We start from the raw sequence: 113410 nt of genomic DNA, 5'->3' as shown, positions 1-113410 counted from the left end.
CCGGGGGCGCGCAGTCGTGACCTTACCCCGTCGTTTCTGACGAAATACCGTCAGGGTTATGGACAGCCATACCCAGATGAAACGCATCACGCCAAGGGCTAGTGTGATAACCACAGCATATAGCAGTAAGTACCACGGGGAGGAAGCACCTGCCTGTTGTGCCACATCTGGCAGAGTCAGTAACATACGTGGCAACTGCTCGCCCAGCATCAGGAAAATCATCCCGTTTAGCGTGGTCTGAAGCATATTCCACACGGCACTGCTTTTCATGCGTGTGGCCGGTAAACGAGGCCCCGACAGCTGCTCATAGTGCATAGCGATGCCTGCGGCTACGGCAGCCAGGATCCCCGAGACATGGAATGCCTCAGCGAGAATATACGCCGCAAACGGGATAAGAAGGCTAATCAGTATCTGAATGGCCGGTTCTTCGCGTGTCCGTTTCACCAGAAAATTATTGCACTTACCGGTTACCCAGACGACCACAAGACCGCTCAGAATGCCACCGAAGGCCATCAGGAAGAATTTGGTCACCGCCTCTCCCGGGGAGAAGGTACCGGTGAGCACTGCAGCAATCGCAAAATTAAATGCCACAAGGCCGGATGCATCGTTTAGAAGGGATTCGCCTTCGAGGATATGCGCCATTCGTGAGGGCAGCGGAGAGTTTGCAGTCATGGCAGAGACGGCCACAGGGTCAGTGGGTGACAGAATCGCAGCGAGCGCAAATCCGGCGGCCACCGTAACCGCCGGGATAAGCCAGTGAATAAACCAGCCAATGCCAATAATGGTGACCAGAACGAGTCCAATCGCCAGGGACAGGATGGGTTTCAGATCACTGAAAAACGCATCCTTTGGTATTCGCCAGCCATCCAGAAACAACAGAGGGGGAATGAACAATAGAAGGAAGATATGCGGATCGAAATCAACCTGGAAGCCTCCGGCAGCGAGACCAGCCCCCGCAGCTATCTGGATCAAAGGTAATGGAATTTTTACGGGCAACAAATGAGATATAAACACAGTAACAACTATCGCTATCATGAATACAAGGACAATGGTAATCAGCGACATATTGCCCCTCCTCTTCTCATGGCAGACTCTTCAGGCATGTATGTTCATCCTTATCAGCAGGTGACTCTAATAGAGTGTTTATTCTAGGGGGGACGGGGATCGCTGGACAATATGTGTTGCTGTTTTTTCTGTTAAACCTTCCCGGTAATCCGTTGATGCCAGCTCCTTACCCCTGGTGTAACTTTATGCGTTTCATAATCGGCGTTTATTTCATCGCATTCAGAATATGAAACGCATGCCTTCAGGCGAAATACTGACGATACTTCATGATGACTGCGGATACTGTTTCGTCAGTCATCCCCTCTCTGTATTTTGTTGACACCAGATTTTCACACCCAGGTGGAAAACGGTGCGACTCATCATCAATAATAATAAAATTACTGATACCCAGATGTTGGGAATTTGAAAGACATTCCCTGTACCGGATATATTCAATATCCGGTACATCCTGAAGTGAAGGTGTAACGCCAATGATTCTGTTCCGGTATGATACTGGGAAAAGATGCTTTAGCCCCTCTAAAGACATCGTTTCCCTCCAGCTGCTGGAGACCACGATGAGGATTTCTGGACATTGAGTTAAAATTTCTTCAAGCAGGGGCATTCTTTCAAAGGACTCATTCATCCTTCGATGCAGGACGCCGTCAAAATCAAGATAGAGCAGAACAGCTCCGTCTGGATTAGTGGCAGTTGCTACTTCAGGCGAAGCTGTAAATTCATATGATTGTGTATTTTTAACACGACTTCTAGTTAAACTGTCGTATAGCATAGCACTGAGAATGAGAATAATCACAAAGGCGGCAAACGCCACCCCACCAGCAGAAAGTGAAAACAAAGCCCCTGTCATCTCTCCCCCTTCTGCTCTTCATACTTGACTTTAAGAGTGGAAAACCCTTCAAACTCTTTACTTTCAAGATTAAATTCATTCGCTATTAATTTCAGCCCACCCAATGAAGAAAACGGCGGCACTGATAATTTAATATCTTTGATTACATCTGTATTATTAACTACTCTATCTATGTCTTTCATGGCTTTGTTCAACCAAAAATGGCTTTCTGACATAAGTGAAAAAACATACTGAACATCATCTTCTCTTTCACAGATTATGCTTCTGTCATCAAACTTAACCGTCTCCCGGTTGAAGTAATCTGCCAAAAACTTCAAATGCGCATTGCTTAAAGATAAGTTTCTGTAAGCGTCTTTCATGCCGCCGTTGTACTCAGAGTCCGCCAGATGAAAAGCCTTATAGACTTCGTCATACCGGTAATGTAATCTATTTTTTGACTTAATGCTTTTATAAAGCATGTACGATAAAAAAATAATCAAAAGCATCATGCTGTAGAAAATATTATTTTGTTCGAACATAAAAACCACCCTGTAAATTATTGCCATGTATAAAATAACAAAAACAGAACCCTTACAATTTAATTACCGGCTGCAAGGTCTATGGCTTTTTGAAGCCTGTAAAGTTCGGGAGCACCAGGCATTACTGTGGTCGTTTTGTTTTGCGGATTCTTAATGTTCATGACTATGAATACCGGAGTACCACTATAATTGAGCTTATCAGCCAGCATCATATTCGCATCAAGCACATTCTGGAGCTGGTCACGTAAATCTGCACCCAGAAGGAAGTTTCCGTGTTCGTCAAGAATATCTTTATACCCCAGCCCATGAACCAGCGTTGCCAGATTTTGCGGTGAGTAATCCTTTCTGGCCTTAAGAGCTATTCCGGTCTCGTTCATTAATTTATTATGAAACTCATAATATTTATCCTGACCGTATGTCCTGTAAATATAAAGACCAATTTTCGCGCCCATACCTGATATCGGAGTACGGTCTGCGAAGATAGTGAAATCTTTAAAGAACGTGCGCACATTTTTGTTCGCGCTAATGGCTTTCTCAAGAACCGGGCTGGATTGCTGGCAGAAATGGCACATGTAATCGAAGAATTCGATCACGGCTACATCCGCACTCTCAGGACCGTAGTTTGGCGTGTAGGTCGATTCCAGGAGAACGTCTTTAGTATTCACTACATTAGACATTTTCTCACCATCGCGGTTAGACTCCAGGCGTTTACCTGCTTCTACCAGGTTTTCAGGATGGTCGATCAAATATTGAGCCGCTGTCTTTCCAATCAGCTCTTTGTCCTGTTCTGTCAGGACTAAACCGGCTGGCTGATTCGCCTGATGCTCTGTAAGTTTTAAAGTATTGAGACTATTAACCTGTTCGATGAGTTGTTTGTTGACTGACTCATTAGTACGATCATTCGATTTCATCAGGTTACTGCCAGGTCCCCAGATCACCGAACCGGCTACAAAGCCACCAACCACTAGGGCAATATTAATCAAAGTACGTTTTTTAGAGCTTTGTTTATTTTCCATGATTTATCTCTGGGCGTTATTTAATATTTACGCGATGCACCTGATGCATCCGACAGACAATTTATTTACTGGATTTACGGCTATTGCTGTCTAGTTCATCCACTGCATCCTGAATAGCCTTCTGGATATCGACATTACCGGCAGTCATGACAACATTATTGACAGCCCCCCTGATATCCTGAGCATCATCCAGAACACCGGATATACCGTCAGCAATTCCGCCATTCTTCAGTGAAGCGTAATGCTCGTTCAACCATGATGATTGCATAAAGTTATTCCTGGTGATTGAAGAAGGAAACTCCGCATCCGGAAACGAAATATTTTCAAGGCTATCTTTTGTTTGTGTATAGGCAAAAATGCCACCAATGATACCCACATAAACCACTGTTCTGATTAATCCCATGAGAGACTCCGTTTTATGCGCTGTAGATGACCACAGGACTTAATTCCCTGCTCAATTGCACGGGTGATGATTTATCAGGATGCCCGGCAGCTGGAGTGGTTGATTTCAGGTCAGTCTGGACCTTCCGGCCGTGCGAGTACACATCATCAAATACACGGTTCATTGAGCTCTTCCGCGTTGAAACTTTGTCATCGAGAAGCATGATCGGCTTTTGCGTTCCGTCGACATCGACGAAAGTAACTTTGCACGCAACGGGCCCGCAAACATTGGATTGAGCGGCAAACGAAACAACCACTATCGCAGCCACTGCCATTAATTTCTTCATTGTTTCTCCCGGAGAGTTATTTTTTCTGATTGGCCGTATTCAGGCTGTTCAGCATCTGGTCAGGGTCACGTAACCCCGCAAATACCATCGGCTCACCCTTCAGGCTTAAACCGCTAGGTGTGCCTGAGAGTTTGAACATGTTCCCTGCATTAAACTGGTTCTGAATAGAGTCCATGCAGGCCTTTGTCGGTTGCTTATCAGGTAAGCCATTCCCTTTCATTGCTCTGGTCAAAGCTGCAGGCTTGTCATCTGCACACCACACCGATGCCATATTTCGGGCAATCATGGAGTTCATCCCGGCACGAGGGTATGCGATGAATTTAATTGTGATGCCTTTATCCAGATAGGATTGCAGATCGCTATGTAGTTTCTGGCAAAAGCCACAGGTGATATCAGTAAAGACTCCGATGATATATTTCTCTTCCGGTGCTTTGTAGGTGATGGTATCCAGCTTCTCAATATAGGATCGCATCCCTTTGCTGATAAACTCGTCCGTGGTGTTTTCCACTTCTTTACCTTTCACCTTGAATAAATTTCCTGTGAAGATGTATTCACCGTCAGACGTTACGTAACTGGTCCCCTCTTTTGAGAAGACCGAGTAAATACCGTTAACCGGAGATTTCTCTGCAGAGACAGGATTGATACCAACGGCTTCAATTTTTTCCTTTAATTCCGCAGGTAAATCAACATCAGCATAGGCCGATGTGGTTAACAATAACAGAGCAACTGCAATGGGTTTAATCATGTCCTACCTCCTAAATTACTGTATCAAACGAAACAAAATATTTTTCCGACCAGGACGCATTTTCCCACCGGTATGGAAAAAAAATTTTTTTGTTGTCGTGTAACCTGTAAAAGTTACTTTTGAGGAGCGGGTTAATGACTAGATTATTTTTTGGAGCGGCGCTGTTCGCAACTTTAACAGTCAACGCAAATGCAGCATTCAATCCCCCCCCGGATCGACCAATGCCCCAAAATGTACCCGAGACGGTAAAAAACGAATGTTTAACTGACGCCGCGCGATTCTTCGGGATTGACCGTGACCTTGTCTTTACTCTTTTTGATAATGAAGGAGGTAAGATTGGTTCTTTCGTCCTTAACACCAATGGAACATGGGATATTGGCCCAATGCAGATTAACTCATCAAATCTGGCTGAGGTGAAATCTCACTTCCCTGCAATCACCTGGCGTGAGCTCGCTTACGATGCATGTGCTTCTTTCTGGGTAGGGACATGGTGGCTACACCGGAAAATTATAGACCGTAAGGGTAACGTGTTTGAAGGTATTGCGGACTACAACAGTAAAACGCCTCGCGTCAGAGCTAATTATATTTTCAAATTTATGGAACGATATAACCGACGTCTGCAGCGTAACGGCAAAATGACGCAGCTCAATGCATGGACCGGTCTTGATCGCGTAAAGCCGAATCCTCCAGAGATAACGGGTAAGCTCGCTAACAACCTTCATCAGCAGTCCGGGCAATACGATAAGCAAAAGTGACTTTAACCACTCCGGTACTGGTAGTTTCTGTATCTACGAGGTGCGTTTTATTCAATTACTCCTGTTAGTTTTCGAGTCTTCTTCAGGAAGTATTTAACGTAGCCACGGACTGTGCATGCATAATGATCAAAATGCCGCGGTCAAAGAAAAGTGACTTTTGAAGCGTCCCGCTTTGCCTGTCAGGCTTCGGGAGCATGTTTGATAAATAAGTAAGGTCCACCTTGTGGTGAACCTTATACCGCGTAAGATAACTGGCAGATCAGGCGCTTTTCAACGCCATTCAGTTGTTAAGTACTCTTCCATATATGACATCGAGCGCGGGTTGCTGTTGCTCACCGGCTCCTCCAGCCTTCCCAGTGCCCGGGACAGCGTGGAAAAGTAAGGTTGCTTCTCCCATAATGCACGCTCGCCGATGACGTAAATGCGTTGTTTCGCCCTGCTTACAGCGACGTTCAGAAGATTGGGTTTTTCCGCCGCCCAGGCTTTCGCCCCCTGGCTTTTTATGTTGCCTCCCAGCACGAGGATAACCACTGCAGCTTCCTTACCCTGTGTTTTATGTACAGTGCCCGTTCTGTCCATCCTGAATCCCAGTCTCTTTGCGATCCGACTAAGCTGCTTAGCGCAATCCCGGAATGGCGAGATCAGAAACACGTCGTCAGGTGTGAGTGAATGCTGGTGACGCAACGCCAAAAGTAACTTTTCCACCGCCACCCCTTCCTCCGCTACCCAGTTTCCTTCGCATGTTCTCCCTTTCACATCCAGCCATCCGCTTTCAGGAAAATCCGCCAGGCCCGGCTTTTTCCCGTGGACCATGAGCCCGTCATAGGCAATATGGTTACTGATACTGAACATTGGTTCATCACAGCGCCGGTGAACCCGTAATGGACAGCCCACCCAAATCTGTTCAGACTCCGGGTCGGGCAGATAGGTGCCAACATCCATCGTCTGATCTGCCAGTATCTGTGCTGAGACTTTTCCGGGCCACCAGCAGGAAGGGATCTTATAGTGTTTTGCCAGCGCCCCCTCTACAGTGGACGGAATACTGCTGACCGGTTCCAGTTGTTTTGGGTCACCTACCAGAACCGTTCGTTTTGCTCTCCAGATAGCCCCAATCGCATGCTGAGGTTGTGCCTGTCCTGCTTCATCAATCAGCAACCAGCCTATCGCTTCCTGACCTGCATCCCTGAACATCCGGGGCATGGATGCAAAGGTGCTTGATATAACCGGGACGACCAGAGATAAGGAGTCGAGGGCCAGAGCCGCCTGTTTTTCGGTCAGTTTTCGCCCTTTTAACCAGTCCATTGCAAGCCCTATATTGGCGGCCATTTTTACGGGGTTATTTTCAATAAATGCCCGGTGAACGTCTAATGCTGCGATAAACACGTCTTCCCTCGCCTTTCTCCAGCGCTCATGAAGCCATGGTGCTGACAACTCCCTTTGTTGTTCTGTTGCATCCCGCTCCGGCCAGTAGGCTCCTAGATCGGATATAGCCTGCTTCAGCAATGTATTATTCTGTTCCTGCTCTTTACAGACCGCCTGACCGTTGCTGATCACCTGAGTGAGCTCACGCTCCAGGCTCCTGAGATCATTGTCCGCATTATTTTTTTCTGATTGCGCCTGCTGCAGTTCCTTCCGTTGCTGAGTCAACGTCGCCCGCAAAGCATCTGATTCGTCTGTCAGCCGTTGATAACGATCCCACCATGTCTTCGATATCTTCCCCAGCGAAAAGAGATTAGCCAGAAGGCCGGGTTTATTTTTTTCATGGTGGTGGATGCGCTGATCGAGTTCGTCCCGTTCTCCACTGGACAGGGTCAGGGTCATTTCCATCGCGGCGAGTCTGTCAGAGAGCGTCTGTAGCGCGTTCCGACATTCCTCAATCTGAAGCGTTGCGGTTTGCTTCCTTTCTTCCCACACTCTTCGTTGTTCTTCGAGCCACTCAATTTTATGCGTTAGCCCTGAACTGACGACCAGTTGCTGACGCTCGGCTTCCTCCACCGCCTGTGCCTGTTCAAAACGTGAGACAGCCTCAGTCCAGGTCAGTGTAGGCTCTCTGACTTTCCGGGGCGGTCGCAGTAAATTCAGATGGTATTTCAGCCCCTCTCCACGTTCGGGTGAAAACTTCTCAGGAGGTGCTTCATCGCCTTTTTCACTCTTCTGCAGATTTCCCCACCACAGTGTGTTAACGAACTGCTCTCTGTTACTTTTATTGCCCAGTCTTGCCGCCAGAAGCCCCCAGGCTGGCCTGTTAAGTATTACGGTAGCCAGCCCGGCAAAGTAATCGCTGCGATCTGACACATTCTCCGGTACCGCTTCCATCCCGGGGAGCTCAAGTGAGATATTCTCAACGGCTCCGTTATTGGACGATGCAATCACGATGGCACTCCCCGCCAGGGACGGGTGAAGCGAATAATAGGGTATCAGCCTGTCATCGTATTTGTGGCTGTCTTTGGCTCTAAATGCAGAGTCTCCGAGTTTAACCAGTTTACTCGCCCGATCGGTGACGACTGCGGCCACCACATCACGCAGGAGTGTTGTCTTCCCCGTTCCCGGAGGACCATTAACAGCAAAAATACCCGGTTCAGTGTGATTTCTGGTCCAGGTTTCATTGACGGCCAGCTGCTGGCTGAATGCCAGCGGGTACTTTGAAGGCCAGGAGCCAACTGGTGGCTGTGTGGGCAACAGTTTTTCAAAGGCGAAATCCAGGCCTTCTTCAGTGCGTATATCGAGGCGCTGTTGGTTATCCCGGGTTATCGCCATGATAAAGTCTTTAAAACCGGCCCCCCCCCCTCCTTGCCTCCACTCCGCGTCGAGCTTTCGCAGTTCCTGAATGAAAAAACTGTTAATGAGGTCATCGGGCACCGCTTCTTTCTTTTTACTGTCTTTCTTTGCACTGTCTTCCTGGATGACTTTTGCCTTCCTGGTCAGGGAACACTTAACCACACTGACGATTGACGTATCCATGGCTTCTTCCGGAAAATACAGTTTTGCGATGACCAGTTTCTCAAGCGTCTTCAACCATCCTGTATCGGCCTTCTGTCCCTCCTCCTGTAATCGATAAGCCTCAATGTCCACCCACTGCATGAGATGAAGGGTCAGATTATCAAAATCGTAAAAACCGCTATCCACCAGCGGGAGGCTGTCGTTTGGTGCGGGCAGGTCTGACACATCGGAGCAAAGGGGAGCATGAAGAGCATAAACGCCGCGATCATGCCTGAGTATCTGAGCCGCCGACCATGCAGACAGGGATAACATGAATGTGGCTGGCTGGGGGATGCCTTCTTCATTGAAACCAATATCAAAAAGCCTGCATTTCCCTGATTTGCGTTCTTCAGGTACCGCTTCATGGGCACCGATTTTATCCTCCAGCATTTTGGTAATCACACTTAGATGATAAACCCCCGCCTGAGCGGAGTAGCGCCACACTTTGCCAGGAGCAACATCCTTACGGGTATGATCCGGGTCATCCCAGGGAAGCATGGTTCCTGCGCCTACTTTGTAAACCGGGTTGAGTTTATCCCGGGCATTTTCCTTATCAATATCCTGAGGGGTTAATGCTTCAATGGCTCTCCAGAAGAGGAACACATTTTCGGTTTTTATTGCTGATTCATTCACATAAACCTCACTGGTCTGTCTGTTCCTGACGTCGTGACTCCCGGTAACACACGACGAAGACGGTCTGCTTATCCGGCCGGGAGAAGAAAACGTCAGCTCCCTGAATTTACCGGGCAGAATTGCCGGGGTGCTGTGTCGATGGCCGAGGAAAAAGTAACTTTCCGGACCTGTGCAGCGCATAAACAATGACTGTTTTTCATAACCGGTCAGCGATAACAACTGTGTATCCCACGGATACACTATGGACTATGGCCTGTAAAGCCCCCATTAGAGTTGAGGTTCCATTCGGGTGTGATGAAAATAGGGGGTTGGAGGTGAGGTTAAATAGTTTATAATCTAATCAAATGAGAAAGGGCTGTGGGCTACACAAGGATGATAGGCTTTAATGTGTTCAACAACTATAAATATGAGGTACACAATGGCTAATTTCCTGTATTGGGATTATGTAAATTATTGTTTTTATGGCCTATTTACCATCTCTATCGTTTTGCTAGGCTTAAAGAAAGTTCTTAAAAACCGAAAACAATCTTGTGCTGCCGCAAAACAGGCTAAAGGTTTTGAGAATTCGTCCGGTGTATCTGGAATTCATGCTTCATTACAGAGACCGTCTCATCAAAATGAAGGAAGGGTTGAGGCTCTTCATGAAAATCTAGGCAAAAACTACGATTTTGACCGAGAATATGATTTTGAACGGTATTAATACGTTATTCAGAAAATATACACTTTTAAGTTAATGGCCTGATTTTTTCAGGCCATTAACTTATCTAACTTTTAATTTTTCCTATGCTTATCAAGGAATTCTTTAGTCTTCGCTGTTCCCTCGTTTACTCCAATATCCTTTGGCAGACTCGCAATAAATTTGGGATACTCGGCAGCTACATCAGGCCCATAACGAGAATCATTTGAAAGAGCATGTTGAACCTGCCTAGTTAACATCTCGTTTCGGTCCGCCATCCGAGTAAATTTTTCATCGTTCATACCGGAATAGTTACCTGCATTATTTAATGCTTGCCCTAACTGGATATTATTGCTGATGTTTCCGATGAGAGAGCCTGGCGCTCTACCACTACTTATACCCATTGCGTCCGGCACATTATCCTGAGAGCCTATTTTCGGTGCGATAGCATCACCACCAGGGATAGCACCAGCAACACGTTGTACAATGTCAGACGCGATCTCATGCCCGGGCACAGAGTCTCCTGTAGCTTGCCACGCTGCTGATGCCTTATCCATTGGATGTGAACTGGCTCCATTATTTTCTCTCAGTTCTTGGCCCAATGCTGCATCTGCACTACCTCTTGCTGCCTTTCCTGTCGTACCGCTTCCAGTGACTTCTGCATTTACGACATCATTGAGCCCGCCACTGAAACCATTATTTTTCCCATCCGACGCTTGTCTTCCAATCCGTTCAACTCCTGATTCGGACATTGCTGCACCGGTGATTTCATTATACTTATCGAGGTATGCTTTGCTTTCTGCCAAGCTTGCCTCACGCTCTTGCCCGATTTGGTTACGTGCGTTTTCACTATGCAATGTTGCCTGAGTTAATGCTGCTTTAGCATCCTGTGTTTTGTCACCGGTACTACTAAAGCTATCAAAGCTTTTAGGTGCTTCACTTGATTGCAAGTTCCTCATTGTTTGCTGTGTTGAAGCGTTGAAATCGTTAGAAGGTGCGTCACCAAGAAGAAGAGGTTGGACTCTTCCTGTAGTTGCTTCTCCAACTGAACCAGCCTGTTTTCCTCTCTCAATTGTGTCATTTGTGGACCCCATTGGAAGATTATTTTTAACCTGGTTTAAAGTATCTCTGTCTGCCTGAGAATGAACACGACTTTCACCTGCGCCACCTTCATTTGCAACGTGTAAACGACCATTGTTCTCGTTAAGGCTTTGAGCGGTAATTCCGCCAATTGTATTACCTGGCTGAACTGTTGAGGCTTCTCTGTGTTGACCCAGGTTCGCAGTTGATTGAGCTCTCTGGCCGGCAACATTTCCACCAATCTCTCCTGCTGTTGGCACAGCTGACGTATCAGGGGCCATTTGAGTTTGCTCTTGGTAATTCGCATACTGCCCGCCACCTCCCAAAGCAACAAATTGATCTAATTTTTCGGCAGCTGGTGCAAGTATCTGTTCATTTGCCCCCATCATGCTGACTGCATTTTTAAACATCGCAGATGTCTGTTTAATATCAGACAGGTTTTTGGCGACTGTTTCCCCGGATTCCATTTGAGTTTTAGCTTGCGCCTGGTCAAGTAATACCTTTGCAAAGGCATCATTACCATTTTTATCAGAACCGAGCGTGTTACTCCTGTTCATCATATCGCGGGTTGACTTCCACTGACCAGCTATCGCATCTGCATTAAGACCTGAAGCTGACGCCCAAGCTCTTACTGAATCCTCGGTTGCCGGTGTTCTCATGGTATCTGAGATCATATTGCCATCAATATTCAGACTGTTACTCATAGCCAGTTGAGATGCTTGACCACCAGTTTTGCTGAATGCATTTGTTTCGGTGTTACTAATAGACTGGGTAAATTGTTGCATTTGTTGTGCAACCTTCTGAAAACCATCAGAACTTGTAAACCCATCCTGTGTAATATTCGATTCCAACTGACCGATATCCTTAGAAAAGGAACTTCCATTTCTCATCATGTTTTCAAGGTTGTCAGTAAGAGCCTTTTTCGCTGAGTCAGTTAAGGATGAATCACTATTTATTTTTCCAACAATGCCTCCTTTCAATGCTCCAGATATTCCTTTTCCACCGCCGCCACCAATTCCCAATGAACCACCCAGTTCTCCTGCTGCTTGAAGAACTGCACTTAAGGCACTACCTTTGGCGGCTTCAGAAGAAACACCTACACTCGAGCCAACACCACTACTGATGCTAGATGCTAAATCCTCAACTAGTCTCTGATTAGCCTGGGTACCGGACGAAGCCATTTGTGAATGCTGCCCCTGAAACGCAGAGTTCCATGCCTCACTAAAAGCTTGTGTAGCCGTTCTGCTAGACATTCTTGTAGTTCCAATATCATTTCTACCTGCTGCAGAAACAGTATCCTGCAAGTTATTGCCAAGTGACAGAGAGGGCATTGAACTACGAACGGCCGCATTCAGAAGCCCGCCTGATGACATACCGGCACCGGTTGAAGTGGCTGCGGTGTGTGTCTGGTCACCAAAGGACTGTTTACCCGCATTACCCGCCGACCACACTTCTGGGGTGACATGGCCAGTATTGGCAGGAGCATCCGGCGTGACATTTTTCAACGCTCCCATCATCGGGTGGATGCTGGTGGTCAACAGGAATAGTGTCAGCATCGGCACCATGCAATACAGCGCTGAAGCTACAGACAGGTAGCTCCCGTACGTCTCCTGAATACTCCCCATATTCGCCCAGTTCATCGTGGTCTGTACACCCAGCGATGACCATGTATCAAATTGTTGATTTAATACCATTTTTACGTATGCGTTGACCATAACCGCCGTTATCGGCCACATGTTAACGAAGACTATCAGTTGAAGGTATTTTGCAGCTGAAGTTATGCCTTCACCTCCCAGGAAGAGGATCGCAATCAGAGCAAATGGGGCAACCATGTAGCTGAACATTTCCAGGAACGATATTGCAGCGCCTGAGATGTTCAGCCAGAGTTGCCCCTGACTGACCATGGCATTGGTTCGTTTCATGCTCGCTTCGAAAAGCTGGTAGTCAGCCGCTATACCCAACGACTTGCGATACTGCAGCACACCTTTATCTATTTGGTTGAGTACAAATGCAGCAGTAGTGATATTGTGAGCCTGACCGGCACTTCCAAAAAGCGTGGTGGCTGCACCACCGATAAAATCAGTTTGTTGGCCACTATCCTCTTGCTGCGGTGCGACAAACTGATTCATCTGACCCAGATTACGCATAATAGACGCGCCCTGAGGAGAGTCGAATGCGGCTTTAACCGCCGCCCAGGCATCCGTACAGGACGCATACTGCAAACCTGTAGATGTCACCATTGGGACGCTTGCTGTCTTGAGGCTGTTGGCCGTCATTGAATCCATCACGTTCATTACTGACGCAAGATCAGTGGCATAGATTTCATTCAATGCCACCCCTCTCAGTGGTGTCTGAACTTCTGAGTCCTGGGTCGTTTTAATACAATCGCGTGCAATAGACTGGATGATTCTGCAGACATCAAAAGTGACAGGTTTTTCACTCCCGCTCATCGTATTCGGGAAAGCCTGACAGAACCCACTGGATTCCCCGCCCCACTCCATATATTTGACCATTTTTGTCATTGGCCCCAGCGTCAGGCTGTCATCGAGCGTGTCAGTGACCTGACCCACCGGCGTAAGCGGGTCAAACGCTGCTCGCCAGTCCGTAATTAGCCCGTGAAGTAATCCGGTTGTCAGTTCACCGGTTGACGCGATAAATAACGGTACATCGTCTATGTTCCTGACCTCCCCCGTTTTAACCGATTCCAGAGTGACATCGGCTTTAATGACGGCAATTGAATAGAACAGCAACCCCATTATCCAGGAGAAGATCGGGACATCGTTTTTTGTGGGGGCAAGGACCCACCGCAGGGATTTATAAAAAAGGCCAATTGCTGCTGCATATGCAGCAAATCTGAGCCATTCATTTGAACCATGGCTGGAAAAAATCAGCGCGATCCCGTTAAAAGCCGTATAAACAAAATCAATATCACCAATGGTATAAATCGTGTAATTACTCATATCAGCCACCGTTCCCGCTATCGCCATAGGTCCGTTTTTTAACGTATGCCGTATCCCAATAAGCCAGGACCGTTTTTTCCTCAGTATTCTGGATGGACTGTACTTCTGAAGCGCTGCGGATCTGATTTCTGAAGGTTTGGTTTATTTTGTCTAGTTGGTCCTTAAACGATGTCATCGCCTCTGAAGGCAAAGTCATATTTGTCATTTTATTCTGTACACTACTCAGCAACTCTATCGTGAAATTTTTTGCCGCGATCGTGCTGATATCATTGATGTATTGAACACCCTCAGCAGCTGACAAGGTCTGAAGAGTCGGAATGATGTTATTAACACCTAACATGCTGATAAGTTTACGTTGGTCCTGCGTCAACTCTGTGTCATTCCTGACAGCTCGCTGAACTTCGAGCAATGTTTCAATAATGGTTTCAGAAAGTCCTTTGAATTGAATAGAGTCCTGACGCATTTCAAGACACTGAGCTTTCCTGTTACTGCGTAAATCAGGAGTTGGGTTACAAACATTTAACTTAACATTTCCCGTTCCTGTCCCCTTTATGAAATCAGCTGCTTTCATCGTAGGCGGGATCGGTGTTATCGCAGAATTTTCCCCATTACTATCCCAGCTGACGATAAGTGTTCCAGTAAGCGACATTATTTGTTCGGCCAGTTTGTAACCTGTTAGTTCAGTCACGCCCCCTACATTTATATTGCCGTTATCAATGCTCATAAATCCCTGGTAAACAATATTTCCTGCATATTTTTCTTTAAATGCATCAGGGTCTTTTGCATAGTTCTTTTTGTTGACTTCACTCGCAGGCTGACTCATGGTGCTACCAAAATCCGGGAATATACCTGATACCATGGAGTCAACAGCGCCGCCACCGAGCCCGATTTTCTCAGTAAACTCCTGAGGGGTGCCCAGTCCATTTTGCAAAAACTCATAGGTCGCGTTGCAGCTGTCTTTAGCAAATTTGTTCAGCGCAGCGAGCTTGTCCTGAATGTTGGCAATAATCGCTGCACAGTCGGCACAGATTGCTGATACTGCCGTATTAAAGGCATATACCGCTGAGCCCTGTGCAATACCGCGTCCAATCTGCACAAGCTGATCACCGTTGATCATGCTGAAACTACCGAGGAAAATATCAATGCCGTTACACCCGACGCTGGCTTTCGGGAAACTGACATTGACGAGGTTAGTATTCACCTGAGGCTGGCGGTATGAGAAACTCCCCCCAACAGCTCCGACACGTGACGCCGTTCTTACTGAAGCGGGATCTGTTGAAGCCACCATGCCCTGAAATATTCCCTCCATGACGTTGGCAGCATGGACCTGCTGCATGGAGAACGCGCCAAAGAACATGGCAGATAAAAGTAACTTTTTTATGAAAGTTACTTTTTTTGAAAAATCAGTAGCCACTAAAGCCCCCTTCACGTTCTGAAATATGGGTATCAACCCGATCGGTTGTTGGCATGTCATACCCGCTGAGTTTTTCATCCATTATGTTCTGAAGGAGATAAGGGTCCTGTTCATAGCGATCTTTGTTCACGGTCAGAACGTCTCTGTCGCCAATTGCATATTGTTTCTTAATATCGAGCGTATTCTGGAATGACGCTTCGTCGAGAAGGTTCATACCTCTGGCTGCAAGAATGATCGTATTTTTCAGTTCGTCAGCAGATACCAGACCGGTACTGACTCGAGTAGCCTGAGAACCATCATTGGACATGAGATAAATAGTAGGAACTTCTGTGATGGCGTATTGCTTAATCATATCCATAGTTGCCCGGCCATAACGGGGAAATAAACCATTGTGGAGAGGACGGCCGTCAATACTGACCGGCATAATGTCTACGTGATAATAATTCTGCATGAAATTCAGTATCTGGCTTTGCTCATGACAGTACGCACAGGTACTCTGGAAAAAGAAGAATAAACCTCCTTTCTGAAAAATGGAGGTCAGTGCTTTTTGCTGATTTTCTTCCAGACCTGCTCGGTGCGCATTTAACGCGACAGTTTCAGTTGGCTGCCGTCTCTTTTCTGACATCATCGGGTTATTAATGAAATAGTCACGCGTCCTGTCAGAGAAACGGGTGGCAATATCAAGCATTAAACGTTGCGCAGTATAATAGCGAGATAAGTTTTCGTTGGTCGGGTTATCCATTGCCGCATAACGAAGATTCAGCAGATTTTCTTTAAGCCAGCGTGAATCCAGCTTAAGTTCTTCTTGTTTGTCCTGAGAAGGCGAGCCCGTTAGCGGCTGTTGCGGTTGTTCTTCTTCATCTTTTACCGGCTCTTTATCGTTATACCAGAAGAAACCTTTTTTGAGGGCTTGTCCCGAAACAAAAGGAGTGTTCCCTACATTCTGCGTATCTGCCAGGCTGATAGTGGAAAGCACCAGCAACGAACTAATGGCGGCTTTCAGGATAAAAGTTTTGGTGTTTTGCATATGCTACCCCTCGATGGTTAGCATTATCATCCCATAAAAAAAAATCCGTTTTCTTCTATAAGGAAGATGTTCTGTACGAAATCTGAAATTTTTCTTCCGTGATGTTAATGGCTAAATGCCTCCGGGTCCTGACTGTTCGGGAAAGCCAGGATAGTGGCTCCTGGGAACGTGTTTACCTTTCACATGACTATTCAGGAATACCGTCACTGTTTTACGTTAAATGTGAATGACTGTGAATTTATAGAATGTGAAACAATAAAGGGGGGATAGTTTCCTGTCCTAAGAATACGTTGACCTTATGTTGGTATAAAGGTCAACGACAGAAAGTAATAGATGATAAAACCTATATAACATGAACTTGTTTAAGAAGGTCTGGTTTTACTGGGAGCTCTAAATCGGGACACGGTTTCTTCTGCTTGCATCAGGAGCGACAACTGATGCGATAGATTACAATTTCTGGCTGCGAGTATTTCCTCAACTCTCGCCTTACGGTCAGGATTTTTTATCATCCGGAGAAAACGGGAAGGACCTGAAAGATATTCGGCCAGACGAATACTGACAGCATCTGAACTGGCCGAAAACATAGCATCCAGTTCTTTGTCAAACCTGATTTTTCCGGATGGGCAGGTCGTCCTTTTTAACGGTGCAAGTTCCTGAACAAGTTGCAGGATACAATCAGGAAAATGGTTTTTAAGGTCTACAGTTTTTAACTCTGTGTGAATGACAGGCAGGAATAAATAAGAGGCACAACGGACATTAAGGTCAGGAGAAATCGTACGCAAGCGGTTATGGATGCAGTCTGAAAGATGAAAAAAACCCTGCTCATCTGACGGCGTCGTTATTCCGGTCGATGCAAACGCGATATGGCAGATGGTGCTTGCGGTGTGTAAAAGCTGATTTTCCATGTAATCTGAAAGTCTTTTATTCAAAGGGAACAACGGACTGAGAATAACGCATAATGGCAACTTTGCATTTTTTTGCGCTACATGTTGGGCAGGAATCATACCTGTCCGGGGCATGTATGAATGGTTTTTTACATACCAGGCAATAGTCTTTATAGTCAGCTTCCGACATACCATTCAGAACTTCAACAATCCTGTTTACCTTGAGCGGGTAGTATTCTGGCGTATATCCCGTGTTTATTAACAAATCAACAAGTGCATTAAAATCCATTTCTCTTGTTGATTCTGTAGGATTTTGAGGGTCATATCCGAAAATATGTATAGCATTGTTCACAACGACATTTGACAGCAACATGGCGGATTTCTCTCCCAGCCACTTACCGACCCCTTTTCTTGTATTTGTCCCTTTGGGGTACTCAAGGCTGTCAGCAACTTTACGGCCATACAGATGTGTTATTGTATATTTGTTTGCATCATATTCAACTAGCTTTATAGCACTTGCCAGGCTATTAAGCTGGCTTACCTCACTCTTTTTAAAGGCCATTATCCGCATTCTCCTTAACGTGTACCTGTTCCGAATCTGTCGACCGGCAGGAAAAACCACTTCGTGTTTTCAGAAAAGTTACTTTCAGCGAAGTACGCTCGGGTGTTGTCATTCACCATCCGGAATGAACCTTAATCAGTTTACCACTCCCCAGAATGAAGCCAATTAATTTTTATAACATAGAGACATCGTTAAAATAATTTTAGTTTCTCATATGAATCTTTAAGCGCGAACTCGACACGTAAGTTTTCCATATTTTCTCTGGGAATTAAACCTTCCAGAACATCAGCCATTATCTCGTAGCCCCATGCATAAACTTTGTGATCACGCCGTCCGGTATCATAGGTTATAAATCTGGGGAAGAGAACCACATTTGTCACCTCCACAAAGGCCGACATCTCTGTATCGAGGAGCATCTGAAAAGCGTCATTCGACAGGGCAAAATAAGCCCTGACATAGGCTGGTTTAAATCTTGCCAGGTTCCATAGATTCACCAAGAAATTCATCTGTATAGAGACGATATTTTTCCTAAATAACTCAAGGTCGACTGGTTTATATACATACTGCTTCCCGCTCAATAATTCACATGGCTCATTTGGTTTCATCTGAGCACTCTCAAAGGGTCTGCCGTATGTTTCGAACTTCAGTAACTGAGAGTCATCCAGTATTAATTTTATTAACTCACCCCATAAAACAGGTTTCCCGTTGACACGAGGAACTAACAGGCTACCTGGCCTAGCTTCTGACAGGGCTATTCTATTTAGACGCGCATCAGTGGCAGGATGGAAAAAACGCTCCAGCAGGTTGTCAGGAATATAGCGATAGTCCGACGCGAGATCACGAGGCAACACACTGAGTAGTTTTTTCTGACTCCGTATCAACTGCAACTCCGAGCGGAGAAACGCCTTAATGACCGTGTCAGTCTGTACGTTGGGTTGTACGTCCATACGCTCTCCAGGGTACTTTTAAATCGCGCTACTTACGGTTGCTTAAGGGGATTTTATTATATCAAAGCCATCTTAGAGATACTACTGAAAAAAACAAGCACTAATATTATTAGATACTAAATCATAAAAAAAACCTGTCCCTTTAACGAGTGTTGGTACTTATAACATTAGACACTATTTATAGAAATTGCACAGTTTTGCTGGCTTTCATTAGTACCTTTTCTTAAAAAAAGTACTCATGAGGATAGTTTTTCATTAGTACTTTTTCAGAAGAAAGTTACTAATGGCAGGGGTAGCAGCCACAGTTTTCATTAGTACTTTTTCTGCGAATAGTTACTTATGTATAAGGGTACCTATTACAGGATCTCTAAAAAGTTACTTTTCTAACTACCCACGACTACGTGGAGGGGTTTCCTGAGATAGGAACGCATACAGCCAGGTCCACAGGCAGGGGAATATGGTGGAGCCCAGTAAAAAAGTTACTTTTCTGGTCTTCGGCACGGACCAAAAAAAAATTTAAAAAAATATCAATCCCTCTTGTTATTTCAGAAAAATCATTTTGGATTCCTGTAGTCTGTGTGGCTGGAGGAGTTGATATGAACCCGATAATTACGGCACATCAGGAAATCGTTATCGAGAACTCGGTTCGCTATATCGAGTTACTGAAATCAGAGGCGTCTAAAATTCTGGATGAATACTGGGAGGCTTGGAAGGCACGGAATCAACTTATATCCCAGACAACGTATGCGAACGGGGGCAGATTTATACCCGGCCGCTTTGCACCGGTGTTGAGAAAGGTTGGGTCATCGCAAAAACTGACAATTGTGTGGAAGGATTTCTCGCCCAGGTTCAAAAACAAAATTGAACATCATGGCGTCGTTGTTAAACCTAAACTCGGAGGTTACAGCGTTAGTTGTTTTAAAAATGCTCTGGACTGGGAACTGGAGATGATCCAGGAGACGGAAGACAAAATTAAACCGATCCGCGAACTACTCGCGGAATACCATCAACGAAAGCTGGCCGACATCAAAAGACTGGAAAAACTGAAGAGGTTATTATAATGGCTGACAACGCAACCCCAAAAACTGAACCGCGTAATCAACGGAACGCTGGAAACAACCGTCCTTTAGGGATGGTTGTTTCAAAATTAAAGCCGCTTTCAAGTGAGTTTTATACGCACTTTCATGAAAAAAACAGAGCCTGCCTGCGCCAGTTCAACGCCATTTCCAATGCAATTTATAATATTTTTCGGCTAGTCGAAGGAGACCAGGCGACAAGTACTAAGGTTCAGAAATGGCTCTCCGGGGTTTACGATGATCTCTCTGGTAATGTAAATACATTCAAGGAACAGATTGACAAAAATGTCGCCAAACTGCCTCTTGATGATTCATCATTCGAAGGATTTGACTATGGTGAATTTGAAATTCGCTGGAACCATCCATTGACCTATAAATTGCTGGATATTATCCAGACCATCAACGTCCTGACTCGTCAGGCACATCAGCTGTGGCTATACGGTCTGATATCGCAACAGGTTCATGACCGAATTAACCTACAACTCCTGAGCTCACTGCGGGTTGCTATGGATAACATTACAAAAATATTGAATGCCGAAAATCGCGTGAATGGTAAATACGATGCATTGCCTTTCATCCAGAGCATTAAGCGATTTAAATCGGTGGAACTTTATATTGCCAGCCTCGAAGCAAAGCCCCCGGTTCTGACCGGTAACAGTGATAATGCAGCTGAAACTGACACTGACACTGACACTGAGCAACCGTTAAAAGCGGAAGAAGCTGCAGGCAAAGGTAAACCGGTTGATAAAACCCAGCCTTCAGTCACTTCTGTTTCGGTACAATAACTCACAGGTTGATATGAGTATTATATCCAGGCTTTTTTTTAAAATTAGGGTCGCCCTCTTCGGAGGGCATGACCACGACATTACCTTTGATACGGATGATGAGTATGACATCCCGCATACGCCTAACAAGGATGTACAAAGCTACCTTGATTACCCAAGTAAGCCTGCAGGTATAACGCTCTTTTCAGAGCGTGAGATTTTATCTGTCCATGCTAACCGGTTACAAGAAATTAATATGTATATCGGTTTGCCAAATTCAGATCTGAGTGAGGAGGCATATACCTTCACTAATCTGGTCATTAAGCCATTGTATGAATATACACGTTGGATACATCTTTTACCTGCGTCTGAAAACCATCACCATGCCGGGACAGGGGGTCTGTTAACGCACAGTTTAGAAACGGCTTTTCTTGCTTTAAAATTCGCGTACAGTACGGAATTACTCCCCATTGGTCTGCAGGATGAAGAACAGATCCGTAAACGTCGTTATCTATATGCGGCCTTTATTTGCGGTCTTTTTCATGACGCAGGCAAAATATTTGATGTCGACGTTATTTCGTCCACCCCGGGTGTTAAAAGCACATGGCGTCCGCTCTCATCCAGTTTGATGGACTGGGCAAAGTCTAACCGTATTTTTTCCTATGAAGTTATCTGGCGTAAAAGGCAGGCTAACGAGCATTCAGTCCGGGCACCAGTATTCCTGGAGCGCTGCTTAAACGATACCTGTCTTAATTATTTAAGCGACGTTGTCAAAGAACGTTTGTACGATAAAATGCTGTCGGCTTTAGGTAATTATACAACCAGTGATGATTTTATTTCACGGTGTATGAGAACGGCAGACTGGCATTCCACCGGCACTGATACCAGCTATCGGTATGACAAACAATCCGGTATCCGGGCATCTGATACTGCTGCACGAGCTATCGCGATTCTGAAAGACAATATCAGTACTCTTAATATCAATGGGTTCGACTCATCGTCAGTTCGCCATGACAAAAACTCACCGCCTCCTGTCCATATTATGATTATTGGGGGCTCTGTTTACATCAACGAACATGCGGCTCTTGATTTCATACTGAATCAGTTTAAACATCTTGGGATTAACTTCCCGGATGGCGATATTGGACGCAAAGCGTTAACCGATCTTCTGTTAAGCGGTGGCTATATTGAGCCATACGGCGAACAGCGGGTTGCCCACTTTTTCCATCGCGGTGATTTTACGGAAACTGACATACAACGAATGTTTGATGAGGGTATCAAAGGTCTGAGCTGGTTCTCCCTTTTAAAAATTAAATGGGTTGGTTTTCTTTTTAAATACGATATTCTGCCAGAAAGTACGCCTGGTATTTTTAGCATTAACGACACTAATGACTATGTTTTTGTCGACCGCAAAGGGAATGATACACTCTACGCACGCCCTCTTTCGCATGGTACAAAATCAATCCGCCTTGGTGTGAACCAATCCAATGACAATGCTCCAGTCTTAAAGGCTGATACACAGCCTGTAGCAGAAAGTGAAATTGCAGTTTCAGAGGCTGATAATACTGCTGAGGTTGAAAATATTGAGCTGCAATCCGTTGATAACCAGCAGGCGCAGGAAAATACTAATAAAAAGTCCCCGAGCATAGATAATTCTGAACCTGAAACACAAAAACGTGTTACTAAAAAACCTGTTAAAAGCCGTCGTGAAAAAGGGGAGCTAACTCCTGATGAGCAGATCTCAAGGCTCCAACATCAGTTCAACAATAATGCAATTAATGCAAATGAATTGGCTTTAATCGATGGAGTCCTATATGTATCAGAAACCCATATTCGCTCCATAGCTCCGCTTGAAGAACCGCGCTTAATGGAGACCGGTCTTTTTGTGCTTTCTTTACGTTCAGGAAGCCTCGATGAAGAATTCAGCATTCCGTGCAATGACGGGAAACGATACGTACAGTTAATTGACGAAGTATCTCTTGTCCAGTTACGTCATCAACCTTATATTAAAGAGGTTGAGATGCTTCCTTTGCTTTCTGCTGATTTATTTGGTGGGATTAAGTCTGATGACGAAGGAATGTCTTTCACATTCCCGCCGCCACTGGCTAAGGTGAACCCTGAGCCGCTCCCTCCGGAACGTTATGAAGAGCAAGCGCCTGAACTGAACCGTACTGAACATGAACCGTCTGGCATACCATCAGCGGAATATCCCGATGTTGAGGAAGATGATGTTGAACAGTTCTGGGAGGATTACGCATCCTATTCGCACGGTGATAACCTTCTTAAAAGTGAATCCGGCCCTATAAATCAAACCTGTGACATCTCTGATTTTGATGTGACACAGGCCAAAAAGTCACTTTCAGAATGTACGTCTGATACCGTTACCTCTGTTACAGGAAAATCCCCGGCCGAAGCGGAGAACGATTCTGAGAAAGAGGAAGATTCTGATGAGGAAAGCGGTGACATTAACAGCGATTTTGAAGCGCTGTTTTCCCGTCAGAAAAATATTATCACTGATCCTTCCGTCGTCATTGCAGACAATCTTGAACAGTTAAAATCCATTGCCACACCGGTTCAAGCGTATGCTGATGCCGAAAACAGCGATACGCTTCATTCCGATATTGATACGATTATTAATCAGTTAAACAAAATACGATTGAATAACTCGCCGATTCAGATTAGAGAGTTACGTCTTGCAATTGTTGTGACTGATATCAATTTTTGCATGCGGTTGAGAATCTCTGATGACATTGCTTCATGGGGTTTTCGTCAGGAGGAGTTAACTGAACTACGCGATGCTTTTGCGCATTTTCCTGTTGCTAAATTAAAGGTGGGTATAGGCAGGCCTATTAGCCACTACATGATTAGACTTAGTGATCTTCAACAAGGTGCGCTGCGCAATAACATTTTCTACGAAGAATTTATTTCGTTTTTTAACCATCAGGAAGTAAGCCATGAAACGTAGAAGCCGTAACAATCTCCATACGCAGGAAATGCTTTACCGCCCTGCCCTTGAGTTTCGCTCAGCGCTAATCCTCATACTGTTTTCTGTTTACGTGCTTATCGACTCATGGACCAGTAAGTACGGTATCAGTGAAATCCCTTTCTATTGCTCTCTCGGGTTAATAGCGATGGCATGCTGGAGAGTATGGCACGGCGTGCCGGTCTTTATAGCTCACTGGCGATTATTTCATCGCACGATGGACTTTTTGTCACTCGAAGACTTCCGGATAATTAATAACGCTCATTTTTTTGCTGATGACCGGAAGTATCAGAAACTGGTCAATTTGCAGGAGTCAGGCGGAGCACCCTCGAAGAATAGCGTTTACAAGCTCTTTCGTAAGAAAGAAAAGATTGTGATCCCCCAGCGTACGACGTTTCTGTGCAATGGTTTCAAATGGGGCCCGGAGCACTCTGAACGTACCTACCAGGTTCATAACCTTTCCAGCGATATGCATGAGGTTCAGTTACCTTTTATATTAAATCCCATTACCCGTCACTATCGTAAACTTGCTTTCGATCTGGGAGGGAATTATGCGATCTTCGGCGTGGATAAAAAGGTCCCAATTTTCGTCAATGAAGAAAATTTCTTTGGACATACCCTTATTACAGGTAACGTAGGTACCGGGAAAACGGTTCTCCAGCGCCTTCTTTCTAGTTCGATGCTTCACCTTGGACACATCGTGCTCGTCGTGGACCCTAAAAACGACTATCAATGGCAGGAAGGGTTAAAGGAAGAGTGTGAAAGTCTTGGTAAGCCCTTTATGCATTTCCACGCAGGCAATCCATCGACGTCTGTATCTTATGATGTCAGCGCTAACTATGTTAAGGATACAGACCTTTCTGCCCGTATTATGAGCATTATTTCAGGCACTGAAGGAGGTGAGGATCCATTCGTACGTATTGCAGAGGGGCTTGTCACAACGGCGATCGGTGCTCTGAAGTTGGGTGGTACAAAACCGACTATCCAGAATATTTACTATGCCATTCGCTCTAAACAGGACCTTATCGTTACCACCAGAAATGCTCTTCGGGGTTTTTATACTTACCATCTCGGGAATGATTGGCATTTAACTGTTCAGGTATCACAGAATCTGGCTCTTGCAGACGAAATCGATAAGCTTAAAGAATTTTTCTACTGCAACTACTTTGAAGATAATTCGCCCAAAAATCTGCATGGCATGGATACGGTTCTGGAATGTTTTAAATACATATCTGGTGATGAATCTCACTATTACAAAATCACTGCCAGCCTGATGCCTATGCTTAAGCGATTGTCCCAGACCCCTATGGACATACTGCTTTCGGCGAACGATGTCGCGAACCCAAACCGTAACATCGTTAACAGCCATGGACTCTTTAACAGCGGTGGTGTGCTCTACATTTCACTGGACGGCCTGTCAGATCCGGCGACAGCACGTGACCTCTCCCAGCTGATTACTTCGGATATCGCCGCTGAGGCAGGCAGCCGCTATAACACAGCCTCTGATTTGTCCACCGTTCCCAGGGTTTCTATATTTATTGATGAGGCCCATCAGGCAGTCAATATGCAGCTGATTAACCTTCTCGCCCAAGGGCGTGCTGCTAAAATCGCCTTGTTCATATCTACGCAGACCATTTCTGATTTTGTATCGGCTACCAGCGCCGATACTGCGGACCGATTGACGGGACTTTGTAATAACTATATTTCCACACGTGTAACTGACGCGAAGACTCAGGAGCTTGTTCTGACCAAAGTGGGTCAGACCAATGTCTCGATGAACCAGGTTACTTATACCACCAGCGCAGGTACTAAACAGTCACATACAGATTTTAATGGTTCCATTTCCGAACGAAAATCGACAACGATGGTAAGTTCTATTCCACAGGAATTACTGTCGATGATCCCAACCCTGCACTTCATCGCCTGCTTACAGGACGGGCGTAAAATTGTGGGTCAGATGCCTATAACCGTGCCGGGCAAATCAATGCGTAGATCAACAACCGTCGTTGATATGGTAATGACTTCTCCTTACAAACTTAAACTGAGACGTAATCTCGATGTTGAAGAGATACTAAGCAAATCACAGAAGGTGGGCTGACTATGGAATTCAAACAGGTATCAAGGGCATCGTTATTCGGTATGAATTCCTCTCAACCCAAATACATTTCACGTGCAACCAAGACACTGAAGTTGTATGGCATAGATGTTGATGATGAGGGCCTGCCGGAAATACTGTCTCGCTATGCGAAGAAGCTCACTGGTGACATTTGTAAGGTATACGCTCAATACACGGTTGATAGCCTTGACGTGCTGGCCCGGACGCTGGCGGAGTTTTTTATTATCCGGTATGCGGTGACTATCGTTACGCACGATGACACAGAGGTCACCTGCAACTGGTCTGTATCTCAGGGCCCGTTTACCGAGTGGCTCAAAGATCTGTTGAATAACTGCATGGCGAAGAGCCACACGTTTGAAGTGCAGATTGATAATAATCAGGAACGCATGGCTTTCATACAGCTCAATGCCGAGCGTCTTGGCTGGTATCTTCTGCCGGAATTTATTGATATTGCAGGCTTCCTGCCCGTTTTCCTTGAGATGCCTGAACAGGTTGAATACCAGGTGATGAGGCGCAAGAGACACGGTAAGGTACCAGACATCCACCAGCACGATCTGGGGATTTTCGAAGAGGATGCTCTGATATCCGGTTTGAAAGAAAAGTTACTTTTTTGGAGTGGCAACCTGAGCGACCCACAGGATGAATACACGTCTCTTTTTAACCGTGTTATCGATCTTTCCATTTTGGGCAACCGCCACCAGCCCGCGATGTATCGTAAGAGTAGTATTATTCAGTCGTTCCTTGATGAGTTTTCCGCCTCGGTGCTGACTCTTCCCGTCCGCTTTAACGACGGTACCCTTCACGCACTCTGGACGCCATGGGCGGAGCCCTTTAGTCAGTTCTCGCGCTTGCGGCCGGTTGAAGAAGATACCGTTTACATGCCAACCCCGGGACAGGTCCGCTGGAAAAATGAAGATGTCCGCAGAAAAGTTACTTTTTCACTTATATCCCGGTTAATCGCATCAGATGACCTGGCGTGTTCGGGAATTCTTCATGGCTGGAAAAATCACTACCTCAACAGAGAAAGCAATATTCGCCTGGCAGCCCTTTGGGCAGAGCTGTTCACAAATAAAACTGACTGACAGAGGTGTAAAATGGCTGGAAAGGATATGTCGGCGCAGAGAATGACGATGATCCGGTTTGGATTAGGGCTGGGTCTGTTGATTTATTTTCTGTTTAACGTTTACCTGGAAGACACCAACAAGCTTTATAAGGATATCACTGCCGAGGTGAACGCCAGTAAGTTGCTTATGGATGTGGAGAGATGGCAGAAGGTGACGCGCAATACGGAAAAAACGTTTAATTACCTTTTTGTCGAATTAAACATCACGGCTTACATGAATAAAACTTTGTTGCCTGAGGATGATAAAACCAAACCGGCGCGTGGAATGAACCTCGCGGCAAACAAATTCATGAGCCCAAGCTATACCGCTGCCCGAAACATCCCGTTAATGGTGTATCAGGCAATTTATCGCTGGTATTTGCTGGCTGGCTGGTTTTTCACGTTCCTCCCACTAATGATAGCTTTGGCACTGGATGGTTATTACCAGTGGAAAATGAAGAGATTTGTTTTTGGCGATGTTACAATTCAGCTTTATCGCCTCTGGTTCCGTTCGTTGTCGATAATCGGTATTTTAATAATTGCCTATCTGGTCATCCCTAATCTGAATTTATTTTATGGACTGACACAGTATTTTCCGCCGCTTGCCCTGGCGTTGCTCGCTATTGCCATTAACCGGCTTCTTGCGCACTACCAAAAACTCATGTGAGGAAGAATATGTTTAAAAAAAGACCATCGAAACCTGAAACAGGCTCGGTTCAGGACGTGGTATCGCGTGAAAGTAAGAAGTTTTACCGTTTGTATAAATCGCATGTGTTATCAAAAATAACCCTGACGATTATTGGTATAGGGTTTGCAGGTTTTAGCGGCTGGTCCATGTATCAGGATAAACAGAAAAACGGTAAAGGGGCAGACCATATCGCGGTTATCCGTATTTATGGTGAAATGGGTACTGGCTCGCCTACAGGCGACGGTGTCATTATTGCCCGCGCTTTACGTGAAGCATGGGATAACCCGCATGCAAAAGCGATCCTGATTGAGGCTGAATCGGGCGGCGGCGGTCCGTCGGACGCTATTAATATTTATCGTGAGATAAACGAGCTTCGCGACTCCCTCCATGGAGCACCGGGGATCACCATTGACAACCCCGACCCCACAACATCCCAGAATAAAAAGGATATGCCACCAGCACCCTCTGAGGCGGTCAAACAGGCGTTGCTGAAAGCCGTGGGTACCGGTCATGGCAGACTGCCAGCTGCTGCCCGGGACGTCCGCCCCATCATCGTCAGTATTAAAAATATGTGCGCCTCGGCCTGTTATTACGCAGCCTCACCGGCTGATGCGATATATGCGGATCCCAACGCCATCATTGGCAGTATTGGCGTGCGCATGGACCACTGGGATGTGTCCAGGATCATGGACCGCCTTGGTGTGACTAACGAACCGTTGACGGCCGGTGCCTGGAAGGCTTCTCTTGACCCCTGGCGTCCAATTGATGACGAAACAAAGGCCTTTCTGCATAGTGAGTTACTAAACAAAATGCATGACCAGTTCATTAATGATGTCGAAGCCGGTCGCAAAGGAAAGTTACTTTCGCGTGAACAGGCGGATAAAGAACAGCTCTACACGGGGCGTTTCTGGCTGGGGGACCGTGCGAAGCAGTTTGGCCTTATCGATGATACAGCCACCAGCACAGAGGTGCGTGAACGCCTGAGTATTGTCTACGGCACCACGCGTTTTCGCGACTACAACGCGCCAAAAGCTTCGTTAAGCAGCATGTTAGGATTGTCACTGGACGTGAACCTTAAAGAGGCTTTATCAAGTGCGCTTAACACCACCAGCACTGTGAGGTAGAGATGGACCTGACCATGTTGTCGACCATTTTTCTTGTGTTCGTCATGCTGATTCTGTCATGCATCATTCTGTGTGTCTGGCCGCTTATCAGTAACATGTTCAGCGAGCAGCGCACACGAAATGCATTAAAGGGGGTGTTAGCGGACCTTGAGGGGACACTTATATCTGACATTACCCTACCCCTCAACGCCTCCCAGACAACGCAGATAGACCATATCTTTATTAGCACGAAGGGTATTTTCATTATCGAAGAGAAAAACTATACCGGTGACATTTATGGTGCTCTCGATGATAAAACGTGGACGGTTGTATACGGTTTCGGTAAAGCGAAACATAAGATGTTAAACCCGTTTGTTCAGAACAAAACCCATATATCCGGAGTGTGTCGGGCCATAAAGCGGGATGATAAGGGTATCATCAATGTTGTGTTACTGACGGGCCGCAGTAAGTTCATGGCAGACCCTGCACCGGAGTGGTTGTGCTGTAATTGTGATGACCTCGGGAACAAGTTCACCGTGTACGATGCTGAGCCCGTGTTTAGTGTTGAGGAGACTGGCTGGATCGAAAATGACCTGCGTAAAGCAATGCTGCCGCAGACGCTGCTGACCGACCTAGGTCACGTCTATTCACTTAAACTGAAACACCGTCAACCAATATCTGTACAGCACAGGGTAACCTATTTTACGTTACTGACTACCACCCTGTTCTTCCGTGCGCTGATAAAATTATTTTCGCGTAAACGCTCAGAGGTCATTCACAAGCAGTACCGTGAATAGCTCACATCCATTTTCCACCGTTCTAAATGCACAGGGCCACCAGCGGGCCCTGTTTAGCTAAAGTAGTCGGATGCAGGAGGATTAAGGTACGGAACGGACTGCCAGGCGCGGATCATGTTAACCATCTGCTCAGCGATCCCCATTGACGGATTTAGCCGGTATGCCGTCCGGGTTACCATTCCTTCCTGACGTTCATCAGATTTCACATCAACCAGCCTGAAGCGCCACCACTCCTTGCCGCAGCTAATGACACAGATATCAAACTCGGCATTAACCACCGGCAGATAAGTGTGTTGATTCAGTTCCAGCAAAAGCGAATATGCCTGTGGCATATACCGTCCATCGAATGACCCCGCCCAACGATATGTTGCGATGAATGGCGGCGAGTCCAGAGATTTGAGAAATGTCATGTCAGATCCACCAGCAGCTTTACCAGTCTCTCATTATAAAGATTAGGTAGCCCTCTTAAAGCCCCTATTTTCATTCACGCTTTTAAAAACGGATGCAATAACAGTTGCAGGAATGCTTCTGATAAACAGTGAGAAACAATGGAGTCGATATTCAACCGGTGTTTTTTTTAATAAGGTGATCGGGTAATCATAAACAACCAGAAATTATGGGGCGCTGTGATGTGATGACCCCGGCTAATCCCGGTGGTTAAAAGTGACTTTTTTGCTGAATAATGCCCGGGAGGAATGCTGGGTTAATAGGTCTCTGCCACATCCTGTTTGAATGGCGACTTAATGTCAGTTTGTATCAGATTACTTACGGTTGAGCCCGCAGCTGCGATTCATCTCCGTTCGTAAGCCTGCACTACGGCATCATTCCGGAGAGAATGAGCCATGGCAGTAAGCGGTAGCCTAACGGTACAGGCAGATGCTAGAACGCCGCAGAGCGCTTGTGCGTGAGCTTTCCAGGGTCAGCGTACACGAGCTGACCGGTGAGAAACATTGTTACTTCTGATTGCCATTTGCTTTTATTGGGTCTGTCTAATGTACCAGCCCACAATTTACGTTTTGGCTTTAGAAAGAGCTAACAGCCTACCTGATAAAATCAACCAGCACCCTACGTGCAAGACTTTGTTCTGGCAAATCACTGTATATCCGCCGCATCGCCGCTTTGTGGAATGGGGAACGATTAACCACGTCCACCAGCGCTAACCCGCTTTTGTTGAATGATGCCCTGACCTCCCTATAACGCTGGTAATGAAACAGCCTGTGGAACAGGTTCATGGACAACACCTGATCGCCTGTGACTTTGAATCGTATTACTGCATCCCGCACCTCGATCTCTTCCTCCGGGATTTCACCATCAGTGTAGGAACCCGCAATACCTGGCGAAAGCAGGTATTCCTCGTCAAGCGGATCGTTCATGAAACGGCTATACATTAGCAGCTCCTGTTTCTGGTAATAATCTCACCAGGGGCAACCAAAAAAGTTACTTTTCCTGGCAATTATGTAGTAGATCGCAAAGAACAGAACGTTTTGAAATAAAGTGGGAACAGTAGGTGCGACATCAGGAGTTCCGCACCAACCTGCTTAGCGACGTCTGGGAAGCCTGCTCACCACGGTGAGTCCTTCACAAACCGGCTGACTGATATCATCGCGTTATTATCTACATACCAGTCCACCAGCTGTTTGTCGTTCATCCCCTCTGGGATTCGCACAACAGCATTGTCGGGGCCTGAATGGACTTCTGCTACCAGTATCAAGCCTATCGTACCTGCAATGTCTTTGAGTTCGGTGAAGCGGTGTGTCAGCTCCACAGCAAGCTCAGCGAAGCGTACGCTATTCAGAGAGGCGAACAACGATAAGAATGACAGATTGCTTTTCCGCCCTGCGCCAGACACTGGGACATCTGGTAATGCAGCTATCTGTTCGAGTGATAGTGAACTCAGGTCCCGATTGCTGTGGCTTAACGGCAAAACCAAACATCCATTATTTTCTGATTGCTGTTCATTTTTCATCTTGCCTGCCTTTCTTTGTGGTCCGAGAAAATGCTCCCGATACAATACGTATTCGTTAATTTCCATTCAATAAGACGATCATCCAGTCCATCCACCAGCAGCAAGGCAAAGGTCTATATCCATGACTCAGAAAGTTACTTTTGAATCATGAAATCGCTGACCGAAAGCTTATGCATCTCGAAAAAATTTATCCCAGGCCCGCGACACCTTAACGGCAAGCCAGAGCAGGTTCGTTTGTAATGCATAGGTGAAAAGCTTAACGAGCATTCCCGGCTCCATAAGCCCATTCAACGGTACATTATTCGCATCTAACGCCAGAGAAACCCCTAACAACACGTAAAAAAACGCGAAAGGAAACGTCCTGAAAAAATATACTGTCATTGCCGCAAGCCCACGGATTACGTAATACGTATTCCTGACAAAGGTTTGAGTACGAGAAGGTGGGTCCTGAATTTTGATATTCATGTGAATGTCTTTTTGTTGGAGGATGGTTTTATTATGCTCAGGTGAAAGGGCTAACCAGCATACCCAGCTCGATTAACCCATTCCACACCTCAGATAGTCGGGCTGACGTCTTTGTACCAGAGTCGGATTGCCTCGAACCTGCTGGAAGTGCTCGCCATGGATCCTGAGACTTTAAAAATAGTTTCAACTGATATAACGTCTATGTTTTTATCTTCCAGCCATTTATTCATGTCGATGGTGGCCTGCCACTCCCCCCTGTCAAAGGTTTGTCTGTCATCTCTGAAATCATGAAATTTAATGCCCATATTTGACTCCTGAAAAAAGTTTGAAAAACGCGAATGACTTTCTTTAAGCATTACTCACTGAATGGGGGCTAGTAGCCCCCAACAGAATCACCATGCAGGTTTATTTGGCAACTTCACTACCGGCACCCAACGCAACACCAGAACCGATTAAGCCGCTCATAGCTTGAGTTAGATCAGCAGGCATCGCGATAACCTTCGCGTTTTCACTTTCGCCCAGCGCACTCAGGGCTTCAATGTAGCGAGTGGTTAACTGGAACTGCATTGCTTTTTCCCCGCCTTCACCCGCCATAGATTCGGCAAGCAAAGTGTTTGCGTCTTTGATACCTTCCGCTTCGGATACTCGGGCCTTTGCGTGAAGAATAGCGGCTTCCTGATCAGCCTGAGCGCGGAGAATAGTAGACTCTTTCACACCCTGAGCTTCGAGGATAGCGGCCTGTTTGTTACCGGTAGCCAGCGTTTCAATAGCCTTACGTTTACGTTCTGCTGCGGCTTGTTCTTCCATCGACGCCTGCATAGAATCTGACGGGTTGATGTCCTGAATCTCAATTGAGCGCAGCGACAAACCCCAGTCTGTCATTTGATCAGCCATAGATTTCAGCAGGGTTGCTTTAATCTCATCTCGTTGTGACAGGCTCTCGTCCAGATCCAGTTTACCGATTGCCGCACGAAGGGATGTCATCGCCAGATTTACGGTCGCAATCTGATAGTTTTCTACACCGTATGCCGCTTTTTGAGCGTCAACGACTTTCACGTAACAGATAGCATTGACCGACAGCACGGCGTTATCTTTGGAGATAACTTCTTGTGACGGAATTTTCATAATTTGGTCTTTAGTGGAGAGACGATATGCAACACTGTCCACGAATGGGATAACGATATTCAGGCCCGCTTCGAGCTGGCTGTGATAGCGCCCAAGGCGTTCCACCAGCCACTGTTGCCCTTGTGGTACAATACGCACGCATTTAAACAGCGTTAACAGCACAACGGCCAGAATGATAATGATAGCAATTAATCCAATTGGCATATTTTATAACCTTCCTTTCAGGAATTAGACGATTTAGAGATAACCACGCGTAAAACATCGTGGTTCACTTTTTCTGTTACAACGACCCGACTGTCTGGCGCGATCTCGTCATCAGAGATGCACTTCCAATCGGTCCGGCCTTCGACCGGTTTTTGAAGGATCAGGAGTCCTTGCTTTTCGCTGGCGCTGCCTCGGGAGAGAATGCCGATTTGCCCGATAACCGTGTCCTGAATGGACTTATTCGGGTTATTGCGTTTGCTGATACGTACCCAGAGGTACGCACAGACGAGCATGGATATGATCCAAATGCTGATTTGCCATCCGAGATGCATATCAGGGATCAGAAAAGAGAGGACTGCCGGTAACACTGCGGCAATAGCCATCCATAAGCCGAAAAACGTTGAGGTGAACAACTCAATTAGCAGGAACACCGCACCCACGATGACCCACCCCCACCAAACAACATTTCCATCCATAAAACCCCCTATTGCGTTAAATCTGAGTTAATGACCCGTAAATGCAATAAATAGTCCTCAAGAGAGATATTTCTCCTAACGTCACCATCACTGCAAAAATCCAATCACGTCGAACTGTGTAATTCTGTTTGTCGGCTTTATGCATAAGAACTATCATGCCGCCCCCCCCAAAGGATAAACGTAAAATAATACATAAAGCCCCTATATCTACGCTGATGCTTTAATGTTGGGACATGTAGCCATTATACATAATCATATTGTCTGTCGTAGCCACTGGTTAGAACATTCAGCGCATTTCAGTTTTTTTTTGATATCATCGCCCATTCATAATCACCCAGGCATTATGCAAACTCATACCGGCCCAATGATGCCGGTCATAAATAGCTTTTCCTCTGATTGTGTTTTGTTTACCCCAGTCATCCTTTCCGGCCACTTACATTATCAGGGATGGTTGGCATTATGTTTCTGTGTCATATTTCGGCCCGGTGTAAAATAATCGGTAAGTGGTGCTGCCCATGATGAAGTTTTTAAAAGTAGCAGGGATATCTGTTTTAGCGCTGGCCGTGTTTATAGCAGTGCTTATAGCGTGGTACTGGCTGGACGCCCGTGCGTCTCTCCAGGCGGATATACGCGCCTGCCCTTCAGTGACGACAGAGCAGGCCACAGCCGCCGTTTTGAAGAATGTCCTGTTAAATGGCGAACGGCTGTTTTCGAAGCCCCATTTAACTCAAAAGGATGTGATCATTGAGGAACGAGAGGTGCAGGTAGGACAAACAGGAACGCTGGTACCGTTCAGGATTGACGGCGTAACTGACAGGCGTTACTTCGGTATGACAGGCTGCGCATCGCTGGATACGGTTGAATACGCCACGGAATATTTTACAGGGCCCTGACAGCGGTAAGGCGTTTCACGCCCGCTTTGCGCGTCATAATTGCGTCAGGTCCTTCAAGTAATGTGCGGGGTGCCTTCCAGTGTGAGCGAAAGTAACTTTTCCTCTGATTGCCTTCATCACTTCTTTCAGAAAACAATACATGACGATTGAGCAACCTGCATCAGTACAAGGGAAAGGATCGGATACGTGCGGTCAGCCACTCCTCCCTTAACCCCCTCTGTGCCCGCGAACACTTTTGGTCGTTTGGAAAAATCGCAATCAGAAGAAAGGTTCCGGGTTTCTTAGGTGATCGGCGTGCGCCAGTTGGCCCGCCAGGTGCTTTAGCGGGTTTGAATTGTACATGCTTGCCCCACCAGCTGACCGTCATTCTATCCCCATGTCCTCGTCCGCGTTAAAGGCGATCGCCTCTTCATCCATGAACGCCGGATAATTAAACTCCTCCACTGCTTTAATAACGTCCGGGTGGTTGCGCCAGAATTCGTCCACAATACCGGCGGATAACTGTTCTGCTTCCTGTCGCAACTGACGAGCGGTCTCATAGTTGTCCCAGCCGCTTTCGTAGCTGGCTTTCTCGTAGAGTGCCTTCTGTTGCTCTTCAATTCTGCTGATTTCCTCGAGGCTGGCAACGTGCCCGTACCATTCCAGGTTGCAGGCATTCCCGGCAACCACCAGCCGTTTTTTCTCATCCCGAATTTCGAGTGTTCTTTCAGAAAAGCTGATCGGCCCGCAGTCTCTGCGCATCCACGGGTCGTAACAATCCTCTTCCTCTCCCCGGAAGTTCCACTCATTCCGCATAGCGGCTTCCTTTGCCCGTTCCAGCGCGTCTGCCACGGTCTGGGCTTTGCCCAGCAGGAATGTCCCGTCTGTGAAGTAAGTGCCTTGCATCAGGTCATCTTCCGGGTATTCCACACGCCCTGTGACATAGACACTGAACCGATACTGTTTCTCTTTCTGATTGACCAGGTAGCTTTCGCGTTTTGCTATCGCCTCGTCCTGATAAAATGCCAGGGATTTTAACGGCAGCGGCATATCCCTCAACCATTCATCGCGAGCAATACGTAGGGCCAGTTGCTCGACGTTCGACGCAAGGTCGTACACTGCGTTACTTGTGATCGCCCCGCAGCGCCTGAGCAAGCGAACGCATTGTGCAGCGGAATGCCTGTGGCTCCCAACCATGCTGAAAAATGTATCTTCGTCTATATCAATCTCTGCCCGACAAATGGCGTCATGCAGCATGAAATCGCCCTCGTGTTTTGCCAGCTCCACCAGCGTGGTCATAATACTGGTAAACACATCTTCATTCTCTGCAGTAGTGATAGTTTGTGTTGTAGTCATTTTATTGTTCCTGTCTTTAACGTTGCGGCGTTCCCTAAAGAACACTCCGCTTCTGATATCCAGGATAGCAATTTAAATCAACGCATCAAGACTCCAAATTATTAACAAATAATCCCGTTCGAGGGGGTGCGACGAAGGTTTTATTATTGAGGAACTATGTCTGTGTGATGACTTCAGCCTAAAAAGTTACTTTCCTGTTTATCTCACGCCATAATTTTGCACTGTTTATGGACTGTGTTATTTCATCGAACAGTTATCTATACTAACAAACCGTCAGTGTCTATATGCCCAGCAATTAATTTGCTCCCCGGATAATAATGACCCATCTCGCCGGGTGGCAGTGGTCGGACATTTCTTTTCCTGATTGCAGTTATTTAAATAATAAATTAACATAACGGAAATTGACGCATCGACGCATTGATTTAATCATTTATCACCCTGAAGATCATTGTTAATATCGGGGCTCAGGGCGGTTTAATAAATTTAAATTCCACCCATAGAAATGTGTTATTACTAACGGTATGACTTATGTGGGGGCCGGCATGACACTTACGGCATATTACCAGTTAAAAAACACAAAAAATGCAGGGCTCGGTATCGAATTGCTGGATAGTGAAGCTGCTGCCTTTATTGTTCTGGAAGAATGCAGTTTTGAAAAACCGAATGAAATTGCCCGCTACGGACATAACGGTACAGCTGGCGATCGCTCGAACGCCTTCAGTTGCGCGATGAATAAAGCGCGGAGCTCTCAGAATTACAGCGGCGCTATATTTGATTACAAAGTTTACGAAGAAACCGCCTGAATCTTCTTGTAGTAGCTGTGTGTAGTCTTTGCCCGCCACTGGTGGGCTTTTTTTTTGATTTTCCCCGCCTGTCGTGCAGTTTTTTAATTGGTAACCGGGCAGGAAAAAGGGGCTACCGGTTCGCTGGTAGCCCCTTCATAAAGCGCTTCAGGCATGTTAGATCAACCCAGCTCCTGAAAAGGCGGGGTTTCCCCCGCCTCCAGGTTGCTACTTACCGTTGGATTCGTAAGCCAGGCTTGCCGCGACCTCCCTGTCCCCGTCCTTTATCCGGAGTTCGCATAAGCGGTTCCGGGTCAGGCATGTGAATATCAAGAGTGTGATACACACGATTAATACGCACAAGATAAGGGCGTTTCGCGGTAGTTTCATGGTTTACTCCTCCTTGCAAATTGCACGGTAAGAGGCCATACTGGTGTTGACTAGACATACAGCGGGCCTCGTGGGTTAATGAAAATTAACTACGGGGCTTTCTGCTTTCTGCCACACAACATCCAAAACACTCAAACATCATGAGGCAAAAAGCCTCAAGCGCCGACACCATTATACCGTTTTTACTCCCATCCTCCCAGGGGTAATAAGCTGATAAGTCAATAATTTTTAATATGGTTTTCGCCGTATTTTCTGCCATGCATACCAGCATCTGCTGGAGTTCAGTCGTGATTTTTCCCCTCTGTCGGCATTCTCCAGCTACCACTTCTGCGCTGTCCGATGTAACGGCCTTGTGCAGACGCAATGCAGTGCCAAGACAACCCCCTTGTTCGCCAGCTGCGCCCATGCCTGATGTTAACGAAACGACTCTGCTACCTGTTTGAAGATTTACGCCCAAACAGAGGTGTACGGCTATGTCAAAATTCTCCAGGCAATATCAGATATCAGTAGCGGCATGTTCGAAAGAGATTATTTAAGTAGATTTTCCTGATTGTATATCTTTAAAATTAAATCAGTGTAGATCTATTTAGCCAATTGACGCACCTCTGGAATTGTTTATTATTATCACAACAACTCTTATTTATTGTCAATTTACCGGCAGCTTAACAGACTCAACAATACTCGTAGAAAAATCTTATTACTATCGGTATTACTTTAAGGAATCACATATGACACTTACTTCATATTACCAGTTAAGGAACACAAAGGCCGCAGGTCTTGGTTTCGAATTGCTGACCAGTGAACCGGGTGCCTTTATTGTGCTGGAAGAATGCATTTATGAAAGACCGTATGAAGTCGCCCGCTATGGACATAATGGGAGTGCTGGCGATCGTTCGAATGCCTTCAGCTGCGCGATGAATAAAGCCCGTTACTTGCAAAATTACAGTGGAGCAAAGCTGGATTACAACGTTTACGAAGAAACTGCCTGAACCATCCTGTAATAGCTGTGTGTAGTCTTTGCCCGCCGCTGGTGGGCTTTTTTATGTGACACCGGACAGGAGCGCCAGGCATCATGACAGCGCTTCTCCTCCTTTGCTTCACTTCCTGTCAGGTTTAAGACGACTATCAAACCGGAACGGTATCTGTTGAGCCTTCTGCACGATCCCGTAAAACTCAGGGTGCTCAGGATTTAACAGATATTTGAACTCTACCGGCGAAAGGTCTGAATACGTAATATCGCAACTCAGCATCTGCGTGATACCTTCTAAGCACTGGATGCCCTGCTTAGCGCCTACAATCGCGCTACAGATAGATTATTTAGCTCCAGTCATCCTCGTTCTGGTATAACCAGCAGAAAAGGATTACTGGAAATAATATTGAATTCGTTGATTAACGCCACGGTATAAACCCTACATCCATGGTATTATATTTTCAGAGCAGAGACTCCTTCACTTAAGTCTGTCCCTGCTATAGAGTGGTATAAAGAAGTACAACTCAGAGCTACCAGCCTTAAGTCTCTGTGCCGTACTTTAGAGTGTATTTCCGTAGATAAGTTGGCTGCGGATAGACAAAAAGATAAAACAGGGCTAAGGAGTTATCTGTGACAGTAAAAGTTGAACTACCAAATATCCCCAGTGAGGATGTACACGTTATAGAACCTCCGGGACGCCCAGGGCAAGGTCTGGATGATATAATGAGGGAATTGGGATACGATTTAAGCAACATCGACATCAGCGACTTTAACTTAAACCCTCTGGATACAATTCTATCTCAGGGTGAACAGAACTGATAGAGATGAATGCAGGATAAACCATTACCCTGCATTGTTATCGAGCCAAGTCAAGAAAGCCCACCAGCATGAGAAGGGTTGCAATTCATTGTTTCATCGTGATGAGTACGGCATAAAAAGTTACTTTTCTGCTTTGCTCATCCCATAAACTTCCAATGTTTACGGAATGTGATATTATTTCTGTCACTCAATCGCAGTTAGTAAACGCCCAATGTTTTTCAATTCGGACAAGCCTGTCCGAGTCCAGCCTGAGCAATAGCACATATTTCTTTTTCTGATTGTTTACCTTCTTTGGCTTTCCCCAAAAATTCAATTAGTTGGCCGACAATTGCGAAAAGATATATTTTTAGTACGATGTATAGACACTTCCCAAAGGCATCCCGCCGCTGGTGGTTTTTATGTGACACCGGGCAGGAGCGCCAGGCATCATGACAGCGCCCTATCCTCTCTTGCTTCACTTCCTGTCAGGTTTAAGACGACTATCAAACCGGAACGGTATCTGTTGAGCCTTCTGCACGATCCCGTAAAACTCAGGGTGCTCAGGATTTAACAGATAGTTGAACTCTACCGGCGATAAGGCTGAGGGAACACGCAGTGCAACCGAGCTCCTGGTAAATGACCAGGCATCTCCGTAATCAGCCAGTTCCTGAGGCGCATCCTCATCAGCCCAATTGTCCGGTAATTCATCCATGTTTGCGCTTTGGATCAGTTCATCAGGCACATCGATACTCAGTAGCGTGAAAGAGTCCATTATCTGTGCCGCATGCAGGTGTACCAGCGTCTCCAGCATCGTTAGTGATGCCGTTTCGGAGACATATACCATTGACACCCCCACGCTATTCCAGCGCCCACCAGCCTCTTTCGCACCATATCCGGTCCAGGCCGTAGAAAGATACTTTGTTTTCGTCAGCCTGTAGAGGATCACGAGTACACCCCATGTTCCAGACGAGTAATCAGCTTAATGACCTCATACGCTCCCGTCTCGGATGCCATCAGGTCTGCTGGCACTTTCCAGCTTAATGCCCGGTTAGGTTCGTTCAACCACTTCTGGGCGGCTTCCTTGTCGCCTTCAAACAAATCTACCGCCCGATCAATGACGCGGATAATACGTACCAGACGTTCACTTTGTTCCGGGTTAAAACGTGCCTTCACGCTGCGGCTAAATGTGGTTGACGGGATACCTGACATTTTTCTCAGGTCATTCTGGGTTATTCTGGCCCAGTCAGTGATCCGGTTCGCCACCTTCCCTTCCAGGCCTTCATTGATTTGGCCCAGGAGCGCTACGCCATCAGCATTATTTAACCCGGCAAACTGCCAGAGGCGCTGTGGTCTGGCTGGAGTCGAGGACAAACTAAATGTTTTCATAGCAAACCTCCATTTGGTCTTTACATTATACCCAAATGGTAACATTAGAGCAAATATCAACCACCAGCTGATGAGATTAATCCGCCGGAATACATTTTCCCTGATTGTGATACTTCAGAGTGTAGCGATAGGTATGGAGTCCCACCGGGTCGTGTAAGCCGGAGAGAGCATGCCTCTCTTCATTGTCCAAGCCGGTGCGATGCCCCGACCTGCAAACCATACCTTGCCTTTGCCTGAGTTGTTTATCGAATCCAGTACGTTCATAAGCGCATCACTGTTTGCATAAGACTTCCCTTCGTCAAACAGCGAGAGCTGAGTCACGCCAGTTGGTTTGAAATCGTTCAGCATGACGCCTGCCTTAGCGTAGTTATGCCCGTCTTTCCAGATCTTATCCAGAGCACGGCCAGCAGCCGCTATAAGGTCTCGTGTATCACGTGATGGGATGCTGAGTCGCTCGCTTGCAATTTTGCTGTAATACGGTTCATTTTTTGAAAAAGGAGAGGTTTTAATGAAAACAGACAGGTGGCCGCAGTACTGACGTTCCTGGCGCAGTTTTTCCGCAGCACGTTCAGCATACTGGCAAATTGCCTGCCGCATGGATTCATACGTTGTTATGCGCTGTCCAAAGCTCCTGCTGCATATGATCTGTTGTTTTGGCGGAGGGGCATCCTCCAGATTAATACAACTTTCCCCCTTGAGTTCTCGTACGGTACGCTCAAGGACTACAGTGAAGTTTCTTCGTATGAATGCAGGGTTTGCCCTAGCCAGTTCCAGCGCAGTGGTTATGCCCATTGCATGAAGCTTACTCGTGGTTCGTCCACCTACCCCCCACACCTCCTCTACCGGCATCAGAGAAAGCATCTTATCGATCCGGTTACGCTGGCCTGCAGTCAGCGCTAGCACACCTCCGAACTGAGGCCAGGTCTTGCTGGAATACTGGCAGGCTTTTGCTAGCGTTTTGGTCGGTGCCAGCCCCACACCAATAGTCAGGCCTGTACTTCGGTAGACGTGCTCACGCAGCTGGTGGCCGAAATCTTCATATGACATACAGTTCTCAATTCCACCCGCCCAAATAAAAGATTCATCGATGCTATACTCTTCTACGCCAGGCGATAATTCTGCCAGACAAAAGTGTACCCGGGAACTTAGACTCGCGTAGAGTTCATAATTGGACGAAAAGGCTATAACAGGTTCTGAGAACTTCTGATCACGTAATTTGAACCAAGGTAATCCCATAGGAATACCTAATTTTTTGGCTTCTTTTGACCGCGCTATTACGCAGGAATCGTTGTTACTGAGAACTACCAAAGGCTTATCTCGGAGGTCAGGGCGAAACACCTTTTCGCAGCTTGCATAAAAGCTGTTTACATCAGCCAGTGCATACATCAGATATTACCCCGGGCACGGTGAACCCAATGTGTCACAACGCCGAAAATAGTAAGTTCATCAGGATTTGGGTAAATAGGCGAATAGGCATTATTCATGGGCAGAAGGGCCAGCCTGGGAGTCGTTTGGAGCTGTTTAACTGTGAAGCCCCCGTCCACTTCGGCAATCACAATGTCTCGGTTCTGAGGACGTAGTGAACGGTCCACCACCAGCAAATCTCCATCCCGCATTCCTACATCCTGCATGCTGTTCCCCTGCGCCCTGACAAAGTAAGTTGCAGAGGGATGCCTTATGCAATAATCGTTCAGGTCTAACTCACTGGAGGTATAGTCTTGGGCCGGGGTTGGATACCCGGCAGCGCATCGGTCCACAAACAATGGGAGCGCGATCATTTCAGGGTTATCTTTCGGAATCAAGAACATAGACGGTATCTCTCAATAACAAACAACTGTACAAATACACAGTATAATTTGTATTTTTTCAGGTGCCTAGTCCATTAGGTACCAAGTAAACGTACTCAACGGCAACCTCATAATTTGTGGCTGTTTTTCATCTGGGTAAACCGAAACACAGGCATCAAGGCGTCTACAAGCCGATATCAACTGATGAAGCTGAGCGTACACTCCATTTTGATTGCAACAACTCTTTAATTCCCGCTTGTTACTTATAAATAATGATTACAATTACGACACGTGATAAATTATAAAAAAAGGAGGAGCGTCTCTCATGAAAATGAAACTTATCATTCTATCAATAATGTCAGGATTATTGCTTACTGGATGCGATCAAGTTAAAGACTCGGTTGACAATCATATAAAACATGTTTTCTTAGACGATGCTTTTAAATTACCATCGTTAGTTATTTCTCCAGGTTGGAAAATTAACGATCACGGAAGTGTCGCAGAAGTATATGGGAATAAAGATTGTCCAACCTCATTTGACGATGACATTCGGTCGGAATGCATTGTTATCGATCCGGAAGATGATACCGTAAGAGCATTCATAGTTAAGCCGAATTCAGGACGCGAAGAAGTGGTCAAGGAAGTATGGATAGTGGAGCGTCAGGGAGAATTCCCGTACATCAACTTTAGATTAAAACGACCAGATAACTCGTATGTAACCCCTTGGCACCAAGCATAATACCGTGGAGCTATCCAGGATATTAGGTTATTGAGTTGCATTTTTTGCAACCGTCTATACGACAGAAAAGTAACTTTCCTTCAGAAAACAGCTCAACACATAGGTCTGCCTTCACATGAAAACAGGAGAAACAACTCATCCGTATAAGGGGAGGCTCTCACGTTCATTTCTCGTGCCCAATCAGCATCGCTGATAACCTCTGCCTCCGTGGGATACACTGCGCCACGCCCGGCGCATAAACCTGCAGAGTCGATAACCCCCACGCCTACGGGGGACATACAGGGTAAAGCGAAATGGAGCTGGATAAATGCTCCGATAACCCCCGAATCCGGGGGATACACTTGGCGACCACCAGCGTTTTAGTGCAGGGAACCCGATAACCCCCGCATCCGGGGATACACTCGTTGTTAAATCCAGCCCGACGGGCCTGACCCCGATAACCCCCACATCCGGGGGATACACCGCATAAACCTGCAGAGCTTTTCGGGGGGAGCCCGATAACCCCCGCATCCGGGGGATACACAAGAAGTCTGAAATCTGTATGTTTTCAGAAGACCGATAACCCCCGCATCCGGGGGATACACGAAAAACGTCCACAACCAGATCATAAAATCTCCCGATAACCCCCGCGCTCGGGGGACATACAGGGTAAAGCGAATTGGAGCTGGATAAATGCTCCGATAACCCCCGCATCCGGGGGATACACAGCCTGGCAGATTTTTCGCCACAGGGGAGACGCCGATAACCCCCGCATCCGGGGGATATACTCAGTGAAATGCGCAATTTGCTGGGTTAGATCCCGATAACCCCCGCATCCGGGGGATACACGGATTATCAATATGACAGACAATAATAGCCCCCCGATAACCCCCGCACCCGGGGGATACACCCTAGTCCCCTTCGCCCGAGAAGAGCAGCCTGCCGATAACCCCCGCATCCGGGGGATACACTAAAATTTTGGGCAAAATTGTGAAAAATGTCCCCGATAACCCCCGCATCCGGGGGATACACGGCTTTTCTATTTCAGGCTCACGGGAATCATCCCGATAACCCCCGCATCCGGGGGATACACAAACGCCGGATTGCGGACGAGTTTATAGTCGGCCGATAACCCCCGCATCCGGGGGATACACTCCAAATCCAACCTATTGATTATAAGGAATTAAAATGAGCTAAACAAACCTACCAATTTATTGAGTTAGCAGGCAGTGAAATCAAACGATTGATTATCATTGAATGCCTTCACCATCGCGGCCAGCTCATCCCCTTTAATGTCTACGCCATTAGGTGTGATGCTGATTTCCCCGAGAGTAACGGGTACCAGCTCGCCCGGTTTCCACGTAGTCACTGTCCAGTTTGCCTCCACCAGCCCACAGTTATGGTTTGCATGCCCACCAAAACGAGGCTCGGCAGCAAAGCGGATTAGCGCTAAAATGAAAAGACCAGCTTCTTCGTCAGTCGCATTTTTAATTGTCATTCGATGGCTAAGTTCTGCGCCGGTAATGAATGCTTCGTACGGGTCGATCGGGCGTCGAATAGACTCACGGGATTCCTGTTTCTCGTCCTTCCTGGCCTGAATCTTTTCGTCCAGAACTCTCAATTTGCTCTGGAGCTCAGCCTTCACGTCTTTATCTGCAGACTTCATCTCTTTTTTGATTGTGTCCTGTTCAGATTTAATCTGGGAGATATCAACACTGGCTTCTGCCTGTTCTTCCAACAGCCGTTCAAGACGTTTAACCTGGTCAGTCTCAAGGTAATCCATCAGGCTTTCGTTTCGTTCAAACATAATGGAGCGAGCCCCACCGCCAAACATAGCCCATTGGTTATCACCTGTAGGGATGGCATTACCAATACCAGCTTTCCCGCTCAGGCCCCAGCGACCGAAAAGGCTAAGCAGAGGATTTTTTCTACGCAGCTCAGAACCGGCATTGATTTCGCCTGTGGCAAAGGCTTCCGCCTCTCCATTAATATCCACACCCTGGGCAAGCATGAAATGTTCAGCGAGGTCGAACGGAGCTTTACCGTCGCTATTGGGACCCACACGATCAACAACGACCAGATGCGCAGCATGGCGGAGGGTGCCACGAATGCTGGTGCCGGGAAAATACGGCGAGGAATTAAATCCACCGTTGCGAGGCAAACGATGACCAGTAGCTGTGACTGCATTCTTTAAGGATACGGTCATTGGTTCTAAAGTCGAAATTTTACCGTTGAAGTTTAAAGTTCTCATAATAGTTAGCCTCGCATTAAAGCAGAAATCAGTTGGGTTCGGACTGGTGCTGGATAAACCACGTTGGTTTTTTCACCAATGAAATAGGGAGGAACGAGTGGAGAAACACCTCTAATCCCATTCAGCCCCTTATTAACAGGGATGGGTCTTGTCACCATTCCCTCGTTTGAAATGCTCATGTCGCTATCGAGAGGAATAATGATCACGTTATTAAATTCCCCGTTACCCGCAGTGAAGTAGTCGTACCCAACACCAACATGGGCGTGGTTAAGGAGTATTTCTACAGCCTCACTGTCGCCGACAAAATCAAAAGTTAAATAAGGTGCGGAATAAGCAGGACGGGTTGTCATCCTTCTCTTAGTTGGGCCACCGGTCGTGATTACCTTAGTGAACTTGCCGCCACGGGAGCGAGGTGAAAACATAGTGGAGCTCAATTTCTCATATCCGAGGTAATCACACCGCACGCTGCTGGCCGCACCAATCCCCTGCTCTGGCGTAATACCGAAACGTAGAGATGATGCGTGAAATACGCCAAGCTCATCGTTGAAAAGGAGAATCCCCTTAAGCCGAGCCAGTACGGTATCGGGCTCGTTGCTGGGGATGGCCTGAGAGAGTGCTTCATAGAGAATGCCGTCTAACGATGGGGCAATCCCGCTGATCACCACAGGTGTCAGAGATGCCATAATGACCCGATAAGGTTTGAGATTTAACACTGGATATCCTCTTCACAATGCGCAGGAGATATAATTTCGCATGAACGGTATTCACGGCGGAATCGAACAGGAATGATATGCTCCAGGAACCGGTGCTTTGACGACAGGTCTGCAGGTTCCGGGAAGCGCGGGTCAAGAATCATTATTCTGACGCTATCGTTTTCACTACGGATACCCCGTCCTACAGATTGTTTCCCTTTGCGGATAACTTTCCGCAAATTTTCGAGGTAAATAGTCCGTTGAACGGATTCCAGGGTGCGTCCATAGCCACGGTCTTTCAGGTAACCGTAAAGGCTTTCAACCTTCATCCTGTCCGGCGGCGAAAAAGGGATTCTGGTGATGAGTAGATTGTGGAAAATCTGCTCACCATGTTCTCCTCTCGGACTCAGGCCAACAGATGCGCCAGCTGAAATCAGAATGCCAGGCTTCTTTTGGTAGAGCTTGATTATTTCAGATAGCGGTTGGCCCGCCAGATGGATATATACCGGCTGCGAAACCTCACCCAGTTGCCCGGCGATAGCACGGGTTTCTGAATGACTGGCAGTTAACACCAGAACGGGGCCAGGCATACGTGATAACTGGTCAGTGACTGCAGCCAGCCATTTACTGGAAAACGCCTGTTCTTTGGGATCGCTAAATACTTTGGGGAAAGCTGCACCGGCTATAGTTAGAGTCATAGTGCCATAGCTTTCAGGAGCGAAAATTCTTTTGATTGAAACCATATCGTCATTGAGCGCCAGCGCTTTGCACAACCACTCCATGCCACTCTCTGGTGTGTTAGTAATCGCAAGCGTAGCGGACGTTAGTAATGCGCTGTGCCACTGGGTACAGTACCTGCCAAGGTTCATACCAATAAACGGATTAACAGCAATTAAGGCCGGTTCATAGCGGGCTTTAGAGACACCGATCCCTTTTTGCCCCCCGGACATCCCGAGCATTTCCCATCTGTAGATGCAATCAAAGAAAGATTTCCGGGTATATTCATCTTTGATTTTTCGCCCGACCATCCCCAGAGCTTTGAAGCTCCGGTCAAAGAGTTCAACGGCTTTGGGAGAACTACAGAAATGAAGTCCACCAGCGATGTCGTTAATATCGCTTTCCAGCTTTTTGATGATATCGACGCCAGTTCGTGGGATATTTTCGCCGAACGAACTCAGCAGCTCACGGAGATTAAAGCGGCGCTGTTTCCAGACATCGAGCATATCGACAAACATGTCAGCTTCATCGACGATCAGGTACAGATTTTCTTTGTCTCCCAGGATGCCGTGATTGCAAAGGCAATCAATCATCACCATCGAGTGAGTTGTAACGATAAAGTCTGCATTCAGTGCTTCACGACGAATATCATTAACATTCTGGATATCATCCCAGATAGAAAATGTGACCATGTCCGGCTTAATCAGCGTCGGTAGTTCACCATATTCCTCCTCAAACTCAACCAGAGGTTTCGACCAGCCCCGTAGTTTTTCAAGAAGCTGAATGCTCTCCTGGTCATAGGTATCCCTCATGCGAAGGAGCTCCCGCACTTTATCCGGCGAAATATAACTGGCTTTCCCCATCAGGCGCGAAAAAGTTACTTTTATTCCGGCCTCTTCAGCCATACGTTCCAGAAGTTGACGATCGCTTCTGAAAATCTGGTGCATCAGGGCATGGGAGCTGGTCGCGATAACAAATTTTGCCCCAGGGTTTTTCACCAGAATCTCCATGGCCGGAACCAGATACCCTAACGTTTTACCCACGCCTGTTTCGGCGCTGAGTAGCGCCAGCTTGTTCTGGACATTAAGTCCCAGACTAGCGGCCTCAATGAAGTCCTGCTGGACTTTACGTAAAGAAAGCCCGGCGCTTGTGAAACAAGAAGCTGTATCCATGTTCATTGACCCAGCCCTGTCAGGTGCATGAAGCCGCAACCAAAGACCCGTTTGGGACCAATCCCAAAGACGATCGCTTTCTCTGCTTCCTGTTTGTTGCTGACAACGACCGTCCCCCGGATCGTGAACAAAGGTAGGGTAAAGGCACGACCGGAATTGCCCTTCCCTACGTGAACAATTTCAGCCCCCCCCACGACTATATGATCGGGTTCGAAACCGGCATTTAATATTTTTTTAACGGCCAGATCATGTTTTTTGTCGTCAGAAGGTGCGTACTGACGTCGGCCAGTACCTTCTTTCTGATTGCTTTTATGGAAAATGGCCATTGACGTGATGAACGAAATCCCATCCCCCTCGGAAAGGGTAAGCTCACGCGGTTTCTCTCCGGGCAGGCCCAGAGGTGACGCAGTGCGAACAAGCAACTGTGCATCATTAGCGGAACCAGGAAGAATTTTAAAAGAATATGGCAGCTTCTCCCCCTTCCGCTCCTGAACGAAGAAATCCAGGTGTTGGTGGATTCGATAAATACTTGTGTGCGGTATCCGTAAACGAAATGCATTGTCGTAGAAAATCATAGTTATACCTTTTTCAAAAGACGCAAAATGCTAAGGCGCTGATGCGGATCAGTCGGCAACAACTGCAACAAAGGAATGAGGTTGTCTTTTTTAAACTGATTAGATGCAGCCTCAGGCGTTATCCGTGAAAACGCCAGTTGGGTTACCGTTCGAATAAAGGCATCTATTTCTTTTTTGGAATAGTTCTGCATTTCCAGATGAAGTTCTTTAGCTTTATTTAAATCGAGCGTAAAAAGGACTTCGTTCTGCTTGGTCATTAGCTGATCCGCACAGGTAAAAATAGCATCGCCGCTCAGACTAACCCGCAATGACCGGATAAGTTCGTATGTTTTGACACCGAAGTTCTGGATATAAATGATCGGGAATTTCAGGTTAGTGTTAAAGAGATATTCCAGATGCTGACCGCTCGTTGCAGTAACAACGTTGACTGCTTCGAAAAAGTGCGTGGGTAGCTTATTGACCACACCCTGAGGAGCCAGTAGAACAGCGCTGTTATCTTCCAAGTTAATGACTGCTCCTACTCCTGACCACATACCAAATTTCTGCCCGGTGGTGGGTTTCCTGGGGTTCTCGACGCCCATAAGTGCTGGCGCTGAGACAAAAAACGTCTGACAGGAACGGCAATGAGCAACGTTTTCACCATAACCATTGACCATCCGGAAACCGGCATGATCAAACTCGTCCGGGTCACGCTGACAACATGAACATTTTTGAGGGATATGTACTGAGTCCCCCATGAAAGGTTCCACGATATGTGTAAGCGACTGAAAGACTAAATCGACTGGATGAGTCAAAATTATTCCCTCTAAAAGCCAACCATTGCGATGGCGGCAAGATTAAAATTGCATAACCGCTACCCTCTCAGACTGATAAATAGCTGAGAGGGCCTTTTATTCTTTGATAGGGTTGAAGATGACCGCCTCCACCAGACCGCTACTTTTCTAGTGCAGAGCGGGACCTGCTTTCGGTGGTTCTATGGAGTTGTCTATGCCTTTCATCTCTTGCATATCGCTATGCCCCATCAGTCGCGAAAACATAGTCCGATACCCCACAGGTAAACGCGACAGTAGTCCCGTGCACAATTCAATGTCGACCGGTTGTGCTGTGACCATGACCCTATGCCCTGAAGCATGCACTGCCTGAATACATTCGATGACTTTGTCTGAGTCAAACCGAAAAATGTCATCAATGACTACGTCAAATCCTGTGAACATCGTGGAGATATGATCACATTCAGCAAATTGCTCAGGTGTGGGATAAAAAGCATTCGGCAATTCGAGTTTTGCCAGATACGATTTACCTGCACCTGATTCGCCGATGATAAATACTAGTGCGTTATCTTCTGTTTGCTTTAGATAAAGGGAAATTGCGCCCCTGTAATTCTCCACATTTGCTTTTACTAAGGCGGGTAATGCTTTATCTAGCCCCATAGAAAATACCTCATTAGTTTTAATTTCATTTAAAAAAGAACACGGCTAAAATGCATGTCAATAATTTTTCCAATAAGTCACGCCATCATCACAACTGTAACCGGTCTGCCCTGGCTCTCCGCCAATAAACAGGCCAGCCTGCCCTTTCAGGGATATACCGACACCAGTAGTTGTTGACCCATCTTTTTTAGCAACAATTTTACAGTGGTCTTTTGCCCAGTCTCGCCATTCAGCTTCATTTTTGTTTTTGGCAGAAAAGAATAAGGTCATAAAGAGTATCGTCCCGCCAAGAGAAATTAACAAAACAAACAATGTGAGCAGTGGTTTTAAATGGGAAAAATCTTTCCTAAAAATACCAAAAACAATCATCAGGAACAGCATAACTAATAACAGAATGCCAAACTCACGAACGGGAAACCAGGAACCCGCCTCCCATATAGAAGACAATTCAACACCATCAGAACTCATATTTTTACCTTAATAAATGTGCGTCAATTGACTGTAAATTCTAAAATCGAACAAATTTCCGATTGTTCAGGAAAAACAGGCTTAAGCCCTGCACGTCTAGCCATCCTCGTTGCCAGGATTAATATGTCTGTTGTGTCGGATAATGTGATCTGCTTGTGTGCTATCTGGATATCTTCATCTGTTAGCACTAATCCAGAAGGTGTAAACACCCCTGACTCAATGGTAATAACGAAGGTAGCACCTCGCTCATTAAAGAGAACCATCTCCGTAAGAGCACCAGCAGCACGATAGCTCGTCAAAATAATTTTGGTGATAATCCCGTGAGCTGCGATACATGAATTAATGAATCCATCGCCTTGTTCAGTCTGAATAATGCGGTCGGTAGAAGTCACACCAAACAGAAATTTTGAACCGTTTCTTTCCTGATTGTTCGTGTCAGTCATCACTGTCACCAAAGGCTTCATAGTACGCAGAATCAACAGCCATTCCCGCTTCATAGGCCTGCACCCAGTCAGCCTTTTCTCCAGCGACATCACCATTCAGTTCAGCAAAAATCTGGAGTTGTTCAAACCAAAGCTCGAACGATGAATTTTGTTTTGTTGAAGCGAAATCAGCCATGCTTTTTCACCTTATCAACATGATTAGTTGACCGCCGGAACATCATCATCAAAATACCGATACCAATAAGCACGGTCGTTCCGTATATAAAATAACTCCCAAGGTTATAGATATTTACGCCCAGCAAGGTTAGAGACTGTCCGTCTGGTATAAGAAAATTGAAAACAAAATACCACCAGCCAAAAAGTGTACCTTCCAGGAAAAGCATTTTTGGATAAATACTGATTGAACTTGAAGCAAACAAATACATAGCCACCAGCAACACAATCATTATCCAGAAAAATGCAGCTATAACAGCTGAAAAACCAAAGCTCAGAAATGTAAAGGCGACGGAATCTTTTCCTGATAAACCGCTGAATCCATAAACCAGCAAAGCCACAACAGCAAATAAAATAATAAGCTTAATAAACTTCATTTTATGTATGTCCCTGGCTTGTCTGAAAACAAGCCGGTAATGTGTTCGAAATGAACTTAACAGGATGTTAGCCGGGGATATCTCCCCGGTTACGGATTATTACCTTACTGTTCTGTAGTTTTTTTCTGGATTTTTTCCAGATGTTTATCGTAGCTGTCTTTGGCCGCGGTCAGCAGCAGAAACTCTTCATAGGATAAAGTCAGCTGATACTGCGCTTTAGCGAGAACTTCCGCACCATCTTCCATAAACGGAATTTCTTTCGCTTCAGTAACGATACGGTTAATAACATCAAGGGAGTTGTCTACAATCTCCTTAGAGATTTTTTTCGGCAGCACATCGAATACAGACGGCTGAGTTTTGATATTTGGTTTAGGTTCGCGTTTCGGTGCCGGTGTTGGTGTTGGTTCGATATTGTTACTCTCTGCACCTTCTTCCGAGCCACCAGCCGCGCCAGCCACGCTACCCGCAGAACCATCCACCGCACCACCGGATGCGCCGGATGCGTTATCAGATGCGTCACCTGCATCAGTCGTTGTAATGGTTGTCACGTTGCCATCAGATTCACCGGTGGGGCCGTTTTCGCCTGTCCGTTGAGCCAGAATGACCTGACCAATAGTTTTGTCAGTGGCTTTACCAAACTTATCAAACGCTTCCTGAATGATAGCAACACAGTTATCAGGGTATTTTTCCATCACGTCGAGCGCCGCGTAATATGCGACAACACCTTTTACGATCAGACCTTTTAACGCTTCAGGCGCGGTGTGAACTTTGAGCAATTTACGAACATGAGTAACGGAGATTTTACGGTCCTTGGCAAGCTCTTCAATGCTCATAGGCTCTTCACTGTCGTTGTGCAGGCGATACAGTGATTCTGCCTGTGCAACGATAGAAACCGGCAATTGATCGTTTCCTTTAAGGTTAAAAAGTTCTGCTTTACTGTCAGAGCCACGGAACTCGTCAACACGAATTTTATCTACCGGGCCCTCACCTCGTTCTTCGCGAATTTTATTAGCCAGCGGGATTGCACGGTGACGGCAGTGTCCCTGACGAATGACAACCTGGCCATCACGAACCTGGACAACCATAGGGGCCATTTCCAGAGGGCTATCGGCATATTGCTGCGCCAGACGCGCCAGGTGGTCCTTAACTTCCGGGAGTTCCCAGTAAGCCTCACCCAGGCCTGCGGTACGGGTGTTAAAGCCAGGGATGATGTTCAGATGCGTTGGGTCCATAACAAGACCATTGCCCAGACGACCACCGATACCATTTTTTTCTAAGAAGGTACGCAGAGAAACATTTTCGATTTTGGTTTTAGCTGGAGTTGCCATAGTTGCAGTAGTCATTGAATTTTCCTCTTCCTGTTGTATGTGGTTAAACGGTCATTGCCGTTGTTAGACCCAGGATACATTTTCAAAACGCTCCATCAAGCCCCTATTTTCACTTTGGCGTGAAAAAAGTTACTTTTTTTTGTTCACGGCAAAAATTTTACACATGATTCCTTTCTGACAAGGGCTCCAGGAAGCGGATTTTGGTGTTTAGGTGAAGAAAATTTTTTCAGTAGATTCCTAAAATTCATAATTTCTGGAGGATTTTTAAGGAGATACGAACAAATAAGGGGGGCGCAGGAGGTGCATGTTTCATTGTTTTTTTTGGCATAGTTCGTCAAAAGTTACTTTTATGAGGGTGATAATGACGCTTGAACACGGTTTTCAGTACAAAAAAGTACCTTTTTAAGGTGCTGAGCTCACGCTTTCAAAAGTAACTTTTTGATAAAACCAGCGTTCGGGAAAGGAGGCAAAGCTTGCGGGGGAAGGAAGAAACTATTTTTATCTGATTGTGCAAATCATAGACGCACAACCCGTCATGTTGATCCGCGTACGCAGATGGACAAATGTTCGGGGTTTAAAAAGTTACTTTTCAGGTGCTGTTCTGTTCCACGCTGCCGGATACATAGCAGGTTCAGGTCTCTTGTCCTGCTATGTGTAGACCAGCGCCTCTGTTTAGTTCGTCTCTGTTTGCAGCTCTTTGCGAGCGTTTGCGATCAACTCGTTTACTTCATCGCGGTCAAATCCTGGCATTGCGGGCAAAACCGTATCGGTAGGAACGGCATCAATCCACTCAAGAGCCGCAAGCAGTGCGCTTAGTAATTGTTCATTAATTTTCATTCGACCGCCTCTTTCAATCTTTTTACTATCTTTAAAAAGTTACTTTTGCTGACTGCAAACTCAATCTTTTGACCACTCGATAAGCGCATTATGCAACTCCATCGCGCCGGAAGAACGAAGCTCAGCGTCCTCGTACGATATCCCGAGGCGGTCCATGACGCAATCCGTATCCAGAAAGTCAGAGGTGGCGTTCAGAGCGTCTTTAATGACCTGTCCATGGGTAACCGCCACTAAATTGCGCTCGTGATCGGCTATCTGTAATGCTTTGCCTCCATCAATGCTGTTGCCCTGGTCGTCTATCCCACTGGTTGTCTGACTGTCGTTATCGAGGACAGATACTGGCTCATCGGCATTAGCGGTGCCGTGTTTTGCATTTTCCGCTAACGCGATAGCTGCCTGAACGGCGGGTATCATGGCAGCGGAGTCTACGTTATCGCAAAAGAAAATATCGCTTTCCATTTCAACATTATCTTCGAGCCAGCGAAGAAGAATTTCTAAAGAATCCTGAATGCTCATATTTAGCTCCGGCAAAAAAAAATATTAATAGCAGTGGAAAAAAGGTAGATATCCTACATCATGAATAATAAACACGGCAGGACCAGGATACATTTCCCACTCAAAAAAGCAACCCCTAAGCAATCAGAAAGGAATTAATTTTATTGCAACCTGAAAACTCACCACTTAAATAAGTAATGGTTTAGTGTTACTGGGAAGAAAAGCAAGCCGGTTATTTTTCAGGAAAATAACACTCATGCTTGCCATTATATTTTAAGCCACTGTTTATGCGGCACTCATAATATGCATTTATACATTCAGGCGTCAGATTGATGCCTGGAATTAATAAATGCATTCAAGCATTCCTGCATTCCCCAGGATGCCTGCCACTTGCAAAGAAAAAGGTACTTTCTCTCAAGGTTCTCCATCGCTTGAAGATTTTCCGCTGAAAAATACGTCCATATATCATGCCAGCATACATCATAAGTAACCCCTGCGGGTGGTTGGTACGTCATGGCATCTGCACAGATAATGTCCACACGCTTATCATCTGTAAAGGCCGGAGCGACAAGGTTGATAACGTCTTGCTCTTTTTCAATAACGGTTACGTGGGTCACTTCCTTTTTTTGCAAAATGACATGGAGAACCATCCCCAGGCCAAGCCCGTTGATAAGCACACGCCCCGTTGCCCGCTCAATAAATTCCATGCACGTGTTAATTTCCATCGGTGTATTGGACATGACGACTTCGCCATTATTTGAGAGGCGACGATACTTACCAGGTGGAATGTATTCATTCTGATTGCCTGTTACGTCGGCCCTGAGAGAGAGCACATGCGCTTTCTCCTGGGATATGGTGAATGTATCCAATGTCCACGATCCGGATTTACCGTCCGTAACAGGGAGATCGTAAAAAAGAGTTCCCATTTTCAGTCCTGTAGTGTCGGAGCGTTACTGACCGGAAATTACCACAAACCGGCTACTTTTGCAGGAATATCAGTCGCTGAAATGTGTCTTTTGCCGCCGCCACACAATGTAACGTTCAAGACAGCCGCACATGATGGCCGTATCACGGGCTCCCTGAGCAGCCACGGCAGCTGACGTACGCCGTCCACCATTTCCTGTGAACTCGCGGGAGGATGCGTCCTGTAGCGTTGTCTTATCGCCATTCATCCGGTTCAGGAGCGCGTACAAATCGTCGAGGCTGAGGTGTTTCCAGCGAACGTCTGACAACCTGATTTCCTCCTGATTTGCTTTCTCATACCGTTCGTCACTGGTTAAAAGCTCATCTGGCCGAGCTTTCCTGAATGCTTGTGTTGCTTGTTCGACAGCACTTTCTTTACTGCTGGCAAAGAGATAATTTGCGCCGATGGAATAACGGTATTTCCAGCGACTGCCGACCTTTCTGAGAAGGTCAAATTCAATCAACTCCTTTTCCGTTACCATGATTTAACCTTAATTAATGAATGATTTTGACGATTCAAGAATAAGGTTTTTAATGTCACGTTTTGCTGCCTGACGTGCGCGATGTTTATCGGCACGCAGTACACTACTGTAGGCATTATTTTTACGGTATCCCCGGGAACGACATAATCCACAGGTGCAACCAGTTATAGAATAAGACAAGCCATAAGGTTTCATACCTTTCCCTCTTTTTAAATATCCGCATCGCGATAAGTATATTAAATAAAACAGATAGCGCAAGTACCGTAATCAATTAATATTAATCACACCGGGGAGCGGCCGGTATAATTCATAATTTCTGACGCATTATGTAGACCGGCCAGATAAAACCATCCTGAAAACAGTTTTCTTTTGATTGAAATGTTAGCGGTTAATTGGTCCATATTTTTACTGGCAGGGAGGGAAATAGTCCAGCATGCTCTTCGCTTTTACGGAGTCTATTCCGCCGGTGTGTGAATATGAAAGCGTGGTTCTCCATCTTCAGGGTCAGGCCAGTTCCGGGATTTGTTCACTTTCAGCTTTTCGATCATCGCCCGGGTAATCTGCTCGTCAGTGATACCGGCGCGGCGTTGGGCATCCCAGATTAAAAATTGCATATCAGCCCATTCAGCATAGTTACCGGGCGCTTCTGCGGTTTCCAGCGCCTCGAGACTGAGATGCTTCAGCGGGCCAGTCGGGCCAACATCGCCGAATGTATCCTGAGACCACTCGGCGTGGTCACGGCGGATCTGGTCGCGTTCAGGAGATGGAGAGGCATAGAGATAGAGCGCTATATCAGAACCGTCTAATATGGGTTCAGGCCAGATTTCCCCAAAACCATCTTCGCACTGAAGCTCAGTGCGGGATGTGTATACCACCGGCCTATTATTTTTCGCAAACCCGCGATGCTGCAGGAGTTCGCGGATAACGGCGGCAATAACACCAGGCGCAGCCAGACGGCCAAACTCGCATTGATAATTTGGGTCGGGGTGACAAACCGATTCTTCCGCATACCAGAGCATGTTCGCCAGGTAATCATCCTCAACTGGCGTAGAAGTTTCGGCCTGACGTCGTTTTTTTAACTCTCGGGCCATTATTGCTGCCTGATGGGGTGAAACCACTTCGCCAGCGATGATCCGGTCCAGTTCATCGACTGAAAAGGGATAATCATCCGGAAGAGTGTGGGTCTCTATATTGAGTAGGGCTTTGTTACTTTCGTGGCTCATAGTGTGCTCCAGTTATTTTCGATCACTACGCCGAAGGTTAAAGCTAATCGCATCGTTTTGCCTTAAATATCCAGGTCTGCTAGAAAGCGTTGTTGAATCTCATTTTTTTGAATGATGTCCACCAGCTGGCTGGGGGCAACCGTCTTAGCCAGCAGATTTGAGGCATCATCCAGTGCCCAGGCTTTTAACACCATATCGCCTTCAGACATAAACATTTCCCGTCCATTTTCATGGTTGTACCATTTCTGATTATCATCCAGTGTCACGAGGATATGCGTCGGTTCGTTGCCAGGATCCCCGTTGTCGAAATAGTGGATTGCATAGAGGCCCGGTTTTAGACTTTGCTGGGTGAGCTGGAGGTTATTGTTGCTCTGTGCCAGCAGATTTGAGGCATCATCCAGCGCCCAAGCTTTTAAAAGTGTATCGCCTTGGTGTCGCAACATATCGAGGCCTGTTCCCTCTTCACGCCAGAGTTGGTTGGCGTCCTGGGTCGCGAGGGTATGATACAGATCACCATCAACATCCCAGCAATCGAAATACCAGACAGCATAGAGACCCGGTTTCAGGTGATTTAAATTCTGTTTCATAATAAGCCTCCGGTGAGCATGCACACAGACTAAAACCTATAAAACCCCAAGTGGTATTTAACCGAAAAAAGAACACCTAACTAGCAAGTGAAATACAAAGCAGGTGGTTTATACTACCAGAATACTATTTTATTACGCTTGTTCAAGCCCCAACTTTTAATGTCAAAGAAAAGAAAGAGATTTATTGGGGGGAGAGATTGCAATTTCTGGATGATAATTAAAAGCTGTGAAAACCTTGGAGGTGATAAAAGTGTTAATTAAAAACCATCATAAGTCAACAAAATTGGGTAATGCTGCACATTCAGCTCTTACGAATATACAGCCTTTCCCTGAATGTTGATTGTTTATTCAACCTGTTTCAGAATTTTTTCGATTCCTGATTTTTGTACCTGTTAAAATTATCAATTCAAGATAAATAATGCTCAACAGGGTAGTCAGCCTTCACCGGCAAATATTACCAGTCTCCGCCTTCCACTCTTAGGTCCGGTGCCGCATGAGCTAGTAACTCCTGCTGCGGCTGGTCATGTTTATTATGACTTTCCCCAAGCAGCAGGCATAAACTTCCAGACGCCGCATAATACGAAGCATCCGGGAAGTGCTCGCGGACCTCGTCCAGAAGTCGGGAGAGGTTTTTTGCTGTCCGGTAGAATCGTGAGGCTGCGTTTGGCATAGCTTCGCTTAAAAGCTCATGAGCTGTCGTATTTTCACTGGATATTTTTGATAAAACGTCATCCTGGTCCATTTACAGTTCTCCCGTTTGATGGTTGTTAATGATGGCAATAGTGCATCAGTCCTGATCACACCAATCCCAGTTGCCAGGCGATACCCCGAATGGTGTATTCACCGCTCCACCCTGTCACAACATAGAAGCGGTCTCCGTTTTTATTACTGCCCGTTAACTTCATTTTTTTTCCGGTGCTGGCAAGTAATGTTTTCATTGATTTTACAGTGACTTTCATCTTCCACCTAAACATTCAAGACTCTCTGTTTTTCCTTACTGCTTACAAATTCATTGTGGAATATCAATCCTTGATATTCATGGTGGCAGCGGCTTGTTTCCCCGTGTCGGTAAGCGTGACCGCATAAAACAAGGCGTGTTCTCTCCCCCCCTTATGTAAATAGTCCACCAGCCCGAGACGAAACAGGACAGGAATAGATGGTGCAGAAATATCATCGGTGAATATCCCTGATCCTGGTCTGCATTCCCGCGCCTTTTTTCCGTCACCACGGAGCTGATATTTACTCCCGCCGGATAATCGCCGCAGTGTGTAGATCTGTGCGTTAGTAAGCTTCATCGAAAATCCTTGAGATACTGATACTCTTTAGAACCAAAAAAGGAACCCCAAATTATTATTATCAATAATTATATATTTCCGGATTTACTCAAAAGTAATAACCTCCATAACACAAACATGCTGTGTAGAATCAGGAGGAAGTAAGACACGGCAGTTGGGGCAAGGAGTCATGTGCTTAGCTATACTAGCTAAATCTGTCATTTTCTCTCGCGAGCCGTCAGAAAGTTCCATTAAAGCTTTTTCAAGTAAATTGCTCATTTTTATATATCCTCTAAGATTTATGTACAATCTGTAGTTCTCGCTCAAGGTTAAGATTATTGAGTTATCTTCAACCTACAGGCGCTGACCAAAACTAGTAATAAAAGTAACTTTTTCCTGATTGCGACGTTAGTGCTACCATACGCGCACTAAAAACATACCAGTACTACCGTTTGCCTTGTTATTACTCCACTTGATAAGTGAACTATACACTACACGTCACGAGAATAGAGAGCTGACAGGAGCTAAACTCTTTCCCACCGCATATAGCACTTCATATAACGAAAAGAGTGATGTGCGGTCATATCTGCCGCCTCATCTTCGCAATGGGGTTATTCCAGGCATCAATATCTTCCTGAATCACCCTGCCGTTACCACCGCATAACATACAACCGGATAGAAGGCCGTAACACTCAGGGCATTTTTCGAATGGCCCAAACTGGCGCTTCCATTTTAGCAGTGCTGCACGTTTGCCAAGTTCTTCGATGGAGAGCATCATTTCACCTCCTGCGGGGCGGGTGCGAGCATGCGGCGCGGCAGGCGTTCTGCACATTCCGGTCATAGTCGGTTGTTACCCACCCGTGATACCACATAAAAGCGCAGTAAGCCGCTACGTCTCGCGGATCACCTTTTTCGATGTGTTCCCAAAGTGATTGCAGGCAGTCGTCATACCAGTCATCTTTCATCCAATCGGTTGAGCGGCCATACTTCTGCTCGGCCTTATACAACTTATCAGCCAGCGCACTTGCGAACCGCAAAACCAAATCGGTGGTTTCAGGGTTCAGGCCCTCCGGCACTACCGGCGCTGGCTGCGCGTGGCAATAGAGAAAATAAACATCATCAGGCAATTTGTGTGCCGCAGATGAGAAAACCAGCGCGAACTTATTGCCGTCAGGCCGCCTGCTTTGCACATCCAGCGTCGCCACCGGCTCGCTGTTGGCCTTGCGGCGTTCCTGGAGTTCGCGCAGGGCCGCGAGCGTTACACCGTGGATGATTGTCTGTACCTTATTCCCTTCTTTTGAGTGGTACTCAAACGTAGTACGGCGAAACTCGATTAGTTCCTGTAGCGTTTCGTCGTCTAACTTCTCACTGGCTACGGTCGGGTGAACAGGCGGCTTCACGGTGTGGGACTCCAGTTCGGCGATGCGCGCCTGCAACTCCTCGCAGTGGTCTGTTATCCCACGGCATTGAGTTTTCCAGTAGGTTTCCATCCCTTGCGCCTTCTCCACCGCCTCTACCTGCTCAGCGCCACCGGCATGATATGCCATCCAGAAACCGTATTTGATATGCGGCACAGCATCGGTATATTTCGAGGATTCGAGATGTTTATACTCGCGCTCCCACCACGCTTCGAATTTCTCTCTCTGCGCCAGTTTGGTGATATCAGTCATGCTGCACGCTCCTGCAATTTCAGAACTTTTTGGCGGTGTTCTTCGCTTTGAGGTACACCGGTAAAGTTGACCGCAACGAAATACGCGAGCCGGTCTTTTTCAGTCGCGTCGTCAAGAATTACAGCGCTTAGTGTTGGTCGGCCAAAAGTCAGTTGCTCACTCCTGCTCAACTCAAACCAGAATATTTCTTTTCCATCAATAATGATGGGGATTTCATTCTTTATGAACATTTTTAACGTTGTGAGCCGCTGTTTTCCGTCGACCACCTCTATGTAAGGGCCGTCGCTAACACCCCAGTCTGGCGCTTTTGCCAGCGCTACACTACCAACCGGAAACCCTGAAATGAGTACCCGCAAAAAACTTTGTTGTTCTTGATGGCCCCAGACATAGTCCCGCTGATATTCAGCACCAAAATTTAGCGCTCCGCTTTTAATCCACTGAATGTACATATCGATTGGGTACTCACCCGTACGGGCACGGAATATTTCAGCTTCACGTATTCTGTTTTTTTTCGCCATTTTTTTCTTCCTTTTTACGGCTGTCTACTGACAATCCCAATGTATGACGTGATTCGAATCGTATTTTCGGTCGCCAACGACTATCACTATCCCAGATTCTCGCGTAAAGCGGCCGAAACCGATTCCTAACAGGTTCCCGTTTTCATCCCAGGCGATGAGCTGCGCCCCGTCAAGCGGTCTTTCCTGCGGAAAATATGCAGCGTACCGGTCTTCAGCGATACGAAGTCTTTTACCTTTTGGCGCTCTTGCGGTCTGCGCTGATTGCTGTCTGATATAGAGGGGTAATACGTCCCCTGGCTTTGGTTCCGTAGTGATTGTCGCAAAGCGAGTTTCACCTTTCAGCAAACGGATTGCTGCATCACCTTTCACGTAGAACATTGGTTCGTTAGTCCCTAGCTCGTTCTCCAGTCTGGTAGTTACGGAGCTAACTGTATGGGCTATCTGCTCTCTTAACTGCCGGGAGCCGTGAAACTGGATAGCAATCTCATGCAACTTGTTCACCAGTGTTCGAATTTCATGGTCTTTCATTCTTGACCTCTGATAAACGGTGAGCGTGCCAGTTCGGTGATATCCGTCATACTCGCCCCCGCTTCAATGCCTTATTAATTTGCTGCATCTGCCGCAACGTACTTGCATGGCCCTGTCTGGGATGCCCCCCGCTAAAATGGGTATTTTCGCGATCGTAGTCGTTAATCAAATCTTCCATTGCAATGATGGCTATCTCAATTGCACTAGTAGCAGCACGTAACTTTGCTTTTCGATATTCTTTGACTATGGTGGGATCATTCATGAGTGATAATCTCGGTTAATATCCTTTTTCTTTAAATCCAGGATACTATTTTGAAACTCATGTGCAAGCCCCTAATTGCTGGTTCCTGGTAAAAGTTACTTTTTCTGATGAGATTTCACAATTACTCACCAGAAAAGCAAATAAGGAACGTTCATAAACACTGGGAAATAATGAGCGAAGAATAATATAGTATCGCGATCAGTGTGATGACTAAACAAAGGTGAGTATGAAGATCTTCATTATCAACGAGATATTTCCCCGCTTATGCGGGGTTCTTTCTAACAGAGAGTAGGAAAGTAACTTTCTTTCTGATTGTCTGTGACATCATTCATCCTTTCTGACAGCCCGGCAGGCTTCTCTCAGTACCCACTCAACGGCATCTTTATAGGCTCCCGTTTCTACTGGCGGGTTTTCACGTTTAACCTGCTCGTAAAATGCTACAGCTTTTATCAATGCATCCGGCACTAGCTTCGCGTGGCGATAGAGCGGGATATCTCCTGTCTCTGAGTTCTGCTTACCCCAAATCAGAGAGGTTTCTCGGCCCATGGCAATATGATGAAGGTTTCGTTCGTCGGTAAACACTACCGGCTCGCCGTCCATTGCAGTCAGCGCCATGCGGGCCACTCTCTTGAGAATCTCGATGTCGGCGAACCCAAGTGAATAACCAGCTTTTAGATCAAATACAGCCTGAATATTTTCGGCTCTACTCATGAATCCGCCTAAAAAATCTAAGTCCAAGTGATTCCAGCAGGGGAAGATCCTGGTTTTTAGTATAAACCGGATAATAGTGGTTAGCTGCCTACTTATTTATAACTTCCGTACCACCACCCATCCCCGCCATCAGTCAGGGATATTCGGCACTTTCCCACTGCATTAAATACGCTAACCGAGCAACTGAATACGCCCTGTCTTTGAGTTACCGTCACTCCGTTCGCGTACTCGCCAAGACGGATAGTTTTATTATCCTCATCAATTTGAATGTCTATTTTGGTTCCGCGCAGTCCAGTGTCCTTAGTAATAAACCCGCCAGTAGCACCAGATTTTGTCTTTCTAAACGAAATGAACTTAGTACCTGGCACTCTTCCGCTACGCTTTGGTATTGTTCCCAGTTGAGATACGAATGCCATCTATTCAGCCTCCATCTTGACACCAGCGGCGGCCAGCAAAACGGCCTCTACTACCTCCATGGAAGGTGTACCTTCCCAACATTCGCATTGGTCATCGTACCCTATCTCGTTCTGAACTTTGCTGATAAATTCCGGATCTATTTTCCAGCCCGGGTCAGAATCTTTAGGTTTCGGCAGCTTCACGGTGCGGGACTCTAGCTCTGCAATCTTTCTCTGCTGCTTTAATAGCGTTAGCTGGAGAATGACTAACTGGTCACGTGAAACTTTATTTTCGTTTTGTATGTTCTCCAGCGCTTCTAGAATGCAACCGTCTGGGTTTACAGGTGCATTGCCCGCCAGCATGCGGATCATCGCGGCACCGCGTGCGGCATATTCCGTAATGGATACGTCAGAACCTGCGTCGACATCAGCGACCTCAAAACGTAAATCTACTGTGTCGCTATCAATATCATTAGCCTCAAAGCTACCGATAAGCTCTAATACAGCGGCAACACGCTCGACCTCATCCGGCACTACCGGCTTGCTACTCATCGCGGCCAGCGCCAGCTTGAAAGCTGCCAATGTGTTGCTGTCAGTGATGCCAGCGCCTTCAATCGCTGAAATTTGATGCTGTAACCACTCTCTGCTTAAGGTTTCTGTTGTCATGATTTAGCCCTCACCCATCCCTTAGTTGTGCTGCGGATTACACCAGCTTTACGTAGCGCCTGGAGTCGGCGATCGAGAATGCGAAAGGGTTCTGGCTTTTTCTCCTCATTTGCAATGCGGATACATTCTTCGGCTACATCTTTGACGTACAGACTGGAAAATGGTGCTGGGTGCCCACCAATTTTGTTCAGTATTTTTGCGTCGAGCTCGGTATATTTTGTCATTGTCAGTTTTTCTCTTGTTCTAAATTGTCTATACAGAACTAAGTAAGAATCCTGGCTTGCTCCCCGGTGATATAACGATGACGACGAGTTATCCCCCTGCGAGTGCAACTACCACCCTGCCAGCATGTCGCTCCAGTTGGGTTAAAATCGCGCTTAGCCATTACTCATCCCCATCGAAAGGTCTGACTCTTCGGATACGGGCTGCGGTTACGACCGCACTTATTTCTGACTGTGTCAGCTCGGTGAAATCAGTCATCTCTGCTCTCTGCGATAATTTCTGAAATCAAACGTTCTACGACCCAATCGTTTATATTCTGAACTGATGGAAAACGCTTATATCTTCCGCCTCTGCCATTTCTTTGCCCGCGCTGAGCATTCAATCGCCGGAGTACGCCATTGTTGATTTTGGGTGGCAGTGCGGTGATATCAGTTTTCATACTATACCACCTTTGACGCGGGCGATGGCTTCACGCGCAGCCCATACAGCATGTTTGTCAGGAATAACTACTCCGCTTTGCTTTCCATCCCGGTCACGTTCGCCAGTGTCACAAGCATCAGAAAGTGCTTCAAGGGCTGTCAATAATTCATCACGCTGTCCTGCTACTTTCGAATACTCAATCGCGGCGGTATCCATTTCGGCTTTATGCTTCTTGTAAGCCTCATAGGCATGCCAGGACTGGCCTTTGCGCACGCTGGTGGTAATGTCTGCTACCTGGTCTGGCGTAAGCGTGGTCAATGGCTGTGCCGGGTAAATCAACACCTGACCGGCATTCCAGTCGAACCCGGCCTCGATGGACTCAACTTCTACTGCTGGTGTAACTCCGACACTTCCCGGAGAGTGGATGATGATCGTGACTTCAGGATCGCGGCGCTGGTTGAGTCTGTTTGCCCATATTGCAGTTATCAGCTCAAAGAATTTGGATAATTTCATACAACGCTTCCTCAAAAAGAACTTCACCCTCGATTTGCAGAAATTTTCAGGCTATGTCCGGCAAGAAGTGGATTTAGTTTTATGACAGAGAAATCAACTGACCTGGCCGGACTTTTTGTCTGCTTTCATTTTGTGATATACAGCCCAGCTCAAAGCATCAAGTTTTTTCAACCCAGCTTTGTCATAAAGGAAGATCCCATTATTACAGGGGTGTTCTTCTTCGACTTTCTTTTTTAGCTGTTCTAACTGGTCGTATGTGAGCGTCGAAAGCTTTACCCGGTTCCAGCTAAAATTACGAATGTGAGTGGCCACTTATCAGCCTCCGTTACTCGGTAAATTTTATTATCATTAATCACCAGGATAGCAACTTAGAACTTCCAGTCAACCCCTCTAAACACCCTATTTATCATTAATCCGAAATCACTGGAGCACATAGCAGTAATGTAATAAATCATGACATTAATAACGTGATTATATTTGCTTTGATTGTAATCATGACTCCTTATAATCAATAGATGCAGATACGTTAGAAAAGAAATCCTCCCGGGTGTGGCTGTTAAGTGCACGAGCGAAGGTTGCATTAAGCACCTCGGCATCACTGCCGTCATTAATATAAAGAGCGATTTTTGTAGCAAGCCGGGCCTTGGCTTCTTTTAACTTCATATCGCGACAGGCACGGGGAATATATTCCGCAATCTGGGCAATTGACTTTTCAGTTTGGTTAAACATTAAAAATCCCTCGGTATTTATGATATTAACAATGTCATTTCGGAGAAAAATGCATTCCGCTTTAACACAGTTATCGCATCCTCACACAGGTATAAACAGGTAAAAAGTTACTTTCCAGGTTGTCAGACGTTCCGGCGGTTATACGTCACTTTCCAGTCGTGATAATCTTCCCCGTCATTAAGAGGACTGAGTTTGACGACATTCTCCGCCAGACCATTCATCATCAGCACACGCTCAATGCCGGAAAACCAGTCTTCCTCAGTGCTCAACGGGAACCAGAGATTATGATTAGCACCACTTAGGAGCTCATTATTACAGAAATGAATCCCTCTTCCGTATTTTGTCACACAGCCGGTGACAATTACTTCATGTCGAATGTCATTATCGGTTGCAGGAACATCTTGCTGTACTGAACTACATCCATTTGCTATACCCATTTGCGACTCCTTGATTTTTCTGTTTTACGCACATATATTGTCCCGACCCGATAGGTTATGAGTCACTTATAATAATTGTTACCACTCCCACGTATTAAGTTCATCCACAATATCTGCGTCACGATCAAAATGAACACATTCGTACCCAGCGGCAATTACTTTTTCGATATTTTCGATTGTAGGCCAGGATATACCATCATCACGTAAAAGTTGTTTCCATCCGGGATTTTCACAAGTTATCCGAATAATGTAGCCATACTCATTTGCATGAATCCAGTTACGACCACTCTCAGAACGAGGATTATAACTGGCATCAGTTAATAACTCGACGTCATCTTTAGCAATGTGCGCTGTGCTGATCACAGCGGTGGTATAACTTTCTTTAATTACAATAGCCATATCCAGATTCCTATATAAATTGTAGTGTATGGATTCAAAACGTGAATTAATTTCAGACCCTGGATGGTAAAGCATCAGGGTATCGAGTAGCCACAATATCATTAATTTTGTCAACGAGGTCTGGACGAGTAAACGTCACATGAGCGGAACCTTTCCAGAAAGATTTAATAGTGAACCACTCACAGGTAAACACACCGTTTAACGTATAACTGTTTAAGTTGATAAAATCCCTGTACTGGCTCCCTTCTGCTATCCGTGAATCTGGCACGTTTTTCTTGTCGATGAGGCAGAAAGCACGAGCGAGATCGTTAATCCAGTTCTGAGCATTAGTCCTGACCGAAGCGTATCGGGTTCGAGAGACATTTATGGATAAAACACCTTCGAGGATAATTTTCTTGCCCAGACGGCAAGGATTATTTGTTTTATAGTCCCAGGACAGCTTACGGAAAACATCAATAATACCAGTAACAAACGTTTCATTCTTTGAGGCATGAAGATGCTGAAACGTACTGATGACATTGTCCAGAGTCACTTCCGGGCATTCTTCGCCGTATACCTGGTCAGTCCATTTGTCATGTTGCTCACTACTCATAAACGTAAACATCCCTGTCTGGGTCATCAGGCGTGTCCAGATGCTGCTATCAACACAACGAGCCACCCGGCGTCGTAAAGCCTCTATTTCATTTTCTTTACGGCAACGCCTACCTGACGCCACAATCTCATCCAGCCCTGAGAACCAATCCTTTTCAGCAGCAGCTGCGAACAACATTTCTGCTTCTCTGAGTTTCTCTAAACCTTCCATAAACGCCGCAATGCCAGCAGTACGTTGAGCAATGATTAAATCAATAGGTACAGAAGGAATAATATCTCCTGTGTTCTCTGATGTGTTTAATTCATCAATCAATGTATTTTCGATGGACATAGAAACTCCCTGAAAGAAAAGGTTAGTACGAAAAATCTTTCTTCGTTGAAACCAGGATACCTTTTTTTAACTCTTCATCAACCCCCATTTTATAAACTTCCCCAAAAAAAAGTAACTTTCTCAGGGCCTGACATTCTTGATTTAAACACTATAATTCATGATGCTCCAGTGTTTACGAAGGGTATTAAGCAAGACTGAGACTTAAGGCAAAATCATTTAGTAATGATGAAGGATATTAGACTGAAACAAACCGTAAAAACGTAAATTACATGCACCATACATTTTCTGATTGTATTTCAGGATTCCTATAACAGAACTTGCAAGAATAGTTAAGAATGTCTTGTTGAAAAAAAAAGCCCCGGAACTAAACCGGAGCTGCATTTAGAATTTTCAAATGCAAATTGCAGAGTCTGGCTGGGGAAGCCTGTCGGTTAAAAAACTGTATCTGGAAAGCCTGTCAGACTCCAAAGTATTCAAGAGCAATGTTTCCGTTCTGGACAATAAAACATTATTCTCCCATACATCATGCTGCAAAGTATTAACCGCTTCGCCGGTTCGATATGATTCCATCATCGGTTGTATTTTAACCGGAGCGACTTTGTGATAAGAAGGATGGAACCTTGGTTTAAATTCATCAAGACCAATATTCAAGCCTATATATTGTGAAATAAGGTCAAATTCAGAATCCATCACTATAGTTTTAATATTGTGCTGAACAAAACCAATGTCTCCTATGTACCATTTATATTGCGTTGTAAAATGACTTACTTTCTTTTCATACTCAAGAAGTAAGCCAACCATGGCTTTACGATTTTTTTGCATACCCACAGTAAGCCGTTTATTAGGAAACGGTCTTCCGCATGAAAGGGCATCACCTTTAATCTCAAACTCTAGTTCCGGGATCGTCACTGATTCAAGTCGGCATTTATTTGAAATGGTGTGGTATAGCGTTGGAACAAGATGCAGATACATGATCCCCCCAAAAAAGTTATAGTCCCAGCAGCTAAGTTTATTCTGCCCAGAATGGGGTTAATGGTACGCGGTCTCCCCTGATCAGTTGCTTTACATTGGCATCGTGAAAAGTCCGGTAATGCTCAATGTTCAATTCGCAAAAAGCTTCAAGTTCAATTTCGGTCAGTCGAGGGGAGTAAATCAGGAGTGTATCGGTTTCATCATCCGCAAACTGTTCCGTGCCATCTGGATACATGATTCGTGGAACTCCACCAATAAGCATTTCAACCTCAGTAATAAAAGGGGTCGTATCTTGCGATAGGAAATTCAAAAAAACCGTTCTGTCAGACATTCAGATGCTCCTGCATTCAAAAATAGAGTATTTTGTACGTATCCGGGCTGAACTTTACGTTCAGGAAGAGCGGTGTATAACCAGGCTCAATCATCTGTTCATAAAATGAAAGCCCTCGTGCAATGTTTTCCCTAATCTGTCTTTTAAGCAATTTGATAAATTTGGACTTTAAAAATGTATCTTGCGACACATCAATTTGTGAAAGTGGTATCGAATAAATCTTCTTTGAATGTCGATAACCATCGAAATCATTATAACATAGATTTATACTAATAAATTCAGAACGAGGAGCACTGACTTTATTTGCTAAATCATAAGCAGATTTCTTATCTGATTCTTTAATTTTTATAAATGAAGAGTCATGGAAGTTTTCTGGTAACACCGTAATGATACATCCTGATGTTATGTCCCTGATTAGAACGTACCACCTCTCATCCAGTCGACTGTAAATCAGAATGTGTTCTTTTAATATCCCGGGTTTCGAACCCAAATCAACATATTCCCTTTTGTCGATCATATCAGTGAGCACATGCAGAGGAAGTCTAGATCGCTGCATAAGTCTGAGTCTGGCGTGATCGGTTATTCCTGTGTGTACCATATCTCCTCCTCATCTACTGTTTTGTAAAAATAGTAATTATTTATCCATGACTTTTAATCACCCCCACTGCAACCTGAATCTGTCGAGTCCGAATAACTACAATCTGCTCTATTATTAATGATACTATCCGACTGAACGTTGCTTATTGATGAGTAATAAATGCTGTGTAACATCAGTGAAGAATCATCACTATCATTCTGTTTATACCGGTGAGTCGGAGATTGACTAACGATAGGCAATGATTTTTCCTTTTTCTTATTCTTTCCCGGAACAGGAGCTGCTTTAGGGGTAATGAAAATATACCAGCTAAATGAAAACCACCATGAGACCAACGCATAATAAAACAACCACGGCCAGTCGCTTAGCCAATAACCACCGTGATAGGACAAAAGTAAGGTACAGGCCCCTCCCAACAACACCAGTTTCCGAAACAGCATAAACACCTCCTTGCAAAAGTAACTTTTGCGAGTGAGTTTTATTAATGCAGCATCAATTCCTGAGCTGTAGATTGCCCGGAATGTCCAGTACCAATAACCGTCATCATCGGCTCGGCAATACCGACTACGTCATCATCAATACCTGCACAACGGCTGACCACATCGATGATCGCCATAAGCTCATTAAGCGTCAGCGGCTCATCAATCTTCACTTCCGTAATGTCTTTCTTCACTATCGCATCACGGGCAGCACTATGCCGTTTCTGGTTATATAGCCAGACAGCATGGTTATTAGATACCTGTTCACCGGGAGCGGATTCGTCAGTGTCTGAGTCGGCAACAAAAATGCCAACCTGATTTTCAATACCTGCGCACTGGCAGATTGAATTTGTCAGATCCAGAAGCTGATTCAGCGTAGGAGAACAGAGCAGCTCAATTGATGATGTTGCACGGGCCTTAATAGCGCTTGCTACGGTGTCATGATGCTTTTTGCTGTAAAACGACACGGTCATGTTACTCATGGTGTTTTTCCTTTTATGGTTTTTCCGTAAAATGACTGAGTGGCCTGTATGCCGATGGCGCAACAGGCCAGTTCAGGTAATGCTTTACTGGCCGGCTGTTTTGCCTTCCTCAGGTTCCTCTTTCGACGCCCTTTTTTTCAGTCCAAAACGGCCAGCAAAGTAGGCCAGCGCCAGGATCGCGTATACCTGCCAGAATGGCCAGTCGGAAAGGAAATAGCCCATGTGATAGGAGAGGATCAACAACCCGATGATGGGTACCAGTAATGCTTCGCGTTTAATGTTTTTCATTTCTACCTCAAAAGTGACTTTATTGGTTAACTTGTGCCTGTGGCATAGTAGTGAAACTATCTTTTATTGCTCTCTCCTAGTCGCAGTTCACCCCCACTACAAAAAGGACCAGCCCAGTGGCGACATTCAGGCTTCTGAGATTGATCTGTTCTGTGGTTAAGGCCCTGAGATTGGCATCAGTCGCATCCAGGGGGTATAGCGTCTGTGTCAGCAGGAGAGCATTTTCATCCGAGCAGGTTAAACCGTGAGAAATTACGAATGACTGATAATTCAGCCGTACTCGCTTCTGTTCCTCGTCGCATGCGCTGTTAAAATAATCGAGCGAGCGTGGCTCAAATTCCTCATCGGCAATGAGTTCCAGCGTCCCATGTTTTTGAGGCATGATCTGCAATGGTAATACCGCTGCCGGAAACTGGTTACAACTGTGCCCTCCGCATTGTTCTTCGCCAAGAAACCAGTCCAGGGAAGGTGACTCCGGTACTATTTTCGTTGAAGCCAGTACCAAAGCAGGGTATTGATCGTCATGACAAAACCATGGGGCAAAATGCTTCTCCGAAATATCGGATATATTTCTTCCATACAGAATCGGTGGAATAGAGGTTTTCATTAATCTGCCCAACCCTAAATTTTTTATTACCTATCAAACCAGAAATCTTCTACGTGTCCGAATCATCATTCACACTTCGAGTCCATGCATAACCACTATATACAGAAAGTGTATCCTGATACGCAGACGAGATTCTGGCTTAAGACGGTGAATTGTCTTTTTAATAAAATTAATTTTCCTGTATGCCGGGTTCAGCGAGGCTTCTTTTTACCTGATACTGAAACTGGCGACGGGCAGCAGAGGAATAGGAGATGTAGGTGTGACCACACTGCCTACACTGACACACATACCCTGCCCCTTGTATTGTGAGCACTGATACATCTTCCCATCCGTTATAATCCTTCCCAGCTCTGTAGCGGTGCCAGTTTTCTGCATAGCAGGGCACACAGCGCAGGCTTCGCTTTCTTCGGCAACTTCCACGTCCCCCCATATGCAATAAAACCCTCTTCTTAATTCGTATCAGACAGCAACAATTATACAGATTAAAACGTTGTGTAAAGCCCTTATTTGAATATCGGGTAGAAAAAAGTTCTTTTATTTCATAAACATTCAGTGATTATGTAAAGAGGGGTATACACCGGCTAAAGCTACATTACCTCATATCAATTTTTAATGTTTCGGCTACTCACTATAGGCATGAGCTAAATGCATAACCATGCCTTTTACGCTGTAAAGACCTGTTCCAGGATATTTATTATTTTCCCAATCGTTCAGAAAAACGGCGGCGGCCATATTCAAGAACTGTGTATTTATACAGTTCTGATATGTAATGACATTTTATTGTTTACATCCCGAAAAAACATTCCTTAGTTACGAAAAATAATTCGCTGACTCTGTAAAATTGTCTTGCCTGTGATTAGCAACGGATTTCCGAAGCAAAAGCTGGTGAGGTTGTTTAACAAAGTTACTTTTGATTGCGATAAGCCTTGAGTCCGTGTGGAGGTCAGGGCTGGCCAGATGTACGAACGGATGCACAAAGACAAACGCCTTCGTTCCACTCTGCCCCCTTTCATCTTTAGGCACTTGAGATATCTGGCAAACAGATTCTCGTACAGGGCTTATCGACAAAAGTAACTTTCCGTCCTGGTTTATTACCTGGGCAATGCGATCTCTTAGTACGAAAGAGCGTACGAGCGTTGTCCTGCAACCAGAACCGCACAACGCATAGAACGCTTTTCGGCATAAAAGTAACTTTCTTTAAGTTGCGTACTGACCTGAAAGTAAAACCGGAGAGTCGCTTTACGAAAATCGAAATTAAGCATGCTACATACGACCCTGTTGATCAGGGTTAACTCGTTGACTAACGAGGTCTCAAACATCGCAACTAACTGTAAGTGCGCATCCCAGTCAAAATGCATGGTGATACGTACGACGGTTAACCTTTTCCACTTAACTCATGATAAGAACAACAGCTTTCGAACCATGCAAACTTACTTAAATAGCTCTTAACTGATTGTTTTAAATTATAAAATCATTACTACTTTTCCGGGGTTGCCATGATACTTGGGAACGTACGACCGTTAATTTTATCAGGTTGAAGTGACAATCTGCGGACTTCGCACGTCTAACGGAACGTACGACGGTTAATGTTTTGAGCTGGTGAGGTCAAATACGAATGAAAACATACGGCCGTTAATGTTTCTGATCGCATTTGTCTTCCATGACGTTTATTTGCATAAATATCAGATAGTTACTATGTTTTTGTGCTGAGAGGCAGTAATGGACGTGTAGTTATAAGTGCAGCAACAGAGATAAAAGTTACTTTTCGATAAGGGGACTATTCTTCCAGAGAGTCGTCCCCCCCTTTTCTACGCCTGTTTCCTGAATGTGACCTTAAAGCTCCTCAAAATCAGCATCCTCGACTTCGGGAGCAGCCTTTCCTTCCCTCTGCAACTTATCGAGAGCATCCAGAACGCCAGCAATCTCCGCTTCTGAGTAGCCTGCGGCCTTCAGCATTTTAAGTTTATGTATCAGTGCATCGTCAGCTGCTGGGTTTTGTTCAGCCGGGACCAGGATGCTCTTTTTGGCACCCAAAGAGGGGCTACGTTTAAGTATGTGGAACTTTATTGACCGACCAATCTTCTCTTCTCTGTATTGCAAGTACCCGATTTGCTCAAGCTCCTTCAACGACCGGCGAATGATCATGTTCTGAGAGGCTACTGGTGACGTTAGCCGTAAACGGTCGCGAAAACGTTTCATCGAGATCGGTGCAGGATCTTTGGGTAAGCTGGCAAGGTATGTATACAAGGCCTGCGCACTTTCTTTCCTTTGCAGATTATCAAGGGCCTTAAGGCGCAGATATACCTTATAGTCAATCTGATAGAGCTCCTGGATCCGAGGATCTCCCTCTATCTCAATCTCATTGGTTTTTAAGTTGTACCGTGCCCAGTTAATGAGGCCGGTAGTGAGGGTTGAATCTTCATTTCTAAACTGAAAAGTGACCATTTTCAGTTTAATCATCGAAGCATCGATACGTTGTTTCATGGGCTTATTCGACCTTGAGGGGTCAAACCCACAATTTTTAAGGAAGGTGCTGAAAGGAAGCTTAATCCTTCCTGAGTAATGGCCGTGGTCATGTATTGAACGGACTATACCAAGCCATACACGGAAATCTGTCCCCATGTCCAGACGGGGGCTGGATAGCGATATTTCTTTGTATCCTTCACTTGATGCGATCTGCATATGCTGTAAATCGCGGGACACATCCATCGTAACAACCCCTTCCGGGAGACTTTTCTTTGCTACTCCCGGAGGGGCCGGTACAAATACCCCAAGCCGCAACAAAGCAACAGGTTGAACGGTACCATTGTTACCAGGGGTAAAGTTAGTAACTTTGCCCGTGCCACCTACGACATCGAATGAGAATGCTGCTTGTTCTTTGATTTCATTGTTAATTACATCCGTTTTCTTGTTCACAGTCATTCCTATCCTAAACGTACGACCGTTAATGTTTAATCCCATCACTGTAGATCAAACTACATACGACTGTTAACTAAAATCATTCATGCGTTAATGAAAACACATATGAGCATTCACAAATACACGTACGACGGTTAATTAAAAGTACCGATTTATCTATATAATTCAAATGGATACAAGGCCGGGGATCCTTTGGGTTCTTTTGGGTTAGATCTAGGATCATATTGGGATCTTATTATTGGATCTACCCTGTGGATAACGGGGATATTCGATACGTCCTGCGTGGACAGCGTTTGAGTAGTTTATGCATGCCTGAGCAAGCTGATACGGTGCGGAAAACAACTAAGAGGATGATCCGTGCCACGATCAGTAAAACCAAAAACGTACGACGGTTAATAATTATCAGAAATATTCATTTACTATCAATAAAATAGGTCGAGCATTAACAGGGATTGTTTTTCGTATAACTCACCTTTGAGACAAGTAGTGCGTTTCAGGTTGTGGATTTCGTTATATGTGGGCTAACAGGACGCTACAGAACGCTCTGTAAGGGCATGCAATCGAATGCCTGTACCCTACTACTGTTTTTCGCAGTTCGTACCGTAGGGTGTGATTCAGGTGTGTTTAATGGCACGGCATTACCCTGGGCTCAACCTAATCACTCTCCCCCCACTTCAAACAACCTCTGAGCCTATTCACGCCTATGGGCTGTCAGAGCTCCAAGGAAGGCAAGAAAACGCCTCTGAGGCCTTCCTGCGACGTTTAAAGGGCATTGAACAGCCAAGCCTCATACCATCACTCCACCCGAAGAATTTAGATATGATTTACCGGCAGATGTATAGAAATGGGAAAGCGGTCTTTCCTGTATCTGCGAAGAAGCAGGGTAGCCATTAACAGCGAAATAATATACATAGCAACGATATTTTATCGCCTCGCTTAGGAAGCGAAGAGTTTTTAATCATGATGGACAATGTCAACATCAGGTCTTTAGTTTTTTTTAATAAATTCGAATGTAAAACACTAAATCCCTGCTAACAATTTAAATATAACCATCAAAAATATACAAATAATATCAAGCGTTATTTATTAACCTATGTGTTACTCGTGGGGGCTTGTCATGAATAAAATAAAAATCACAATTCCATTACTTTTTGTAGTAATTGTTACCGGCTGTGCAGAAACACAAGAGCCAGGGATAGTAGCGCAAGAGTGGGCAAAAAATACCCGGCAGTTAAACATATTTCCTTTGTTCCCTCCTAGGGAGAGATTTTATCCCGGAGATGTATATATATTCCCATTTATTTCTCCCAAAATGGTAGATAAAGTTCCAACGAAATTTTACACAATAAAACCGATCAGATTCACAAGATTTGATGTTTCTGACCTACTGGAACAAGAACAAGCTATTCCAACGATGCCAGAAACAAAGGAATGGGAAACCCTGGGCAATGCTCAGTCACGAATAGGCGCTTTTGTAAGTTACCCCTCAGCTGAATCCCGACAGAATGGTATAATAGCCTTTCCTGGCTACTCATTTGCTTCAGTGAGTGATGTAAGTCTAGGTCTTGGAACTGTGACCAGTGCGATCGCACAAAAACTATCATTTGCTAGTAGCTCTAGGCGAAACATAACTTTCAGCATTCCATATGCTGAAGTTATCAGTCTTGATTTTAGCTCTTCTATGGATAAATTTTTATTGTACAAATCAACTGTGGATGGATATGAGACGTCTAAATTGCAGTATCTGAAGAAGAGAATGGAGTTACTGATCGATAATTTACTTGATGGTGCGAATAATAAGTATGGCATTACTCCAGGTATTGTTTTTGTAACCGATGTGTATTATGCAAGATCAATAAATGTCACAATCACATCAGCCGACGGTTTTAGTGCTTCAGAATCAGCATCGCTGGCAAAATTTACCGCATTATCCTCACGCAGAGAAGCATTAGTCACGAAATTAAATGCAATATCAGAACAAAATAGAAGTTTATTAGCAAAACCGGGGAATAAAGAAGAATCAAATGGCGAGCCATCAACACCAGATCAAAATGCCACAGGAGTAACACCTCCAGAAAAGACAAACTCGACACCAGAAATGGATTCTTTGGCGAGCGAAATAAATGCCCTGGACTTACAGCTTAAAATACTCTCGCAATCCGTAGCTCCAGATACCTTAGGATTTACTGGTAATGTTACGAGAGTTTCTGGAAATAGTCTTACAATAAACCAGGTATTTAAATATCCTGTCGCCATTGGCTATAACGGCATAACTATGCCTGTACAAGATTTTATAGAGATGAATGTAAAGGTTACACCACCGTCAAAAACTAAATTTCAAGCCGAAAATCAGGATAATGGAATAAAGCAACCAGTTAATAAGACAGTATCCAAAAAACCAATTAAAACAATAGATAAAGCCCCGTCACAAGGGAAACCAGTTGCTGATTGGCCCAATAAACCAGGTAGCCTTATTGGAGAGCCTGCTTTGCATCAAATGACCTCTGGGCTAGAGATAGATTTTGAAGATAGTAATGATGCAAAAAAATAATAGTTTTCAACTCATTAGATTACTGAGTTTGATAGAATGGGGGCTTAGCTTCTAAAGCCCCCTTTCTAAATATTATGTTTAGGCGGTATGTTTTTGGTGGTTTTTAATGACTTACTCATGTCTCCTGGCTGCATTAACGGCAAGTTCATAGAACTCCTCCTTCACCCTTTTTCCTCACCTCCGCAATTGAGCGTAACGGTTCTAAATGTTGTGAACTGAGGTTCGTTACGTGATATTAAGTCGCATGCTAAATATTCTCTTCCTGTTGGTACCAGATCGAGATCTCTATCCTTAAGATTAATATATGAAACAAATGCAGCAAAAATCACACCTAACAATATATGAGCTTTCCACGTGGTAGCTGGAAGCAAGTCTTTTCGAAAAATAGAACCGGCAATAGCCATCAGAGGCATAACCCAAACAAGAATTGCCGATATAACATAAAATTCACTAAACATAATCTTTCTCTATCGAATTAAAATATATCGGCAACAGACCAGCCAGAAACCGAATCACCATCCCTTTTTGCTTGAACCTATGCCAGTGTCTGCCCGGAGAACTCACTGTAGAATCGTTCGAAATGTTCTTTATCGTACATATAGTCTCCTAACTATACATAAAGCGCCACTAATACCACCTTTCGTCAACGCCTTCTGGCGTGTTGAATCTGTCTCCGGAGACACTTTTCTTAACGGTTTCATTCTGCATCAGGATATGCATGATTGCCGCCTCCCTGCTATCGAAACTGTGTCTGGTAACCTTACTTACTGGTGCCTCGATATTGCTCAATGAAACATTAGCCTCAGCGCCTTTTGGACAGATATCAAACCAGTGGTGAATACGGTAGATTTCACCACTCGATTTCATTACCGGCAGCGGGCCTTCTGACAACGACTTAGGTAGAATGACTTCGAAAACATCAACGGGAGACTGTGCCTGTAGATGTGAGGAACCAAGGAGTTCATCTATGATAAACTCACCATTGTCGCTTTTAAGGTTATCGGCAATATAAATCCTGCGATGTAACCCGCGTTCCGCTTCAGCTAGGACAAAAATCAATCGGTTTTCAATTCGCTGAAGCTGGCTGTAGGCACTGTAAGATAAAGGTCCATAATTCACGCTATCCATTTCAACATTGCGATCTGCACAGAACATGCCGATGTCGGGAGTTTTGTTCGTCATGACCAATGCCAGTTGGTTCCTCCGAGTTTCAAGCCGTTCGAGCTTTCCTTCCGGGTGAGCAAAGCGTGAAACATATTCCTGAAAAAGTTCCTTTTTCAGGCGTTCGCTGCAGTTGTGATAAAAATACCCAGCGGCCTCACTCTCTGTAGTGACGTAGATATACTTCCAGTCTCCCCGGTTTATGTGGATGCCTACCGGTATCATCAATCTCGGCTGCTGCACCTGGCCCCCGGTTTTGCGGTAATCATTCATTTCGCAGTAGGCCGTCATCCATTCACGTACCCCAGCCTCAAATTCTGAGGGGTTAGCTGGAGACAGTTTTCGGAGGTCCTCTTTGCCTGTCTCAATATATTCAAACGCTCTTTGCTTTTCGTGAAAGCTGGAGAACACTGATTTCAACCCTTTCCACTCATTGGCCTCCGGCCATTCATAGATGGTTGTTTCGCAAACACTATTTTTGCTTAGCAACGCAGGTTTGCTGGAATCAAGAGTCAGCCCTTTTGCTGACATTTTAAAGGTCAGCAGCATGGCCCACTTATGTTTTTCCGCGCGATCGTCACGTTCCTCGGCTGTAGGGGTAACATACAGAGCCAGTCTGGCATTTGTCGTGACTATAAGACGTAACGGTTTGCTACCCCGGGAGATAGCCATCTCCACTGCAGCCTCTTTATGGCTCAAACCGCGCCAGGCGATCAGGTCCATCATGCCAAGTAGTGCTTTCCAGCTTTTCTCGTTGTCTATTCCTTCACTAAGCGGCTGACCTTTTTTGTCCGCCCGCCAGGTGATGACTGTCTTGTCGACGATTTCAGCACGGTTAGCTTTAGTGCCTATATTGCCATCCACCAGCGCTCTGATGAGCTTTTGCCGATAGGGCATCTCCTGCTCTTCTTCCGTTCTCAGGACAGCTGAAAGGCGTTTGAAGAGCTTTATGTAGTACATAAAATTCCTACGACTGGAGCGGCTGTGGATGTAATAATCAAGATCATCGGCTTTTACAGCGTCCAGACAGAGGAATCCCACGCTGCTGGCGTCATCCCACGGATCACGCTGAAAATTCGTGAGGGATACTTTCGCATTAAATTCACGTACATCATTAGCCCGAGTGCGACGGTAGATATCTTTTTTGACCGGAACCTCCACGCAAATCTCATTGTTGCGGGTAAAGGCCACCGCCATTCCCTCATCATTGATGAAATCGGCGGTAAAATAATAGGATCGGTAACTGGTACCAGTATCGACTTTCACAACGCCCGGCGCGGTATTTGGTGTACAAACAGCTCTCCACTCGCAGAACACCCTTGAACCTGAGCGCAAATGGCTATTGGCCTGGGTTATATACTCCTCAATAGAGGGGCGCACTTTCGCATCAGGATCGTCCAGAAGACCAGTACCATCATGATCGTGAATGAATCGACAATACTGCTCCTGGAACGCCATAGAGACGAAACTTAAGCGGTCCTGAGGGTCGTAGAACTCGCCAAAGAGCTTAAGCCGGTGGTCGAGCCCGCAGCACAGGATAAGAAACCGGTAATAATGCAGAGCAACCATCTCATGTGCTTTAAGCTTGTCGGTGTATGACACGTCATTGAACGTAACCTGCGAACCGTCAATGCCTCGAAAGATATTTCCCTGTTCATCGGTGGTAGGGAAAAGCGTATGAGCGCCAAGGTGAGACTCTACTCCTGAATACACCTGGAACAGCCGTTCGCCGTCCCGAACCATCAGGAAAACGGTCTGGTTTTTTGCATTAAGCTCCCAGTTAGCCCAGCGGTCCTGATAATCAATATAACGCCGGGTAGTGGTCATACAAACCACGCAGCGCTGTGACGGGAAGATCTGCTCCACCAGCCCTGGATGGTTGTTTAATGCGTGGAAAAAAAGTGGCAACTTTTCAAAATCAAACCATTCTCCAATATCGAGAAAAACGGCCGTTTCCTCGTCTACGGCCAGCTTGCGCTGTACGAACGTTAAGGGAATGTGTGACGGTGCTGATTCACCCTCTTTGATGGTGTTAACAACAACATCTTTCCCGATGTAGAGGTCAAGGGACTTGATACCGTCCATCAGTTTATTCAGCGTTTCACGACTTTCTTCGGCAATGGCAAGTTGGGCGGCGGCCGACTCTTCCAGATAGGGTGTAATAGCCATGACGGCTCTCGAAATCGCATAATTCTTTTCTTTAATCCAGTCGATTTGCGCCTGTGCGATTTCATGTCTGAACTCAACAGCCTGCTGGAGCTGTGCTATTTTTGTTTCATCAATACCTGATGACAGAGCTGTGCCAAGAGACGCGATCTCAGTTGATGAAGACAGCCCCATAACCATAGGCAGCTGTTTTTTGTCATCACCTGGAGTCGATGCTCTCGCTTTCTTTGCTTCAACCCTGCCGAGGAGTTCCGTACGCAGAGCATCAGGATCAGCCATGGTTTCGGTCATTTGCTGAGTCAGCTGGCTAACCCGGTTTTGAGCGGCAAGCAGTTCCTGGCTCCGGATATCCTGCCCATCATCTGCAAATTCAAATTTGTCCAGAAAGTCGTTAAACAAAAATCGATGCTCTTTAAACGATTTCGTGGTGCTGCAGCTACGGCCTGCAGCATCGGTAAATTTGAAAACAAAGTCTTTGCCGAATTTTGACGGATGAGTGCGGAGGATCACAGTATGGAGTGCATTATCGACCCAGCGGAGCGACTCAATCAGCAACACGTCATCCTGTTCAATATATTGTTCAGGAATAGCGATTTTTGCACGCCAGTATTGCCCTCCCTTGAGGGAGTGAAATTTATGAAGTCGTTCCGGTTGTTGCTGGTGCGGGATAATGTCAGGCATATCGCCATCTCCTGTGATCGTTCACTCCGCAAAAGGCAGAGTGAATAATGTTTATTCGTAACGGACGCTTACGCAAACAACTCCCCGTTATCAATAATCGGGTTCATCTCAAATCCCGGAAAGTCAGAAAAAAAGCCGGTGGCTGAAATTCGTAACCATTCCAGAATACTATCAAAACACATCCATCTGCGGTTGAGCCGCTCGGCGGCCAGACCTGTCTTGAGAGAACCGGCGAAAGGATCAACAACCAGCTCGTTTTCCTCCGTCAGGAACCGTATGAAGAAATCGGGGATGGCCGTAGGGAACATCGCCCCGTGTGCCGGAAGCCCCAGGCGTTTGGCCTCCTGATGAAACCGGCGAGTGTCAGCACATGCATGACCTCTGATCATCACATTTTTGGGAATAGCCCCGTTAGTGTGGTGTGCAAAGGCGCCTGGTTTCACGCCATGAGCTCCGTCACCGTAAATGGTCGTACGCATCTCTCCGCCTCTGGCAATTAACGCGCTATGACTCTCGGTGTGGGGCTGCAAAACACGCTGGTTACAGGAGCGGACAGCATCAGGATTATTGGTCAGCCAGAAAATCATTTCATGCCCGGCCAGCAGGTGAATTTTCTTGCGGCAGGCCCAATATGTCGGAGAAGGTGGTTTGCTCATATTAACCCATGGCACCCGGTCCATCAGAAAGAGGTCAAGCTTTTCGCACAAGGCCAGTAACAGGCGCTCAGGGTAGAGTGAACGTGAAGGCCGGCCCGGATTAAAAATATCCTGTCCGATATTCAGCACGACAGAACCACCGTCAACCAGTTGGCGGGCAATTGGCCGAATGGCTTCTACGATGAAATCAATATAGTCACTGTCGTTTTTGAAGGCTGCTGCATAATCCCGCTGCTTTCTGAGCGGATAAGGTGGTGAAGTCAGGCAGAGATGAACCGGCTCGGTATTGCCCGGTAACACCATTGTCGAATTTCCTAAAATCGCAACGCCGAGATCTGTACTGAATGCCACTAAACAAGCCCCTTCCCTGACTTCGGAAAGCCCTGACTTGTTTTTCCGACAGTGACGCCATAGAGAACGGCCAGAGCTTATACGCTCAATGACGTTCATAGCTTTTAACGTCTGCTGGAACCAACGTATACGGTGTTTAATTTTGTTATGCTTCACACCGGCCAAACCGAATTTTTCTTTTTTATTGAAATCATTATCTGAAATTGAAAGGCGAGACCGTACCTCCCTATACAACTCATCATTGGTGAGTTCACGCTCGGCATCAGAGTAAATGGCTTCAATTAAATCCAGATTCAGAAGAGACATAACATACCCCTGTGAAATTCGTAAAATCATTATCTCATATTTAAGCTTGAATGCCAGGGGCGATTTTCATCAGAATCAAAAGTAATACGAAAAGGAAATGTATAATTTATAAGCACCCAATATTTGTGGATGATTTACATTCAAATCACAGTAAAATCATTTTCTTTTGATTGCAATATCGAGTGCTCTGACTAATGGGGTGTATTTTCATTGAAAATAACTTGTGATGCTCCAGTGTTTATTACTGATTGTGAATTTCCTTGAAAACTAGCAGGTGTATATAAAAAAATGGACACCTGCTATCGCAAATGTCCAGTTCGGCTGCCAGTCTGCATTATTAAATCGATTATTAATCTTTAATATATTGTTCGTAAAGTCGTGCTAGTTCTTTGTGTCTCAAGCAAACCACACGATATAGATTTTGTCTTTCTGTTTCAGGCAGTAGCCGATAAGTAGCAAGGAGCTCTTCGGTATCATTATTGTAAACCCCATTAAGAGAGACGATCGACCCGGCCGGGCACTGCTGCGTGTTATCGAGCTCGCTGATTTGTTTCAAACGCAAACTGAAGCTTTTTGCCAGAACGGAGATTTCTTCAGGGGGAAGATTCTGCAACTCTTTCGTCAGGCCTTCACTGTTTGCCTTAAGCGTTTCATCCTCACCGGAGACAAAGCCCCGAATCCATTCCGTCGATACCCCGACTGCACATGCGATGTTGTGAAGGGCTGTCTCACTGGCGACCCCTTCCTTGAACCAGGACTCCACTGCAAAAGAATCGGTACCGGCGATTAGCGCAACATCATCTGTTTCCATCTTGTGAGATGACATAATTTGAAGCAAATTAACAGGTTTAAAAGGCACCATTTTTTCTTCCCCGGCACTCAAATAAACAATTAAAGCAAGACGTTGGGCAACTTCAGTAGGATCCGGTGAGTGGTATTCATAGTCAACGGATGTTTTGTCCAGAGGCCCACCACGAAGTTGGTCAACCAGGTCGTTATTTGATCCTGGTTTAAGAATCCTAATTGTGTTTTGCTCGCTCTGTCCTGATTGAACAGGAACATCCGCATGTTTGTCGCTGGCATTCTTCTGATCGTCGTTGAAAGTCATTTATTTTGCCTATGATTAATAATGTGTTTTGTTCACTGCATTAGATTCAGTGAGGTTATCAGGTTTAAAAGTTTGTTTTCTCGCATAACAGCTGCTAATGCCGCAGCGGATAATTATTTTTTTGAAAGTAACTTTTCTGGCAGTTAATGACAACTTGACACCTCCCTGGGTGGGTTGCAATCCTGATTCTGCATCAGCTGTTGTGAGTAAACGTCAGCATTAACAACCTGTTGACCGTCATCGCACATTAGGACAACGACCGGATAGCCAAGACCGCTGATTTCAGCTGATTGCTGGTCAATGAAGTCACACTGTGTAAAGTCCCTTGTACCGGAAAATATCTCATCCATACCTGTTGCTACGGAGTTATCCAGAGTATGGAAAGCCAGACAAATCACCAGGGCACTGATGGTCAACGTCAGGGCCAATGGACTGCGTCTGCTCCATGCGAAAACGAAACCGCGAATAATGCAAATCGCAATCAGAAAAAGGGCAAGGTAGTAAATATTCTCTAACATTGTCGTCCCATAGATTTGCTTTGATTGGTTCAGTCAGCATTCTGCTGGCTGCTACCCTTCCTACGACTGGCTAAACGCTGTTTTATACGATCGCGGGCCTCTGCTTGCTCATCAATGCAGAGCATCTGTCCGATTAACAGAAGATGCCTTTCTTCGCGTTCAGCATCCGTCAGAAAATCAATGGGTGTCCCCGTATAATCAGGAGGCAAAGGTATTGCCTGCTCCCAACGAGATGTTGCCTTAACAGAGATATTATTCAGACGTACCTGCACGCCTTCCCGGCCCAACAATGTATACAACTCGATAGCCCGGATTTCTTCCTCAGGACGATCAGCTACATGGTGCATTTAACTCTTCCTTAAGCATGGGCATGAGCGGTAAGTTTGACCCGATTAGCGCCACCATTGGCCCACGTAAACAGCAGGCGGTATTTTGAAGACACGCGGATAGAGGACATATCGCCCGCCCTTTCACGTTCGCGTAAACGTGTATGGTGGATTTTTTCATAGTTACGGCTTTTGAGACGGATCAGGTCGGCTTCGCTTCCCGCAGCGTGTAACTCATTAAGGGCTCTTTTAAGACTGTTAGTAATATCCGTAGGAAGCCCTGACTGCGATTTCCCGCTCGTAAATAACTGCTCAAGATTTTTTTCTTCAAATGAATGAATCATATCCCCTCCTTTGTTATGAATATGATTGCATATTAAAACGCTACGACAAGGGGTCATTTTAAATTTAGAAGAAATAAGGTGGGTAATATTTTATAAACATTCGCAGTTTTTGGAAAGATGTTTATAACATCGGTTTTTTTGTGAAAAACTCACAGTGGTTATTTCTGGCTGTTTATGATGAAGAGAATTAACTAAGTGGGTTATTTTCTGTTGCCAAATAATTAGGGGGTTATGGTGGCATCTGGAAGTGATATAATGAATTAAATATCAGGAGGGGGCGTTATGTCAGGTAACTTTAATTGTCAGATTGTTTTTACCGAACAGAATGAGACAGTTATAACTGGCGAAGATGCCGTTACTACTATCTTGGAACAGCTGGAATCAGCAGGCATCCAGGTGGAATCACAATGCCGCTCTGGTTATTGCGGTGCATGTCGACTCAAGAAAAAATCGGGTGAAGTGAAGTATGATAATGACCCACTGGCTTATGTTGGACAGGATGAAATTTTGCCTTGCTGTTGTCGACCTTGTGGCCCCCTGGTACTGGATATTTAATTTTAATACTGAATCAATCCGAGTAAGGCGAACTTATGGCAAGTAAAGGCATTGAAAAATTAGTCTCTGAGGCAAGTAAAAAAGGATATTCTGTATTTCGCAATGGAGACAGGATAGAGATTTGTAAACCTAACAGAAAAATGGTGCGTCTGGTTATTTTGCCTGATGGTACGGGATACCGGGGAGATGTTGATCTAACGCTGGCAAAAGCCATCAGAACGCAAAAGCAAATGAAAGAGGTACTAGGCCTCTAGATTCACGAAAAGTAACTTTCTTTGATGGCAACCAAACCAACTTTATTAAAAGGAATACACAATGTCCGACCATGTGAAGTTTTATGATTACTATATTGTGGAAGGTCCAGAGGTTCAGGCTCTAATTGAGTCCTTCGAGCCGATTTCACAGAAGCGGTCTGAATTAATTTCAGAGGCCATGACACTCGTTGAAGCCGTTGGCTGGGTCGACTCCCAGAGTTTTGGTGATAAGGGGGATAAACTACAGTCATTCGTCTGGAAAGCAGATCACAATTTCCCCTGCGAAATCACGATCAAAAGACGAAGCTATATGGATAAGGTGCCGGTGATTGTAGCCCGGGGGAAAGGAAATACATCGGATGGGCGGGCATTCAACAAGAAACTCGATGAAATTATTAAAAATGTTAATGACAAACTCGGTCCTTTCCCATGCTGGTCTTCATACATAATTAATCATTTTGGCATCATGCACAGCGCCCATGGTGGACCAGCGACCAATCGCCCTTTCGCTACAGCTATCCTGACAACTTACGGTGGAACAATCTCTGGAAGGCAGGATGCATTAGCTTTCGCCATACCTAACAGGAATGATGGGTATAATAAACCAGTTATCATACCCCCAAACTTCAAGAAACTGACTTATGGACAGTTTTACGATATAACACACCCCCATCTTGTTTAGGTTGCAGATCTCTGACCTGAAGAGCAAAAATGAAGCGTTACACAGTAATACTGAGTGATGACTTTAGGTGTGCTGATTATCATGTTTTAGCTGAATACAAAAAAGTTGCTGCCAGCAAAGCGATTTCAGAAGAGTGAAAGTAGGCACGGTGCTCAGATCGCTGACTGCAATCACAAGCAATTTTCGTTTATCACGGTTGGTGCAAGTATGCAAAAAGATAAAACAGGCAGTATCGAACCAACAACCTTGGGTGCTGGGGGACATTTCCGCATCAAAGATATGTTTCGGTTAAAGATGCCCTGTGCTAACTGCCCTTTCAGGAAAGAAGGGGCCATCCATCTGAGCCCTGGTCGTCTATCGTCCATTATCGATACCCTGGTAAAAGATGATCACACAACCTTTTACTGCCATAAAATTGTACATTCTATTGCTGGCGGGCAATTTGAAGATGGCTTGTACACCCCTTCAACGAAAGATGCTATGTGTGCAGGTGCAGCGGCGTATCTCATGAAAGCGGGCAGACCTACAATAGGTATGAGGATTGCGTCCCTGACGGGAGCACTGGCCCCAAGTGAGTGGGACAAAGCTGCGGATGTGGTAATTGATCCGCCCTTTGATAAAAACAGCAAAGAGCCTGGATAAGAAATCAAAATGAAAAAGGTCTGGAGGGATGTTGTACACATTGACATCACAACTGGAGAAAGAGGAGGAAGGATCTGGGTCTTACGGCTTAGCTGCGGTCATATCATATTTCGCCGTATTCCTCCGCTCAGACTGCATACATTGACGTGCTTTGAAAAACATGAACCACCACATAGATGTGTTTGCAAAATATGTTCCTCCTACGGCATATAATTGTAAGTGTAATGATGTAACCACCGATAAACCGCTAAAACCATACGATGAGTGGTGTAACAGCAGATTGAGGAAGGCATTATGGGCAACTTTTATTGGGCAATTTGTCATCACTGTGATGGCCACGGTAGCATGGACCACCCTGCATTTTCAGATGGTTTTACCAACTCTGAACTTTACGATATGGAGCCAGAGGAACGGCAAAGGATCGTTAACGGTGCCTATGATGTCCTTTGCACTACCTGTAAAGGCAGCGGGAAAGTGAAAGTTCCAAATATCCGCGAGATGTCTTTCGGCGAAAAAAGAGCATTTGTGGAAAGACGGCGTGAACAGCGTGAACTCGATGAGCTGAGCCAAATGGAAAAAATGGAACGGATGATGGGATGCTGAGCAGATTTGTGCCCCTCAATGTCCCAGGGGCATACCTCTAGTTATCCGTTTGCAAAAAAAAATGTTTAAACCTTGCTTATGAGCATTTAAGTCAGAAAAGTAACTTAACTGGCCTGTACGATAGATAGACCACTTTATCTACGACTCAGGTTATTTTTATGCAATCCTCGATATTTTCAAACTTCTTTCGGTCATCCCTGCCAGTCATTCTTCTGACTGCATTCATGAGCCCTGTTAGCTTTGCCAGCAGTATTGATGAACCAGCCAATGATAAATTTGAGTCTAGCGATTTACGGGGTTTGAACCACTTTACTGATCTGATTAATGACCGAAACAATATCCAGGCTACATTATAAAAACTGTTGCAACCATTGCGCTTTTCATCTGTGCATTCAATGCAAGGATGACACCAACTTTGTCTGCCAGAATCATTGTTACTACGTTCTATTTTTGTGTATTTGGTATGTTTGGCTTACTAATTTTTAACTATTTTAGAGGGTAGTATCGAATCCAATATTTCAATTAGATATAAGGGGGGGGTTAATGATTTCAAATGAACCGACAGGTCGGATGGTTAAAGTCATTAGAGCAACGGGCCGGGGTAGTGACTACCTGGGGCCTTGCGAAATTTGCTCAATAAATATGCCAGAAGCATACGCAGCACATTACGGAAGGGAAAGAAAGAACGCTAATGGTGAGGTCTATATCGATAAATCCGGAGGTAGCACATATGGCCATAGAGAATGTTTATTGCAGCTGGTTAATGTTAAACCTGATATATTAGCTCTAAATATTTCCTTAGAAATGTCAAAAAGAAAGTAACTTTCTTCTTTCTGGTTGTACTTAGCTTAAATCCTAACACCAGGATTTTTATAAAAAAAGCCTGTCATTGACAGGCTAAAGTAAAAACAAAAACTTCATTAAAAAACATTCAAAGCAATAGTGTTACGCTATTCAAATTCGGTTTCTTCGAGCATCAACGCATTTCCGACTATATAGTCGTCAGGGCCGATAACACTTTTCACCAGAATAGTTGCATTGTTGTTTACTGGTAAGGATAGAAGCTTTCCTTCTTCATTAATAACCAACCAGCAATATCGAATGTTTTCATGAACGATTACAGGGTTGAGCTTCACAGCTTCAATGTAACCACCGACCAGTTGTTGCATATCTGCAAGCGAGAATGCACCGCCATTATCACGGCTACCTTCCAGGTCCAGAGGGGATAGCCTGATTATGCGATCATCTGCTGATATCAGTAATGCCATGAGCTCTCCCTTTCAGTAATGCAGCATTCATTTGTCATTGACTGCATGCATTTTTTCAATGAACGGAACCACCCAGGTCTTAACATAATGGAAATACTGCTCATCGTCGGTTTTAGAGTCAGAGCCTGGTGCTTTCTTTACCTTTACCATTGTATTGTAAACAACCATGTTGTTCACAGACTCCAGAATAATACGACACATTTTTATATTACCCGTCTCTCCTTCTACAGATGCCTGGTAATTCAATTCTGCGGTAATCTTGTCACGGATTATCATATGTTACCTTTTGAGTGATACGGGATGAATCTATTTTTCCACATATAAATGTTTAGTCAATGAAATCCCGCATTTTGTTTGTAATAAAAAATATTTGTACACACGTTGTTGACCTTTAAGAACGAGCCTAATGCTCTTTCCTGCGTGTCTCTCATTACTGAGAACAACGTGCATATCTATTCTTGCATTTAAAGCCGCTTCGTCAATCCCCTATATTTTTTAGTCGGGCATCTTTGAATGCAGAAGGGAATACTCATCTCATAAACAGTGAATAATTATAAAGATGAAATCACACTGTGTTCTTTTGTAATTTTAGTTTTCATATTTAAATGTAACTGCCAATATGAATATAATTTGAAGCTGGTGATAAAAATCTAATTCAGATAACTTAGTAGTTTAATAAATTGTTCATTGATGGTGTTTTCTTATTTTTTGCATAACCTCCTGAACATACGGATGATTTCACAGTTACACCTTTTATCCCCGTAGCCCCGCTCACTCTCTTTTGCCTTGATTCTACCCACAGGATCCGTAACATCGTTCATAAACAGCGAATGTTTATGGTGGAGTGGTTTAAATGAGCCTTCTGGCGGAGTGGTTGCAAACAAAGTGTTCTGCGAATGTTTGGGTATACGTTAAGCGCTTATCGGCGAACGATACCGGTGCTACGAAATCCCACCAGTCTGGTCTTTACATGCCGGGAGCCGTCATTGATGAGCTGTTTCCTTCCCTCCGTGATACTCAGTTAAGAAATCCTGAAGCTCTTTTTTCTGTTCACGTGTCATCTCATCCTGATTGCCCTGACCTTCATGATGTAAGGGCCATTTACTTCAACAATAAATTTTTCGGGGGCACCCGTAATGAAACCCGTCTGACGGGTTTTGGCAAACAAAATCCTCTCCAGAATCCGGAGAATACCGGCGCTCTGGCACTTCTTGCCTTCGACCGCGTGCCTGGAACCTTTTCCAGTTATTGTGATGTCTGGGTGTGCAAAGACCTTACCGAGGAAGAGATTCTTGAACCAATAATTGGAGAAGTTATCCCGGGAGCAACAATATTTGGACCTGGAGACAAAATAATTGGAGGGTTCGTTACAGAAAACTCTCCTGGCAGAACAAAGTATAAGCTTCCCCCCGAATGGACTCACCACTTCCCTTCAGGAAAGGAGATTATTAGTTTTGCCGCATGTCATTACGATAGAACAACGGACGATCCGGACTCACAACTGACACGGAGGAGGAAAATTGAGTTTGAAATTTTCCTTGCCGTTGAGGAACTGCACGTGCTGGGTCAGATAGCCGAAGGCTTTGCCACGGTGAATGATTTTATTACGCTTGCTAATTCAGTGAGTAACCGGAGGAAGTCTCGTGCCGGTAAAAGTCTTGAGCTCCATCTTGAATCTCTTTTCAAAGAACATGGTGCAACGAGCTTTGAAACCCAGGCTTTCACGGAAGGTAAGAAAAAACCCGATTTCATCTTTCCTTCCGGGGCTGCCTATCATGATCCTGATTACCCAGCTGAACGGTTACGCATGTTGGGGGTTAAAACCACCTGTAAGGACCGCTGGCGGCAGGTACTGAATGAGGCTGACAGAATTGATACTGTACACCTGTTCACCCTACAGCAGGGCGTATCAGTTGCACAGTTCAGGGAAATGCAAGCTGAGGGGATTCGGCTCGTTGTACCGGTAGGGTTGCATAAGACCTTTCCCGAGGAAATCAGGGGTGAGCTAATGTCACTATCTGCGTTTATCGATGAACTAAAAAAACTCTATTGGTGACATCCCCCACATCTGGCGAGAGTCGTATGCGCAATGGGATGATACCAGCACAGATATTTGAAGAGCCCCTTGGGGCTCTTTTAGTGTACTATTTCCTGGCCTTTACAGCCTCGATGATCCGTGACTCCAGCAATTTCGCTACTGCATCAAATACCGGCACGATGACGGAATTTCCGAACTGGCGGTAAGCTTGAGTATCGGATACGGGGATTCGAAAAGTTACTTTCCCTGGCTGCTCAAATCCCATTAGCCGGGCACACTCACGCGGTGTTAGACGACGAGGACGTCGAGTCATGTTCTCCGGGTCGTTAAAGTTCTTTTCTCCGAGTTCGCTATCCCAACCACGATCTACGAGCGATTCACTTCCATCTTTGTGATACCTTGCTGATATTGTTCTGGAAATAGCTTTATCATCGTCTGGTTTAACCAGGCCAAAACCAAATCCATTACCTTTCTCTTGGTGTTTTTTGGCGTATTTATAGAGATAATCCCACAGCTTTGGCGTTAGTGTGTATTTATCATCAACATCACTGTCAAGGAGCTCTCTGAACAGCACTTTTCTTTCTGGAAACAGCGAAGAAATGTCAGCAAGGCTAAATCCCTGACTTAAATTCAGGTCACGTCTGAAGCCCACCAGAACAATACGCTCCCGGTGCTGAGGGATGAAATGCTTACCATCTATAACTTTTGGATCATCCGCACCTGTAGCTTCAGCATCAGCAACGTCGTAACCGAGCTCATTCAGGGTATCCATAATGACACGGAAAGTTTTCCCTTTATCATGGCTTTTGAGGTTCTTGACGTTCTCGAGTACAAAGATGGCCGGTTTTTTTGCCATGATGATACGAGCCACATCAAAGAATAGGGTCCCCTGTGTATCACATTCAAAACCGTGTTTACGGCCAAGTGAGTTTTTCTTGCTCACACCTGCAAGGCTAAATGGCTGACACGGGAAACCCGCCAGCAGAACATCATGATCGGGTATCGATTTATCAATGTGGGTGTAGGCGTCTTCTTCACTGACATTTTCTTTATGACTGAGGGTCACATCGCGGATGTCAGAATTGAAGATATGCGCTTCGGGATCGCAATACCAGTTTGCTTTATAAGTTTTGACTGAATAGCTGTTCCACTCACTTGTGAAAACACACTGGCCGCCAATGGCTTCAAACCCATGACGGATACCGCCGATACCGGCGAAGAGATCGATGAACCGAAAAGCATAATTAGGATGGTTAGCTGGCGGCTGCGGGAGCAGTCTTTCAAGAAGCGATGCCTCAGTTACGGTAAGTGAACGAGGCCCACATTTCCCGTTAATCCAGCGGTTCAGGGTCTCCCTGGTCCAGTCTGAATTTCCCAGCTTACGCAGAAGTTCGGCAACAAACTTCTGATCATAGATTTCAAGGACTTTCCCTATCAGGGACAGGTCCCTTTGCTGTTGTCTGGCCTCTTCATTACGTGCCTCTTCCACCAGCTCTTCCGCAAGGGAATCAAATTCAGACATTATTGCCTCCACAGGTTATCTGCGTGACAGTTTATCACTCATTTAACCCAGAGCAAATAATATCTGTGGTTTTAACCAGTATAACGAGCTCTTCCCAGCCAGGCCTCCCATTGTTTATCAATGTCTTCGTCATTATACCCATCTTTAGTGCGGAGATTCGCCCAACCAGAGAGAGGCCCCCCTTCGTTGTTCTGTTCCCACCATGCTTCAAAAATTTCTTGCTCTTGGTGGTACGCAAATGCTTTTCTCGAATGGGTGTCCCGGGCTTTATAGCCCTCCCACATTGCCGACATCATGACAAACCACAGGTCTCCATAACCATCTTTCTTTTTATCGAAAAACCAGTCGATGAATTCATGGGACATCCCGTGCTTGTCAGCCAACTCGTAACGTTTATCCATAAAAATTCCCCTCCTCTTTCTGCTGATGCTGTTCTTCTATGATCTGGTGAAGGGTCTCATGAACATGCTCATCAATGGTGATTTGGTGGCCTTCAATATACTCTGGAGCATCCTTAAGCCCTTTGTATACGATTTTGTCCATGCCAAACTGATCTGCCGTGATATCGACAACAAAAAACATTCCATGTACGTTGGCTACAACCCAATAATGCCCCTTCATACCGGCGGCAGTAAGTATTCCACCATCACCAACACCATCCCCACCGGCGATACGTGTCCTAACCCCTGAAAATTTCTCCAGTAGCATGGAAACCAGAATCGAACCATACATACAGGTTCCTGTGGTATCAGATGTATTGAGTGTACTGGAGATTAAATTTTCAAAAATACGCCTAGACATTTCCACCACCTCATGCGGAGGAGAAAATTGTTGCGTCATTATGCCTCCTGTTAATGGTCAGCTCCAGGTACCTACATTTTATCTTTCTTACTGGCTTGAATCTGTTTAACTATCAGCTCCATTTTGGAGCTTCTGTCCTTCAGGAGCTCACGCAGGTCATCCCATATACCGACTGGTATTGGTCTGTCACCAGAAAGCCACTGACGGATGCGTCTGCCGTCCGTCAGTCCAAGGGCTCTGGCGAGTTCTGTTTGCCAGCGCTCACCAAACAGTAACTGACCTGCACTGATGAGCAATCCGCGTCTGTTGTCGTTCTCATTGGTTGATTTCATATCAGGTTTCATCTCTGCGGGAGAGCTCCCATCCGGCGAATTGCCGAAATACTTTCCTCCACGCCAAAAAGATTCTCAGCTGGTGGTTTCTCGCCTGCAAGCTGGCAGGCGGTGCAGGCTGCATGATATGAGTTAGTTCGCTCCCGGAAAAGTGCCTGGAGAGCCACTACAACCAGTGTACGGTCGTCACCTGTTAAATCTTCAATTTTCATACAAGCCTCATTAGTTAGGGGTCAGTAAGGGGCTGAGAATGGTTAATCCTGATTCATTCCTTACGCTGAAAAGTCCTGAGCGTTTCCTGTCACTGCAGATAGAAGACGGAGGATGTTCTCTTCTCCGATGACCGCGAGCGCGGTCGGCATCAATCCGAACTCATCGTTTGTCAGACCAATCGCCATTTTATGCTCGCTGTGTCGACTAGCCGACTCGATACGGTCTATGAAGACGTCAATGCAACCATCGATACCGCGTGCTACGGCAGCTTTGCTCATATCACAGGCATGGTCCCCGTTCAGTACGAAAAAGACACGGCCATCCAGAACCAGAGCGGTTGTATCGCAGCCATACCCGGCAGATGAACTGTTATAGCTGATTTGAAAGCGCTCAAATCCGCGAGTCATATTGGGCGCAGGGGTATTGATCACAGGAACAACATCTGAGGAAAAACCAAGCTCAGCTAATTGAGGGATAGTTGACATGAACGCCTCCTTAGGCAGTTAATGGGCGGCTCCGTAGCCTTCCCTTTCAATATTGATTGTACCTTAAATTAGGTACAATGCAAGCTACTATTTATACTCTAAATTTTTCTGGAAGATAAACCATATTTATATGAAACATATGGTTTTTTTGGGATATAATATAAGCGAGACCGCAGGTCTTATTCGTCCTTGAATGACGATACTTCAGGGACATTTTATAAATGAGAATGGAGAAAGCCTATGGCCTAATCTGTTGTAAGGAGGTGTTTTATGGATAAATGGATTTTTGAAGAAGATAAAGTGACGCAGGGAATTGTAGCGTTACAAAAGGTAGGACGTATTCCGACAGTGACAATCAATCCGGCTTCGGCTGTTTTGAAGCGTCACCAGAAGAAGCGTTATGCAAGTGCAGTACAGTTCAGTGCGCCAGTGTTATTTGAAGATTGTGGACGCTACAACCCACCCGGTGGTTCGATTGCCGTGTGGTACGCTGCAGACTCATCATTAACGGCAGCGGCGGAAGCATACGGACGTTTACTTCATTTGGGTGGTCCTGTTAATTACCCAGAGAAAGTCTTACATCAGCATTATATGTGCTCGATAGATGTCAACAGAACGGTAAAAGTGATCGATATTGTTGGTTTATGCCAGCTGCTTCACATTCCACCTGACAGCGTTGAAAACGAAAACTATACCTTCACACAATGGCTTATGTCGTATTTGCATACGCATTTTGGAAGTGATTTTGATGGGCTCTCTTATTCTGGAAGGCACTATCGCTACAAGCGTTGTTATGCTTTCTGGGAAATGCCTGGTAAGCCACCAGCTTTCACTGATACTCCCGGGGGGATGGTACCTTATGCATCTTTCAGGGAGACAGATACAGGGATTTTTCCTGTAGGTTGGCATGGCACGTTCATGACCGGCGAAGAGATGTTTGAGGAATTACTAAACTTCAGAATTATGCCCGAACCGAAGTAATTAAAAAGGGGCGCGGTATGCCCCTTTTTTCTTAATCTCAGCTGGCAATATGACTGCCGAATAGTCGTGCGGCCCGAACGGCCAGAGCCAGTTCATCTTCAGCTGCGCCATCAGTCAGGATCTGGACGGGTGTTTTGGTTTGCTCATCGCTGACCGCAATCGGTGCTTTGAAAACCTCCAGCCGCAACACCGGATGGGTATCTTCATCGAATGCGTCCATGATGTCTTTAAATCCAGGTCTCAGACCTTTATCAGTAAACTGGAAGACCGGGAACATAAAGTCACCGTTTTGCTTAAAGGCCAGAAGCTGATTCTTCTTCACCCGGATGTTCACTGCCTGTCGGGTAATCCCCAGTATGTCAGCCACATCATTGACTTTAAGGGTGCCGCCCATTTCCTGAAGGCTTCTGTAAAAAGCTTCCAGATTTTCACGACGGCGATGAACCTTACGCATTTCATACTCAGATGCGCGCGTTTTCTGCTGCATTTGCACAGAGTACAGCAACTGCATCAATGAGCCATCATCCAGAGTGATCGCTTCCATGGCCTGAGATTTGTCCTCAAACTCAGGCATCAGAGACAGTGCAATATTGTTTATTCTTTTCAGTAAATTAAGCTGAAAATCTGTCAGGTTACCAGTAGTATCTGGTAGTTTTTCCGCTGTGGTGTTTTTGTACATAAGCCACCTCCATTTGACGATTATTATATATCCGTTTCCCGGAATGGTCAAACATAGGGGCTAGCACCAGGAATTAGCCAGGTTCCAACTATCACGGAATGTCCGTATGATCGGTGTGATGAGAATAAACAGGATAAGTCGTTATGTTTAAAAGCCTTGCCGAGTATCTGCAGTCTCAACGAGACAGGGAGGAAGCACAGAAACGTAAACTAAACCTGTTAAAGCGTACCGTAAGGAATGGTGAGGCGGGAGAAATAATCGCAGGACTGATTGACCTCGGTTCAGTTGGTGTGGATTTTAAAAAAACGACGACCGATTACATCTATGAGTACTTTGCATCCGCCCGTTCTATTGATGTGTTAGTGGTCATGCTATTTCTCAATATGAAGCATCCCCTCTCCGATGGAGCAATAAAAAAAGCCTATGCAAGGCAAACCGACAGCGAAGATTCGAGGTCTGCTTATATAGGCCTGATAGTGGACACTATGGATAAACGCCGGTGACCCCACATCACCATGTTGAGGCATTAAGCCAGATAGACGCGATACAATTACTGGTAGATGCATCGGACCAGGTAATGCCTATAATTAAAAAACATATATAACAGGAAACGGGTACAATGCAAAAAAAAGTGCTGATAGTGTTGATCTGTGCCACAGGCTTTCTTTCTGGCTGTAAGGAGGAAGGTATAACCCCAACTGGCAAAGCATGTATGGGCACCGATAATGACTCATTGATTGAAGGCCTGAAGGGGAAATGCCAGAAAGGCGATACTATAGCGACAAAGAACCCTGCATATTTTTGTGATTTCAAAAGCACGATTGCTTTTAATAATTACAATAGTGCGATATGTATCTATACCGGGATACAAGCTGAGGAACGGATTAATGAAGCCGACAGCAGGCCAAGAAAAGACAGCCAACCTCAACCCTGATAAGCCTTCCGGTGTGCCAAAAAATAAGAAAGCTGGGGTTCAAGTTCTTTTGAGGCATCATACGCCTCAAACCAGAAAACCACAGGTTTATCAATAACCGTTACCAGGCCAAATCGTTGGGCTGTGCGGAAATTGACTGAATATGCCTGAGCACGCTCAGGCTGGTGGGCAATCTGTTCCCTGAATCCTTCGATCGAATATGTCGCCTTGAAAAGGTTGCATGCTGAACACGCAGGGAAAAGATTATCTAAATCATGGCGATCAGGATGAAATACTCGTCCATTGCTTCGTGCAACGTGAGTCACCCTACTCCCCAAGGGCGCGCGAACTATATCGAAATCTCTACGAACTGGCTCTACATGATCAGCATGCCAGCCCTTTTCCTTCAGCTCACAGCCGCAGTAGGCACACCGGCACGCAAATTTTAATCTGAGTTCTGCTCGTTGTGCTTTGGTGATTTTAGTTTTTGGTTTTTCTGTCTTGGCCTGCATCTCGGCTTTTACGGCAGTGTTATTGCGAGAGGGCAACTCTATGAGCTCTCCTCCCCTTTTGATTATCTTTTCAGACATAACGCCCCCAGAAAGTAACTTTCCGAAATTTGATAACCGAAACTTAATGAATGAACATCAGTCCTTTTTACTTTCAAAACTCTTTAGGTTAACAACCACCTCTTTTTTGATTTTGACGTGAATATATTTTCTATGTAGTTTCTCCAGTTGCCATTCTTGGTCACTAGCCCAATATTGAATATCGCTAATCGTTAGTATTTCCTTGCCATGATCAAAAATATCTTCAGTGTTTACATCTTTGAGCTCATCAATGAATGACATATCTGATCGGTACTTCAAAATTTGACGATCAAGTAAATCAATCCAGCTTTTAGGAAGATTCAAATAGAACCATACAGAAAGGATTGTAATAATTCCAAATCCGTATATCAGCAATGCAGTCAAAGGTGAAAATTGCGGGGATAGCTTAATATATGCCATTAAAGGAAACAAAGGTAACCAAAGAAGGGCTATAAAAATAGGTTCTGGACATTCCTTTTCGATGGCATGGCACGTCCAAAATATTTTAACAACCTTCCTTTTTTTTGCTTTTATTTGTTTTTTTATGTTATTTTTAATTAACATATTTACTCCTATCTAATGATTTCGGTTTATTGAACTGTGACTGTCGAAAAGCATCACCGGCACAATGGGGCATGAGCAATAGTTAACAACTCGCAAGCCGAAAATTTCATACTGAGTTCAGTTCGATATAAAGTGAACTTTTCAACCAGTGTGTTTTCTTTTTTTACTTTACGCCAGTCATTCTTTCGTTAATGTTTTTAATAACTGTAGAATAAGACCAAGGGAAAATTTATTACTCGTAAAAATGGGAAAGAGCCTGTGCCTGTTCTTCTCTTTCCTGTTTTATCCGTTGTCGTTGAGCTGAAACAGCTTCACAGGTACTGCCTAGTTGACGCGCATAACTGATAGATACAGGCATACCGGCGATAGCGTCAGTGACTGGACCAATCGCGCAAGGAGAGGCGCTGATAATATCAATTAACTCCTGTCTGGTCGCTGCTCGCTCTTTATTGTCAATATCATCCTGAACGGACGAGAAGTCACCAGCATTGACGGGCTCAGTTGGAAAACGTTCCGTCCTGATGTCAGATAATGCGGCGCGTTGTTCATCACGAATGAAATCGGTAATACGATTTTTTTCACATTTGTTAGCCAAATACAGCGCATCATTTTTAGAAATTGGTCCAAAACTTAATGCTGTTGAAATTTCATCAAATGCACAGGGTTTATCTTTTATTATTTCGGTCAGATCATCTTTTGTTGCCATTTCAGATTGACTGAAAAATTCTTGTGTTATTAATATTTTAAAGGCAAAAATTAATCCACACACAAAAGCAATGGTAAAGCAAGAAATAAAAATATATACTAGGTTGTCTTTAATTTTGCGCATGACAATCATCCTGAAACTGTTAACAGTTAATTGTTAGATGTGCTGATTTTCCTTAACTCATCCTGCTGCACTTTCCTTTCTGCTTCTGACTGCTCTTCCCTCTTACATTTATCTGCAATTTCGTTAGCTTGCCCGATATCAATCGGCCCATTTTCGAGTGCTTTATTAATGGAGTTATATGCGCAAGGCGTATTTTTTATAATTTTCGCCAGACTCTCTTTTGTAGCAATGGAATTTGCAAACTGGAAAGTGTTAACATCATACCTCCCGGAAACTATAAACATACCACAAACAACAATAATTAAAGCTATTACTACCAAGAAATTCTGTTTAATTTCCATGTTATGCCTGCTTATAAAACATTTATTGATATGTGAATTTAAAATAAAGAAATGTTTGTAAATATTATTACCACTCATCTTTTCCAAAGTACTTTAATGCTTCTCTTTGCTCATTTATATCTTCGCTTCTTAATATGTTTCTCTGACATTGGATGGCAATAGAATTTGCTCTGACGATACTTATCGGATTTTGCTCTATGGCTCTGGAGATAGGTTCTAAAGCGCATGGGGTAGCTTCAATGATATCAATTAACTCTTGTTTCGTTGCGGGCTCATCTGTTTTTGAAAGTTCTTTTGCAAGAAAGTATGCGGCAAGCAAACTTAATATTATAATAAATGATGTGTATATATAATGAGCTGAAAGATTAAATGAGTTGCTGATGATTTTCGTTCTCATATAACTGCCTCTGTCATTACTATTCTTTGAATAGTTCTAATGTTTTCATACACCTTTATTTTGCCATCTGAATATGTTCTCAGCCTGATATTCATTTGCCCATGTTCTGCTTTCACTGCCTCAAGAGGAGAAAGGTTCGCCTGAAAAATCCTATTTCCTTCATCAAAATCCGGAAGGGTATAGAAAACAATCCTGTATAGTACATTTCCATACACCTTCTCTGTTTTAACCACTTTAGCGGTAGCCCATGAGGACTTTGATGTTCCCAAATCACAGCCAGACAGACACAGGGGAAGTGATAACGCCATGAATATTAATAACTTATTAACAAACAGCCTCTTGGGTCGTTTATAAAAGGTGATAAGAAAGTTACTTTCATGAAATCAGCTATGAACTGAGTTTTGATGTTAGTCCTGCATGTTTCAGATTTTCATTGCGTTGTTGGTACAATAACCATTCGGTGGTGTAATCGTCGTAACTGTATTTTGGAATGTTTTCAATCACTCCGTTGCAATTAACCTTGTTTGTCGGTTCGTCAAAAAGACCATTGTTAATGTTAGTTTCAAGTAGCTGGCACTCATTAAGCCAGCGCTCTCCCATCTTAATATCATCCAATGATAATGAACTTCGTTTAACGACAATGAACATGACAAAACCAGCCAGGATTAATGTAATTCCTGATATGATAAGCCCACCATTAGCCGTTGATTTTATTTTTAGCATTGAAGTGATTTTATGGGATAATAAAAAAGCAATGCCAAAAGCGACAAAACCCATAGCAAGGTATAAAAGCCAGCCTACATTTTTACCGTCCATATAGATATTCATAATCGCCCCCGGCGACATCATTTGATAAGAAGAATGTCATATTCTGATTGTCTGGATTGATAGCCCGGTTGAAAAGTTACTTTTCGGTCCAGAACCACAAGATTTGACCAGATGTGGAACAGCGCTAAAGCTGTCCCTCGGTTCCAGCGATGCAGTAAATGGTAATAAAAAAATTTACTGCACCAGCTGCCTTGCAGAGTAAAAGAAATCGGTAACGCCGAACGCTGTATTGAACAGAATCAGTTTTATGGATGAGAATAATCATACCGCTGATACTTAAAAAGCATAACGTCAGAATGAAGCTCAGGGCTCCAAAAAATGGGTAAAACATGACAGCTTACTCCATATGAAAAGAACAGCCCTGATATTTCATTTTATCATCTGGAGTCTCTACACCCCTGAATTTCCTTCCTTCCTTTCCTTCTTGGGGAATCATTTTAACCCAACCTTTCCCGGTAACGTGATGGATCAAACCTTTCTTTCGTAGAGCCTGTAGTCGCCTGTCGAGTATACGAGCAGGCTCTTTTTTATTGTCATTAAGAATTTCCATGCAAAGCGTGTATATTTCCGGAAAATATATATCCACGAATGCTTTTGGATGTTTACCCACCTTTTCCAGAATCTTTGCATCAACAGCCTCGTATAGAGCTGGCGTGTTATTCATTCTCCCCCCTGTCGATATCCAGTAATTTAAACGTGACAACCCAAACGACCGGGTTAGAAGCCCAGCTTCCAGCTTCATAAAGCTTATCCCACAGGCTCTGGAAAGAGCTACGGTACAGTTCATTCATTTCGACGTAGTGATCGATATCGTCAGACCAGTACTGAAAGAATGCATCGGGTATACCGTAATTTCGAGCAACGACAACCTGGTCCCACACTTCAGTGAGTACCCCCTCCGCATATGCATCTGTTTCAGAGATATCGCAGAGTTTCTCAAGGCGCGTATCACAGACTTCGAGCAAATACCGGCTAGCCCATCGAGGCATACTTACCGGCGTTGCCCACGCAGGCACGCCTTGTGATGTCAGACGTTTTGTAGGGAACAATCGGCACGGTGAATCGCTGGTCAGTTCCCGGTACTCGTTATCAACTCGGTACCGTACTCCGGTCTGAACCCTTAACGGGAACTCCTGTACTTGCTGCCACTCGGCCCTTGCTGTTTCTCTGATCCAAATCCGGTCGCCGGGCTGACCATAAGGGCATTTTAGTACTGGTATTGCAGGTCCCGAAGTCACTCTGGTGGTGATACTTTCTGAAAAAGCATCGCGACCTTTCAATGCCCGGCGGAACTGGGTTTTGTGCCCGTTCTGTAGGCAAATAATTTCTTCAGGAGAAAAGGTCAGCGGTGTGATTTTGGGGGTATAACGAAGCATTCATGCTCCTTTAATCAAAGAGGTCCGGTGGACGTCAGGTACGCGCTCTCCAGACGTTGAAATACACATATCCCATCCCGATGAGCAAAGGCGCGTAAACCATCTGATACTCAATGAAACTGGCCCTGCTATACCTGGCATTGATATAGAGCTGGATGAACGAAAGAATGGTAAAAACAAGGTGGTGTGAGATGATGGACAAAACCAGAAACCGTAAATGTTTATATTGTGGCCGCAGGGTAAATAAGCGAACCGCAATAGCCATAGTCACGATGACCAGAAAAATGGGCTGCGAATGAGGGAACAGAACAATCTGACCACAAGCAATGATTGTGAAATAGATGACCGCCAGAATATTAAACTTTTTCGTCAGATGAGTTGCATGCATATACATCCCGCTTGAATAACCTTGAAGTTAAGCTGAATTTTCAGAAGCTACCGCCATTCCCTTTTACCAGACAGGGCACTGGTTTAGTTCAGTCATAACAAAACAGGTCATAATCTAACATAGAGAATTTTGAGTTTTTCCGGCTAAAAGGTACTTTTCGGCCGTGGAGTATTTTTTTTAACGTTCGTTGTTAAGTTTCTTTCTGAATGCTTCCTGATACATCATTTCGTCGGTTAGCTGATCGAGGAGTCTGTTGGTAATAAAACTGTCATCATGGCTATGAATGAGCCTCCCTCTCCTTCTGTGTCGCTTTCTTCTTGCTGCGCGTACTGTTTTCACATTTCCAGCTTTGAATACTTGCTTCATTTGAACTTCTCCGGATGGATTAGTTATTAGACGATATCAAAATAAGTCGCGCCTGGAAGAGCCTATTTGATATTGCATTTTCTCCCTCTCTGCCTTCTTTTCACCCTGTTATTCAGGAATTTCCTATCCCGATTTTGATATAAAAGGATTAATGCCGTCAGGCATGTTCATACGGAAAACGGAACCTTTGATGAGATCAAAATACGTTGTCATTAGCGCGGAACATCCGATTGCCGGGAATCTGTACCTGGAAATGATCCCGGATAGCGAGGTCGGGTTTTCAGATATCTATCAGATAACAGACAGTCTTTTTCGTGCAGACGTTCTGCCCTCTGACTGGCGAGAGCAAAAGTGGAAGTGGGGTAAGGAATTTCTGGGCCACGGTTCATGGGATGTGTACTACATCAAGCAGCATGTGAACCGGATTAACTGGTTTGACAATGACGTCATTAAAACAATCGAGGCCAGGAACAGCCTGTCCATTAAAGAGCTTATTGACTGGGTTTCCGACCCCGGCCGTTGGATAGATATTGCCGTCGAGGTGGATGATTCCAGCGGCTCCAGACCTATGGCCGTAGCCATGGTGAATCAGGACACGCTCTTTTAGTCAGGATTTGCGCTGTAAAAAGTCACTTTTACCGGGTGGCGGGAGTGAACGTAGGCCCAAAAGTCACTTTTGGCCTGCTGGTGGTGATTAGGTTGATATTTAGTTCAACCTATTTTATCGGGAGAGAATGATGCGCTGTTCCAAAACCAGAATCGCCCTGATTGATTATGAAAATATCGGAAGCCTAGAGGGTGTTTCCCTTCATGACTTTGACAAAGTGCTTTTCTTCACGGGCGCTAAACAGGAAAACATTAAAATTCCTGTTACGGCCCTGAGCTCGACGATTTCTGTACGCATCATTCCGGCGACTGAGGTATCCAAAAACAATGTCGATTTCCATCTGGTTCTGGAACTCGGCCAGCTGACCGCGTTAGCCGGGGATATGTCACACTTCTCTGTTATCTCCCGTGACAAGGGTTATGACGGCATTATCACCCGTCTGAATGCAGCAGGGATCAGCTGTACAAGGTTCTCTCCAGCCCTGCCCGCTCCGCACCCAGTTAAAGACACGGCTTCAACAATGAATGTGATGAAAGCCAAAGAGCATGACATGGGCTACTGGATTAACAGATTGAAGATTGCCTGCGCATCCTCCCCTAAATCGCTCCCGGCAACGCCAAAGGCCTTACAAAATTACCTTTCAAATTTGACGGGGCAAAAGGCCTGTTCATTGCTGAACGAACGGATTAAGCAGGAGCTAATTCGTCTTGGTTTCATTACGATTTACGAAAAAACGCTGGTCTGGAATCGCTCATTACACTCACCAGCCCAGAAGAGCAGGCGTGCTGTTCTCCAGCAGGTGAAATAAACCGCTGGCCTGGTGAGCTGAATCATAAACATCCGTTTTTTTTGCAACGGAGAAGGAAAGTAACTTTTTTTGCATGTATCGCTCCGTCTGTGGTTAAGAGCGACTCACAATGCGACCTTTTAACCATACTTTAGACTGGTACTGATATGAAATTCAAGCTTCTGGCGGCACTAATACTCGGCACCCTTTCATTGTCCGTCCATTCCCGTGTTTATGAGTACACCATCAAAGATATCTACGGTGTGGAGAAATCAGTCAGCGCTGATTCAGCAAAGCTAAACACCACGGAAAAAATCCAGCTTAGCCTGATCTCGGGCTTGGACAGAAAAATTAGGGTATCTGTAAAAAAAGACGGTGCTGATATCTATAGTTCGACCTCGGAAAGCATCACGGTTAACGACCGTATTAAATCGTCTTCAGGAGAAGAGTTCTACGGGAAAACCATTACTCTGCCTCCGTTAAGTGATGGACTGTACACAATTACCTCAGACATTCTGAATACTCAAGGGATTATCGTTGATTCGACAGTCCAGTCCTTCCTCATTGATACGGTTGGCCCATCGGCAGATAACCTGAGGATTGATCAGCGCCCGGGTTATGACATGGTACTTACTGGAGACTTGTGGGAACTCGGGCAAGGAGCTGATGCTAAACTATACCTGAACGTAAAAAATGTTAAAGCTGCGGCAGGTTTTGACAAAGCGACTATTCAGGTTATCAATCCCGACAATACCGTCCATTCAGTATCGGATATGGTTTACGACAGTGGCTCATCATCGCTCTCTGTAGCATGGACCCAAGGAGGTGCTGTTAAATCATCCTGGATGCCAGTTTCAAATGCCGATGTTGAATACCGCTTTCGTGTTACTCTATATGACAAAGCTGGCTCCCGGACAGTTCTCCCAGACCAGCGATTCCTTTTTGACTCCGATTTGGGGGAATATACTTTATTTGCCGTATATGACCCCGAAGCAACATCAAGCGTTGTCCCTGGTTTTAGTAAAGGGTATGTAGAATACAAATCTGGTATGACTGTCAACCAGAATCCAATTACTATTGTTTATCGTATTCCTTCTGCTAACAGAAGAGAATATCGTAAGTCTGGTTTAAAGTTCGGTCAGATTATCTCTGAGGCTAATGGCTATAGCTATGTTTCAGTAACCACCCCATTTAAAACTCAAGTCGTTATCCACAACGGGTACCGCTGGGGAGGAGCAGACGTCACATACAATATTAAATTGGGGGCCGATGCATCGCCAAGCCCATCAACTCCTAATGTCTGGCTGACCTCCGATAAGGCAGGTACAGTAAATTCTTTCCATTATTTATGGAAAACCTCTGACTTACCCGTCAAATTTCTTACTGCAACTGCACGTTCTACAGCTCGTAGTTACGTTCAACAAGTCATAGCCACATCCAATTCACTTAGCTCAAAGGTTTGCAATATTCCCGTTGGTGAGACTGAATGCACTGGACCTTTGAGCTGGAGCATACCCAAAAGCGGCAATGGGACAGTGACATACAATTTCAGGGTTACTAACCTCGATATGAGCCTGTCTTCCGGAAATACGGAGAGGCGAAACCACTGGAACACAGATTTGCTCCCGAGAATCACCGGTTATGACTATCAGGAGGACAATAAAACCGTACTCCTGTTTGTAACGCAACCGGGTAATGGAAAATTTGGAGACCAGCTTCTTCTCAAATCTGCCAGCATTACGGACAAAGATACAGGCACTGAATTACTCACGGGAGTACGTACTTCCCTGTCGGGTGAAGATTACACATTTTCATTCGATCTAAATAAGCTGGTTGAAGGAAAATACAATCTCTCCTTCCTTGCAAAAGATACCTTCGACAATGAGTCGACCTCTCCGTTTATCACTCTTGTGAATGATATGACGCCCCCGGATATCAGCTTTAACTATGAGAATGCACCACTCCCCTCTGGAGCCACGGTATATGGGCTGGAAAACATTTCAATAAGCCTCCATGACTCTCTGACAAAGCCAAGCCTGATGCGTATGGAACTAAAAGGTGGTCCAGCTTCAGATAGTGTTGTACTGGGATTTAACCAGAATGCAGATGGCTCTTATTCGCCAGATTATCCGCGTCTGTTCCCTACTCTGGATGAAAACACTGACAAGTACACTATTACAGCGTATGCAACAGATACCAAAGGAAATACTGCCCAAAAAAGCGTCCAGTTCGCTTACTACCCGAAAAATCTCGTGACGCTTGAAAAGCTGAAAACGCTGGGTGTGGTTAAAGCGCTGAGAACCAGCGATAACACACCGTTGGCCGTTATGCGTACCGGTCAGCTACGACGTAACGATGGCTCTTTGGCTCAAGGTATTCAGACAGCCAATATCACGGTCAGAAGCGATGCTGAATATGCCATCAACATTCTCGGGACGGTGATCCAACCTGGAGAAACCAAAGAAGTACAGCTCGACCTCGGAACTGGCGCAAATTCCACGGTACCGATTTTTCCGGCTGTTAACGGTTCAACAGGGCAAAGTAACTTCATCATCGAGTTCCCACAACTTAACTAACTATTGACAGCCACCGACTCTGCTACGGGGACTGGTGGTGTTCCTTGTCATATGTCTTTGTTAAAAGTATGCAATCAGAAAAGAAAGTAACTTTCGCCAAGACATAACCTTCAGTAATTCTCTGGACTAATTGGATTATTTTAATATGAAAATGAAAATCAATTTACTGACCACGCTAATACTGACAGCCCTTTCACTCCCCTCATATGCTCGTGTCTATGAATATGCGATCAAAGATATCTACGGAACGGATAAATCAGTCAGCGTGGATTCTGGTGTTCTAAATACCAACGAAAAAATTCAGGTAAGGCTCATATCCGGCCTAGACAGAAAAATTCAGGTAACGGTGAAGAAAGACAATGTAGGTGTATATAATTTTACTACGGATAGCGTTACGGTCAATGACCGAATAAAGGCTTCTACAGGTGAAGAGTTTTACGGAAAAACACTGACATTGCCCCCACTGAGTGACGGTAGTTATGTCATAATCTCAGATATCTTGAATACACAAAATACGGTTATCGACAGCACGTCTCACAATTTTATTATCGATACTGTAGGCCCTTCATCCGATAACCTGAGCATAGACCAAAATCCCGGATACGATATGGTGTTAACCGGTGAACGTTGGGAACTGGGTCAGGGGGCGGAAGCAAAGCTTTACCTAAATGTGAATAATGTTAAAGCTGCGACCGGTTTTGATAAAGCGACAATTCAGGTGATTAAACCTGATGACACGGTCTATTCCATTACCGATATGGTGTATGACAGTGGGTCAGCATCCCTTTCTGTACCGTGGACAAAAGGGAATATGAGTCGGTCATCATGGATGCCTGTATCAAACGCTGATGTGGAATATCGCTTCCGTGTGACGCTCTATGATAAAGCGGGAAACCGCAAAGTTTTGCCGGACCAGAAGTTCATTTTTGACTCTGACCTTGGCGAATACACCTTGTTTGCTGTTTATGACCCAACGTCGAAAACGAGCGTGGTTCCAGGCTTTAGTGAAGGTTACATAGAATATAAGCCGGGAATGACCGTAAACCAGAACCCTTTGACATTGGTGTACCGGGTGCCATCGAATAACCGCAGGGAATACAGTAAAGCCGGTTTGAAATTTGGAACGATTATTTCCGAAGCGAATGGCTACAGCTATGTATCCGCTAAGACCGCCTATAAAGTAACGTATACCATCCACAACGGATATCAATGGGGTGGCGGCTCACTCTCATATGATATCAATTTAGGAAGTGAGGCTCCAGTCAGCCCGGCAGCACCACAAGCATGGTTAACATCGGATAAGAAAGGAGAAATGAATTCTGGAAGCTATCTTTGGAATACCAAAGATTTGCCTGTTAAATTCAACTCCGTAAGGATAACTGCGTCTCCACGAAATTATGTTCAGAGGGCGATGAGTGGAAATACAGAGATTTGTCAGGTACCAGCTGGTGAGACTGAGTGTATCGGTTCGGTTTCCTGGTCTATTCCAAAATCAGGTAATGGTATTACGACCTACTCCTTCAGATTGACAGATATGGATAAAACTTTTTCATCAGTCACTATAGAAAAAAGACACCACTGGAACACTGATCTGCTACCCAGAATCACTGGATATAGTTACCAGGAGGAAAACAAAACTGTCCTGTTATTTGTAACACAACCTGAGCGTGGTAAATTCCGCGATCTGTTGCAACTCCAGTCAGCAGTTCTGGTGGATTCTGAAACTGGCAGCCAGTTGCTGACAGGAACCCAGACTTCCCTTTCTGGAGAGGATTACACATACAGTTTTGACCTGAGCAAACTGGCCGAAGGGAAATATAATCTGGGCTTTCAGGCAAAGGACACCTTTAACAATGAAACATCGTCACCATTCATTAACCTGATTAACGACAAGACGCCTCCGGTGGTTAATTTTAACTATGAAAATGCGACCCTATCATCCGGAGCCACCGTTTACGGGCTTGAGAACATCAGCATAACGCTAAATGATGCGTTAACCACACCCAGCCTTGTCCGACTTGAGCTTAAAGGCGGACCGGCCTCGGACAGCGTTGTATTAGGTTTTAACCAGAATACGGACGGTAGTTATACCCCTGATTACCCTCGTCTCTTCCCTAGCCTGGATTCAGCTACGGACAAATATACATTGACCGCATTTGCTACCGACGCGAAAGGCAACACGACAAAAAAAAGCATTCAGTTCGCTTACTACCCAAAAAACCTGGTTACCCTTGAGAAGCTGAAAACATTGGGCGTGGTGAAGGCGCTCAAAACCAGTGATAACACACCGCTGGCCGTTATGCGTACCGGTCAGCTGCGCCGGAACGATGGCTCTCTGGCTCAGGGCGTACAAACGGCCAATATCACAGTCAGGAAAGATGCAGATTATGCGATCAACATTCTGGGGAACGTTATTCAACCCGGGGAAACAAAAGAAATTCAGATAGACCTTGGGAACGGCGAGAACTCAACTGTCCCAATTTTTACAGCAGAAGATGGCTCTACCGGGGAAAGCAATTTCATTATCGAATTCCCACAAATCCAGTAATAACGCAAGAAATTGAATTTATAAGCAATCCGACAAATGAGCCCTGATTAGGTTAATACATGATTAGGGCCGTTAGCTCAAAAGTCATCACCAAAGAATAGAAAGTAACTTTCTATCATCGTTCATCGTCACATCAGGACGAGAGATACCAGCTTTGCTGGGAGGTTTCCATAAATGATCAGCGTCGAATTTCGACATGATCAAATCCGTTCTTCGTTTTTAATTCCCCTCCCCCATTTAAATGGATAGAGGTTACTTTGGGATGGTAAATCCCCGGGTTATTCGTGAGTAGGCCGGGCGCAGCCCTATCCAGTAAGGCTTAACCCACGCATGGCAGATTCATATATACGAATGAGTTTTATGCACAACTTCTTAATCTGGTTGTATGTATTGTCATTTACTGGAACTGAATTGAGTACATAATCAAGTAAAACGCATTCTTTCTCATAGATGACGACATAAAACGTATCTGAGAAACTTCCTTGTTCCAGGCTGAACTGATAAATTATTTCTTTAACCTGAAAATCAAACTTTCTTCCTGTTAACCTCAAAGTAGACTTTTTATTATCGGTAATGTAATCATTTTCATTATGAAAAAAGTAATCCAAAGAAACTATGTTTCTGTAACTGTCATATCCGTAGTTGTTGAAGGTGCTAAAGTATGCTGGAGATATTCTAGAATTTGATTTTTTCCCTTCCCAACTAATCCAGCGGCTATATGTGTTTTTATTGAATAACGATCCTTTTATCGCTTTGATTAATCCACCATCTACCCCATGATTTGATTTGATCATCGAACGTAGGTGACTTTTAAGTATTGCCAAGTTTATTTCGGCGATGAATGCCTTGGAATCGTTGACGTCATACATTTTGTCTTCAATTACTTCATTGTGGTCAACGAAAACTAACCCCATAAATTTTCCCTTTGAACTTGTCCATTTGAAATCAACTCGTTGGGAGCCTATCAGATCATCATGTGTGATCATGACTTTATGAGGGGCGAATATCTTATCTGGTGCTTGAATTGCGCCATTAGTTAAAATTGGGCTAACATAAATGCTAGTTTCACTGCATAGGATGCAATGGGCTATATCTTTAATAGCTTCATTAAGATAATTATCTTTGCATATATTTATATCTTTTTCTTCAGCAATGCTGTGTTTAAAAAAATGTTGTCGTTTGAAGTTGTCAATTTCAACTTCTTTTTGATAGTCAATGCGACTTCCGCATTGTGTGCAATAAAAATCAAAGTCAGAGGTTAACCGGGCATGGTAGGTATCGTATAACATGCCATTTTTATCTCTAGCAAACAGTAAAAAGAACTCTTCCATATCCAACCTTTTCAGCTAATCACTGATGAAAGTACATATTTTTAAATCAACCCCTTTTATAATCTTATCAGCATGAATAATAAAATTCTCAAAATAACAACCCGATATTGAAAAATTTTAAAATTCAAGGCCACGAATTGAAACCGAATAGATATGACGTCAATGGTATTGATAACGATTTATGTTGGTGCTATGAGATAAAAGCCACAACTGGTATGTTAAGGTCACTGTACTGTACTGGACTGCGAACAAGGGGGTTGTTTTACCGTGACGGTGCACAAGATAGTTGCTGGGGCACCAAGAAATGAACTGCGAACAATGGGGTTGTTTGTTGTCTGCAAGCTTCCAAAAGCTGCTGGAGCCCCAAGAGAAGGACCTAGAGCAAGGGGGTTGTCTTCTGCCTTCAGTGCAACGTAAAGCCGCTTGAACTTCAATAGTCAAAGTCGAACACGTGAGTTGTATAAAAGAATGGTCATGTCCCGTGTTAAAGAATCATGACCACAAATATTGTATTTATTTTGCTTTGCTAATACTTACTTTAATTAATCGTTCAATCTCATTTATTGTTGATTGACCTATACGCTTAAATTCAAAACTAACTTTTTGACCATCAGCACTTCGTTTTACCCTGGCGTAAGTATCCTTGTTATCAAACACGGCAATATCTGACACGGTCCATTGTCCCTGTTTATTTCCATCATTACAAAGAATACTAAGCACTGAATGTAAACCATCTAAAATGGACTTCTGAACTTCCTCAATATCATTAATATTAGAAATTTTATTATCATCCGCACCTACTTCAGATGTTAAATCGGTAAGAGGGATGTTGTTAGCAATAGCGGTTTTTTCAATTCTAGCTAATTTGCTATAGTAAGTATTAGGTATCCCCTCACTATCAGGAAATATTCTTATTAGTTCTTTGCTGATTTTTGCGGCCTGAATTCTCTTTCTAATCGATTCAATACCAATGTTAAGATAAGAAGCAAGCTCCTCATTCGTCTTGAAATCTTTATTCTTCATGATTTCAAGGTATTTGATACCAACTTCACGATAAGAAAATCGTTTTGCTGTTTGCGCAGCATTCACAATGCAATCGACATCTTCGCGGCTAACCTCTACATCGAATGCCCATAAAGGCAAGTCAACCGAGCATTTGATGCAGCAATAACGACGTCTACTACCTTCGATCAGGTAATATTGGCCGTCCCGGAATACGGCAATAGCTTCAGTTGTAACACCATTTTCTTTAATTAAGGGAAGTATTTCTCTTGTAGAAAGATCGTCAACTGCCTCTTGGTTTCGTGGGTTTAGCTCATGAACAACAGTTTTATCAGCTACTTCTGAGCCAGGGACGACTACATAGCGAGCTTCAACTTTACGACCATTTGCTAGTGTAAATAGTCGCTTCTGTGTAGAAGGAGTTCGTAAAGGTGGTAGTCCGCTTTTTTGATCAACAAAAGTACGTTTGCCGTTTCCGGTTAAGTATTTGTCTTTGCTTGTACCGCGTTCAACATCACTCATTATTTACTGTCCTCCCTAACTGAGAAGCTTTTAATCTCATTGATAAGTTGTTGATACACTGACTGAACAGACATTTCAGCTATATCATATTGTTTTGAAGAACAGAGCTCTTCTGATTTTTTAATATCCAGTACAGTACGACCTTTTTCAGCTGCAGCAACAAAAGCCTCTGAATGTTTGATATTTGTTGTCATGAAACGATCACGTACAGTTCTCACTAGTTTATTTAAAGTGCGAATCTCATGTTGACTTCTATCATCAACGTTTACAGCAAGAACATTTATCCATTTAATATTTTCGCCCTTTGAGGGAAGCTGCTCAAGTCGGTCTGAAATAGTAATCATATAGTTTGTGGTTGACGCGAAATCATATTCCCGGGGTGTGATGGGAACAAGTATTGCATCAGCCGCTTCGTTTGTTGACCAAATAATTGGAGAATCTTGTGGCGGAGTATCGATGAAAATTAGGTCATATTTTTCTTTTAATACAGGTATAACCAGATCACGGAAACGGGTCAGAAGTTTGAACCTTGCTTCCTTATCCAAGCTCCAATATTTATCAGTAAATCTGTCATCAGTAGGGAATGCCGTTATTACATCCATGTTTGGAAGATGCGTAGAAAATGCCATTTCCCCAATAATCTGTTCTTCCGTATAACCCTGTTTTATATATTGCGTAAAATCATTATCTTCAATGTCACTTAATAGAACATCGGTAATGGTTAGATAAACACTATCATCACTAGTGGAGTGGATAAGGTTATTTCCTAAAGAGCCTTGTGGATCAAGATCAATAACACAGATTCTTGCATTCAGATTAAGATCCAATGCGGCCGCTGTAGCAAGTGTTGCTGTTGTTGTACTTTTACCTGTTCCACCTTTATGGTTTTCAGTCACGATAACTCGAGGCAAATACATATCACGATATTGAGTAGTGCCCATCGCTTCCATTATTTTTTGCACATCCCAACGCGTATACAGGTGGCTCTTATTCTGGAAAATAGGTTCACCTATCACTTTTTTTTCATGTAGTTCAGATAAAATTCTACTAAAAGTATTTCTAGATTTACCAAAAAAGTCAGAGAGAGTTTTTTTATTTAAACAATGGTTATAGATTAGACGATCTAAACCATCGACTTGTTCATCTGAAACATCAATACGACTCGACTCAAGGATAATTTCCTTAAGGCTTGCTTGTTCGTTTTTCATTTTTAGGCCGATAGTACGAATATCATCTAATATGCTCATGGTCTCTCCTTAGGTTAGTCTGTACATTATTCACGAGGATTGAGCGCAATACAAGGTAAAAGTGCATTACAATGCACAATTATCACATCTAACGCTCAAAATGAGATTTCATGCACAATTAGATTTGTTCGTTAAATAACCGCAGAAATTCCAACATACTGATATTAAAGGAAATATATGCAGGTGTAACAAAATAATCAGATTTGGTGAATTCTGAGGTTTAATCCCAGCATTCCATACCAAACTTTAAAATTTGGCTACAACTTTGGATTTCATTTTATGATGTTATCCCCTTCCCCTTCACCTTCCCCTTCCCCTTCCCCTTCCCCTTCACCTTCCTCTTCACCTTCCTCTTCACCTCTCCAATGAAGGCATCTTTAACGATGGATACCTTCTAAGGTTTTGAGGTCGAACACATCGACGTTGTTCTGCCTCAGGTACAAACAGACAGCTACTGAGCTTCCCGAATTTTGACCTGAAAGGAAGCGACTGACGCTCCAAAGTGCTTACTACTAACAAAGAGGTTGTTAGTACCTGCAGACCCTAAGGGGTCTACAGATGCGCCATGGATCCGACTGCAAACAATTGGGTTGTTTTAGTCCTGTTAATCCTCAGGAATCAGCTGAGGACCCCGGGAGCCAATTGCGAACAACGGGGTTGTTATACACCTACAAGGCTTCAGCTATCTGATTAGGCTTGAGGGTGAATGGTTTGCTTTGAGCCGGAGGGAACTCACGGATTAACAGAGGTACTGGGGAGCCGACTGCGAACAACGGGGTTGTTTTGGTCCTGTTAATCCTGAGGAATCAGCTGTGACCCTGGAGCTAATTGCGAACAACGGGGTTGTTATACACCTACAAGGCTTCAGCTATCTGATGAAGTTTGAGGGAGTATGGTTTGCTTTGAGCCTGAGGGACCTCAGGAATCAACGGAACAACTAAGCAACCGACTGCGAACAACGGGGTTGGTTTGGATCCTGCCGGTCATCAGGGATCAGCTGGGGCCCGGGTAGATAATTGCATACATGCTTGGGCGTTGTTTTATACCTGAAGGGCTGCAGGTATCTTATGAGGCTTACTGGAGAATGTTTACTTTGATCCTGCGCGTCCTCACGAATTAACAGAGGAACTGGAGAGCCGACTGCGAACAATGGGGTTGTTTTGTTCCTGTTATCCTCAGGAATCAGCTGGGACCCTGGAGCTAATTGCGAAAAACGGGGTTGTTATACACCTACAAGGCTTCAGCTATCTGATGAGGTTTGAGGGAGTATGGTTTGTTTTGAGCCTGAGGGACCTCAGGAATCAACGGAAGAACTAGGCAACCGACTGCGAACAACGGGGTTGGTTTGGGTCCTGCCGGTCATCAGGGATCAGCTGGGGCCCGGGTAGATAATTGCATACATGCTTGGGCGTTGTTTTATAACTGAATGGCTGCAGGTATCTTATGAGGCTTACTGGAGAATGTTTACTTTGATCCTTCGCGTCCTCACGAATTAACAGAGGAACTGGAGAGCCGACTGCGAACAATGGGGTTGTTTTGTTCCTGTTATCCTCAGGAATCAGCTGAGGAATCGGGAGCTAATTCTGAACAACGGTGTTGTTATACACCTGCAGGGCTTCAGCTATC

Annotated in this window: 127 protein-coding genes, 2 pseudogenes and 1 CRISPR repeat array (1 of these 130 cut by a window edge); of the genes and pseudogenes, 29 read left to right on the top strand and 100 right to left on the bottom strand. The window is 45.0% G+C overall.

All coding sequences use genetic code 11. From position 1 onward, the window contains the following. From ABLU88_RS14545 to ABLU88_RS14515, 7 genes are all read right to left on the bottom strand, one after another. Positions 1-1065: the 5' portion of a Na+/H+ antiporter gene (locus tag ABLU88_RS14545; protein ID WP_154975103.1), read on the bottom strand. 570 nt of this gene lie to the left of the window's left edge; only the first 1065 of its 1635 coding nucleotides appear in the window; its start codon is at positions 1063-1065; the stop codon falls past the left edge of the window. Between the two features lie 241 nt (positions 1066-1306). Further along, positions 1307-1909 (bottom strand): HAD domain-containing protein, encoded by a 603-nt coding sequence (locus tag ABLU88_RS14540; RefSeq protein WP_348836887.1) that lies wholly within the window; start codon positions 1907-1909, stop codon positions 1307-1309. Continuing rightward, a complete protein-coding gene (locus ABLU88_RS14535; protein ID WP_348836885.1) occupies positions 1906-2427 on the bottom strand; it encodes a hypothetical protein in 522 nt (173 codons plus the stop codon). The genes ABLU88_RS14540 and ABLU88_RS14535 overlap by 4 nt, the downstream gene beginning before the upstream one ends. Positions 2428-2486: 59 nt before the next feature. Then, entirely contained in the window at positions 2487-3443 is a 957-nt protein-coding gene (locus ABLU88_RS14530) for a DsbA family protein (protein ID WP_154975096.1), read from the bottom strand. A gap of 61 nt (positions 3444-3504) precedes the next feature. Next, entirely contained in the window at positions 3505-3846 is a 342-nt protein-coding gene (locus ABLU88_RS14525) for a hypothetical protein (RefSeq protein WP_348836884.1), read from the bottom strand. A gap of 13 nt (positions 3847-3859) precedes the next feature. Beyond that, complete coding sequence (locus ABLU88_RS14520; RefSeq protein WP_348836882.1) at positions 3860-4171, bottom strand: hypothetical protein; 312 nt, start codon at positions 4169-4171, stop codon at positions 3860-3862. A gap of 16 nt (positions 4172-4187) precedes the next feature. Continuing rightward, positions 4188-4916, bottom strand: a complete 729-nt coding sequence (locus tag ABLU88_RS14515) for a thioredoxin fold domain-containing protein (RefSeq protein WP_348836881.1) — start codon at positions 4914-4916, stop codon at positions 4188-4190. A gap of 134 nt (positions 4917-5050) precedes the next feature. On the opposite strand from ABLU88_RS14515, the gene ABLU88_RS14510 reads away from it, so the two are divergent. Next, entirely contained in the window at positions 5051-5671 is a 621-nt protein-coding gene (locus ABLU88_RS14510; protein ID WP_099745258.1) for a lytic transglycosylase domain-containing protein, read from the top strand. Between the two features lie 270 nt (positions 5672-5941). Here the strand turns inward: ABLU88_RS14510 and ABLU88_RS14505 are convergent, their stop codons facing one another. Further along, a complete protein-coding gene (locus ABLU88_RS14505; RefSeq protein WP_348836879.1) occupies positions 5942-9502 on the bottom strand; it encodes an AAA domain-containing protein in 3561 nt (1186 codons plus the stop codon). A gap of 199 nt (positions 9503-9701) precedes the next feature. Between ABLU88_RS14505 and ABLU88_RS14500 the strand changes: the two genes are divergently transcribed. Then, entirely contained in the window at positions 9702-9983 is a 282-nt protein-coding gene (locus ABLU88_RS14500; RefSeq protein ID WP_348836878.1) for a hypothetical protein, read from the top strand. Positions 9984-10054: 71 nt separating this feature from the next. Here the strand turns inward: ABLU88_RS14500 and ABLU88_RS14495 are convergent, their stop codons facing one another. The 6 genes from ABLU88_RS14495 to ABLU88_RS14470 form a co-directional block, all read right to left on the bottom strand. After that, positions 10055-13999: a conjugal transfer protein TraG N-terminal domain-containing protein gene (locus tag ABLU88_RS14495; protein ID WP_348836876.1), complete on the bottom strand. Its 3945-nt coding sequence runs from the start codon at positions 13997-13999 to the stop codon at positions 10055-10057. 1 nt (position 14000) lies between these two features. Next, the gene (locus ABLU88_RS14490; protein WP_181940886.1) at positions 14001-15413 is read right to left on the bottom strand and encodes a conjugal transfer protein TraH; all 1413 of its coding nucleotides are present in this window, start codon (positions 15411-15413) and stop codon (positions 14001-14003) included. Further along, positions 15403-16440: a conjugal transfer protein TraF gene (gene traF / locus ABLU88_RS14485; protein ID WP_072046204.1), complete on the bottom strand. Its 1038-nt coding sequence runs from the start codon at positions 16438-16440 to the stop codon at positions 15403-15405. The genes ABLU88_RS14490 and traF overlap by 11 nt, the downstream gene beginning before the upstream one ends. Before the next feature lie 362 nt (positions 16441-16802). Continuing rightward, positions 16803-17345, bottom strand: coding sequence for a hypothetical protein (locus ABLU88_RS14480; protein ID WP_348836874.1), 543 nt, complete (start codon positions 17343-17345; stop codon positions 16803-16805). Between the two features lie 16 nt (positions 17346-17361). Then, complete coding sequence (locus ABLU88_RS14475; protein ID WP_072046206.1) at positions 17362-17886, bottom strand: hypothetical protein; 525 nt, start codon at positions 17884-17886, stop codon at positions 17362-17364. 191 nt (positions 17887-18077) lie between these two features. Next, positions 18078-18833 carry a hypothetical protein gene (locus tag ABLU88_RS14470; RefSeq protein WP_348836873.1) on the bottom strand — a complete coding sequence of 252 codons (756 nt, stop codon included), beginning with the start codon at positions 18831-18833 and terminating at the stop codon, positions 18078-18080. Between the two features lie 596 nt (positions 18834-19429). Between ABLU88_RS14470 and mobI the strand changes: the two genes are divergently transcribed. From mobI to ABLU88_RS14430, 8 genes are read left to right on the top strand one after another with little or no spacing between them, the layout of a single operon-like run. Continuing rightward, positions 19430-19894, top strand: a complete 465-nt coding sequence (mobI, locus tag ABLU88_RS14465; RefSeq protein ID WP_072046226.1) for a conjugative transfer protein MobI(A/C) — start codon at positions 19430-19432, stop codon at positions 19892-19894. Next, positions 19894-20694 (top strand): hypothetical protein, encoded by an 801-nt coding sequence (locus tag ABLU88_RS14460; protein ID WP_348836871.1) that lies wholly within the window; start codon positions 19894-19896, stop codon positions 20692-20694. Before mobI ends, ABLU88_RS14460 begins: the two co-directional genes overlap by 1 nt. Positions 20695-20707: 13 nt before the next feature. Next, entirely contained in the window at positions 20708-23638 is a 2931-nt protein-coding gene (gene mobH / locus ABLU88_RS14455) for a MobH family relaxase (protein ID WP_348836869.1), read from the top strand. Next, positions 23628-25754, top strand: a complete 2127-nt coding sequence (gene traD / locus ABLU88_RS14450; protein WP_348836868.1) for a conjugative transfer system coupling protein TraD — start codon at positions 23628-23630, stop codon at positions 25752-25754. Before mobH ends, traD begins: the two co-directional genes overlap by 11 nt. 2 nt (positions 25755-25756) lie before the next feature. Further along, the gene (locus ABLU88_RS14445; protein WP_348836867.1) at positions 25757-26854 is read left to right on the top strand and encodes a hypothetical protein; all 1098 of its coding nucleotides are present in this window, start codon (positions 25757-25759) and stop codon (positions 26852-26854) included. A gap of 12 nt (positions 26855-26866) precedes the next feature. Then, positions 26867-27541, top strand: a complete 675-nt coding sequence (locus ABLU88_RS14440) for a DUF4400 domain-containing protein (RefSeq protein WP_121915494.1) — start codon at positions 26867-26869, stop codon at positions 27539-27541. An 8-nt stretch (positions 27542-27549) separates the two neighbouring features. After that, positions 27550-28686 (top strand): S49 family peptidase, encoded by a 1137-nt coding sequence (locus tag ABLU88_RS14435; RefSeq protein WP_348836864.1) that lies wholly within the window; start codon positions 27550-27552, stop codon positions 28684-28686. Between the two features lie 2 nt (positions 28687-28688). Further along, positions 28689-29462: a nuclease-related domain-containing protein gene (locus ABLU88_RS14430; RefSeq protein ID WP_348836862.1), complete on the top strand. Its 774-nt coding sequence runs from the start codon at positions 28689-28691 to the stop codon at positions 29460-29462. 53 nt (positions 29463-29515) lie between these two features. Here ABLU88_RS14430 and ABLU88_RS14425 read toward each other — a convergent pair whose 3' ends face one another. The 7 genes from ABLU88_RS14425 to ABLU88_RS14395 form a co-directional block, all read right to left on the bottom strand. Beyond that, positions 29516-29794 carry a hypothetical protein gene (locus tag ABLU88_RS14425; protein WP_348836860.1) on the bottom strand — a complete coding sequence of 93 codons (279 nt, stop codon included), beginning with the start codon at positions 29792-29794 and terminating at the stop codon, positions 29516-29518. Positions 29795-30502: 708 nt separating this feature from the next. Beyond that, positions 30503-30850, bottom strand: a complete 348-nt coding sequence (locus ABLU88_RS14420; RefSeq protein WP_348836858.1) for a hypothetical protein — start codon at positions 30848-30850, stop codon at positions 30503-30505. Positions 30851-31023: 173 nt separating this feature from the next. Continuing rightward, positions 31024-31494 (bottom strand): hypothetical protein, encoded by a 471-nt coding sequence (locus ABLU88_RS14415; protein WP_154975047.1) that lies wholly within the window; start codon positions 31492-31494, stop codon positions 31024-31026. Positions 31495-31596: 102 nt separating this feature from the next. After that, positions 31597-31893: a hypothetical protein gene (locus ABLU88_RS14410; protein WP_154975044.1), complete on the bottom strand. Its 297-nt coding sequence runs from the start codon at positions 31891-31893 to the stop codon at positions 31597-31599. A gap of 89 nt (positions 31894-31982) precedes the next feature. Continuing rightward, the gene (locus tag ABLU88_RS14405; protein WP_154975042.1) at positions 31983-32198 is read right to left on the bottom strand and encodes a hypothetical protein; all 216 of its coding nucleotides are present in this window, start codon (positions 32196-32198) and stop codon (positions 31983-31985) included. Between the two features lie 100 nt (positions 32199-32298). Beyond that, entirely contained in the window at positions 32299-33222 is a 924-nt protein-coding gene (locus tag ABLU88_RS14400) for an SPFH domain-containing protein (RefSeq protein WP_154975039.1), read from the bottom strand. 17 nt (positions 33223-33239) lie between these two features. Continuing rightward, positions 33240-33698 carry an NfeD family protein gene (locus ABLU88_RS14395; protein ID WP_348836855.1) on the bottom strand — a complete coding sequence of 153 codons (459 nt, stop codon included), beginning with the start codon at positions 33696-33698 and terminating at the stop codon, positions 33240-33242. 515 nt (positions 33699-34213) lie between these two features. Here ABLU88_RS14395 and ABLU88_RS14390 point away from each other — a divergent pair. Further along, entirely contained in the window at positions 34214-34591 is a 378-nt protein-coding gene (locus ABLU88_RS14390) for a phosphonate ABC transporter substrate-binding protein (RefSeq protein ID WP_154975033.1), read from the top strand. Between the two features lie 363 nt (positions 34592-34954). Here the strand turns inward: ABLU88_RS14390 and ABLU88_RS14385 are convergent, their stop codons facing one another. Beyond that, complete coding sequence (locus ABLU88_RS14385; protein ID WP_348836854.1) at positions 34955-35926, bottom strand: Hok/Gef family protein; 972 nt, start codon at positions 35924-35926, stop codon at positions 34955-34957. Between the two features lie 542 nt (positions 35927-36468). On the opposite strand from ABLU88_RS14385, the gene ABLU88_RS14380 reads away from it, so the two are divergent. Beyond that, a complete protein-coding gene (locus ABLU88_RS14380) occupies positions 36469-36729 on the top strand; it encodes a hypothetical protein (protein WP_348836852.1) in 261 nt (86 codons plus the stop codon). 207 nt (positions 36730-36936) lie between these two features. On the opposite strand, the gene ABLU88_RS14375 is transcribed toward ABLU88_RS14380, so the two are convergent. Together ABLU88_RS14375 and ABLU88_RS14370 are read right to left on the bottom strand one after the other, a co-directional pair. Continuing rightward, positions 36937-37059: a type I toxin-antitoxin system Hok family toxin gene (locus ABLU88_RS14375; protein WP_348836902.1), complete on the bottom strand. Its 123-nt coding sequence runs from the start codon at positions 37057-37059 to the stop codon at positions 36937-36939. Beyond that, positions 37004-37156: pseudogene (locus tag ABLU88_RS14370) on the bottom strand (DUF5431 family protein); the annotation flags it as partial. The gene ABLU88_RS14375 and the pseudogene ABLU88_RS14370, both read right to left, overlap by 56 nt. A 670-nt stretch (positions 37157-37826) precedes the next feature. Here ABLU88_RS14370 and ABLU88_RS14365 point away from each other — a divergent pair. Continuing rightward, positions 37827-38087: a hypothetical protein gene (locus tag ABLU88_RS14365; RefSeq protein ID WP_154975027.1), complete on the top strand. Its 261-nt coding sequence runs from the start codon at positions 37827-37829 to the stop codon at positions 38085-38087. Between the two features lie 1254 nt (positions 38088-39341). Here ABLU88_RS14365 and ABLU88_RS14360 read toward each other — a convergent pair. The 4 genes from ABLU88_RS14360 to umuD all read right to left on the bottom strand — a co-directional run bounded on the left by ABLU88_RS14360 (position 39342) and on the right by umuD (position 42060). Next, positions 39342-39812: an RES family NAD+ phosphorylase gene (locus ABLU88_RS14360; protein ID WP_004144067.1), complete on the bottom strand. Its 471-nt coding sequence runs from the start codon at positions 39810-39812 to the stop codon at positions 39342-39344. Then, complete coding sequence (locus tag ABLU88_RS14355; protein WP_154975021.1) at positions 39809-40252, bottom strand: antitoxin Xre/MbcA/ParS toxin-binding domain-containing protein; 444 nt, start codon at positions 40250-40252, stop codon at positions 39809-39811. Before ABLU88_RS14355 ends, ABLU88_RS14360 begins: the two co-directional genes overlap by 4 nt. 114 nt (positions 40253-40366) lie before the next feature. Further along, a complete protein-coding gene (gene umuC, locus ABLU88_RS14350) occupies positions 40367-41638 on the bottom strand; it encodes a translesion error-prone DNA polymerase V subunit UmuC (RefSeq protein WP_348836850.1) in 1272 nt (423 codons plus the stop codon). Further along, the gene (gene umuD / locus ABLU88_RS14345; protein ID WP_154975015.1) at positions 41638-42060 is read right to left on the bottom strand and encodes a translesion error-prone DNA polymerase V autoproteolytic subunit; all 423 of its coding nucleotides are present in this window, start codon (positions 42058-42060) and stop codon (positions 41638-41640) included. The genes umuC and umuD overlap by 1 nt, the downstream gene beginning before the upstream one ends. Positions 42061-42364: 304 nt before the next feature. Here umuD and ABLU88_RS14340 point away from each other — a divergent pair, with 304 nt between their 5' ends. Beyond that, positions 42365-42778 carry a hypothetical protein gene (locus ABLU88_RS14340; protein WP_348836849.1) on the top strand — a complete coding sequence of 138 codons (414 nt, stop codon included), beginning with the start codon at positions 42365-42367 and terminating at the stop codon, positions 42776-42778. Positions 42779-43090: 312 nt separating this feature from the next. Further along, positions 43091-43911: direct repeats of the CRISPR family, unit length 29 nt; unit sequence CCGATAACCCCCGCATCCGGGGGATACAC. Positions 43912-43976: 65 nt separating this feature from the next. On the opposite strand, the gene ABLU88_RS14335 is transcribed toward ABLU88_RS14340, so the two are convergent. The 43 genes and pseudogenes from ABLU88_RS14335 to ABLU88_RS14125 all read right to left on the bottom strand — a co-directional run bounded on the left by ABLU88_RS14335 (position 43977) and on the right by ABLU88_RS14125 (position 73352). Next, the gene (locus ABLU88_RS14335) at positions 43977-45008 is read right to left on the bottom strand and encodes a CRISPR-associated protein Csf2 (RefSeq protein ID WP_348836848.1); all 1032 of its coding nucleotides are present in this window, start codon (positions 45006-45008) and stop codon (positions 43977-43979) included. 5 nt (positions 45009-45013) lie between these two features. Beyond that, complete coding sequence (locus ABLU88_RS14330; protein ID WP_348836846.1) at positions 45014-45721, bottom strand: hypothetical protein; 708 nt, start codon at positions 45719-45721, stop codon at positions 45014-45016. After that, complete coding sequence (locus tag ABLU88_RS14325; protein WP_348836845.1) at positions 45715-47595, bottom strand: helicase C-terminal domain-containing protein; 1881 nt, start codon at positions 47593-47595, stop codon at positions 45715-45717. The genes ABLU88_RS14330 and ABLU88_RS14325 overlap by 7 nt, the downstream gene beginning before the upstream one ends. Continuing rightward, positions 47592-48164 carry a type I-E CRISPR-associated protein Cas6/Cse3/CasE gene (locus ABLU88_RS14320; protein ID WP_348836843.1) on the bottom strand — a complete coding sequence of 191 codons (573 nt, stop codon included), beginning with the start codon at positions 48162-48164 and terminating at the stop codon, positions 47592-47594. The genes ABLU88_RS14325 and ABLU88_RS14320 overlap by 4 nt, the downstream gene beginning before the upstream one ends. Before the next feature lie 2 nt (positions 48165-48166). Further along, positions 48167-48901, bottom strand: coding sequence for a hypothetical protein (locus tag ABLU88_RS14315; RefSeq protein WP_154974990.1), 735 nt, complete (start codon positions 48899-48901; stop codon positions 48167-48169). A 204-nt stretch (positions 48902-49105) separates the two neighbouring features. Continuing rightward, positions 49106-49594 carry a hypothetical protein gene (locus tag ABLU88_RS14310; protein ID WP_154974978.1) on the bottom strand — a complete coding sequence of 163 codons (489 nt, stop codon included), beginning with the start codon at positions 49592-49594 and terminating at the stop codon, positions 49106-49108. 57 nt (positions 49595-49651) lie between these two features. Then, entirely contained in the window at positions 49652-50062 is a 411-nt protein-coding gene (locus tag ABLU88_RS14305; RefSeq protein ID WP_348836841.1) for a hypothetical protein, read from the bottom strand. A 23-nt stretch (positions 50063-50085) separates the two neighbouring features. Further along, complete coding sequence (locus ABLU88_RS14300) at positions 50086-50505, bottom strand: hypothetical protein (RefSeq protein ID WP_348836839.1); 420 nt, start codon at positions 50503-50505, stop codon at positions 50086-50088. Next, positions 50498-50680, bottom strand: coding sequence for a hypothetical protein (locus ABLU88_RS14295; RefSeq protein WP_348836837.1), 183 nt, complete (start codon positions 50678-50680; stop codon positions 50498-50500). Before ABLU88_RS14295 ends, ABLU88_RS14300 begins: the two co-directional genes overlap by 8 nt. Beyond that, entirely contained in the window at positions 50673-51095 is a 423-nt protein-coding gene (locus ABLU88_RS14290) for a hypothetical protein (RefSeq protein WP_348836835.1), read from the bottom strand. The genes ABLU88_RS14295 and ABLU88_RS14290 overlap by 8 nt, the downstream gene beginning before the upstream one ends. Before the next feature lie 104 nt (positions 51096-51199). Then, positions 51200-52438 carry a hypothetical protein gene (locus tag ABLU88_RS14285; protein ID WP_348836832.1) on the bottom strand — a complete coding sequence of 413 codons (1239 nt, stop codon included), beginning with the start codon at positions 52436-52438 and terminating at the stop codon, positions 51200-51202. Positions 52439-53095: 657 nt separating this feature from the next. Then, entirely contained in the window at positions 53096-53260 is a 165-nt protein-coding gene (locus tag ABLU88_RS14280) for a hypothetical protein (protein WP_348836830.1), read from the bottom strand. Between the two features lie 60 nt (positions 53261-53320). Then, complete coding sequence (locus ABLU88_RS14275; protein WP_348836828.1) at positions 53321-53776, bottom strand: hypothetical protein; 456 nt, start codon at positions 53774-53776, stop codon at positions 53321-53323. A gap of 296 nt (positions 53777-54072) precedes the next feature. Continuing rightward, positions 54073-54681 (bottom strand): hypothetical protein, encoded by a 609-nt coding sequence (locus ABLU88_RS14270; protein ID WP_348836826.1) that lies wholly within the window; start codon positions 54679-54681, stop codon positions 54073-54075. Positions 54682-54750: 69 nt separating this feature from the next. Next, positions 54751-55200: a phage tail protein gene (locus ABLU88_RS14265; protein ID WP_135711520.1), complete on the bottom strand. Its 450-nt coding sequence runs from the start codon at positions 55198-55200 to the stop codon at positions 54751-54753. Positions 55201-55673: 473 nt separating this feature from the next. Next, a pseudogene (locus ABLU88_RS14260) lies at positions 55674-55985 on the bottom strand (dATP/dGTP pyrophosphohydrolase domain-containing protein); the annotation flags it as partial. A 500-nt stretch (positions 55986-56485) separates the two neighbouring features. After that, positions 56486-57010, bottom strand: a complete 525-nt coding sequence (locus ABLU88_RS14255; protein WP_348836824.1) for a hypothetical protein — start codon at positions 57008-57010, stop codon at positions 56486-56488. 454 nt (positions 57011-57464) lie between these two features. Beyond that, positions 57465-57752 (bottom strand): hypothetical protein, encoded by a 288-nt coding sequence (locus ABLU88_RS14250; RefSeq protein ID WP_046654917.1) that lies wholly within the window; start codon positions 57750-57752, stop codon positions 57465-57467. A 55-nt stretch (positions 57753-57807) separates the two neighbouring features. Continuing rightward, on the bottom strand, positions 57808-57969 hold the full coding sequence (locus ABLU88_RS14245) for a hypothetical protein (RefSeq protein ID WP_194361234.1): 162 nt from the start codon (positions 57967-57969) through the stop codon (positions 57808-57810). Between the two features lie 63 nt (positions 57970-58032). Beyond that, positions 58033-58305, bottom strand: a complete 273-nt coding sequence (locus ABLU88_RS14240; protein WP_348836822.1) for a hypothetical protein — start codon at positions 58303-58305, stop codon at positions 58033-58035. Positions 58306-58389: 84 nt separating this feature from the next. Then, on the bottom strand, positions 58390-58563 hold the full coding sequence (locus tag ABLU88_RS14235) for a hypothetical protein (protein WP_157847298.1): 174 nt from the start codon (positions 58561-58563) through the stop codon (positions 58390-58392). A gap of 301 nt (positions 58564-58864) precedes the next feature. Continuing rightward, entirely contained in the window at positions 58865-59059 is a 195-nt protein-coding gene (locus ABLU88_RS14230; RefSeq protein ID WP_348836901.1) for a hypothetical protein, read from the bottom strand. Between the two features lie 4 nt (positions 59060-59063). Continuing rightward, complete coding sequence (locus ABLU88_RS14225) at positions 59064-59954, bottom strand: hypothetical protein (RefSeq protein WP_348836820.1); 891 nt, start codon at positions 59952-59954, stop codon at positions 59064-59066. Further along, the gene (locus tag ABLU88_RS14220; protein WP_348836818.1) at positions 59951-60472 is read right to left on the bottom strand and encodes a DUF262 domain-containing protein; all 522 of its coding nucleotides are present in this window, start codon (positions 60470-60472) and stop codon (positions 59951-59953) included. The genes ABLU88_RS14225 and ABLU88_RS14220 overlap by 4 nt, the downstream gene beginning before the upstream one ends. A 24-nt stretch (positions 60473-60496) precedes the next feature. After that, entirely contained in the window at positions 60497-61000 is a 504-nt protein-coding gene (locus ABLU88_RS14215; RefSeq protein WP_348836816.1) for a hypothetical protein, read from the bottom strand. Between the two features lie 46 nt (positions 61001-61046). Continuing rightward, entirely contained in the window at positions 61047-61262 is a 216-nt protein-coding gene (locus tag ABLU88_RS14210; protein ID WP_136894252.1) for a hypothetical protein, read from the bottom strand. A 324-nt stretch (positions 61263-61586) separates the two neighbouring features. Then, a complete protein-coding gene (locus ABLU88_RS14205) occupies positions 61587-61973 on the bottom strand; it encodes a hypothetical protein (RefSeq protein ID WP_136894253.1) in 387 nt (128 codons plus the stop codon). A gap of 416 nt (positions 61974-62389) precedes the next feature. Further along, complete coding sequence (locus ABLU88_RS14200; RefSeq protein ID WP_136894255.1) at positions 62390-63034, bottom strand: hypothetical protein; 645 nt, start codon at positions 63032-63034, stop codon at positions 62390-62392. Beyond that, a complete protein-coding gene (locus ABLU88_RS14195) occupies positions 63031-63258 on the bottom strand; it encodes a hypothetical protein (RefSeq protein WP_136894257.1) in 228 nt (75 codons plus the stop codon). The genes ABLU88_RS14200 and ABLU88_RS14195 overlap by 4 nt, the downstream gene beginning before the upstream one ends. A gap of 248 nt (positions 63259-63506) precedes the next feature. Next, on the bottom strand, positions 63507-63695 hold the full coding sequence (locus tag ABLU88_RS14190) for a hypothetical protein (RefSeq protein WP_004026413.1): 189 nt from the start codon (positions 63693-63695) through the stop codon (positions 63507-63509). Continuing rightward, positions 63692-64189 carry a hypothetical protein gene (locus ABLU88_RS14185; protein ID WP_348836814.1) on the bottom strand — a complete coding sequence of 166 codons (498 nt, stop codon included), beginning with the start codon at positions 64187-64189 and terminating at the stop codon, positions 63692-63694. Before ABLU88_RS14185 ends, ABLU88_RS14190 begins: the two co-directional genes overlap by 4 nt. 93 nt (positions 64190-64282) lie before the next feature. Continuing rightward, positions 64283-64501 carry a hypothetical protein gene (locus tag ABLU88_RS14180; protein ID WP_348836812.1) on the bottom strand — a complete coding sequence of 73 codons (219 nt, stop codon included), beginning with the start codon at positions 64499-64501 and terminating at the stop codon, positions 64283-64285. Between the two features lie 180 nt (positions 64502-64681). Then, positions 64682-64918 (bottom strand): hypothetical protein, encoded by a 237-nt coding sequence (locus tag ABLU88_RS14175; protein ID WP_099745224.1) that lies wholly within the window; start codon positions 64916-64918, stop codon positions 64682-64684. A 122-nt stretch (positions 64919-65040) separates the two neighbouring features. Beyond that, a complete protein-coding gene (locus ABLU88_RS14170; RefSeq protein WP_348836810.1) occupies positions 65041-65355 on the bottom strand; it encodes a hypothetical protein in 315 nt (104 codons plus the stop codon). A gap of 78 nt (positions 65356-65433) precedes the next feature. After that, positions 65434-65754 carry a hypothetical protein gene (locus ABLU88_RS14165; RefSeq protein WP_136894265.1) on the bottom strand — a complete coding sequence of 107 codons (321 nt, stop codon included), beginning with the start codon at positions 65752-65754 and terminating at the stop codon, positions 65434-65436. 52 nt (positions 65755-65806) lie between these two features. Next, a complete protein-coding gene (locus tag ABLU88_RS14160) occupies positions 65807-66676 on the bottom strand; it encodes a DUF4942 domain-containing protein (protein ID WP_072046149.1) in 870 nt (289 codons plus the stop codon). A gap of 390 nt (positions 66677-67066) precedes the next feature. Then, positions 67067-67648 carry a DUF6012 family protein gene (locus ABLU88_RS14155; protein WP_348836809.1) on the bottom strand — a complete coding sequence of 194 codons (582 nt, stop codon included), beginning with the start codon at positions 67646-67648 and terminating at the stop codon, positions 67067-67069. Between the two features lie 37 nt (positions 67649-67685). Then, positions 67686-67979, bottom strand: coding sequence for a hypothetical protein (locus tag ABLU88_RS14150; RefSeq protein ID WP_024198085.1), 294 nt, complete (start codon positions 67977-67979; stop codon positions 67686-67688). Between the two features lie 16 nt (positions 67980-67995). After that, positions 67996-68577, bottom strand: coding sequence for a hypothetical protein (locus tag ABLU88_RS14145; RefSeq protein WP_348836808.1), 582 nt, complete (start codon positions 68575-68577; stop codon positions 67996-67998). A 478-nt stretch (positions 68578-69055) separates the two neighbouring features. Next, the gene (locus ABLU88_RS14140; protein WP_154909809.1) at positions 69056-69535 is read right to left on the bottom strand and encodes a hypothetical protein; all 480 of its coding nucleotides are present in this window, start codon (positions 69533-69535) and stop codon (positions 69056-69058) included. An 84-nt stretch (positions 69536-69619) separates the two neighbouring features. Then, positions 69620-69823, bottom strand: coding sequence for a hypothetical protein (locus ABLU88_RS14135; RefSeq protein ID WP_064190181.1), 204 nt, complete (start codon positions 69821-69823; stop codon positions 69620-69622). 76 nt (positions 69824-69899) lie between these two features. Continuing rightward, positions 69900-70430: a hypothetical protein gene (locus ABLU88_RS14130; RefSeq protein ID WP_064190182.1), complete on the bottom strand. Its 531-nt coding sequence runs from the start codon at positions 70428-70430 to the stop codon at positions 69900-69902. 1833 nt (positions 70431-72263) lie between these two features. Further along, positions 72264-73352: a RepB family plasmid replication initiator protein gene (locus ABLU88_RS14125; protein ID WP_064190184.1), complete on the bottom strand. Its 1089-nt coding sequence runs from the start codon at positions 73350-73352 to the stop codon at positions 72264-72266. A gap of 1114 nt (positions 73353-74466) precedes the next feature. On the opposite strand from ABLU88_RS14125, the gene ABLU88_RS14120 reads away from it, so the two are divergent. After that, a complete protein-coding gene (locus ABLU88_RS14120; protein ID WP_348836806.1) occupies positions 74467-75900 on the top strand; it encodes a hypothetical protein in 1434 nt (477 codons plus the stop codon). A gap of 161 nt (positions 75901-76061) precedes the next feature. Here ABLU88_RS14120 and ABLU88_RS14115 read toward each other — a convergent pair whose 3' ends face one another. The 7 genes from ABLU88_RS14115 to ABLU88_RS14085 all read right to left on the bottom strand — a co-directional run bounded on the left by ABLU88_RS14115 (position 76062) and on the right by ABLU88_RS14085 (position 83517). After that, positions 76062-76358, bottom strand: coding sequence for a hypothetical protein (locus tag ABLU88_RS14115; RefSeq protein ID WP_348836804.1), 297 nt, complete (start codon positions 76356-76358; stop codon positions 76062-76064). Between the two features lie 169 nt (positions 76359-76527). Next, positions 76528-79908, bottom strand: coding sequence for a hypothetical protein (locus ABLU88_RS14110; RefSeq protein WP_348836802.1), 3381 nt, complete (start codon positions 79906-79908; stop codon positions 76528-76530). Positions 79909-79976: 68 nt separating this feature from the next. After that, positions 79977-81221, bottom strand: a complete 1245-nt coding sequence (locus ABLU88_RS14105) for a DNA methyltransferase (protein ID WP_348836801.1) — start codon at positions 81219-81221, stop codon at positions 79977-79979. Positions 81222-81570: 349 nt separating this feature from the next. Then, positions 81571-82329: a hypothetical protein gene (locus ABLU88_RS14100; protein ID WP_348836800.1), complete on the bottom strand. Its 759-nt coding sequence runs from the start codon at positions 82327-82329 to the stop codon at positions 81571-81573. Between the two features lie 143 nt (positions 82330-82472). Then, positions 82473-82847: a hypothetical protein gene (locus ABLU88_RS14095; protein ID WP_348836798.1), complete on the bottom strand. Its 375-nt coding sequence runs from the start codon at positions 82845-82847 to the stop codon at positions 82473-82475. A 29-nt stretch (positions 82848-82876) separates the two neighbouring features. Beyond that, positions 82877-83194 (bottom strand): hypothetical protein, encoded by a 318-nt coding sequence (locus ABLU88_RS14090; RefSeq protein WP_348836797.1) that lies wholly within the window; start codon positions 83192-83194, stop codon positions 82877-82879. An 11-nt stretch (positions 83195-83205) separates the two neighbouring features. Beyond that, a complete protein-coding gene (locus ABLU88_RS14085; RefSeq protein ID WP_072046120.1) occupies positions 83206-83517 on the bottom strand; it encodes a type II toxin-antitoxin system RelE/ParE family toxin in 312 nt (103 codons plus the stop codon). Between the two features lie 282 nt (positions 83518-83799). On the opposite strand from ABLU88_RS14085, the gene yfaE reads away from it, so the two are divergent. The 6 genes from yfaE (at position 83800) to ABLU88_RS14055 (ending at position 87075) form a co-directional block, all read left to right on the top strand. Further along, on the top strand, positions 83800-84072 hold the full coding sequence (yfaE, locus tag ABLU88_RS14080) for a class I ribonucleotide reductase maintenance protein YfaE (protein ID WP_116987703.1): 273 nt from the start codon (positions 83800-83802) through the stop codon (positions 84070-84072). Positions 84073-84107: 35 nt separating this feature from the next. Next, a complete protein-coding gene (locus tag ABLU88_RS14075; protein WP_108915004.1) occupies positions 84108-84326 on the top strand; it encodes a hypothetical protein in 219 nt (72 codons plus the stop codon). A 61-nt stretch (positions 84327-84387) separates the two neighbouring features. Then, complete coding sequence (locus ABLU88_RS14070) at positions 84388-85008, top strand: Eac protein (protein ID WP_348836795.1); 621 nt, start codon at positions 84388-84390, stop codon at positions 85006-85008. A gap of 207 nt (positions 85009-85215) precedes the next feature. After that, on the top strand, positions 85216-85650 hold the full coding sequence (locus ABLU88_RS14065; RefSeq protein ID WP_348836794.1) for a hypothetical protein: 435 nt from the start codon (positions 85216-85218) through the stop codon (positions 85648-85650). Positions 85651-85944: 294 nt separating this feature from the next. Further along, complete coding sequence (locus tag ABLU88_RS14060; RefSeq protein WP_348836793.1) at positions 85945-86253, top strand: hypothetical protein; 309 nt, start codon at positions 85945-85947, stop codon at positions 86251-86253. 543 nt (positions 86254-86796) lie between these two features. Continuing rightward, positions 86797-87075 carry a hypothetical protein gene (locus ABLU88_RS14055; protein WP_348836791.1) on the top strand — a complete coding sequence of 93 codons (279 nt, stop codon included), beginning with the start codon at positions 86797-86799 and terminating at the stop codon, positions 87073-87075. Between the two features lie 128 nt (positions 87076-87203). Here the strand turns inward: ABLU88_RS14055 and ABLU88_RS14050 are convergent, their stop codons facing one another. Both ABLU88_RS14050 and ABLU88_RS14045 read right to left on the bottom strand, forming a co-directional pair. Further along, entirely contained in the window at positions 87204-87521 is a 318-nt protein-coding gene (locus tag ABLU88_RS14050; protein ID WP_348836789.1) for a DUF3846 domain-containing protein, read from the bottom strand. 27 nt (positions 87522-87548) lie between these two features. After that, a complete protein-coding gene (locus tag ABLU88_RS14045; RefSeq protein WP_348836788.1) occupies positions 87549-87797 on the bottom strand; it encodes a hypothetical protein in 249 nt (82 codons plus the stop codon). 577 nt (positions 87798-88374) lie between these two features. Between ABLU88_RS14045 and ABLU88_RS14040 the strand changes: the two genes are divergently transcribed. Further along, complete coding sequence (locus ABLU88_RS14040) at positions 88375-89577, top strand: type II restriction endonuclease (protein ID WP_348836786.1); 1203 nt, start codon at positions 88375-88377, stop codon at positions 89575-89577. A gap of 88 nt (positions 89578-89665) precedes the next feature. Here ABLU88_RS14040 and ABLU88_RS14035 read toward each other — a convergent pair whose 3' ends face one another. From ABLU88_RS14035 to ABLU88_RS14010, 6 genes are all read right to left on the bottom strand, one after another. After that, positions 89666-91081, bottom strand: coding sequence for a DNA cytosine methyltransferase (locus tag ABLU88_RS14035; protein WP_348836784.1), 1416 nt, complete (start codon positions 91079-91081; stop codon positions 89666-89668). A 71-nt stretch (positions 91082-91152) separates the two neighbouring features. After that, positions 91153-91482, bottom strand: coding sequence for a hypothetical protein (locus tag ABLU88_RS14030; RefSeq protein WP_232692304.1), 330 nt, complete (start codon positions 91480-91482; stop codon positions 91153-91155). Beyond that, positions 91475-91921, bottom strand: coding sequence for a hypothetical protein (locus ABLU88_RS14025; RefSeq protein WP_348836782.1), 447 nt, complete (start codon positions 91919-91921; stop codon positions 91475-91477). The genes ABLU88_RS14030 and ABLU88_RS14025 overlap by 8 nt, the downstream gene beginning before the upstream one ends. A 32-nt stretch (positions 91922-91953) precedes the next feature. Continuing rightward, positions 91954-92214, bottom strand: a complete 261-nt coding sequence (locus ABLU88_RS14020) for a hypothetical protein (RefSeq protein ID WP_032719499.1) — start codon at positions 92212-92214, stop codon at positions 91954-91956. An 8-nt stretch (positions 92215-92222) separates the two neighbouring features. Continuing rightward, a complete protein-coding gene (locus tag ABLU88_RS14015; protein ID WP_080916893.1) occupies positions 92223-92426 on the bottom strand; it encodes a hypothetical protein in 204 nt (67 codons plus the stop codon). A gap of 60 nt (positions 92427-92486) precedes the next feature. Continuing rightward, positions 92487-92912, bottom strand: a complete 426-nt coding sequence (locus ABLU88_RS14010) for a hypothetical protein (RefSeq protein WP_348836781.1) — start codon at positions 92910-92912, stop codon at positions 92487-92489. 270 nt (positions 92913-93182) lie between these two features. Here ABLU88_RS14010 and ABLU88_RS14005 point away from each other — a divergent pair, with 270 nt between their 5' ends. Then, positions 93183-93893: an RES family NAD+ phosphorylase gene (locus tag ABLU88_RS14005; RefSeq protein ID WP_348836780.1), complete on the top strand. Its 711-nt coding sequence runs from the start codon at positions 93183-93185 to the stop codon at positions 93891-93893. Positions 93894-93930: 37 nt separating this feature from the next. On the opposite strand, the gene ABLU88_RS14000 is transcribed toward ABLU88_RS14005, so the two are convergent. Then, the gene (locus ABLU88_RS14000; protein WP_032437957.1) at positions 93931-94572 is read right to left on the bottom strand and encodes a hypothetical protein; all 642 of its coding nucleotides are present in this window, start codon (positions 94570-94572) and stop codon (positions 93931-93933) included. Positions 94573-94715: 143 nt separating this feature from the next. On the opposite strand from ABLU88_RS14000, the gene ABLU88_RS13995 reads away from it, so the two are divergent. Both ABLU88_RS13995 and ABLU88_RS13990 read left to right on the top strand, forming a co-directional pair. Next, positions 94716-95075, top strand: coding sequence for a hypothetical protein (locus ABLU88_RS13995; protein ID WP_348836778.1), 360 nt, complete (start codon positions 94716-94718; stop codon positions 95073-95075). A 116-nt stretch (positions 95076-95191) separates the two neighbouring features. Then, positions 95192-95506 carry a hypothetical protein gene (locus ABLU88_RS13990; protein ID WP_348836776.1) on the top strand — a complete coding sequence of 105 codons (315 nt, stop codon included), beginning with the start codon at positions 95192-95194 and terminating at the stop codon, positions 95504-95506. Here ABLU88_RS13990 and ABLU88_RS13985 read toward each other — a convergent pair. From ABLU88_RS13985 to ABLU88_RS13940, 10 genes are all read right to left on the bottom strand, one after another. After that, positions 95497-96075 carry an HNH endonuclease signature motif containing protein gene (locus tag ABLU88_RS13985; protein ID WP_348836775.1) on the bottom strand — a complete coding sequence of 193 codons (579 nt, stop codon included), beginning with the start codon at positions 96073-96075 and terminating at the stop codon, positions 95497-95499. The two genes, ABLU88_RS13990 and ABLU88_RS13985, sit on opposite strands and share 10 nt — an antisense overlap. Positions 96076-96132: 57 nt before the next feature. Next, positions 96133-96639 carry a hypothetical protein gene (locus tag ABLU88_RS13980; protein ID WP_348836773.1) on the bottom strand — a complete coding sequence of 169 codons (507 nt, stop codon included), beginning with the start codon at positions 96637-96639 and terminating at the stop codon, positions 96133-96135. A 232-nt stretch (positions 96640-96871) separates the two neighbouring features. After that, the gene (locus ABLU88_RS13975; protein ID WP_348836772.1) at positions 96872-97468 is read right to left on the bottom strand and encodes a hypothetical protein; all 597 of its coding nucleotides are present in this window, start codon (positions 97466-97468) and stop codon (positions 96872-96874) included. 26 nt (positions 97469-97494) lie between these two features. Next, positions 97495-97809, bottom strand: a complete 315-nt coding sequence (locus ABLU88_RS13970; RefSeq protein WP_154975268.1) for a hypothetical protein — start codon at positions 97807-97809, stop codon at positions 97495-97497. 67 nt (positions 97810-97876) lie between these two features. Next, positions 97877-98206 carry a hypothetical protein gene (locus tag ABLU88_RS13965; protein ID WP_348836770.1) on the bottom strand — a complete coding sequence of 110 codons (330 nt, stop codon included), beginning with the start codon at positions 98204-98206 and terminating at the stop codon, positions 97877-97879. Next, on the bottom strand, positions 98203-98475 hold the full coding sequence (locus ABLU88_RS13960) for a hypothetical protein (protein WP_348836768.1): 273 nt from the start codon (positions 98473-98475) through the stop codon (positions 98203-98205). The genes ABLU88_RS13965 and ABLU88_RS13960 overlap by 4 nt, the downstream gene beginning before the upstream one ends. 118 nt (positions 98476-98593) lie before the next feature. Then, positions 98594-99034, bottom strand: a complete 441-nt coding sequence (locus tag ABLU88_RS13955; protein WP_154975265.1) for a hypothetical protein — start codon at positions 99032-99034, stop codon at positions 98594-98596. Positions 99035-99371: 337 nt separating this feature from the next. Next, positions 99372-99698 carry a hypothetical protein gene (locus ABLU88_RS13950; RefSeq protein ID WP_348836767.1) on the bottom strand — a complete coding sequence of 109 codons (327 nt, stop codon included), beginning with the start codon at positions 99696-99698 and terminating at the stop codon, positions 99372-99374. Beyond that, positions 99691-100410 (bottom strand): hypothetical protein, encoded by a 720-nt coding sequence (locus ABLU88_RS13945; protein ID WP_348836765.1) that lies wholly within the window; start codon positions 100408-100410, stop codon positions 99691-99693. The genes ABLU88_RS13950 and ABLU88_RS13945 overlap by 8 nt, the downstream gene beginning before the upstream one ends. A gap of 34 nt (positions 100411-100444) precedes the next feature. After that, entirely contained in the window at positions 100445-100798 is a 354-nt protein-coding gene (locus tag ABLU88_RS13940; RefSeq protein WP_348836763.1) for a hypothetical protein, read from the bottom strand. A 556-nt stretch (positions 100799-101354) separates the two neighbouring features. Here ABLU88_RS13940 and ABLU88_RS13935 point away from each other — a divergent pair. The 4 genes from ABLU88_RS13935 (at position 101355) to ABLU88_RS13920 (ending at position 107682) form a co-directional block, all read left to right on the top strand. Further along, on the top strand, positions 101355-101771 hold the full coding sequence (locus tag ABLU88_RS13935; protein ID WP_119735297.1) for a hypothetical protein: 417 nt from the start codon (positions 101355-101357) through the stop codon (positions 101769-101771). Positions 101772-101898: 127 nt separating this feature from the next. Next, positions 101899-102579 (top strand): PIN domain-containing protein, encoded by a 681-nt coding sequence (locus tag ABLU88_RS13930; protein WP_348836761.1) that lies wholly within the window; start codon positions 101899-101901, stop codon positions 102577-102579. 146 nt (positions 102580-102725) lie between these two features. Further along, positions 102726-105134, top strand: a complete 2409-nt coding sequence (locus ABLU88_RS13925) for an Ig-like domain-containing protein (protein ID WP_348836760.1) — start codon at positions 102726-102728, stop codon at positions 105132-105134. Positions 105135-105279: 145 nt separating this feature from the next. Beyond that, on the top strand, positions 105280-107682 hold the full coding sequence (locus tag ABLU88_RS13920) for an Ig-like domain-containing protein (protein WP_154975260.1): 2403 nt from the start codon (positions 105280-105282) through the stop codon (positions 107680-107682). 305 nt (positions 107683-107987) lie between these two features. Here ABLU88_RS13920 and ABLU88_RS13915 read toward each other — a convergent pair whose 3' ends face one another. The 3 genes from ABLU88_RS13915 to ABLU88_RS13905 all read right to left on the bottom strand — a co-directional run bounded on the left by ABLU88_RS13915 (position 107988) and on the right by ABLU88_RS13905 (position 111784). Beyond that, positions 107988-109013 (bottom strand): hypothetical protein, encoded by a 1026-nt coding sequence (locus ABLU88_RS13915; RefSeq protein ID WP_348836759.1) that lies wholly within the window; start codon positions 109011-109013, stop codon positions 107988-107990. A 513-nt stretch (positions 109014-109526) separates the two neighbouring features. After that, positions 109527-110537 carry a ParB family protein gene (locus tag ABLU88_RS13910; protein WP_099745311.1) on the bottom strand — a complete coding sequence of 337 codons (1011 nt, stop codon included), beginning with the start codon at positions 110535-110537 and terminating at the stop codon, positions 109527-109529. Then, positions 110537-111784, bottom strand: coding sequence for a ParA family protein (locus tag ABLU88_RS13905; RefSeq protein WP_080783287.1), 1248 nt, complete (start codon positions 111782-111784; stop codon positions 110537-110539). The genes ABLU88_RS13910 and ABLU88_RS13905 overlap by 1 nt, the downstream gene beginning before the upstream one ends. Positions 111785-113410: the final 1626 nt, after the last annotated feature.

The organism is Klebsiella sp. GW_Kp182, from assembly GCF_040062275.1.
GTDB classification, from domain to species: domain Bacteria; phylum Pseudomonadota; class Gammaproteobacteria; order Enterobacterales; family Enterobacteriaceae; genus Klebsiella; species Klebsiella michiganensis.
The sequence above is the reverse complement of the archived record's forward strand: the minus strand, read 5'-3'. Positions and strand labels throughout refer to the sequence as shown.

What these genes read in the sequence shown, in the direction of transcription:
- ABLU88_RS14500 (WP_348836878.1), top strand. Translation starts at nt 9,702, where the DNA reads ATGGCTAATTTCCTGTATTGGGATTATGTAAATTATTGTTTTTATGGC.
- umuD (WP_154975015.1), bottom strand. Translation starts at nt 42,060, where the DNA reads ATGTTCTTGATTCCGAAAGATAACCCTGAAATGATCGCGCTCCCATTG.
- ABLU88_RS14085 (WP_072046120.1), bottom strand. Translation starts at nt 83,517, where the DNA reads ATGATTCATTCATTTGAAGAAAAAAATCTTGAGCAGTTATTTACGAGC.
- ABLU88_RS14310 (WP_154974978.1), bottom strand. Translation starts at nt 49,594, where the DNA reads ATGGGGCTAGATAAAGCATTACCCGCCTTAGTAAAAGCAAATGTGGAG.
- ABLU88_RS14390 (WP_154975033.1), top strand. Translation starts at nt 34,214, where the DNA reads ATGATGAAGTTTTTAAAAGTAGCAGGGATATCTGTTTTAGCGCTGGCC.
- ABLU88_RS13910 (WP_099745311.1), bottom strand. Translation starts at nt 110,537, where the DNA reads ATGAGTGATGTTGAACGCGGTACAAGCAAAGACAAATACTTAACCGGA.
- ABLU88_RS14175 (WP_099745224.1), bottom strand. Translation starts at nt 64,918, where the DNA reads ATGTTTAACCAAACTGAAAAGTCAATTGCCCAGATTGCGGAATATATT.
- ABLU88_RS14405 (WP_154975042.1), bottom strand. Translation starts at nt 32,198, where the DNA reads ATGGGCATTAAATTTCATGATTTCAGAGATGACAGACAAACCTTTGAC.
- ABLU88_RS14495 (WP_348836876.1), bottom strand. Translation starts at nt 13,999, where the DNA reads ATGAGTAATTACACGATTTATACCATTGGTGATATTGATTTTGTTTAT.
- ABLU88_RS14210 (WP_136894252.1), bottom strand. Translation starts at nt 61,262, where the DNA reads ATGAATGATCCCACCATAGTCAAAGAATATCGAAAAGCAAAGTTACGT.
- ABLU88_RS14340 (WP_348836849.1), top strand. Translation starts at nt 42,365, where the DNA reads ATGAAAATGAAACTTATCATTCTATCAATAATGTCAGGATTATTGCTT.
- ABLU88_RS14020 (WP_032719499.1), bottom strand. Translation starts at nt 92,214, where the DNA reads ATGAAATCAACCAATGAGAACGACAACAGACGCGGATTGCTCATCAGT.
- ABLU88_RS14305 (WP_348836841.1), bottom strand. Translation starts at nt 50,062, where the DNA reads ATGAGTTCTGATGGTGTTGAATTGTCTTCTATATGGGAGGCGGGTTCC.
- ABLU88_RS13945 (WP_348836765.1), bottom strand. Translation starts at nt 100,410, where the DNA reads ATGCTTCGTTATACCCCCAAAATCACACCGCTGACCTTTTCTCCTGAA.
- ABLU88_RS14280 (WP_348836830.1), bottom strand. Translation starts at nt 53,260, where the DNA reads ATGAAAATTAATGAACAATTACTAAGCGCACTGCTTGCGGCTCTTGAG.
- ABLU88_RS14040 (WP_348836786.1), top strand. Translation starts at nt 88,375, where the DNA reads ATGAGCCTTCTGGCGGAGTGGTTGCAAACAAAGTGTTCTGCGAATGTT.
- ABLU88_RS13965 (WP_348836770.1), bottom strand. Translation starts at nt 98,206, where the DNA reads ATGAGAACGAAAATCATCAGCAACTCATTTAATCTTTCAGCTCATTAT.
- ABLU88_RS13990 (WP_348836776.1), top strand. Translation starts at nt 95,192, where the DNA reads ATGCAAAAAAAAGTGCTGATAGTGTTGATCTGTGCCACAGGCTTTCTT.
- ABLU88_RS14045 (WP_348836788.1), bottom strand. Translation starts at nt 87,797, where the DNA reads ATGATAATCCGTGACAAGATTACCGCAGAATTGAATTACCAGGCATCT.
- ABLU88_RS14410 (WP_154975044.1), bottom strand. Translation starts at nt 31,893, where the DNA reads ATGAATATCAAAATTCAGGACCCACCTTCTCGTACTCAAACCTTTGTC.
- ABLU88_RS14005 (WP_348836780.1), top strand. Translation starts at nt 93,183, where the DNA reads ATGGATAAATGGATTTTTGAAGAAGATAAAGTGACGCAGGGAATTGTA.
- ABLU88_RS14035 (WP_348836784.1), bottom strand. Translation starts at nt 91,081, where the DNA reads ATGTCTGAATTTGATTCCCTTGCGGAAGAGCTGGTGGAAGAGGCACGT.
- ABLU88_RS14335 (WP_348836848.1), bottom strand. Translation starts at nt 45,008, where the DNA reads ATGAGAACTTTAAACTTCAACGGTAAAATTTCGACTTTAGAACCAATG.
- ABLU88_RS14010 (WP_348836781.1), bottom strand. Translation starts at nt 92,912, where the DNA reads ATGTCAACTATCCCTCAATTAGCTGAGCTTGGTTTTTCCTCAGATGTT.
- ABLU88_RS13930 (WP_348836761.1), top strand. Translation starts at nt 101,899, where the DNA reads ATGATGCGCTGTTCCAAAACCAGAATCGCCCTGATTGATTATGAAAAT.
- ABLU88_RS14190 (WP_004026413.1), bottom strand. Translation starts at nt 63,695, where the DNA reads ATGAAAACTGATATCACCGCACTGCCACCCAAAATCAACAATGGCGTA.
- mobI (WP_072046226.1), top strand. Translation starts at nt 19,430, where the DNA reads ATGAACCCGATAATTACGGCACATCAGGAAATCGTTATCGAGAACTCG.
- ABLU88_RS14090 (WP_348836797.1), bottom strand. Translation starts at nt 83,194, where the DNA reads ATGCACCATGTAGCTGATCGTCCTGAGGAAGAAATCCGGGCTATCGAG.
- ABLU88_RS14510 (WP_099745258.1), top strand. Translation starts at nt 5,051, where the DNA reads ATGACTAGATTATTTTTTGGAGCGGCGCTGTTCGCAACTTTAACAGTC.
- ABLU88_RS14070 (WP_348836795.1), top strand. Translation starts at nt 84,388, where the DNA reads ATGTCCGACCATGTGAAGTTTTATGATTACTATATTGTGGAAGGTCCA.
- ABLU88_RS13920 (WP_154975260.1), top strand. Translation starts at nt 105,280, where the DNA reads ATGAAAATGAAAATCAATTTACTGACCACGCTAATACTGACAGCCCTT.
- ABLU88_RS14250 (WP_046654917.1), bottom strand. Translation starts at nt 57,752, where the DNA reads ATGGACCAGGATGACGTTTTATCAAAAATATCCAGTGAAAATACGACA.
- ABLU88_RS14275 (WP_348836828.1), bottom strand. Translation starts at nt 53,776, where the DNA reads ATGAGCATTCAGGATTCTTTAGAAATTCTTCTTCGCTGGCTCGAAGAT.
- ABLU88_RS14065 (WP_348836794.1), top strand. Translation starts at nt 85,216, where the DNA reads ATGCAAAAAGATAAAACAGGCAGTATCGAACCAACAACCTTGGGTGCT.
- ABLU88_RS13925 (WP_348836760.1), top strand. Translation starts at nt 102,726, where the DNA reads ATGAAATTCAAGCTTCTGGCGGCACTAATACTCGGCACCCTTTCATTG.
- ABLU88_RS14215 (WP_348836816.1), bottom strand. Translation starts at nt 61,000, where the DNA reads ATGAAAGACCATGAAATTCGAACACTGGTGAACAAGTTGCATGAGATT.
- mobH (WP_348836869.1), top strand. Translation starts at nt 20,708, where the DNA reads ATGAGTATTATATCCAGGCTTTTTTTTAAAATTAGGGTCGCCCTCTTC.
- ABLU88_RS14515 (WP_348836881.1), bottom strand. Translation starts at nt 4,916, where the DNA reads ATGATTAAACCCATTGCAGTTGCTCTGTTATTGTTAACCACATCGGCC.
- ABLU88_RS14270 (WP_348836826.1), bottom strand. Translation starts at nt 54,681, where the DNA reads ATGGGAACTCTTTTTTACGATCTCCCTGTTACGGACGGTAAATCCGGA.
- ABLU88_RS14140 (WP_154909809.1), bottom strand. Translation starts at nt 69,535, where the DNA reads ATGAGTAACATGACCGTGTCGTTTTACAGCAAAAAGCATCATGACACC.
- ABLU88_RS14300 (WP_348836839.1), bottom strand. Translation starts at nt 50,505, where the DNA reads ATGACTGACACGAACAATCAGGAAAGAAACGGTTCAAAATTTCTGTTT.
- ABLU88_RS14075 (WP_108915004.1), top strand. Translation starts at nt 84,108, where the DNA reads ATGGCAAGTAAAGGCATTGAAAAATTAGTCTCTGAGGCAAGTAAAAAA.
- ABLU88_RS13950 (WP_348836767.1), bottom strand. Translation starts at nt 99,698, where the DNA reads ATGAATAACACGCCAGCTCTATACGAGGCTGTTGATGCAAAGATTCTG.
- ABLU88_RS14200 (WP_136894255.1), bottom strand. Translation starts at nt 63,034, where the DNA reads ATGACAACAGAAACCTTAAGCAGAGAGTGGTTACAGCATCAAATTTCA.
- ABLU88_RS14135 (WP_064190181.1), bottom strand. Translation starts at nt 69,823, where the DNA reads ATGAAAAACATTAAACGCGAAGCATTACTGGTACCCATCATCGGGTTG.
- ABLU88_RS14385 (WP_348836854.1), bottom strand. Translation starts at nt 35,926, where the DNA reads ATGACTACAACACAAACTATCACTACTGCAGAGAATGAAGATGTGTTT.
- traF (WP_072046204.1), bottom strand. Translation starts at nt 16,440, where the DNA reads ATGCAAAACACCAAAACTTTTATCCTGAAAGCCGCCATTAGTTCGTTG.
- ABLU88_RS14245 (WP_194361234.1), bottom strand. Translation starts at nt 57,969, where the DNA reads ATGAAAGTCACTGTAAAATCAATGAAAACATTACTTGCCAGCACCGGA.
- ABLU88_RS14520 (WP_348836882.1), bottom strand. Translation starts at nt 4,171, where the DNA reads ATGAAGAAATTAATGGCAGTGGCTGCGATAGTGGTTGTTTCGTTTGCC.
- ABLU88_RS14055 (WP_348836791.1), top strand. Translation starts at nt 86,797, where the DNA reads ATGATTTCAAATGAACCGACAGGTCGGATGGTTAAAGTCATTAGAGCA.
- ABLU88_RS13985 (WP_348836775.1), bottom strand. Translation starts at nt 96,075, where the DNA reads ATGTCTGAAAAGATAATCAAAAGGGGAGGAGAGCTCATAGAGTTGCCC.
- ABLU88_RS14530 (WP_154975096.1), bottom strand. Translation starts at nt 3,443, where the DNA reads ATGGAAAATAAACAAAGCTCTAAAAAACGTACTTTGATTAATATTGCC.
- ABLU88_RS14480 (WP_348836874.1), bottom strand. Translation starts at nt 17,345, where the DNA reads ATGGAAAATCAGCTTTTACACACCGCAAGCACCATCTGCCATATCGCG.
- ABLU88_RS14050 (WP_348836789.1), bottom strand. Translation starts at nt 87,521, where the DNA reads ATGGCATTACTGATATCAGCAGATGATCGCATAATCAGGCTATCCCCT.
- ABLU88_RS14425 (WP_348836860.1), bottom strand. Translation starts at nt 29,794, where the DNA reads ATGCCACAGGCATATTCGCTTTTGCTGGAACTGAATCAACACACTTAT.
- umuC (WP_348836850.1), bottom strand. Translation starts at nt 41,638, where the DNA reads ATGTATGCACTGGCTGATGTAAACAGCTTTTATGCAAGCTGCGAAAAG.
- ABLU88_RS14415 (WP_154975047.1), bottom strand. Translation starts at nt 31,494, where the DNA reads ATGGAAATTAACGAATACGTATTGTATCGGGAGCATTTTCTCGGACCA.
- ABLU88_RS14365 (WP_154975027.1), top strand. Translation starts at nt 37,827, where the DNA reads ATGACACTTACTTCATATTACCAGTTAAGGAACACAAAGGCCGCAGGT.
- ABLU88_RS14395 (WP_348836855.1), bottom strand. Translation starts at nt 33,698, where the DNA reads ATGGATGGAAATGTTGTTTGGTGGGGGTGGGTCATCGTGGGTGCGGTG.
- ABLU88_RS14230 (WP_348836901.1), bottom strand. Translation starts at nt 59,059, where the DNA reads ATGCTCTCCATCGAAGAACTTGGCAAACGTGCAGCACTGCTAAAATGG.
- ABLU88_RS14460 (WP_348836871.1), top strand. Translation starts at nt 19,894, where the DNA reads ATGGCTGACAACGCAACCCCAAAAACTGAACCGCGTAATCAACGGAAC.
- ABLU88_RS14440 (WP_121915494.1), top strand. Translation starts at nt 26,867, where the DNA reads ATGGCTGGAAAGGATATGTCGGCGCAGAGAATGACGATGATCCGGTTT.
- ABLU88_RS14150 (WP_024198085.1), bottom strand. Translation starts at nt 67,979, where the DNA reads ATGTCTGACAGAACGGTTTTTTTGAATTTCCTATCGCAAGATACGACC.
- ABLU88_RS13995 (WP_348836778.1), top strand. Translation starts at nt 94,716, where the DNA reads ATGTTTAAAAGCCTTGCCGAGTATCTGCAGTCTCAACGAGACAGGGAG.
- ABLU88_RS13980 (WP_348836773.1), bottom strand. Translation starts at nt 96,639, where the DNA reads ATGTTAATTAAAAATAACATAAAAAAACAAATAAAAGCAAAAAAAAGG.
- ABLU88_RS14430 (WP_348836862.1), top strand. Translation starts at nt 28,689, where the DNA reads ATGGACCTGACCATGTTGTCGACCATTTTTCTTGTGTTCGTCATGCTG.
- ABLU88_RS14105 (WP_348836801.1), bottom strand. Translation starts at nt 81,221, where the DNA reads ATGTCTCTTCTGAATCTGGATTTAATTGAAGCCATTTACTCTGATGCC.
- ABLU88_RS14290 (WP_348836835.1), bottom strand. Translation starts at nt 51,095, where the DNA reads ATGAAGTTTATTAAGCTTATTATTTTATTTGCTGTTGTGGCTTTGCTG.
- ABLU88_RS14145 (WP_348836808.1), bottom strand. Translation starts at nt 68,577, where the DNA reads ATGGTACACACAGGAATAACCGATCACGCCAGACTCAGACTTATGCAG.
- ABLU88_RS14225 (WP_348836820.1), bottom strand. Translation starts at nt 59,954, where the DNA reads ATGACTGATATCACCAAACTGGCGCAGAGAGAGAAATTCGAAGCGTGG.
- ABLU88_RS14380 (WP_348836852.1), top strand. Translation starts at nt 36,469, where the DNA reads ATGACACTTACGGCATATTACCAGTTAAAAAACACAAAAAATGCAGGG.
- ABLU88_RS14185 (WP_348836814.1), bottom strand. Translation starts at nt 64,189, where the DNA reads ATGAAATTATCCAAATTCTTTGAGCTGATAACTGCAATATGGGCAAAC.
- ABLU88_RS14170 (WP_348836810.1), bottom strand. Translation starts at nt 65,355, where the DNA reads ATGGGTATAGCAAATGGATGTAGTTCAGTACAGCAAGATGTTCCTGCA.
- ABLU88_RS14000 (WP_032437957.1), bottom strand. Translation starts at nt 94,572, where the DNA reads ATGTACAAAAACACCACAGCGGAAAAACTACCAGATACTACTGGTAAC.
- ABLU88_RS14525 (WP_348836884.1), bottom strand. Translation starts at nt 3,846, where the DNA reads ATGGGATTAATCAGAACAGTGGTTTATGTGGGTATCATTGGTGGCATT.
- yfaE (WP_116987703.1), top strand. Translation starts at nt 83,800, where the DNA reads ATGTCAGGTAACTTTAATTGTCAGATTGTTTTTACCGAACAGAATGAG.
- ABLU88_RS14060 (WP_348836793.1), top strand. Translation starts at nt 85,945, where the DNA reads ATGGGCAACTTTTATTGGGCAATTTGTCATCACTGTGATGGCCACGGT.
- ABLU88_RS14315 (WP_154974990.1), bottom strand. Translation starts at nt 48,901, where the DNA reads ATGGGGGACTCAGTACATATCCCTCAAAAATGTTCATGTTGTCAGCGT.
- ABLU88_RS14115 (WP_348836804.1), bottom strand. Translation starts at nt 76,358, where the DNA reads ATGTTTAGTGAATTTTATGTTATATCGGCAATTCTTGTTTGGGTTATG.
- ABLU88_RS14195 (WP_136894257.1), bottom strand. Translation starts at nt 63,258, where the DNA reads ATGACAAAATATACCGAGCTCGACGCAAAAATACTGAACAAAATTGGT.
- ABLU88_RS14475 (WP_072046206.1), bottom strand. Translation starts at nt 17,886, where the DNA reads ATGGCCTTTAAAAAGAGTGAGGTAAGCCAGCTTAATAGCCTGGCAAGT.
- ABLU88_RS13975 (WP_348836772.1), bottom strand. Translation starts at nt 97,468, where the DNA reads ATGCGCAAAATTAAAGACAACCTAGTATATATTTTTATTTCTTGCTTT.
- ABLU88_RS14265 (WP_135711520.1), bottom strand. Translation starts at nt 55,200, where the DNA reads ATGGTAACGGAAAAGGAGTTGATTGAATTTGACCTTCTCAGAAAGGTC.
- ABLU88_RS14100 (WP_348836800.1), bottom strand. Translation starts at nt 82,329, where the DNA reads ATGACTTTCAACGACGATCAGAAGAATGCCAGCGACAAACATGCGGAT.
- ABLU88_RS14160 (WP_072046149.1), bottom strand. Translation starts at nt 66,676, where the DNA reads ATGTCCATCGAAAATACATTGATTGATGAATTAAACACATCAGAGAAC.
- ABLU88_RS14120 (WP_348836806.1), top strand. Translation starts at nt 74,467, where the DNA reads ATGAATAAAATAAAAATCACAATTCCATTACTTTTTGTAGTAATTGTT.
- ABLU88_RS13905 (WP_080783287.1), bottom strand. Translation starts at nt 111,784, where the DNA reads ATGAGCATATTAGATGATATTCGTACTATCGGCCTAAAAATGAAAAAC.
- ABLU88_RS14205 (WP_136894253.1), bottom strand. Translation starts at nt 61,973, where the DNA reads ATGAGTAGAGCCGAAAATATTCAGGCTGTATTTGATCTAAAAGCTGGT.
- ABLU88_RS14220 (WP_348836818.1), bottom strand. Translation starts at nt 60,472, where the DNA reads ATGGCGAAAAAAAACAGAATACGTGAAGCTGAAATATTCCGTGCCCGT.
- ABLU88_RS14155 (WP_348836809.1), bottom strand. Translation starts at nt 67,648, where the DNA reads ATGTATCTGCATCTTGTTCCAACGCTATACCACACCATTTCAAATAAA.
- ABLU88_RS14325 (WP_348836845.1), bottom strand. Translation starts at nt 47,595, where the DNA reads ATGAACATGGATACAGCTTCTTGTTTCACAAGCGCCGGGCTTTCTTTA.
- ABLU88_RS14095 (WP_348836798.1), bottom strand. Translation starts at nt 82,847, where the DNA reads ATGTTAGAGAATATTTACTACCTTGCCCTTTTTCTGATTGCGATTTGC.
- ABLU88_RS14320 (WP_348836843.1), bottom strand. Translation starts at nt 48,164, where the DNA reads ATGATTTTCTACGACAATGCATTTCGTTTACGGATACCGCACACAAGT.
- ABLU88_RS14435 (WP_348836864.1), top strand. Translation starts at nt 27,550, where the DNA reads ATGTTTAAAAAAAGACCATCGAAACCTGAAACAGGCTCGGTTCAGGAC.
- ABLU88_RS14285 (WP_348836832.1), bottom strand. Translation starts at nt 52,438, where the DNA reads ATGACTACTGCAACTATGGCAACTCCAGCTAAAACCAAAATCGAAAAT.
- ABLU88_RS14540 (WP_348836887.1), bottom strand. Translation starts at nt 1,909, where the DNA reads ATGACAGGGGCTTTGTTTTCACTTTCTGCTGGTGGGGTGGCGTTTGCC.
- ABLU88_RS14255 (WP_348836824.1), bottom strand. Translation starts at nt 57,010, where the DNA reads ATGAAACAGAATTTAAATCACCTGAAACCGGGTCTCTATGCTGTCTGG.
- ABLU88_RS14110 (WP_348836802.1), bottom strand. Translation starts at nt 79,908, where the DNA reads ATGCCTGACATTATCCCGCACCAGCAACAACCGGAACGACTTCATAAA.
- ABLU88_RS13955 (WP_154975265.1), bottom strand. Translation starts at nt 99,034, where the DNA reads ATGAATATCTATATGGACGGTAAAAATGTAGGCTGGCTTTTATACCTT.
- ABLU88_RS13970 (WP_154975268.1), bottom strand. Translation starts at nt 97,809, where the DNA reads ATGGAAATTAAACAGAATTTCTTGGTAGTAATAGCTTTAATTATTGTT.
- ABLU88_RS14125 (WP_064190184.1), bottom strand. Translation starts at nt 73,352, where the DNA reads ATGACTGTGAACAAGAAAACGGATGTAATTAACAATGAAATCAAAGAA.
- ABLU88_RS14445 (WP_348836867.1), top strand. Translation starts at nt 25,757, where the DNA reads ATGGAATTCAAACAGGTATCAAGGGCATCGTTATTCGGTATGAATTCC.
- ABLU88_RS14165 (WP_136894265.1), bottom strand. Translation starts at nt 65,754, where the DNA reads ATGGCTATTGTAATTAAAGAAAGTTATACCACCGCTGTGATCAGCACA.
- ABLU88_RS13935 (WP_119735297.1), top strand. Translation starts at nt 101,355, where the DNA reads ATGAGATCAAAATACGTTGTCATTAGCGCGGAACATCCGATTGCCGGG.
- ABLU88_RS14240 (WP_348836822.1), bottom strand. Translation starts at nt 58,305, where the DNA reads ATGAAGCTTACTAACGCACAGATCTACACACTGCGGCGATTATCCGGC.
- ABLU88_RS13915 (WP_348836759.1), bottom strand. Translation starts at nt 109,013, where the DNA reads ATGGAAGAGTTCTTTTTACTGTTTGCTAGAGATAAAAATGGCATGTTA.
- ABLU88_RS14400 (WP_154975039.1), bottom strand. Translation starts at nt 33,222, where the DNA reads ATGCCAATTGGATTAATTGCTATCATTATCATTCTGGCCGTTGTGCTG.
- ABLU88_RS14420 (WP_348836858.1), bottom strand. Translation starts at nt 30,850, where the DNA reads ATGTATAGCCGTTTCATGAACGATCCGCTTGACGAGGAATACCTGCTT.
- ABLU88_RS14535 (WP_348836885.1), bottom strand. Translation starts at nt 2,427, where the DNA reads ATGTTCGAACAAAATAATATTTTCTACAGCATGATGCTTTTGATTATT.
- traD (WP_348836868.1), top strand. Translation starts at nt 23,628, where the DNA reads ATGAAACGTAGAAGCCGTAACAATCTCCATACGCAGGAAATGCTTTAC.
- ABLU88_RS14130 (WP_064190182.1), bottom strand. Translation starts at nt 70,430, where the DNA reads ATGAAAACCTCTATTCCACCGATTCTGTATGGAAGAAATATATCCGAT.
- ABLU88_RS14295 (WP_348836837.1), bottom strand. Translation starts at nt 50,680, where the DNA reads ATGGCTGATTTCGCTTCAACAAAACAAAATTCATCGTTCGAGCTTTGG.
- ABLU88_RS14470 (WP_348836873.1), bottom strand. Translation starts at nt 18,833, where the DNA reads ATGGACGTACAACCCAACGTACAGACTGACACGGTCATTAAGGCGTTT.
- ABLU88_RS13940 (WP_348836763.1), bottom strand. Translation starts at nt 100,798, where the DNA reads ATGCATGCAACTCATCTGACGAAAAAGTTTAATATTCTGGCGGTCATC.
- ABLU88_RS14355 (WP_154975021.1), bottom strand. Translation starts at nt 40,252, where the DNA reads ATGAAAACATTTAGTTTGTCCTCGACTCCAGCCAGACCACAGCGCCTC.
- ABLU88_RS14235 (WP_157847298.1), bottom strand. Translation starts at nt 58,563, where the DNA reads ATGAGCAATTTACTTGAAAAAGCTTTAATGGAACTTTCTGACGGCTCG.
- ABLU88_RS14030 (WP_232692304.1), bottom strand. Translation starts at nt 91,482, where the DNA reads ATGGATAAACGTTACGAGTTGGCTGACAAGCACGGGATGTCCCATGAA.
- ABLU88_RS14025 (WP_348836782.1), bottom strand. Translation starts at nt 91,921, where the DNA reads ATGACGCAACAATTTTCTCCTCCGCATGAGGTGGTGGAAATGTCTAGG.
- ABLU88_RS14015 (WP_080916893.1), bottom strand. Translation starts at nt 92,426, where the DNA reads ATGAAAATTGAAGATTTAACAGGTGACGACCGTACACTGGTTGTAGTG.